This window comes from Dysosmobacter sp. Sow4_B12, from assembly GCF_052116665.1.
In the GTDB taxonomy this organism is placed as follows: Bacteria; Bacillota; Clostridia; order Oscillospirales; family Oscillospiraceae; genus Oscillibacter.
In genome coordinates this window covers 1-101,695 of sequence record NZ_JBQKKR010000005.1, presented here as the reverse complement: position 1 = coordinate 101,695, position 101,695 = coordinate 1, and the positions used below count along the sequence as shown (strand labels likewise).

At 58.2% G+C, this 101,695-nt stretch carries 87 protein-coding genes, 6 tRNA genes, 6 pseudogenes and 2 riboswitches; of the genes and pseudogenes, 57 read left to right on the top strand and 42 right to left on the bottom strand.

Going from position 1 to position 101,695, the window contains the following annotated elements; translation table 11 throughout:
• A pseudogene (locus ACTQ4R_RS07505) lies at positions 1–509 on the top strand (hypothetical protein); the annotation flags it as partial.
• A gap of 214 nt (positions 510–723) precedes the next feature.
• Positions 724–4,896, top strand: a pseudogene (locus ACTQ4R_RS07500) (SpaA isopeptide-forming pilin-related protein); the annotation flags it as partial.
• Between the two features lie 138 nt (positions 4,897–5,034).
• Here ACTQ4R_RS07500 and ACTQ4R_RS07495 read toward each other — a convergent pair.
• From ACTQ4R_RS07495 to ACTQ4R_RS07480, 4 genes and pseudogenes are all read right to left on the bottom strand, one after another.
• Positions 5,035–5,247 (bottom strand): annotated as a pseudogene (locus ACTQ4R_RS07495) (AAA domain-containing protein); the annotation flags it as partial.
• A gap of 533 nt (positions 5,248–5,780) precedes the next feature.
• Entirely contained in the window at positions 5,781–8,936 is a 3,156-nt protein-coding gene (locus ACTQ4R_RS07490) for a DUF3427 domain-containing protein (RefSeq protein WP_441627349.1), read from the bottom strand.
• Positions 8,937–9,016: 80 nt separating this feature from the next.
• Positions 9,017–10,597: a hypothetical protein gene (locus ACTQ4R_RS07485; RefSeq protein WP_441627347.1), complete on the bottom strand. Its 1,581-nt coding sequence runs from the start codon at positions 10,595–10,597 to the stop codon at positions 9,017–9,019.
• A gap of 78 nt (positions 10,598–10,675) precedes the next feature.
• Positions 10,676–10,903, bottom strand: a complete 228-nt coding sequence (locus tag ACTQ4R_RS07480; RefSeq protein WP_441627345.1) for a helix-turn-helix domain-containing protein — start codon at positions 10,901–10,903, stop codon at positions 10,676–10,678.
• Between the two features lie 473 nt (positions 10,904–11,376).
• On the opposite strand from ACTQ4R_RS07480, the gene ACTQ4R_RS07475 reads away from it, so the two are divergent.
• The 6 genes from ACTQ4R_RS07475 to ACTQ4R_RS07450 all read left to right on the top strand — a co-directional run bounded on the left by ACTQ4R_RS07475 (position 11,377) and on the right by ACTQ4R_RS07450 (position 14,374).
• On the top strand, positions 11,377–12,120 hold the full coding sequence (locus ACTQ4R_RS07475; RefSeq protein WP_441627343.1) for a hypothetical protein: 744 nt from the start codon (positions 11,377–11,379) through the stop codon (positions 12,118–12,120).
• 335 nt (positions 12,121–12,455) lie between these two features.
• Positions 12,456–12,716, top strand: coding sequence for a hypothetical protein (locus tag ACTQ4R_RS07470; RefSeq protein ID WP_441627341.1), 261 nt, complete (start codon positions 12,456–12,458; stop codon positions 12,714–12,716).
• Positions 12,717–12,721: 5 nt separating this feature from the next.
• Positions 12,722–13,051, top strand: coding sequence for a plasmid mobilization protein (locus ACTQ4R_RS07465; protein WP_441627339.1), 330 nt, complete (start codon positions 12,722–12,724; stop codon positions 13,049–13,051).
• Between the two features lie 229 nt (positions 13,052–13,280).
• Positions 13,281–13,667, top strand: a complete 387-nt coding sequence (locus tag ACTQ4R_RS07460; RefSeq protein WP_441627337.1) for a replication initiator protein A — start codon at positions 13,281–13,283, stop codon at positions 13,665–13,667.
• Positions 13,654–14,055 carry a cysteine-rich VLP protein gene (locus tag ACTQ4R_RS07455; protein WP_441627335.1) on the top strand — a complete coding sequence of 134 codons (402 nt, stop codon included), beginning with the start codon at positions 13,654–13,656 and terminating at the stop codon, positions 14,053–14,055. The genes ACTQ4R_RS07460 and ACTQ4R_RS07455 overlap by 14 nt, the downstream gene beginning before the upstream one ends.
• A 142-nt stretch (positions 14,056–14,197) precedes the next feature.
• Complete coding sequence (locus ACTQ4R_RS07450) at positions 14,198–14,374, top strand: hypothetical protein (RefSeq protein ID WP_302661721.1); 177 nt, start codon at positions 14,198–14,200, stop codon at positions 14,372–14,374.
• Between the two features lie 57 nt (positions 14,375–14,431).
• On the opposite strand, the gene ACTQ4R_RS07445 is transcribed toward ACTQ4R_RS07450, so the two are convergent.
• The 4 genes from ACTQ4R_RS07445 to ACTQ4R_RS07430 all read right to left on the bottom strand — a co-directional run bounded on the left by ACTQ4R_RS07445 (position 14,432) and on the right by ACTQ4R_RS07430 (position 17,176).
• Positions 14,432–15,055 (bottom strand): helix-turn-helix domain-containing protein, encoded by a 624-nt coding sequence (locus tag ACTQ4R_RS07445; RefSeq protein WP_441627334.1) that lies wholly within the window; start codon positions 15,053–15,055, stop codon positions 14,432–14,434.
• Positions 14,956–15,372, bottom strand: coding sequence for a sigma-70 family RNA polymerase sigma factor (locus tag ACTQ4R_RS07440; RefSeq protein WP_441627332.1), 417 nt, complete (start codon positions 15,370–15,372; stop codon positions 14,956–14,958). Before ACTQ4R_RS07440 ends, ACTQ4R_RS07445 begins: the two co-directional genes overlap by 100 nt.
• A 69-nt stretch (positions 15,373–15,441) precedes the next feature.
• Complete coding sequence (locus tag ACTQ4R_RS07435; protein ID WP_441627330.1) at positions 15,442–16,671, bottom strand: M20 metallopeptidase family protein; 1,230 nt, start codon at positions 16,669–16,671, stop codon at positions 15,442–15,444.
• Positions 16,672–17,085: 414 nt separating this feature from the next.
• Positions 17,086–17,176, bottom strand: a tRNA-Ser gene (locus ACTQ4R_RS07430).
• Between the two features lie 117 nt (positions 17,177–17,293).
• On the opposite strand from ACTQ4R_RS07430, the gene ACTQ4R_RS07425 reads away from it, so the two are divergent.
• The 6 genes from ACTQ4R_RS07425 (at position 17,294) to ACTQ4R_RS07400 (ending at position 18,542) form a co-directional block, all read left to right on the top strand.
• The gene (locus tag ACTQ4R_RS07425) at positions 17,294–17,947 is read left to right on the top strand and encodes a gamma-glutamyl-gamma-aminobutyrate hydrolase family protein (RefSeq protein WP_441627328.1); all 654 of its coding nucleotides are present in this window, start codon (positions 17,294–17,296) and stop codon (positions 17,945–17,947) included.
• Between the two features lie 72 nt (positions 17,948–18,019).
• A tRNA-Gly gene (locus tag ACTQ4R_RS07420) sits at positions 18,020–18,094 on the top strand.
• 8 nt (positions 18,095–18,102) lie between these two features.
• Positions 18,103–18,179: transfer RNA gene (locus ACTQ4R_RS07415), tRNA-Arg, on the top strand.
• A gap of 46 nt (positions 18,180–18,225) precedes the next feature.
• A tRNA-His gene (locus ACTQ4R_RS07410) sits at positions 18,226–18,302 on the top strand.
• A gap of 49 nt (positions 18,303–18,351) precedes the next feature.
• A tRNA-Gln gene (locus ACTQ4R_RS07405) sits at positions 18,352–18,426 on the top strand.
• Positions 18,427–18,466: 40 nt separating this feature from the next.
• A tRNA-Lys gene (locus ACTQ4R_RS07400) sits at positions 18,467–18,542 on the top strand.
• Between the two features lie 393 nt (positions 18,543–18,935).
• Here ACTQ4R_RS07400 and dapD read toward each other — a convergent pair.
• From dapD to dapA, 3 genes are read right to left on the bottom strand one after another with little or no spacing between them, the layout of a single operon-like run.
• Entirely contained in the window at positions 18,936–19,646 is a 711-nt protein-coding gene (gene dapD, locus ACTQ4R_RS07395; RefSeq protein WP_441627326.1) for a 2,3,4,5-tetrahydropyridine-2,6-dicarboxylate N-acetyltransferase, read from the bottom strand.
• Entirely contained in the window at positions 19,636–20,355 is a 720-nt protein-coding gene (dapB, locus tag ACTQ4R_RS07390; protein WP_441627324.1) for a 4-hydroxy-tetrahydrodipicolinate reductase, read from the bottom strand. Before dapB ends, dapD begins: the two co-directional genes overlap by 11 nt.
• Positions 20,352–21,239: a 4-hydroxy-tetrahydrodipicolinate synthase gene (gene dapA / locus ACTQ4R_RS07385; RefSeq protein WP_441627322.1), complete on the bottom strand. Its 888-nt coding sequence runs from the start codon at positions 21,237–21,239 to the stop codon at positions 20,352–20,354. The genes dapB and dapA overlap by 4 nt, the downstream gene beginning before the upstream one ends.
• A 91-nt stretch (positions 21,240–21,330) precedes the next feature.
• Positions 21,331–21,498: riboswitch (Lysine riboswitch) on the bottom strand.
• 116 nt (positions 21,499–21,614) lie between these two features.
• Between dapA and ACTQ4R_RS07380 the strand changes: the two genes are divergently transcribed.
• Together ACTQ4R_RS07380 and ACTQ4R_RS07375 are read left to right on the top strand one after the other, a co-directional pair.
• On the top strand, positions 21,615–22,715 hold the full coding sequence (locus ACTQ4R_RS07380) for a M20 metallopeptidase family protein (RefSeq protein ID WP_441627320.1): 1,101 nt from the start codon (positions 21,615–21,617) through the stop codon (positions 22,713–22,715).
• Positions 22,716–22,822: 107 nt separating this feature from the next.
• The gene (locus ACTQ4R_RS07375; RefSeq protein WP_441627318.1) at positions 22,823–23,269 is read left to right on the top strand and encodes a GNAT family N-acetyltransferase; all 447 of its coding nucleotides are present in this window, start codon (positions 22,823–22,825) and stop codon (positions 23,267–23,269) included.
• Positions 23,270–23,341: 72 nt separating this feature from the next.
• Here the strand turns inward: ACTQ4R_RS07375 and ACTQ4R_RS07370 are convergent, their stop codons facing one another.
• On the bottom strand, positions 23,342–24,478 hold the full coding sequence (locus ACTQ4R_RS07370; RefSeq protein WP_441627316.1) for a pyridoxal phosphate-dependent aminotransferase: 1,137 nt from the start codon (positions 24,476–24,478) through the stop codon (positions 23,342–23,344).
• 132 nt (positions 24,479–24,610) lie between these two features.
• Positions 24,611–26,374: a CvpA family protein gene (locus ACTQ4R_RS07365; protein WP_441627314.1), complete on the bottom strand. Its 1,764-nt coding sequence runs from the start codon at positions 26,372–26,374 to the stop codon at positions 24,611–24,613.
• Positions 26,375–26,605: 231 nt separating this feature from the next.
• Between ACTQ4R_RS07365 and ACTQ4R_RS07360 the strand changes: the two genes are divergently transcribed.
• On the top strand, positions 26,606–27,556 hold the full coding sequence (locus ACTQ4R_RS07360; RefSeq protein ID WP_441627312.1) for a ComEC/Rec2 family competence protein: 951 nt from the start codon (positions 26,606–26,608) through the stop codon (positions 27,554–27,556).
• Positions 27,557–27,611: 55 nt separating this feature from the next.
• Here ACTQ4R_RS07360 and iolG read toward each other — a convergent pair whose 3' ends face one another.
• The 4 genes from iolG to ACTQ4R_RS07340 form a co-directional block, all read right to left on the bottom strand.
• On the bottom strand, positions 27,612–28,628 hold the full coding sequence (iolG, locus tag ACTQ4R_RS07355; RefSeq protein WP_441627310.1) for an inositol 2-dehydrogenase: 1,017 nt from the start codon (positions 28,626–28,628) through the stop codon (positions 27,612–27,614).
• 105 nt (positions 28,629–28,733) lie between these two features.
• Entirely contained in the window at positions 28,734–29,711 is a 978-nt protein-coding gene (locus tag ACTQ4R_RS07350) for an ABC transporter permease (RefSeq protein ID WP_441627308.1), read from the bottom strand.
• The gene (locus tag ACTQ4R_RS07345; protein WP_441627306.1) at positions 29,704–31,137 is read right to left on the bottom strand and encodes a sugar ABC transporter ATP-binding protein; all 1,434 of its coding nucleotides are present in this window, start codon (positions 31,135–31,137) and stop codon (positions 29,704–29,706) included. The genes ACTQ4R_RS07350 and ACTQ4R_RS07345 overlap by 8 nt, the downstream gene beginning before the upstream one ends.
• Positions 31,138–31,409: 272 nt before the next feature.
• Positions 31,410–32,423, bottom strand: coding sequence for a sugar ABC transporter substrate-binding protein (locus tag ACTQ4R_RS07340; protein ID WP_441627304.1), 1,014 nt, complete (start codon positions 32,421–32,423; stop codon positions 31,410–31,412).
• A 570-nt stretch (positions 32,424–32,993) separates the two neighbouring features.
• Here ACTQ4R_RS07340 and iolE point away from each other — a divergent pair.
• The 7 genes from iolE (at position 32,994) to nifU (ending at position 40,626) form a co-directional block, all read left to right on the top strand.
• Positions 32,994–33,896, top strand: a complete 903-nt coding sequence (gene iolE, locus ACTQ4R_RS07335; RefSeq protein WP_441627302.1) for a myo-inosose-2 dehydratase — start codon at positions 32,994–32,996, stop codon at positions 33,894–33,896.
• A gap of 67 nt (positions 33,897–33,963) precedes the next feature.
• Positions 33,964–34,767, top strand: coding sequence for a 5-deoxy-glucuronate isomerase (locus tag ACTQ4R_RS07330; RefSeq protein WP_441627301.1), 804 nt, complete (start codon positions 33,964–33,966; stop codon positions 34,765–34,767).
• A 17-nt stretch (positions 34,768–34,784) separates the two neighbouring features.
• Entirely contained in the window at positions 34,785–36,713 is a 1,929-nt protein-coding gene (gene iolD / locus ACTQ4R_RS07325; RefSeq protein WP_441627299.1) for a 3D-(3,5/4)-trihydroxycyclohexane-1,2-dione acylhydrolase (decyclizing), read from the top strand.
• 237 nt (positions 36,714–36,950) lie between these two features.
• Positions 36,951–37,988 carry a Gfo/Idh/MocA family protein gene (locus tag ACTQ4R_RS07320; RefSeq protein ID WP_441627297.1) on the top strand — a complete coding sequence of 346 codons (1,038 nt, stop codon included), beginning with the start codon at positions 36,951–36,953 and terminating at the stop codon, positions 37,986–37,988.
• 148 nt (positions 37,989–38,136) lie between these two features.
• Positions 38,137–38,949 carry a M15 family metallopeptidase gene (locus ACTQ4R_RS07315; RefSeq protein WP_441627295.1) on the top strand — a complete coding sequence of 271 codons (813 nt, stop codon included), beginning with the start codon at positions 38,137–38,139 and terminating at the stop codon, positions 38,947–38,949.
• 27 nt (positions 38,950–38,976) lie between these two features.
• Positions 38,977–40,164: a cysteine desulfurase NifS gene (gene nifS, locus ACTQ4R_RS07310; RefSeq protein WP_441627293.1), complete on the top strand. Its 1,188-nt coding sequence runs from the start codon at positions 38,977–38,979 to the stop codon at positions 40,162–40,164.
• 15 nt (positions 40,165–40,179) lie between these two features.
• Positions 40,180–40,626: a Fe-S cluster assembly scaffold protein NifU gene (nifU, locus tag ACTQ4R_RS07305; RefSeq protein ID WP_441627291.1), complete on the top strand. Its 447-nt coding sequence runs from the start codon at positions 40,180–40,182 to the stop codon at positions 40,624–40,626.
• Between the two features lie 46 nt (positions 40,627–40,672).
• Here nifU and ACTQ4R_RS07300 read toward each other — a convergent pair whose 3' ends face one another.
• Positions 40,673–41,149, bottom strand: a complete 477-nt coding sequence (locus tag ACTQ4R_RS07300; protein ID WP_441627289.1) for a YfcE family phosphodiesterase — start codon at positions 41,147–41,149, stop codon at positions 40,673–40,675.
• Positions 41,150–41,250: 101 nt separating this feature from the next.
• On the opposite strand from ACTQ4R_RS07300, the gene ACTQ4R_RS07295 reads away from it, so the two are divergent.
• Together ACTQ4R_RS07295 and ACTQ4R_RS07290 are read left to right on the top strand one after the other, a co-directional pair.
• Complete coding sequence (locus tag ACTQ4R_RS07295) at positions 41,251–41,625, top strand: TetR family transcriptional regulator (RefSeq protein WP_441627288.1); 375 nt, start codon at positions 41,251–41,253, stop codon at positions 41,623–41,625.
• Complete coding sequence (locus ACTQ4R_RS07290) at positions 41,555–43,393, top strand: hypothetical protein (protein WP_441627286.1); 1,839 nt, start codon at positions 41,555–41,557, stop codon at positions 43,391–43,393. Before ACTQ4R_RS07295 ends, ACTQ4R_RS07290 begins: the two co-directional genes overlap by 71 nt.
• Positions 43,394–43,470: 77 nt before the next feature.
• Here the strand turns inward: ACTQ4R_RS07290 and ACTQ4R_RS07285 are convergent, their stop codons facing one another.
• Positions 43,471–44,340 carry a DMT family transporter gene (locus ACTQ4R_RS07285; RefSeq protein WP_441627284.1) on the bottom strand — a complete coding sequence of 290 codons (870 nt, stop codon included), beginning with the start codon at positions 44,338–44,340 and terminating at the stop codon, positions 43,471–43,473.
• A 158-nt stretch (positions 44,341–44,498) separates the two neighbouring features.
• Here ACTQ4R_RS07285 and ACTQ4R_RS07280 point away from each other — a divergent pair, with 158 nt between their 5' ends.
• Both ACTQ4R_RS07280 and ACTQ4R_RS07275 read left to right on the top strand, forming a co-directional pair.
• Entirely contained in the window at positions 44,499–45,140 is a 642-nt protein-coding gene (locus tag ACTQ4R_RS07280) for a cyclase family protein (RefSeq protein ID WP_441627283.1), read from the top strand.
• Between the two features lie 13 nt (positions 45,141–45,153).
• A complete protein-coding gene (locus ACTQ4R_RS07275) occupies positions 45,154–45,882 on the top strand; it encodes a pyridoxamine 5'-phosphate oxidase family protein (RefSeq protein ID WP_441627281.1) in 729 nt (242 codons plus the stop codon).
• Positions 45,883–45,915: 33 nt separating this feature from the next.
• Here the strand turns inward: ACTQ4R_RS07275 and ACTQ4R_RS07270 are convergent, their stop codons facing one another.
• From ACTQ4R_RS07270 to secA, 4 genes are all read right to left on the bottom strand, one after another.
• Positions 45,916–47,454, bottom strand: a complete 1,539-nt coding sequence (locus ACTQ4R_RS07270) for an ABC transporter substrate-binding protein (protein WP_441627279.1) — start codon at positions 47,452–47,454, stop codon at positions 45,916–45,918.
• Between the two features lie 11 nt (positions 47,455–47,465).
• Entirely contained in the window at positions 47,466–48,278 is an 813-nt protein-coding gene (pgeF, locus tag ACTQ4R_RS07265; RefSeq protein WP_441627277.1) for a peptidoglycan editing factor PgeF, read from the bottom strand.
• Positions 48,279–48,291: 13 nt separating this feature from the next.
• Positions 48,292–48,516: a hypothetical protein gene (locus ACTQ4R_RS07260; protein WP_441627275.1), complete on the bottom strand. Its 225-nt coding sequence runs from the start codon at positions 48,514–48,516 to the stop codon at positions 48,292–48,294.
• A 248-nt stretch (positions 48,517–48,764) separates the two neighbouring features.
• The gene (gene secA, locus ACTQ4R_RS07255; RefSeq protein WP_441627273.1) at positions 48,765–51,515 is read right to left on the bottom strand and encodes a preprotein translocase subunit SecA; all 2,751 of its coding nucleotides are present in this window, start codon (positions 51,513–51,515) and stop codon (positions 48,765–48,767) included.
• A gap of 331 nt (positions 51,516–51,846) precedes the next feature.
• Here secA and ACTQ4R_RS07250 point away from each other — a divergent pair, with 331 nt between their 5' ends.
• A complete protein-coding gene (locus ACTQ4R_RS07250; RefSeq protein WP_441627271.1) occupies positions 51,847–53,448 on the top strand; it encodes an MBL fold metallo-hydrolase RNA specificity domain-containing protein in 1,602 nt (533 codons plus the stop codon).
• A gap of 2 nt (positions 53,449–53,450) precedes the next feature.
• Here the strand turns inward: ACTQ4R_RS07250 and ACTQ4R_RS07245 are convergent, their stop codons facing one another.
• A complete protein-coding gene (locus ACTQ4R_RS07245) occupies positions 53,451–53,699 on the bottom strand; it encodes a DUF6809 family protein (protein WP_441627269.1) in 249 nt (82 codons plus the stop codon).
• A gap of 72 nt (positions 53,700–53,771) precedes the next feature.
• Between ACTQ4R_RS07245 and ACTQ4R_RS07240 the strand changes: the two genes are divergently transcribed.
• The 7 genes and pseudogenes from ACTQ4R_RS07240 to ACTQ4R_RS07210 form a co-directional block, all read left to right on the top strand.
• Positions 53,772–53,984: a helix-turn-helix domain-containing protein gene (locus ACTQ4R_RS07240; protein WP_441627267.1), complete on the top strand. Its 213-nt coding sequence runs from the start codon at positions 53,772–53,774 to the stop codon at positions 53,982–53,984.
• A 627-nt stretch (positions 53,985–54,611) separates the two neighbouring features.
• On the top strand, positions 54,612–55,964 hold the full coding sequence (gene rlmD, locus ACTQ4R_RS07235; protein WP_441627265.1) for a 23S rRNA (uracil(1939)-C(5))-methyltransferase RlmD: 1,353 nt from the start codon (positions 54,612–54,614) through the stop codon (positions 55,962–55,964).
• Positions 55,965–56,221: 257 nt separating this feature from the next.
• Positions 56,222–56,908: pseudogene (locus ACTQ4R_RS07230) on the top strand (DUF6017 domain-containing protein); the annotation flags it as partial.
• 70 nt (positions 56,909–56,978) lie between these two features.
• Positions 56,979–57,524 (top strand): MT-A70 family methyltransferase, encoded by a 546-nt coding sequence (locus ACTQ4R_RS07225; RefSeq protein WP_441627357.1) that lies wholly within the window; start codon positions 56,979–56,981, stop codon positions 57,522–57,524.
• A 5-nt stretch (positions 57,525–57,529) separates the two neighbouring features.
• Positions 57,530–57,967 (top strand): PrgI family protein, encoded by a 438-nt coding sequence (locus tag ACTQ4R_RS07220; protein ID WP_076939157.1) that lies wholly within the window; start codon positions 57,530–57,532, stop codon positions 57,965–57,967.
• Complete coding sequence (locus ACTQ4R_RS07215; protein WP_441627359.1) at positions 57,882–58,211, top strand: hypothetical protein; 330 nt, start codon at positions 57,882–57,884, stop codon at positions 58,209–58,211. Before ACTQ4R_RS07220 ends, ACTQ4R_RS07215 begins: the two co-directional genes overlap by 86 nt.
• A pseudogene (locus tag ACTQ4R_RS07210) lies at positions 58,174–58,575 on the top strand (DUF4316 domain-containing protein); the annotation flags it as partial. The gene ACTQ4R_RS07215 and the pseudogene ACTQ4R_RS07210, both read left to right, overlap by 38 nt.
• A 295-nt stretch (positions 58,576–58,870) precedes the next feature.
• Here the strand turns inward: ACTQ4R_RS07210 and serC are convergent.
• Complete coding sequence (gene serC, locus ACTQ4R_RS07205; protein ID WP_441627263.1) at positions 58,871–59,962, bottom strand: 3-phosphoserine/phosphohydroxythreonine transaminase; 1,092 nt, start codon at positions 59,960–59,962, stop codon at positions 58,871–58,873.
• Positions 59,963–60,206: 244 nt separating this feature from the next.
• Here serC and ACTQ4R_RS07200 point away from each other — a divergent pair, with 244 nt between their 5' ends.
• The 4 genes from ACTQ4R_RS07200 to ACTQ4R_RS07185 are packed head-to-tail and all read left to right on the top strand — an operon-like array spanning position 60,207 to position 63,379.
• Positions 60,207–61,061 (top strand): hypothetical protein, encoded by an 855-nt coding sequence (locus tag ACTQ4R_RS07200; RefSeq protein WP_441627261.1) that lies wholly within the window; start codon positions 60,207–60,209, stop codon positions 61,059–61,061.
• A gap of 6 nt (positions 61,062–61,067) precedes the next feature.
• The gene (locus tag ACTQ4R_RS07195) at positions 61,068–62,393 is read left to right on the top strand and encodes a chloride channel protein (RefSeq protein ID WP_441627259.1); all 1,326 of its coding nucleotides are present in this window, start codon (positions 61,068–61,070) and stop codon (positions 62,391–62,393) included.
• 58 nt (positions 62,394–62,451) lie between these two features.
• Positions 62,452–63,162, top strand: coding sequence for a DUF421 domain-containing protein (locus ACTQ4R_RS07190; RefSeq protein ID WP_441627257.1), 711 nt, complete (start codon positions 62,452–62,454; stop codon positions 63,160–63,162).
• Between the two features lie 37 nt (positions 63,163–63,199).
• Entirely contained in the window at positions 63,200–63,379 is a 180-nt protein-coding gene (locus tag ACTQ4R_RS07185; protein ID WP_441627255.1) for a DUF6774 domain-containing protein, read from the top strand.
• A gap of 125 nt (positions 63,380–63,504) precedes the next feature.
• Here the strand turns inward: ACTQ4R_RS07185 and ACTQ4R_RS07180 are convergent, their stop codons facing one another.
• The 5 genes and pseudogenes from ACTQ4R_RS07180 to ACTQ4R_RS07160 all read right to left on the bottom strand — a co-directional run bounded on the left by ACTQ4R_RS07180 (position 63,505) and on the right by ACTQ4R_RS07160 (position 67,630).
• Entirely contained in the window at positions 63,505–63,945 is a 441-nt protein-coding gene (locus ACTQ4R_RS07180; protein WP_441627355.1) for a molybdenum cofactor biosynthesis protein MoaE, read from the bottom strand.
• 30 nt (positions 63,946–63,975) lie between these two features.
• A pseudogene (locus ACTQ4R_RS07175) lies at positions 63,976–64,401 on the bottom strand (MogA/MoaB family molybdenum cofactor biosynthesis protein); the annotation flags it as partial.
• The gene (gene moaC / locus ACTQ4R_RS07170; RefSeq protein ID WP_441627253.1) at positions 64,398–65,363 is read right to left on the bottom strand and encodes a cyclic pyranopterin monophosphate synthase MoaC; all 966 of its coding nucleotides are present in this window, start codon (positions 65,361–65,363) and stop codon (positions 64,398–64,400) included. The pseudogene ACTQ4R_RS07175 and the gene moaC, both read right to left, overlap by 4 nt.
• Before the next feature lie 2 nt (positions 65,364–65,365).
• Positions 65,366–66,319, bottom strand: a complete 954-nt coding sequence (moaA, locus tag ACTQ4R_RS07165) for a GTP 3',8-cyclase MoaA (RefSeq protein WP_441627251.1) — start codon at positions 66,317–66,319, stop codon at positions 65,366–65,368.
• Between the two features lie 96 nt (positions 66,320–66,415).
• On the bottom strand, positions 66,416–67,630 hold the full coding sequence (locus tag ACTQ4R_RS07160) for a molybdopterin molybdotransferase MoeA (protein WP_441627249.1): 1,215 nt from the start codon (positions 67,628–67,630) through the stop codon (positions 66,416–66,418).
• 108 nt (positions 67,631–67,738) lie between these two features.
• Positions 67,739–67,878, bottom strand: a riboswitch (molybdenum cofactor riboswitch).
• Positions 67,879–68,185: 307 nt separating this feature from the next.
• Between ACTQ4R_RS07160 and ACTQ4R_RS07155 the strand changes: the two genes are divergently transcribed.
• The 4 genes from ACTQ4R_RS07155 to ACTQ4R_RS07140 all read left to right on the top strand — a co-directional run bounded on the left by ACTQ4R_RS07155 (position 68,186) and on the right by ACTQ4R_RS07140 (position 71,444).
• Complete coding sequence (locus ACTQ4R_RS07155; RefSeq protein ID WP_441627247.1) at positions 68,186–68,872, top strand: DUF554 domain-containing protein; 687 nt, start codon at positions 68,186–68,188, stop codon at positions 68,870–68,872.
• Between the two features lie 190 nt (positions 68,873–69,062).
• Positions 69,063–69,803, top strand: a complete 741-nt coding sequence (locus ACTQ4R_RS07150) for an FAD-dependent oxidoreductase (RefSeq protein WP_441627245.1) — start codon at positions 69,063–69,065, stop codon at positions 69,801–69,803.
• Entirely contained in the window at positions 69,803–70,960 is a 1,158-nt protein-coding gene (locus ACTQ4R_RS07145) for a molybdopterin dinucleotide binding domain-containing protein (protein WP_441627353.1), read from the top strand. The genes ACTQ4R_RS07150 and ACTQ4R_RS07145 overlap by 1 nt, the downstream gene beginning before the upstream one ends.
• A 4-nt stretch (positions 70,961–70,964) precedes the next feature.
• Positions 70,965–71,444: a 4Fe-4S dicluster domain-containing protein gene (locus tag ACTQ4R_RS07140; RefSeq protein ID WP_441627243.1), complete on the top strand. Its 480-nt coding sequence runs from the start codon at positions 70,965–70,967 to the stop codon at positions 71,442–71,444.
• Between the two features lie 214 nt (positions 71,445–71,658).
• Here ACTQ4R_RS07140 and ACTQ4R_RS07135 read toward each other — a convergent pair whose 3' ends face one another.
• The 5 genes from ACTQ4R_RS07135 to ACTQ4R_RS07115 form a co-directional block, all read right to left on the bottom strand.
• Positions 71,659–72,339: a FadR/GntR family transcriptional regulator gene (locus tag ACTQ4R_RS07135; RefSeq protein ID WP_441627241.1), complete on the bottom strand. Its 681-nt coding sequence runs from the start codon at positions 72,337–72,339 to the stop codon at positions 71,659–71,661.
• A gap of 257 nt (positions 72,340–72,596) precedes the next feature.
• Positions 72,597–73,280, bottom strand: a complete 684-nt coding sequence (locus tag ACTQ4R_RS07130) for a hypothetical protein (RefSeq protein ID WP_441627239.1) — start codon at positions 73,278–73,280, stop codon at positions 72,597–72,599.
• Positions 73,277–76,063 carry a DNA methyltransferase gene (locus tag ACTQ4R_RS07125; protein ID WP_441627237.1) on the bottom strand — a complete coding sequence of 929 codons (2,787 nt, stop codon included), beginning with the start codon at positions 76,061–76,063 and terminating at the stop codon, positions 73,277–73,279. Before ACTQ4R_RS07125 ends, ACTQ4R_RS07130 begins: the two co-directional genes overlap by 4 nt.
• Positions 76,064–76,629: 566 nt before the next feature.
• Complete coding sequence (locus ACTQ4R_RS07120; RefSeq protein WP_441627235.1) at positions 76,630–77,946, bottom strand: IS4 family transposase; 1,317 nt, start codon at positions 77,944–77,946, stop codon at positions 76,630–76,632.
• 367 nt (positions 77,947–78,313) lie between these two features.
• Positions 78,314–78,709, bottom strand: a complete 396-nt coding sequence (locus ACTQ4R_RS07115; protein ID WP_441627351.1) for an EamA family transporter — start codon at positions 78,707–78,709, stop codon at positions 78,314–78,316.
• Positions 78,710–78,725: 16 nt separating this feature from the next.
• Between ACTQ4R_RS07115 and ACTQ4R_RS07110 the strand changes: the two genes are divergently transcribed.
• Entirely contained in the window at positions 78,726–79,100 is a 375-nt protein-coding gene (locus ACTQ4R_RS07110; protein ID WP_441627233.1) for a hypothetical protein, read from the top strand.
• Here ACTQ4R_RS07110 and ACTQ4R_RS07105 read toward each other — a convergent pair.
• Entirely contained in the window at positions 79,088–79,993 is a 906-nt protein-coding gene (locus ACTQ4R_RS07105) for a MalY/PatB family protein (protein ID WP_441627231.1), read from the bottom strand. The genes ACTQ4R_RS07110 and ACTQ4R_RS07105 overlap by 13 nt on opposite strands.
• Positions 79,994–80,038: 45 nt before the next feature.
• On the bottom strand, positions 80,039–80,257 hold the full coding sequence (locus ACTQ4R_RS07100; RefSeq protein ID WP_441627229.1) for a hypothetical protein: 219 nt from the start codon (positions 80,255–80,257) through the stop codon (positions 80,039–80,041).
• A 438-nt stretch (positions 80,258–80,695) separates the two neighbouring features.
• On the opposite strand from ACTQ4R_RS07100, the gene ACTQ4R_RS07095 reads away from it, so the two are divergent.
• The 7 genes from ACTQ4R_RS07095 (at position 80,696) to ACTQ4R_RS07065 (ending at position 91,479) form a co-directional block, all read left to right on the top strand.
• Complete coding sequence (locus tag ACTQ4R_RS07095) at positions 80,696–83,671, top strand: diguanylate cyclase domain-containing protein (protein ID WP_441627227.1); 2,976 nt, start codon at positions 80,696–80,698, stop codon at positions 83,669–83,671.
• A 373-nt stretch (positions 83,672–84,044) separates the two neighbouring features.
• The gene (locus ACTQ4R_RS07090; protein ID WP_441627225.1) at positions 84,045–85,520 is read left to right on the top strand and encodes a sugar ABC transporter ATP-binding protein; all 1,476 of its coding nucleotides are present in this window, start codon (positions 84,045–84,047) and stop codon (positions 85,518–85,520) included.
• Between the two features lie 14 nt (positions 85,521–85,534).
• A complete protein-coding gene (locus ACTQ4R_RS07085) occupies positions 85,535–86,482 on the top strand; it encodes an ABC transporter permease (protein WP_441627223.1) in 948 nt (315 codons plus the stop codon).
• Between the two features lie 69 nt (positions 86,483–86,551).
• Positions 86,552–87,523 (top strand): sugar ABC transporter substrate-binding protein, encoded by a 972-nt coding sequence (locus tag ACTQ4R_RS07080; protein ID WP_441627221.1) that lies wholly within the window; start codon positions 86,552–86,554, stop codon positions 87,521–87,523.
• Between the two features lie 112 nt (positions 87,524–87,635).
• Complete coding sequence (locus ACTQ4R_RS07075) at positions 87,636–89,219, top strand: response regulator transcription factor (protein WP_441627219.1); 1,584 nt, start codon at positions 87,636–87,638, stop codon at positions 89,217–89,219.
• A gap of 8 nt (positions 89,220–89,227) precedes the next feature.
• Entirely contained in the window at positions 89,228–90,046 is an 819-nt protein-coding gene (locus ACTQ4R_RS07070) for a sensor histidine kinase (RefSeq protein WP_441627217.1), read from the top strand.
• 5 nt (positions 90,047–90,051) lie between these two features.
• Positions 90,052–91,479 carry a hypothetical protein gene (locus ACTQ4R_RS07065; protein ID WP_441627215.1) on the top strand — a complete coding sequence of 476 codons (1,428 nt, stop codon included), beginning with the start codon at positions 90,052–90,054 and terminating at the stop codon, positions 91,477–91,479.
• A 77-nt stretch (positions 91,480–91,556) separates the two neighbouring features.
• Here ACTQ4R_RS07065 and ACTQ4R_RS07060 read toward each other — a convergent pair whose 3' ends face one another.
• The 3 genes from ACTQ4R_RS07060 to ACTQ4R_RS07050 all read right to left on the bottom strand — a co-directional run bounded on the left by ACTQ4R_RS07060 (position 91,557) and on the right by ACTQ4R_RS07050 (position 96,011).
• A complete protein-coding gene (locus ACTQ4R_RS07060; protein ID WP_441627213.1) occupies positions 91,557–92,930 on the bottom strand; it encodes an MATE family efflux transporter in 1,374 nt (457 codons plus the stop codon).
• A gap of 81 nt (positions 92,931–93,011) precedes the next feature.
• Entirely contained in the window at positions 93,012–93,578 is a 567-nt protein-coding gene (mobA, locus tag ACTQ4R_RS07055) for a molybdenum cofactor guanylyltransferase (RefSeq protein ID WP_441627211.1), read from the bottom strand.
• Between the two features lie 189 nt (positions 93,579–93,767).
• Positions 93,768–96,011 (bottom strand): DMSO/selenate family reductase complex A subunit, encoded by a 2,244-nt coding sequence (locus tag ACTQ4R_RS07050; RefSeq protein WP_441627209.1) that lies wholly within the window; start codon positions 96,009–96,011, stop codon positions 93,768–93,770.
• 263 nt (positions 96,012–96,274) lie between these two features.
• On the opposite strand from ACTQ4R_RS07050, the gene ACTQ4R_RS07045 reads away from it, so the two are divergent.
• The 5 genes from ACTQ4R_RS07045 (at position 96,275) to ACTQ4R_RS07025 (ending at position 99,715) form a co-directional block, all read left to right on the top strand.
• On the top strand, positions 96,275–96,778 hold the full coding sequence (locus ACTQ4R_RS07045) for a GreA/GreB family elongation factor (protein WP_441627207.1): 504 nt from the start codon (positions 96,275–96,277) through the stop codon (positions 96,776–96,778).
• A 201-nt stretch (positions 96,779–96,979) separates the two neighbouring features.
• Positions 96,980–97,399, top strand: a complete 420-nt coding sequence (locus tag ACTQ4R_RS07040) for a YjdF family protein (protein WP_441627205.1) — start codon at positions 96,980–96,982, stop codon at positions 97,397–97,399.
• A gap of 113 nt (positions 97,400–97,512) precedes the next feature.
• Positions 97,513–98,385: an SPL family radical SAM protein gene (locus ACTQ4R_RS07035; RefSeq protein ID WP_441627203.1), complete on the top strand. Its 873-nt coding sequence runs from the start codon at positions 97,513–97,515 to the stop codon at positions 98,383–98,385.
• A gap of 17 nt (positions 98,386–98,402) precedes the next feature.
• Positions 98,403–98,753, top strand: coding sequence for an arsenate reductase family protein (locus ACTQ4R_RS07030; RefSeq protein ID WP_441627201.1), 351 nt, complete (start codon positions 98,403–98,405; stop codon positions 98,751–98,753).
• The gene (locus tag ACTQ4R_RS07025; protein WP_441627199.1) at positions 98,750–99,715 is read left to right on the top strand and encodes a tRNA dihydrouridine synthase; all 966 of its coding nucleotides are present in this window, start codon (positions 98,750–98,752) and stop codon (positions 99,713–99,715) included. Before ACTQ4R_RS07030 ends, ACTQ4R_RS07025 begins: the two co-directional genes overlap by 4 nt.
• 54 nt (positions 99,716–99,769) lie before the next feature.
• Here the strand turns inward: ACTQ4R_RS07025 and ACTQ4R_RS07020 are convergent, their stop codons facing one another.
• Both ACTQ4R_RS07020 and ACTQ4R_RS07015 read right to left on the bottom strand, forming a co-directional pair.
• On the bottom strand, positions 99,770–100,843 hold the full coding sequence (locus ACTQ4R_RS07020) for a PTS transporter subunit IIC (RefSeq protein ID WP_441627197.1): 1,074 nt from the start codon (positions 100,841–100,843) through the stop codon (positions 99,770–99,772).
• Between the two features lie 127 nt (positions 100,844–100,970).
• A complete protein-coding gene (locus tag ACTQ4R_RS07015; RefSeq protein ID WP_441627195.1) occupies positions 100,971–101,483 on the bottom strand; it encodes a transcription repressor NadR in 513 nt (170 codons plus the stop codon).
• Between the last annotated feature and the right edge of the window lie 212 nt (positions 101,484–101,695).

The window sequence follows — 101,695 nt, the reverse complement described above, 5'->3', positions numbered from 1 at the left end:
ACATTGGCGAACAGGTCGGTTTCAATGTTTATTGGGACAGCGTTAACGGCTGTGTGCAGGTGGAAAGCGGAAAGCCCTACACCGGAACCGCACCCCAGCAGACTGCCGCAGTACCCACAGACGGTTCCCGGTATGTTCCCAAGGTGGGTGATGTGATCCGCTGCGACGATGGCACGGACTACACTATTAAAGATGTGTCCCGCTGGAACAACAACGCCTTTTCCAGCGCACCGCTGGGAGAACTGCCTGCCGCCACCTGTGACTGGAGCAAGCTGCCCCAACCGGAAATGCCGAGAGCGGAGGCGCGTCACTTCACCAGCGGCGGGCAGGACTACCTATTCCAGCGCAATCTCTACGAAACACGCCGGATGCTCTATACCTTGTATAATGCCATCGGGGGCAACCCGGAAACATGGCAGAACGGCCAGCCGGTGAAATTCCCCAGCGGGAATGACAAGGTGAAGATCAACCTGACCATTCCCGCAGATGTCACGCCGCAGAGCTTTTGACCGTGGCGCTCGGAGCAGATCACAGGGCTATTCAATTCCTGCCCGCCGGGGACTTACTCTATGGAGGCATGGAATGTCTACAAAAACGGCGTGTTTCAATACACTGAGTACAGCATCTATGTGAGCTGACAACTTCATATCTCAACGCGCGGGCGGTATGCAAAAGCATACCGCCTTTTCTGTTTCCCAAAATCAATAAAAGGAGAAAATGCACATGAAAAAACGATTGGTTTCCATGCTCCTTGCACTGGTAATGGTGCTGGGGATGCTCCCGGCCACGGCCCTTGCCGCCAGCAGTGAGGAGGAAGCCCTGGGCGAAGTCAATATCTACAACGGAGAACAGAAGCTCTCCTATCTCTCCATCAATGGCCGCATCCGTGAGCTGATCTATACCTATTTTAATTATGTGGACAGCAACGGCAGGACAAAGGAGATCCCCGCGTACTGCGTCAACCCCAACACCAAGGGCGTCCCGCAGACTGTTGGCCCCGGCGAGAGTATCAAATACATCGCCAAGGAAAAGGGCAGCGATCCAAAGGTCATGGGTATCATCGCCAACGGCTATCCTACCCGCGGCTTATCGGAACTGAAGCTGGAGAACAAGTACCACGCCTACTATGCGACCAAGATGGCGCTGTGGTGCTACCTGCTCCCCAACTGGAACATCAACAACCTGAAGGTCAATCCCAATCTCACAGGAAAAGAGCTTCAGCGGGCACAGGCCATCCTTGCCGCAGCCAAGGACATCTATGTGCGCGGCACGGCATGGAACAAGGTCTACTCGCCCCGCGTTACCGCTACCCCTGACCGGGACACCGCCTATGCCGTCACGGTGGACGGACAGCAGTACAAGCAACAGGTGTTTACAATTCACTCCGACACATGGGTGTGCAATTACGCCATCCGCGTAGCCTTCTCCGATCCTGCCTCCGTCCCCGCAGGAGCGCGCATTGTGGATATGGACAACAAGGATATTACCACCATCACCACCTCCGGCACCGGGGATGGCTACGGCGGTAAATTCAAGGTGCTGTACCCTGCCGCTGCGGTGGCGGGCAAGACCGGCAGCGTCCAGCTTTCTTTTACCACTGATGTTTATAAGTATGCTGTGTTTTATGCTGTGTGCGCGGAGCAGAACAAATACGGCCAGCTCCAGAACTATATGTGCGATACCGATCCTACCGTCACCATGCGCCTGTCCGCGTACAGCAATTTCAGCGATGGGGAAAAGCCCGAAACGCCTGACACCGGCCTGAAGCTCATCAAGCTGGAAAAGGGTACGGATACCCCTCTCAGCGGCGCTATTTTTGAGGTGGTCGATCCCGACGGAGCCACCGTCGGCACCTTCGCCACCGGCTCGGACGGCACCGTGACCATCCCCCTGACGCTGGCGGGCAACTACACCGTGTATGAACGTGTAGCGCCTTTGGATCACCTACTCAGTGATACGCCCGCACAGAATATCAAGGTGGAATACGGGAAAGTCGCAGAAATCACCTTCTGGAATGAGCCATACGGAACCCTCCGTATTGAAAAGCTGTCCAACACCGGCGCACACCTGCCCGGAGCGATGGTGCAGATCAAGCACATTGAGAGCGGCGTGACCTACACCGCTGAAACCAATTTTGCGGGCTATGCCATTTTCGATGAGATCAAGCCCGGTGCGTATGAAATCCGCGAAATCACCGCGCCCTCCGGCTGGCTGAAGGACGATGCCACCTATACGGCTTCCGTGGCCACCGGCGAAACCACCACTTTTTCGCTGGTAAACAAGGAACTGCCCGGTCTGCGGATCATCAAATATGACCGCAAGAACATGGTTGCCATGCCCAATGTCACCTTTGAAATTTTCCGAGACAGCGTTTCTCTCGGTAAATTCCGCACGGACGAGTTTGGTGAAATCCTTTTGACCGATGCTGCTCCCGGCACCTACCGCACCGTGGAAGTGGATACCGGCAGCGACGGTCACATCCTCGACACCACGCCGCAGGAGGTGGAGCTGTCTGCCGGCGACGGCATCAAGGAGCTGCTGTTCTTCAACGATGTGAAGCCGGGGATGAGATTGGTGAAGGTGGACAGCACCGACCCCAGCCGTGTCATTCCCAATGCTGTGTTTGAGATCAAATCCGTAGCTGGTGACTACGGCCCCAAGGAATTTACCACCGATCAGAACGGCGAGATCGACCTCTCCAAGCTCCCCACCGGCGCGTATGTGGTGACGGAAAAAGCCTGTGAGGGCTATATCATCGACCAGGCCCAGCGCATCATCCAGCTTGACCCCAACGAGGACGCACAGTTCGTATTCACCAATACCATCAAGCCATCGTTGCAGATCATTAAGACCAGCGCAGACGGTAGCCGCCTGAAAAATGTACATTTCCGTATCGCCAAGATCGAGGACGGAACGCATTATCTTGACCGCACCACCAATGAACAGGGAGAGATTCTGATTGCCGATTTGGAGCCCGGCGTGTACTCCGTGCGGGAAACCGCCACGGATTCCTCTCACATTCTCGACCTGCGAGAGTATCACATGGAGCTGTTCGCAGGCCGAACCAGCACCCTGACCATTGAAAACCAGAAGCGTCCCAACCTGACTGTCTACAAGCACGACGCCGACACCGGCGAGCCCATCGCAGATACCGTGTTTGAAGTCCGCGCCGCAGACGGTCACAGCGTCGATCAGATCAAGACAGACAGCGAGGGCAAGGCGGAGCTGAAAAATTTACTCCCCGGCGTGTACGAAATCTCGGAAAAGTCCGTGCCGTCCCCGTATCTGCTGGACGCGCCCTCTCAGCTTGCGACGCTTTATCCCAACCGCGACCACACCGTTTATTTTGAAAACCATCAGAAGCCCGCGCTGACCGTCAAAAAGGTGGACAGCGTGACGGGAGACCCCTTGCAGGGCGCGAAATTCCATGTTACCTACGCCAGCAACAATACCGGCAGCGGCGAAATCAATGACCTCGGCACCTACTACACCGGTGAGAACGGTCAGTTTCAGTTGACCGGCCTGCGTGATGGCTGGTACAAAATCTCGGAATTGGAGCCGCCCACGGGCTACTCCATCAAGGAGGCCACGCAGGAGGTCTACATCAAGTCCGGCACTTCCAAGACGCTAACCTTTGAAAATATTCCCCTCTCCGCATTGGTGGTGTGGAAGTACGACAGCGTCACCGGCGAAGCAGTTAGCAACGCCGTATTCCAAGTGAAGTATCTGACCGGCACCTCCGGCACAGGCGGTACGGTTATCGGCACCTACAAGACCTCGGCCAACGGCAGCTTTACCGTGACGGGGCTGAAAGAAGGCACTTATATCGTCGAAGAACTCTCCAGCGACAGCGGCCATGTGATCGACTCCGCACCGCAGACGGCCTATATCAGCGGCAAGCAACAGGATGTGGTGCAGCTCTATTTTGGAAATTCTCCCAAGGGCAGCCTGCTGGTGAAGAAGATCGACAGCGCGACCCATAAGCCCCTTTCCAATGTGGAATTTATGGTGACCACCGCAGACGGAACGGTGGTGGGCGATGCCAACGGCAAATATGTGACGGACAGCGCAGGTACTTTCACGATTACGGACATCACTCCCGGCACGACGCTGGTAGTAAAGGAAACCCGCGCAAGGGACGGCTATCTGCTGGACGACGCCCCGCAGACCGCAACCATCAAGGCAGGCCAGACCGTGACGCTGGAGTTCCGCAATCAGCCGCAGGGCTCCCTTATTATCAATAAGCTGTCCAGCGCGGATAAGAAAACGCCGCTGGAGGGTGTGCTGTTCCAAATCACCTATTCCGATGGTAGCTTCGTGGATAACGGCGCACTTTCCAGCAAGGGCTTGTACCGAACGGACAAAAACGGCCAGATCATTCTCAGCGGCATCACCGGAACGGTGGTTGTGACCGAGGTGGAAACCATCAAGGGGTATCGCATTGACGATGCCTCCCGCAGTCAGACCATCGAGGTCCGCGCCAACGATACGCAGCAGCTTTGGTTCTATAACGCCCCTACCTCCCGAATCCTGCTCCACAAGGTGGACAAGGCCACCGGCAAGGGGATTTACGGCGCAGTGTTCCTGCTTTACGACAGCAATCACAATCCCATCGGGGAGTATGTGACCGATCAGGACGGCTACATCTACGCCGACGAGGGACTGGCCGATGGCCGCTATTATCTGCGTGAGATCAAAGCGGCCACCGGATATGTGCTGGACCCGGAACTGAAAACCATCTATGTCCGCTACGGCTCCACCACAGAAATCGAGTGGAGCAATACCGCGGAGTGCGGCCAAATCCAGATCATCAAGAAATCCGCAGACGATAACGCCACCAATGGCCTGCCTGCCGGGACGCTGCTGGAGGGTGCGGTATTTGAAATCTATGACAAATTGCTGTCGTTCCTCCGGCGACATTTCCCAAGCGCTCATATTCGGATAGGTGCCTGTCTGTGCATCCAGAAACTTCTCTTTGTTGGCAAGGCTGCCGAGAAACGCAGTCAGAAAAGCGGCATTTTTCTTCTCCAACTTTTCCACAACATTATGCGTTGCGGAATTGTTGTTGGAGACAACCGCCACGGTTTTTCCGCTGCGAACAACATTGGCGATGATATTCAGGATCGTTTGTGTCTTCCCAGTACCCGGTGGCCCCTGAATGATACTGATTTTGGAGGAAAGCGCCCGTTCTACCGCCAGCTTTTGACTCTGGTTCAGGCCAAACGGATAGATCACTGCCTCCGGCATCTGGGGCATTTTGACGTCTTTCTGCGGTGCAAGATAGCTTGCCAACACGGTATCCTCGCTGACCTGCTGGATCTTGTCATACTGCATACTTAGAATGTTGATACCGTTTTCCGCCACCAGACTGATTGCAGCGGCAGTCTCCTTGAAATATTGGAATGCTTCTTGATTTTTACCGTCTGCCAGGCAATTCTGCTGGAACTGCACTTCGCTCCTGTGGAACGATAAATCTCTCTTTCCGTTGCGGACAATACGATAATACCCGCTGAAATCGAGAATCTCATCAATTCCGCTGATGGCTTGCCCATTTGCGATGACAATCACCTGCGCAGGGTCAATTTTCTTTTTCAGAGGCAGGATCTCCACATTGCTACTCTGAAAGCTGTATGTCTTATTGGGCGCACTGGTATAGACGACCTCGCACTTCCCGTCATGGAACTGAAAGCTCGCGACCGAGTCCGTCTGGTCTTTTCCTTTTATGATGATTAAGTGCTTTCGTGCGTCCATAGGTGTCTCCTTAAATCATGCCAAGTATGTCAGCCTACTACCAACTTATTTGTCTTCTTCAAGAACTTCGCCGGGATCGGGCGGTCCAGCTGCCAGGTGATATTCATCGGCCTGCTGCCCGTATGCTTCACGTAGTTCGCCGTGCCCAGATAGGTGTACGCTTCCGCACCGCCGGTCATACGGTCCGACTTAAACTCACGGACAAACAGCAGCACCCTGCTGCCGCGTTCCTTGTGGTGGATATAGCGCTGACCGGTGGACGAATTCTCCGCCGTGGTGCTCTGGCTTTGCCAATGGAACAAGCTCTCATTGATGGAATAATCGTTGTACATGGTGGTTGGCGAGTAGTCCTTGTCCGCCTTGTTCAGCGTCACAAAGAACACATCGATGTTTTTCTCCGGCAACCACTTCACGCCCTCACGAACGGTGGACGGCTTCATAAAGTCCAGTGCCACCAAGAGCTGGTCGCGGGTATAGGTGCAGTGCAGATCCAACGGGCAGTCGAAGCCCAGCTCCACCGGCTCGTCGATAAAGTCGATCTGCTCGAAGCGATAGCGCAGCAGCTCCAAGAGCTCACCGAGCAGAACCGTGCTGTCAGACAGGGCATAGAGGTTACTAAGCACCTCTTCGTCGTCCCAGTCCTCCACAGCCTTGCCCCAGACGGTGACATAGAACATCTGCATCATCCGCTTTTCCGCATCCGGAAGCGCTGCAAAATCAAGGTTATCCAAACGCGGAAGAACATCCAACAGGAAAGAAATCCAGCGGCGAGAATCAACCACGGCGATCTTTGCAAACGCTTTGGTCAGAATATCCTCCAGTGGCTCCGAAAAGTCTTCCATGACATCCGCCCTGGCGCAAATGCGGGAGAAGGAGGAAAACTTGTAGATCGCCCGTGGGTCAAGATGGTAGTAATCCAAGAAGTTTTTGAGCGTCAGCTCCAGCCCGCTGTCCTCCGCAAAGGAGGCTGCGCGAGCCACCAACCCAGCCGTATTGCCATAGGACGCGCGGATATTCTCCAAAATATATTTGGCTGCCTTCTTCTCCAGCTGGATATAGCAGCCCTTGGGGACGGACACAAAACCATCCTTGATCTCCCGGCTCACGCTGCGGGTGGTATTCGACAGCAGCGCCGCAAACTTATCTTCAAAATTGTATTTTCGATTTGCCTGACCGATGAAGTCCAGCACGGTCAGGCATTCTTTGTCCTCAGATAGACGCAGACCACGTCCCAGCTGCTGCAAGAAGATTGTCAGGGATTCGGTGGGGCGCAGGAACAGAACAGTATTAACTTCCGGAATATCCACGCCCTCGTTGTAGATGTCCACGACGAAGATGAACCGCACCTCGCCGGACACCAAGCGCCGCTTGGCCGCCGCTCTTTCCTCGTCCGAAGACTGCCCGGTGAGGCACATGGACGGAATGTTGTGGTCGTTAAAATAGCGGCACATAAATTCCGCGTGATCTACCGTCACACAGAAGCCGAGGCCCTTCACCTCGTCAATGTCCGTCACATATTTCAGCAGTGCCGTCACCACATGGTCGGCGCGGCGGTCGGCAACCGCCCCGCTGAACGTGTAGATGTGCTCCAGCTCGCTCTTTTGGTAGCCACCGGCAGACCATTTGAGTTCATCCAGATCCACGGTATCGGTAACGCCAAAATACTGAAACGGGCAGAGCAGCTTTCGGTCAATGGCTTCCGGCAGACGAATTTCCGCCGCAATACGATTGTTGAAGTATGGCAGAATGCTCTTGCCGTCCATACGTTCAGGCGTAGCCGTCAAGCCCAGCAAAATACGAGGCTGGTAGTAGGCCAGGAGCTTCTGGTAGGTTGGAGCTGCCGCGTGGTGGAACTCGTCTACGATGATGTAATCGTAAAACCCAGGGGACGTCTTTTCCGTAAAGTTCTGTGAATTGAACGTCTGAATGGAAATAAACAGATTGTCGATGCTTTCCGGCCTATAGCTGCCCACAAACATCTCCCCGAAGTTGGCGTCCTTGAGCACGGCTCGGAAGGTATACAGACTCTGTTTGAGAATTTCTTCCCGGTGCGCTACGAAGAGCAGTCGGCAAGGCTTGTCCGGATTCTGCTTGCGGAAGCGCTTGTAGTCTAAAGCAGAGATGACCGTCTTGCCGGTACCGGTGGCGGCTACCACCAGATTACGAGTATAACCGCGGACAGTGCGCTCCGCCTCCAGCTTGTCCAGAATCTCCTGCTGATAGGAATAGGGGTTGATATCCATGGTGTAGACTTCGGCATTGTTGGTGTCGAAGTATTTTTCTGCTTTCAGGGCACGGGCAAGGCGTTCTTTCTGGCCTTCATCATAATACTCAAATTCCCGGTCATTCCAGTAATACTCAAAGGTCGCGGCGATTTTATCAATGGTTTCAGGCAGGTCGCGCTTCGTCACCTTGGTGTTCCATTCAAGCCCGCTGGTCAGCGCGGCATTGGACAGGTTGGACGAACCCACATAAGCCGTTGTGAAGCCGGTTTCGCGGTAGAAGATGTACGCTTTGGCATGGAGGCGAGTTGTCTTGGTGTTGTAACTAACCTTGATCTGTGTGTTTGGGAGCTGTCGGAGTTCCTCAATGGCTTTTATATCCGTTGCGCCCATGTAGGAAGTGGTGATAATACGGAGCTCACCGCCATTCTGCGTAAACTCTCGCAGCTCGTCCATAATGAGCCGCAGACCGCTCCATTTGATGAAGGACACCAGCATGTCAATTCTGTCAGCAGAGACAATCTCTTTTTTGAGCTCCGTAAACATCTGCGGCTCATGCACAGCCCCGGTGAAAAGTGAGCTTTGTGCAATAGAGGTCTCTGGGCGCTCTATGTCCGCCGCTGTTTTCCCCACCGCCAGCCGCGGGTCGGTCTCCCGCAAAAGCGCAAGAAGCTGCTCTGCCCGCCGGTCAACGCCCAGCGCGGCAAAGTCAGCTTCTTGCGTCGTATTTTGAATGAGCTCAACGATCTGGTTGGTCAGCCCGATCTGGGCAGAAATATCCCCGCCGTTGTCCAGCACGTTATCCAAGCCCTTTTGAACCACATCCGCCAGATACTGCGCCAGAACCTTGGACGCCTCGGCCTTGTCAATGGGTGCAACCGCCTTGCGGGCTTCCGGAATCTCCGCAAGCTCGCTAGTCAAGGCGTTATTGATAACTTGTTCATATAGGCCGTGGTGTAACATAGTTTCGCTCCTTACAATTTCAGAAAAATTTTACAATATCTCTTCTCCATTTATTTCTCACTACTCAGGCATAATCTCCATCAAATGTTATCTAGAATCTTTTGGACGGCATATGGCTTGGCATACTTGATATAAGCATCGCTCACGAAAATGGTGTTTGTAGCATGTGGTTCAACCCACATTGCCGGGTAGATAACAATCTTCTTTTTGATTCTTCGTCCAGTTGCGGTAATTTCACTATCAGCAGTGATTTCGCAGCCTGATTGCTTAAGGATATTAGTAATTCGCTTCAGCATTTCAATTTCGTCATTTACAACGATGGGCTGTTGCTTCTTGAAATCGATTTGCCAGATGACATCAAGGCCAATGACAACTTGAACGCCTAAACCGTAGGATAGTCCGTTCAACTCTATATATTTGTCAGCGGATAATTTCCGCTTATCTACAACACGGTTATTGTTGAAGATAATTAGCTCTCCATCAAATGTTGATTTGAAGCGCAATGTTTTGTCGTGCGGTAGAGTATCGGTCTCGCCAGGATCAACCTCAGCACCTGCAATATCGGTTACTGAAACTTCTGGATGCAAGCCCACCTGGTCAAGAGGCTCTTTCCAAAGGTATGTGTATTGTAAGGCTTGAGTGCGGCCAGCAGATATTAACTGCTGTCTGCCGGAACAAAACACCTCATATAGTTTTGACTGAGATGAATTGTAATCTAGCTGACGAACTGTCACAGAAGGAAATGTTTTAACTGCGGCTACATTACCTTCGATAAGCATATACATACTGTTTTGATTGTGCTTAACGATATAATTTCCTTCGACAAATAACGGCCATACCGGTTGCAATGAAACAGGGTGATCTGTCAGCCGACAATGGAAGTCGAGATAGAATCGGGCTGCATCTTCATTAAATGCAGATGCAGAAACCACATAGAGACTCCAAGTTTCCCACCCGATTCGTTTTTGCATGATTTCTTGAATTCGCACGCTGCTGAATGACTTCCTATAGATGTAGCCACGTTTTAGCAGGTAGTATTCTTTACCAATCTCAACATCGGCATCATATGAGAGTTTTTTGCCGGAAACTTTTTCAAACAATGTGCCTTCCGGATCAATGCCTTTAATCTCTGCCGGCCAGAATTCACGTAATTTATCGTTTCCATTTTGGAAACTGAGAGTGTATTTTTCAAACGGCCTTTCACCGATAGGAAGATATGTAATACTGTCGTAGTTCAGTCGTTCTTTGGTATACACATAGGGTATATCAAATGCTCCCTTTGGTTTGATTTCTATACAAAAGTCCTTGCCGAGAGAACTTATTGGAGCACGAATCAAGCCGACTTCAAAGCTGAAAGAAGATGAGGATACGTTTGTAATACGGATTGGTAAATCGTGTTCCTGAGAACCGTAAGAGATTGAATAGCCAGCTCCGAATGTGCGCTCAGGACAATCTTTGCTTTTTTCATAGGCACTGTGTTTGAAGTAGCGTATCCTAATATCACCGTCGGTAAGAATAACATACTGGCCACAGAGTTCACACATAAACAGACCACTATGAGCAGATACAGTTCCACCCGGATGCAATCTGGCGGCTTGTTCTGCTGTAATTCGCTTCCAGCCATTATCCGACCACATACAGACATGTGTTAGTGAAGCCATATGCATTCCTCCTTATGTTGTTTTCTGGATTCCTCAAATTGTTTCATTCTGGCCTTACAATTTGAGAAGGATTTCACATTATCTTTTCTCTATTTTTTCACTTTCGTCAAGCACAATCTCCATAATATCATCCACTCCGCAATCCATCGCTGCACATATCTTAGCAAGCACCTCTGTAGTGACATGGCCGCCTTTGCCCATCTTGGTGACGGAGGCCGTACTGATACCGGCTTTCGCGCAGAGATCTTTTTTCTTCATATCTTTGTCGATCAGCATTTTCCAGAGCTTTTTATAACTGACTGCCATAAGGAATCTCCTCCTGATAAACAAAATGTGCCCTGCCGTTTGGCAGAGCACTGATTCATCATGCTTGCAGCCAAGCGCAACAGCGCTTAGCAGCGTTGTAAATAATTATGACACAAGTTTCGACAAATTACAATACGAAATGATTTATCCGCATGATTTTTCAAAAATATTTTGGAAATAATCGCGTCCGTTGCCATTTCGGTAGCCCAGCTGTCTGTGCTGCTCTTGGTATCATCTCATTTCTCTGATTACAACCGAGGTTTATCAAAAATACAGGGTTTGGGAGCATCCCAAATGATAAAATGCACGCTTGGACGGAGGGGGCAGCGCATGCATTTTTCCGGTGTGTACGGACACCGGATGTGCTTGCTATTCTTCAACACTCTCTGATCCGTGTTATTCAAATTGTCCTGTTTATCGGCCGCATTCTATGATATACTGATAGCAAATCACCCGGAGGGAGGAGCCTATGCATGGCAGTCAAACGCGTTTTTGCCGGTTACTATAAACGATACGACGGCAAGCGGATCTACGTTGTCCGCGTGGTAAAAGATATCGATACCGGCGAAGCTGTTGTGATCTGCAAGGATGCCAGTTTCATCCGGGAAGGCAATGAGGAATACTACACCATTCGCCTGGAGTCCTTCTGTGAGCAGGTGAATGTGGATGGTATTCTTAGAGATAAATACATCCGTCAGACCCGACGTGAGGTCGAACCGGAAATGATCGGAGAAGTAACAGAGGACGGCTTTCCGGAACCCAAGCGCAAGCCCTTTGTGTATATCCCTTGCGAACAGGACGAACGCCATATCCGGCGCAGTAAAACGTACTATGAATACGCCAAGGACATCTGTGAAAACTACCGGATGGATCTGCGGCGGTACAAGCTGATCCGGGAGCGCAAGCAGTACATCGGTGTATCAGGCCGTGAAGCTTATCAAGCCATGTGCGAGGACCTTGCCTTTGCTCAGCAATCCCTCAAAACCGTGCTCAATGATTACGCCGATCTGTTTCGGAAACGCTTTTCCGAGGGACTGTCCATCCGCAAAACGGCTGAGGTCATGCACATGAATCGCGGCGCAATCGAGCGTCGGCAGATTGCACTCTATCGGGCGTTTGCTCAGCTTTTGCAGCAGCGGGACGAGGCAGACGGCGTCTGCCGGTTGATGCAGAAAACTGAATACGATCAAAGGGACATAGAGGATTTGCTCGAATAATTGATGCAAAAAAGAAGCGTTTGTCGTAGTGGCAAGCGCTTCTTTTTTGTCCTTGTTATGACAGAACCGTGACGCGCCGCATCATTTTGTCCGTTGAATAGTGAGAGGACCTTTTGGAGCGAGAGTGCAGGAGGAGGCCTCCATCCTCAAAACTTTTTTCGGACAAAACCGGAAAATGTGTCCGTTGGTTATATAGAGGACCTTCTGTACGTCCGGAATTTTTTCAAGCCACCTGACAAACGGTCAAAAATTGTCCGTGGGATGGTGAAAGGGAAACCAATCCATCCAAACCCGCCCTTCAAACAGAGATTTTCAAAATCGAAAGGAGAACCACTATGATCACTTACTACAACCACACCCACATGACCGCTGTACCCACCCGCCTCCTGCTGGATACGAATCTCTCCGCAGAAGCCAAGCTCACTGGCGCGCTCTTGTATACCTTCGAGGACGGCGGTCTGAGTGCTCAGGAACTTGCAAATGCTCTGACCCTTCCGCCCGAAAAAGTTGCTCCGGTTTTTGCTGAACTCACCGGCAACGGCTATCTGGAAATTCTGGAAGAAAACAGTGCCTTCGGGCTGCACCTGAAGGGGTGATTCTCATGCCGGATCGCACGCGACCCATCCGCAAGGAAATCTGCCTGAATGAACAGGAGCTGAGCCTGATCCAGCACAAAATGCGCCAGCTGGGAACCCACAACTTCGGCGCATACGCCCGCAAGATGCTGATCGATGGCTACATCATCAAGGTGGACTACACCGAGCAAAAGAAGCTGGCTGCTGCCGTCAGCAGAGTCGCCTCGAACATCAACCACGTCTGCCGCCGCATCAACAGCACCGGGCGCTGCTATGAAGACGACGTTGCCGAGCTGAAAGCACGGCAAGCCGAGATCTGGGAACTGCTGAAAGTGCGGCAGAGGGATGAGCTTTGACCACAACGGGATTTTCCATGTGTGGCTTTTCCGGCACCGGTTTTCCAGGCAGTGGACAAGTTGACGCTCCGGAGGGTTCCGAAAACGGATTTCAGGACGACGGTTTTCGTGCCCTCCATCGGGGCTGAAATTCATCCTCTAACTAATTAAGAAATAAATCAAGATACAAGAGAATCAATCTATCAATCCAATCAATACACCTGATGGGATGGATGGGATAGGAGGTCAGATGAAAACTTTTTGCAAGCTCACGACGCAGAGTCCGGCGGCGTCCTATGTACCGCTGCCGAGGTTTCTTCTCCAAGACGAAGCCCTGCGGGGCATCAGCAACGATGCCAAGGTGCTCTACGCGTTGCTGCTGGACAGAGCCTGCATTTCCCGGCAGAACGGCTACGTCGAGCCGGACGGCACAATTCGGCTGTACTTCACCTTGGAACAGGCGCAAACCAAACTCCACCGCAGCCGTCAGAGCGCCACGCGGATCTTCCGGGAGCTGGAGTATAGCGGTCTGATTGTTCGGCGCAAGCAGGGCTTGGGCAAGCCCGCCCTCATCACGCTGAACTACCCAGCGGACGCAAAGCTCATCACAAAGGAGGGCGAAGATGCACAAGCTTGACCCCATCGAGCGGCTGCCAGACGGCTCGCTCTTCCGCCTGACGCCGGGACAAGTTCGCAGCGTGCGCGGTCTTACAAAGCGCTGCTGCAACTTCTTGGATGGCGACTGCCTGCTGCTGGACGGTGTCTGCCCGCAGTACATCTCCCGAAGTCTGCTTTGCCGGTGGTTTCGCCGCGCCGTGCTGCCCCAGCAGCCCAAGCTGGAACAGGCCATTCTCAGCCCGAAAAAACTCCGCCGCTGCGAAGTCTGCGGCACGGGCATCCTCGCCCGCTCCGGCAGGGCAAAATACTGCCCCGCCTGTGCCAAGGAGGTTCATCGCCAGCAGAAGGCGAAATCCGCCCGCAAACGGCGGTCCGGTGTAGACAATTCAGGGTCGAAAAGCCCTTGAATTGCAAGCCTCCCCGCACCGCCAAAGCCGCGCGGCAATACGATTTCCCTTGCACCACCGAAATTGAATTCTATTTGTCTACATAGCCGCCGGAACACACGCATAGATTGAAGCAGAAAATGCTCTGGAAAGGAGGGCAGCCATGGAAGTATTTCTGATCTTCCCGAAATCAAAGCAGGCGCAGCAGGAGCTTGGGCAGGAGCTGGCGAAGTTCCAGTCCGAGCAGGCGCTGAAAAATGTCCAGAAGCTGCCCTGTTCCACGGAGCAGAAGCTGGAACTGGTAGATGCAGCGGTAAAGCATCTGAAAGCGCAGCAATAATACATAGCAAACGAGCAGACCGGCATTCAACGCCGGTCTGCTCGTTTACTGCTATGGTTATGTCTGTTTGAAATACTTCTCCCATGTGGATTTGAAAATCTGCACGCTTCCCTGTTCCCATCGCTTGAACTTTTGCAGCGGGACACCAAGCTGCGTGGCATATGCCTTCTGCGTCAAGCCGAGCCGCTGGCGTATGGCTTTGATTTGTGCTCCCTGACCCCGCAGCAGGAACAGGTTATAGTCATCCAGCAAATCCTCCAGCGGCACTTCAAACAGCTCCGCCAGCTTCTCCATATGCTCCTTCGGATAAAAGTCCCGCCCTGCCTCTTCGTAATGGATATAGGTACTGCGGTCGATGCCCGCATAGTCCGCCGCGTCACGCTGACGAAGTCCTTTTTGATAGCGATACCACCGCAGCTTGTCCGCAATTTCCGTGATCTCGGATGCGTCCGAAAACCGCAGATTGAACTTCTCGGCATCCAAAAACTTATGTGGAAGGACGACCGGGAACTTGAGAATTTGAAGCGGCGCAACTTTTAACGTACCTGCAACATTCGCAGCCAATACATAGCTGCGGACTTTCAAGCGGCAGAACATAGACCATTTTGCCCCAAAAGGTTCATGGTTTTCCACCTCAACCGCCGTTTGTTCCGCTGCGATAGTATAGAATTTTCGATGCATCTGGCGGCGTAGGTGGCCAGCCGGGCGCCTTTTTCCGGGTTGAAGCTGGAGATGCCCTTAATGAGCCCGATGGTGCCGATGGAGATCAAGTCCTCCTGGTCGCCGTTCTGGGTGTAATACTTCTTGATGATATGGGCTACCAGGCGGAGATTTCGTTGGATGAGTATGTCCCGGGCCTCCTGGTCGCCCTGGGCATAGCGCTGAAGGTACTCCCGCTCCTCGGCGGCGGACAGGGGCTTGGGAAAGGAACCGCCTCCCGAGAGGCGCAGGGATAACAGCAGAGTGTTGGCAAACAGCAGCAGCGCGGCAGACAGCATGAACATCCCTCCGCCAAATTCTATGCGGCAGGAGGCAGTCCAAATGCGGGGCCGGACAGAGGCAAGCGATTATCCCTTGTGCTCCTCCAGCCAGCGCAGGGCCGTGTAGGCGTAGACAGCGCTGCCCACGGGCAGGACGCTTTCGTCGAACTTGACCATGGGGTGGTGCTGGGGATATTGGTAGCCCTTTTCCGGCTGTCCGCTGGCAAGGGCCAGCATGATGGAGGGCACCTCCTGGCTGACGTAGGCAAAGTCCTCGGAGCCGGCGGATTTGGAGGATTGGCCGCCGCCTCCCATGGCGTTCAGCTCCGCCACGGAAAAGGCCTTGCCGGGCGCCAACAGCTCTTTTACATACGTTTCGCAGCAGGCGGACAGGTCCTTGTCGTTGACCAGCGTGGGGCAGCCGCTGCCGAAGGTGACCTCCGCCTCCGCCCGGAAGGCGCCGGCGACGCCTTTGGCGATGTCCGTCATCCGCTGCTTGATGAAAGCCCGGGTCTCCTCGTCAAAGGTACGGATGCTGCCGCCCATGGTGACGGTGTCCGGGATGACGTTGGCGGCGGTTCCGGCGTTCATGGTGCCGATGGTCAGCACCGCCCGGTCGTCCATGGCCAGCTCTCTGGCGTGGAGCTCCTGGAGGGCGATGAGAATGTGGGCGGCAGTCGTAAGGGGGTCCACGCCGGTGTTGGGCATGGAGCCGTGGCAGCCCTTGCCCTGGACCTTGATCTCAAAATAGTCCGCGGCCGGCGCGCTGACGCCGGGAGCGGAGACGATGACCGTCCCAGCGGGGAAGGGCATCCCGGCCATCACGTGGATCATGAGAGCAGCGTCTACCTTGGGATTTTCCAAGAGACCCGCCTGGATCATGTCGTGGGAGCCTTCAAAAATTTCCTCCGCCGGCTGGAACATCAGCTTCACGGTGCCCTCGATCTCGTCCTCGTGGGCTTTCAGCAGGCGGGCCGCCCCCAGCAGCATGGCGGTGTGCAGGTCGTGGCCGCAGGCGTGCATGCGGCCATTCTGAGCGGCAAATTCCACATCGGCCTCCTCATGGATGGGAAGGCCGTCCATATCCGCCCGCAGCAAAAATACATTTCCCGGTTTTTTGCCGCCGGCCAGAGCGACGATACCGGCTCTTCCGCAGTCCGCCGGCTGGTAGCCCATGTCTGCTAGCTCCTGCTTGACGAATGTGTGGGTATCGGTCAGGTCAAAGCCGGTCTCCGGGTGCCGGTGCAGCCAGCGCCGCTCCTCCAGCACGCAGTCACGGAGCGCCTCCGCTTCTTGAAGCAGTTTTTCAGTTGTCATCTGCAAAACCTCCCAACAAAATATTAGATGGCTTGCCTGGGCAAAAGAGCAGGCAAATCAAGAAAATTATTCCCCCATAGTATAGCATGAAAACGGCAAGATTACCATGCTTTGCCTAAGAAAACGGCAGATAAAGCGTATTCAGTGCGCTTGTTTTCCGCCTGGGGCGGCAAAAGCGGATGAATGAGGAAATTGGGCGAAGTAAAAAAGCCGCTGCAAGCGATATGACGCTTGCGGCGACATGCTGGGCGGCTTCAATTTGGATATTTCCGTTTCGCCTTCGGTCCAAAACCGATCGCGAATCCCGCGGAGCGAATCGCGGTCGGAAAGGAGGAGCAAGGGAGCGGGCGGATGACGTTCTTTTGTTCCGTAGGAATAAAAGAACGTGGTCGCAAAGCAAACTTTGCGACCACGTGGCGGAGATGGAGGGATTTGAACCCCCGCGCCGCTTTCACGGCCTACCGCATTTCGAGTGCGGACCCTTCAGCCACTTGGGTACATCTCCAGCTGTATTGCGATTTGTATTATGCCATATTTTTCGCGGCCTTGCAAGTCCCGGTTGCCATTTTGCCGCAAACGGCATACAATATCCACAGTGCAGACGGCGTGGAGGAGGAACGGCATGAAAACGGTCATTCTTATTCCGGGACAGAGGACGTCCTTTGACAATTACCGCCTTGCGGTGGAGGCCGCGGGGGGCCGGGCTGTGTTCACGGAGACGGCGGAGCGGCTGCCGGCATTTGCGGGACTGCTGCTGCCCGGCGGAGGCGACGTGGAGCCCTGGCGCTACGGCAGGGAGAATACCGCTTCCTATGGGATGGACCCCCGGCGGGACGAGTTGGAATTTGCCCTTTTGGAGCGGGCGCTGGCTGCCGGCGTGCCGGTGCTGGGCATTTGCCGGGGCATGCAGGTTTTGAACGTCGCCCTGGGCGGAACCCTGCGGCAGGACCTGCCGGGCCACAGCCGGTATGAGGGGCTGGACCGGCTGCACCGGGTCCGGGGGGCTGATTCACTGTTGGCGGCATTGTACGGCACGCATGTGGTGGTGAACAGCTCGCACCACCAGGCGGTAGAGCGCCCCGGCGCGCGGCTCCGTCCGGTGCAGTGGGCGCCGGACGGCACCATTGAGGCCTTGGAGCATGAGACGCTGCCGGTGTGGGGGGTACAGTGGCACCCGGAGCGGCTGCGGGGCGGCTTTGCAAAACAGGGAGCTGCGAACGGTGATCTGCTGTTTCGCGCCTTTTTGGACAGCTGCGGGAATGCGGCAAAAAAATGAGGGAAAATGGGTTGACATTCCCCAATATATATGGTAATATATCCAAGCTGACGATTTCCACGGAGGGCATACGCAGGTGTAGCACAATGGTCAGGGCACCAGCCTTCCAAGCTGGGGATGCGAGTTCGATTCTCGTCACCTGCTCCAACATATTCGCGCCAGTAGCTCAGCTGGATAGAGCAACTGCCTTCTAAGCAGTGGGCCAGGGGTTCGAGTCCCTTCTGGCGTACCAGCTCTTCTTTGGAGCGATAGTCAGCAGCTTCCCATGTTTATATGTGGTGGGTGTAGCTCAGTTGGTTAGAGCACCGGATTGTGGTTCCGGGTGTCGTGGGTTCGAGTCCCATCTCCCACCCCAGACAAAGTAGGGGATCGGGGTCACCCCGGTCCCCTATTTCCTTCCACATTGGGGCGTCGCCAAGTGGTAAGGCAAGGGACTTTGACTCCCTCATCCGCTGGTTCGAGTCCAGCCGTCCCAGCCAGATAATCCGCGCCGGACAGCGGCGCTTCATAAAAGACCATGACCCGGTAGCTCAGTCGGCAGAGCAACTGCCTTTTAAGCAGTGGGTCCGGGGTTCGAATCCCCGCCGGGTCACCACGTCGTCGCGGACTTCGTATCGTTCGCGACGACTTTTTATATAAAAAAGTCATCGCTCATTCACTCCGTCGCTCCTCCTTTCCAAATCGCAACCGCTGCGCTGGGTTGCGATTTGGTTTTGGAAGCGGAACTGAAAGCCTGCACCTCGAAAGTGTTCACGCTTTCCACGTCGGAGCAAGCTGCATATCGCTTGCTCCGACTTTTTTCAAAAGTCAGAGCGCACTCATTCCGCTGCTCCTCCTCTCCACCCGCGAACCGCAGCGCAGCCGTTGGCGGCTTTGCCGCCTTACGGATACGGCGTGCCCCTTGCGGGTGGTTTGGATGCGGAACTTCATACAATAACCGCCTGTTCCTGCTTCATTTGAGAAACAGGAACAGGCGGTTTGGTTTCTTTTACAGCTTTCGAAGAGCATTCACCAGAGCCGTTTTGCTCTCGGTCTGCTCGTCCTTCATCTTGACGATGCGGGCGGGGCTGCCGGCCACCACGGCGTTTTCCGGCACGTCCTCAATGACCACCGCTCCAGCGGCCACCACGGCTCCCCGGCCGATGTGAATACCCTCAATGACCACCGCGTTGGCACCGATGAGCACGTTGTCCTCCACTACCACGGGGGTGGCGGAGGCGGGCTCCACCACGCCGGCCAGCACGGTGCCGGCGCCGATGTGGCAGTGGTCGCCCACGGTGGCCCGGCCGCCCAGGATGGTGCCCATGTCGATCATGGTGCCCTTGCCGATGGAGGCGCCGATGTTGATAACGGCGCCCATCATAATGACGGCACCCTCGCCGATGGTGACTTTTTCCCGAATGATGGCGCCGGGCTCAATGCGGGCAGGGATGCCCTTCAAGTCCAGCAGGGGCACGCCGGAGTTCCGGCGGTCGTTTTCCACCACGCAGTCGGTGATGCGGTCGGCGTTCGTTTCCAGAATGGGGCCCAGCTCCGCCCAATCGCCGAACACCACGTGGCTGTGTCCCTCGCCAAAGACCTGGGCGGAGCCGAAGTCCACGGGGGCGGTGGTGTTCACGTACACCTTCACGGGGGTCTTTTTTTCAGAATTTGCGATATAGTCGATGATCTCCTGTGCGTTCATATGGTCATTCTCCAAACAAGATTTTTTGCAGGTCATAAAGGCCGCTGGGCTTTCCCGGCAGCAGCCGGGCCATGTGCAGGGCGCCGTTGACAAAGATCTGGCGGCTGGCGGCCCGGTGGGTGATCTCAAACTCCTCGTCCGGGCCGAAGAAGTGGACGGTATGGGTGCCGGCCACGGTGCCGCCCCGGAGAGAGTGGATGCCGACTTCATTCGGGGCCCGCTTGCCGCAATTGCCCTCCCGGCCGTACACCGGCGTCAGCTGGTGTTGGGGGTCGATGGCATCCAGCAGGAGCTTGGCGGTGCCGCTGGGGGCGTCTGCCTTCTGGTTGTGGTGGGTCTCGGTGATCTCAATGTCGAAGTCCGGCTTCAGCACGCCGCTGACGGCCTGCAGGGCCCGGACGAATACCGCCACGCCCAGGGAGAAGTTGGCGCTCCAGAGGACGGGAGCAACGGTTCCCAGCGCCTCCAGGCGGCCCTTTTCCGCGGGGGAATAGCCGGTGGTGCCGGAGAGGAGGGGGATGCCGGTGCGGCGGATATAGGCCTCCACGGCGCCCAAAGCCTCGGGCCGGGAGAAGTCGATGACCACGTCGGCGGTGAGGGCGGGGTCCTCCAAGCGGGAGAGGTCCTCCCGGCCCAGGGCCTCCACGACCTCGTCGCCGCCTGCCAGGGCGGTCTCTTGGATGAGGCGGCCCATCTTACCCCGGCCGATCAGCAAAAACCTCACAGCAGACCAGCCTCCTCCAAAGAGGCCCGGAGGACGGCGCTGTGCTCCTCGCTCATCTCGCAAAGGGGCAGCCGCATGGGACCGACGTTCAGACCCATCATGTTCATGGCGGCCTTCACCGGGATGGGGTTCACTTCGATGAACAGGTCGTTCATCACCCGCAGATAGCGCAGGTGGTTGGCCACGGCCTGGGCCTGGTTGCCGGACAGGTAATCCGCCACGATCTGGTGGCACATGGCGGGCATGACGTTGGCGTACACGGAGATGACGCCGCTGCCGCCGATGCTCATGAGGGGCACGGTGATGTCATCATTGCCGGAATACAGGGCAAAGTCGGGGCCCACGCAGTGGGCGATCTTCATGGCGTAGGACATATCGCCGCTGGCCTCCTTGATACCCACGATGTTGGGGTGCTTGCTGAGACGCTCCACCACGGAAACGGGGATGGAGCAGCCGGTACGGCCGGGGACGTTGTACAGAAGGCAGGGGATGTGGACGGCGTCCGCCGTCTGGGCAAAATGGCGGTACATGCCCTCAGGGTTTGCCTTGTTGTAATAAGGGGCGATGAGCAGCAGGGCGTCGGCGCCCATGTCCTGGTACTGGATGCTCTTTTCGATCTGGGTGGCGGTGCAGTTGGAGCCGCTGCCTACGATGACGGGCACCCGGCCGTTCACCACCCGGATGGTGTGCTCTACCACGGAGGCGTCCTCCTCATGGCTCATGGTGGAGTATTCGCCGGTGGTGCCCAAGGTCAAAATGGCGTCGGTGCCGGCGGCGATCTGCCGCTCCAGCAGCTGCGTCAATACCTCAAAATTCACGCTTCCATCCTCACGGAAGGGGGTGATCATAGCGACGATGGAACCCTGCAGATGTTCGAACTTCATTGTTGTGTCCTCCATACTTTCAAAAATAAAAAGTCGGTAGAGACACGCCCCTACCGACAGCCTTTCATGCTTTGAAACATGGAGTGTTCTGTAAGCGGATAGCGCCCCCGCGGCATCCGCCGCGGACAGTCCCGTGGGTATTTCCCACGGACCCACCGCCCGCCTGTACCCAAGCGGACAGTTCGGCGGAATTGCCTCCTCCATGTTCCCAGCCCGACGGCTCCCATGGACTCATCGCATCCGCGCCTCTATCTCATTTTTGGCTATCATACCATCGTACTTTGACAAATGCAAGAGAAAAATGAAAAAATTCTTCCCGCGGGAAACAAGTGTGTTATAATGGCGGAAACTGACGACCCAAAGGAGGCGTGTTTCATGACTGTGGTGGACCATCGCCGTACGCTGCACACCATTCCGGAGGTGGGTGACTGCCTGCCGGAGACTGTTCAATATGTCCGCTCTGTGCTGGAGGGACTGGGAGGTGCGCTGTCCGCGCCCATTCCCGGCAGTGTCTGCGCGTTTTTTGACGCCGGACGGCCGGAGACCGTGGCGTTTCGGGCGGATATGGACGCCCTGCCGGTGACGGAGGCCACCGGCGCGCCCTATGCCTCCACCCACAGCGGCGTCATGCACGCCTGCGGTCACGACGGGCACACCGCCATGGCTTTGGCGCTGGCGGAGCACGTGGCCGCCCACCGCTCGGAGTTGCCCCGGAACGTGCTGCTGCTGTTCCAGCCGGCGGAGGAGACCTCCGGCGGCGCCCGGCGCCTTTGCGAAAGCGGCATTTTGGGAAAACATGCCGTCACCCGGGTCTTTGGCCTGCACCTATGGCCGGGCCTCCCGGCGGGGAGGGTCTATACCCGTCCCGGCCCCCTCATGGCACGGGCCAACGAGGTGACGGTCACCGTCACCGGAAAAAGCGTCCACCTCTCCCGGGCCAGCCAGGGCCGGGACGCCCTGGCGGCGGGGGCGGAGTACCTCCGCAGGGCCTACGGCATGGTGGACGCCCTGCCGCCGGAGGAGCCGAGAGCGTTTTTGTTCGGCAAGATGACCTCCGGCACCGTTCGCAACGCCGTCAGCGGAAGGACCGTGCTGGAGGGGAGCCTGCGCACCTACCGGGAGGAGACGTACCGTTTCTGCAGGGAGCAGCTGGAGACCATCGGACACGGCTTGAGCGAGGAGACCGGCTGCGGTGTGGAGGTGTACCTCAACGAGGGCTATCCGGCGGTGTGGAACCACGAGGGGCTGTACAAGACAGTCTGTGACGCTCTGGGCGATGCCGCCCCGACTCTTTTGGATGTGCCAGCCCTGGCGGCGGAGGACTTCTCCTTTTACCAGCGGGCGGTGCCGGGCGTGTTTTTCTTCCTGGGCGTGGGGAAGACGCCGGAGCTACATGCCCCGGACTTTGACTTTGACGATATGACTGTGCTGCCCAAAGGCGTGGAGTTTTTGAAAAAGCTTTTGATGCTGGAGTGAGGAGAGAAGACCCTGCGGAGAGTGGGCGCTGCCATGGCCTTTTCCCGCGCGTGGTATGACCCGACCGAATAAAGAGTGCTGTACATGGAAATTTGGAGGTGGATAGCGTGAAGATCGAGCTTGGCAGAGCGGGCGACATCGATGATTGGATGCGTCTTGTGGATCAAGTAAAAGAAAGCTTTCCCGGACTTGAGACCAAAGCGGCGCTGGAAGAACACAGGAACACGGTGTTGGAGTTTATGCGTGAGGGGTCTGCAATCTGCGCGAAAAGTGAAGATATGATCGTCGGCACACTTCTGTTTTCCCCCGAAAGGAATATGCTCTGCTTTTTGGCTGTGGATGCCACATATCGCAGACAGCATGTCGCGGAAAGGATGGTGTCCTATATGCTAACGTTCATGGACCCCCAAAAAGACGTTGTGGTTACGACGTACCGGGAGGGAGTGCCGGAGGGGATCGCAGCCAGAGCGTTTTACAAGCGTCTGGGGTTTGCCGAGGGGCAGCTGTGCGAGGAGTTTGGAAGCCCGGTCCAACAATTTGTATTGAAGCGATAAGCGCCAACTTTTCAAACAGAAAAAGAGCAGCTCCTCCCCATGACGGCGATCATGCGGAGGAGCTTTTTTCGGTTACAGGCTTTTGATAAACCGCTCCACCCGGTCCAGGCCCTCTTTCAAGTCCCCGTCGGAATAGCAGTAGGAAAGGCGCATGAAGCCCTCGGTTCCGAAATAGATGCCGGGGATGAGGCCCACCAGGTTCTCCTTCAGCATCCGGGTGCAGAAGGTGACAGAGTCCATGCCGAAGGCCCGGATGTCGATGAACATGTAGAAAGCCCCCTGGGGCTCTTCCACGGTCAATCCCATACCCCGCAGCCGCCGGTACACGTAGTCCCGCCGTTTGCGGAAAATCTCCGCCACGCCGTCGGTGGGCAGGCCCAGGGCGGTGACGCAGGCGCGCTGCACAAAGGAGGGAATGGAGGTGACGCCGTACTGGTGGAGCACCTGGATGCGGCTCATGACAGGGGCGTCCGCCATGCAGTAGCCCAGCCGCCAGCCGGTCATGGCGTAGGGTTTGGAAAAGCTCTGGACCACGATGCTCCGGTCCCGCATGTCCGCATACTCGGCGAAGCTGTGGTAATCGTCCGTATAGCAAAGAGCCCGGTACACGTCGTCGCAGATCACAAAGATGGGCTTGTCCCGCAGCACATGGTGGATGCCCTCCAGCGTCTCATGGGTATAGACGCAGCCGGTGGGATTGTTGGGGGAGGTGAGGACGATGGCCTTGGTCCTGGGGGTAATGGCCGCCGCCAGCTCCTCCGGGACGATCTGGAAGCGGCTGTGCTCCGTGGGCAGGAATACCGGCACAGCGCCGCGAAGCCGCACCAGCGCCTCGTACAGGCCGAAGGCGGGGGTGGGGATGATGACCTCATCCCCTGGGTTCAAAATGGCGGAGAAGGCCGCGGACAGGGCCTCCGTGGCGCCCACGGTGGTGACGATCTCGCCGGGGGCGTAGGAAAGACCGTGGGCCTGCGCCTCAAAGCGGGAGATGGCCTCCAGCAGATAGGGATAGCCGTTGCCGGGAGGGTAGTGGGTGTCGTTGTCATCCAGGGCGGCTTTGGCGGCCTCCTTCACGGCGCCCGGGGTGTTCAGATCCGGTTCGCCGATGGTCAGGCCGCAGGCACCGGGGGTATCCCGCACCAGATAGGTGAATTGGCGGATGCCGGAGATCTCCACTTGGGTCACGGCTTTGTTTAATGTCAGTTCCATGGGGCACGCTCCTTGCCGTCTTGAGATTTGGCAATAGTATAGGCGGATAAAAAACGGTTGTCAATGCATGGATATACAGAAAAAAATCGGCCTTTCCGAAGAAAGGCCGATTTCACTTTGCCGGGGAACCGTTTAGGCGGCGGGCTCTTCACCCTCGAACCGGAAGCCGCTGGCGGCCACAAGGCCGTTTTCCGGGAACTCGGCGCCGTCCAGAGAGTAGTCATACCAAATGTGGTCGCCCACGTCCAGCAGCACCGCCCGGGGCGTCTGGGCGGCGTTGAAGTCCAGGAAGCCGATGCCGTTTTCCAGCCGCACGTAGAAGTGGGTGTTGCCGTCGATAACGGCGGTGCGGATCTCGGCGATGATGCCGTCCTGGGTGCGGACAGAGCCGCCGGAGACACCGGCCTGCCCGGCGCCGATGAGTCCGGCGTGGGCCAGGGCCTGGCGGTAGTTGCTCTCGCAGGCGGCCACCGTCTGGCCGGTCTCCACGATCTGGTACTGCTCCACATTCACCATGGCGTACATCTTCACCAGGCCGTCATCGCCCTTCAGAGCCATGAAGTAGGTGGGCTGGTCGGCGATGTTCAGCAGCAGGGGGAAGGTGGCGGAATAGCGCATCTGCTGCACCTGGCTCTGGGCGGATTCCATGGCGGAGGTCTCCGTGGCGCCGGCGATGGAGTAGAAGTGAGTCTCCTTCGTCCGCTGGTTGGAGAGGATGAAGCCGATGTTGGACTGGTCGGAGGTGACGGAGGTGACGCCGGTGTACATATACACGTCGTCGTTGATGGCGATATAGTTCCAGCCGTCGGTGGTCAGCGTCACATCCCGCTGGCCGAACATGGAGTTGAGGAAGCCGTTGTGGTACATGCCGTAGTAGTCATACTGCTCCATGATGATGTCGGAGGAGTACACCCGGTCCACCCAGCCGGGGACCTCCTCGTAGTAGGTGCTCTCGCCGGTGATGGCGTTCACCAGGACGGCGCCCTGGATGTCCGTGCCGCCGAAGAGGCCGATGGTCTTGACGATGCGGGAGCAGACCCAGTAGGGCGTGCCCTCCTCGTCGATCTCAAACACCGGCTCGTCGAACATCATGGTGGGGTAGTGGAACCGCAGGTGGCGGTAGAGGTTCCGGCCGAAGTGCTCGGCGGTGGTGTATTTCATACCCTCCTCCAGACGGACCACATTGGCCTCCTGGGTCACCATGTCGATGATGATATAGGCCGGCAGTCCCTGGGAGCGGTTGGTGAACCACTTGATGAGGTCGCCGTAGGCCAGGGAGGTGACACGGACGGGCCGGCCCTGGTAGTTGATCTGGTTGTAGGTGGGCAGGATCTCAAACTGGGACACCATGTCGCTGAGCTCGCCCAGCTTCCGGCTGCCCAGCCGGGAGGCGGAGCTGGCGTCCAGCATGGGGATCTGGTCATAGGAGATCTCTTCGATCTCCGTGGTGAAGTCGCCGCTCTCAATAGGCAGCAGCTTGCTGTAAGCGTCCGCCCGCAGCACCACCCAGGAGGCGATGGAGCCCACGGCGATAACGGCGATCAGCGCGATGAATGCCAGGAACGGCACCGTGCACTGTTTTTTCAAAAAGCCCACGTAGCCCTTGATGCCCTCTCCCTGGAAGCCGGAGGTGATCACGGCGCACACGCAGTACACGGCGCACAGCAGGAATACAAAGACGTAAAATTCCTCGGCGTGGAGGTTGATGGCCGGCAGCTCCGCGTAAAAGTACACCAGGCCGAACACCAACGTCACCGCCAGGTTGATGAGGGTGCGGGTGAAGGCGTTGCCGATGGGCTTGCGGGGCTTGCGGGGCCGCTTGGGCGGCGTCTCACCGTTGCTGCCGAATTGAAACCCTTGAAAATCGCCGGGGTTAAACTGAAAAGAAAACGGCATGAAAAAGCTCCTTTCCGTGATGACGTAATCAAATTATCACCTATGATACAGGAAAAGTATGAACAAATCAAGTTTGCCCGAAAAAAGGCGGGAATTTCCTGGGAATGGCATTGGGCAGGGTGCCAAAAATTTGACCTAAATTTTGTAGGCCGGCAGGCGCATTTTTAGTTGCCGGGGGCAACGAAGTTGTGGTATGGTAATACCACAAAAAGATAGAAGAGGGGCCTGTGTATGCTGGTATTGGATTTCATCAACGTGGGCAACGGTGATTCCGCGCTGATCCGGGAAATGGAGGGAGAGCGGCAGGTTTTTGCCATGCTGGTGGACTGTGGCCATGACTGCCTGGTGCGGGACGACCACCCGCCGCTGGAGAACCACCGTTCCTGCCGGATCTATGCCGGTGATTTTCTGAAAAAGCAGGGTGTGACCCACTTGGATGTGCTGCTGCTGACTCACTTTCACCGGGACCACATCGGCGGGCTGGGCCGGGTGCTGGAGGCGGTGACGGTGGATGAGCTCATTGCCAGCTACATTCCGCCCCAGAACAGCTGTGACCTGGACCCGGACGGAGACAACGGTCTGCCCAAGGCCGCCCGGAACCTGCTGCGGTGCGTGGACATGTATGCCAGAGCCCTGCGGGAGCATCCGGGCCGCATCCGCACCATGACGCAGATCCCCGGCGACCACATGGAGGTCCGGCAGCTGACGCCGTCCTTAAAAATGCACATCCTCTGCGGAGAGCCGGCCCTGTATCCCCGGCAGAAGGCGGTGTACGACGCGGCCTTTGCCGGCCGGCGGGACCATTATGACCTGGTCCACTGGGGCAAGTCCATGAACGTGTCCAGCCTGCGCCAGCGGCTTTTCTACCACGGCAAGGAGATCATGCTGGGCGGCGACGCCTACGCCCACATGTGGGAGACGGAGAGCGCCACCCCCTGCGATATTTTGAAGGTCCCCCACCACGCATCCCTTTCCTCCACTACCCGAAAGCTCCTTTCCATGCTCCAGCCCAAGACCGCGGTGGTCAGCGTTGCCGCCGGCCGGCCGGATGAGCGGCCCCACCCCTACATCGTCTCCCTCATTCGGGAGTATACCCAGGACCTGCACTTCACCGACGCCGTGAATATCCCCGGCCTGGTGGAGCCGGAATACCACGAATCCGTCCACCTGGAAGTGGAATGAACATACAAAAAGAACAGCCGCCCATGGGGCGGCTGTTCTTTTTGTGTGCAGGTTATTACTTGATTTCCACGATCTTGCCGGTTTTCCAGGCCTCGGTGGTGGCATAGCCGATGACGGTGGACTTGGTGCCGTCATACACGTTGGTGCCGGGCTGCTTGCCCTCCAGCGTGCAGTTGACGAACTCCTCCATCTCAATGAGGTACGCCTCGGCGAAGCGCTCGGGGAAGGAGCCCACGCACTCGGTGCAGGCGCCGTTGACGTTGTAGACCATGGCCTGGTTCTTCTCGGGCACGGCGGAAATGCGGATGGTGCCCTCGGTGCCAACGATCTCCGTTTCCACATGGTAGCCGTAAGGAGCGGTGCGGCCCACATGGACCATGCCCATGGCGCCGTTTTCAAACTTGTACACGGCCACGCCGGTCTCGTCGTCGCCGGCCTCCTTGAACTCGGGATGCTTGAAGGTTGCGCCCATGGCGTAGACCTCGGTGGCCTCGCAGCCCAGGAACCAGCGCATCAAGTCAATGTCGTGGATGGCCATGTCCAGGAAGATACCGCCGGAGGTCTTGGCAAAGCGGATGGCGCCGTCCACAAAGGCCTCGGGGTCGATGCCAGTGGCCTTCACCAGATAGGGCGTGCCGATGGCGCCTTCCTCGATCTTCTTCTTGGCATAGGCGTAGGACTTGTCATACCGGCGCATGAAGCCCAGCATGAAGGTCAAGTCGGGATGGCGCTCCACAGCGGCCTCCGCCTGCTTGCACTGGGCCACATCCACGCCCAGGGGCTTCTCGGAGAACACGTGCTTGCCGGCGTCCAGAGCGGCCTCGATCTGCCAGCAGTGCTCGGAGGAGGTGGTGACGATGACCACGGCGTCAATGTCGGCATTGGCCAGCATTTCCCGGTAATCGCTATAAACGTCAGTGACGCCCAGCTCCTGCTTGGCATATTCCAGCTCGGCGGGCACGATGGAGCAGGCGGCGGTCAGTTCGGCGTTGGGGATCTTATAGGCGATATTCTGGGCATGGACTTTTCCCAGGCGGCCCAGGCCAACAACGCCGATGCGAAGCTTTTTCATAATTGTTCCTCCATGTTCACGGCGCGGCGTTCCGCGCAAATTCGAAATCATAATGCCATAAGAGTGCCCGGCCTGTCAACAGGCCGGGCACGGGAAAAAGGCCAATTACTTCGCGGCGGCCAGACGGCGGCGCTTGGCCTCCATCTGGGCACGGATCACGTCCATCAGAACGGCCAGGATGATGACCAGGCCCAGAACGATGTTCTGGACAGCGGAGTCGATGGACAGCAGGGTGAAGCCGTTGCGCAGGACGGAGATGATGAGGCAGCCCAGCATGGTGCCGAACATGGTGCCCTTGCCGCCGGTGAAAGAGGCACCGCCGATGATGCAGGCGGCGATGGCGTCGGTATCATAGGGCTGGGTGGCGTTGGCGCCATTGCAGATGCCGCTGCGGCCCACGGACACGATACCGGCCAGGGCGGCCATGATACCGGACATGGTGTAGCAGAAGGTCAGCACGTTGGCGGTGTTGATACCGGACAGGCGGGTGGCCTCCATGTTGCCGCCGGCGCAGTAGATGGAGCGGCCCAGAGCGGTCTTGCTCAAGAAGATGTGCATGACCACATACAGCACGATGACCACGATGAAGCTGACGGGGAAGCCGCCGATGGTGGTCCGGCCCAGCCACTGGACGGAATCGGGGAAGATGTTGATCATCTGGCTGCCGGTGACCAGCAGTGCCAGGCCCCACAGCACGTTCTTCATGCCCAGGGTGGACACGAAGGGATGAGGCAGGTGCAGGCGGGTCAGCAGGGTGCCGTTGATGAAGCCCACCAGGCCGCCGGCCAGGATGCCGATGACCATCAGCACGATGCCGCTGGACATGCCGGCCTTGGACAGGGCGCCCATCAAGCAAGCGCAGAACACAGCGTTGGCGCCCACGGACAGGTCGATACCGGCGGTGATGAGGCACAGAAGCATACCAACGGCCAGGAAGGCGTTAAAGGCGGTCTGCTTGAGAATACTCATCAAGTTGGAATAGCTGTAAAAGTTCTTGTTGGCAACTGCCAGGAACAGGCACATGATCACCAGTGCCAGGATCGTGCCCAGCTGGAAGCCGGAGCCGCTTTTTTTCTTAGTCATCTAAAGTTCCTCCCCATGCCGCTTTCATGATGTCTTCCTGGTTGAAATGCTTGCTGTCCCGGTCCACGGTGGCCATGACCCGGCCGCCGCGCATGACGACCACCCGGTCGCTCATGCCCAGGACCTCCGGCATTTCAGAGGAGATCATGATGACGCATTTTCCAGCCTTGACCAGGCTGTTCATAACATTGTAGACCTCGACCTTGGCGCCCACGTCGATGCCGCGGGTGGGTTCGTCAAAGATGTAAATATCGGCGTCGGAGTTGATCCACTTGCCGATGACGACCTTCTGCTGGTTGCCGCCGGACAGCTGCCCGACGATTTCGTCGATAGAGGGCGTCTTGATCCGCAGAGACTGGATATGGCCCTGGCCGGTCTCCTCAATGCGCTTTTCATTGAGGAAGGGGCCGTCGCTGTGCTTTTTGAAGCTGGACATGATGAGGTTGGTGCGGATGCTCTCGCCCAGCACCAGGCCGGAGCCCTTGCGGTCCTCCGTCAGCAGGGCGATGCCTGCCGCGATGGCCTGCTTGGGACTCTTGATCTTGACCTCCTTACCCTTGACGAAGATCTTGCCGCCGTCAATGGGGTCGGCGCCGAAAATAGCGCGGACGGTCTCGGTCCGGCCGGCGCCCACCAGGCCGCTCATGCCCAGGATCTGGCCGCCGTAGGCCTCAAAGCTGACGCCGTTGAGGACGCCGCCGATGCTCAGGTCCTCCACCTTCAGCATGCACTCGCCCTTAACGCCGTACTCCTTGGGGAACTGGTTTTCCAGCGTGCGACCCACCATGGAGGCAATGAGGGAATCATTAGTCCAGTCCTTGATGTCACGGGTCTCGATGTACTCGCCGTCGCGAATGACCGTCACCCGGTCACACAGCTCAAACAGCTCCTCCAGCTTGTGGGAGACAAACAGGATGCCGATGCCCCGGGCCTTCAGCTCCCGGCAGGTCTTCATCAGCTGCTCGACCTCTTTTTCACCCAGAGAGGAGGTGGGCTCGTCCATGATGATCATCTTGGCGTCGATGAGGACGGCCTTGGCGATCTCGATCATCTGCTGGACGCCCATGCCCAGGGTGCCCGCCGGCTTGCGGGGATCTACATCCTGGCCCAGGGACTTCATGACCTCCTCGGCCTTCTTGTGCATGGTGTCATAGTCCAGCAGCATGCCCTTTTTCAGCCACTTGTTGATAAAAATGTTATCCGTCACGCTCAGAAGCTTTTCGATGTTCAGCTCCTGGTACACGCAAGCAATGCCGGCCGCGGCGGACTCATTGGGGTTTTTGAAAACCTTCTTTTCGCCGTTGACGTAGATCTCGCCCTCGTCGGCCATATGAACGCCGGTCAAGACCTTGATCAGTGTGGACTTGCCTGCGCCGTTCTCACCGATCAGGCCATGGATCTCTCCCGGCTTAACGGCAAGCTGCATATTGTGCAATGCAACTACGCCCGGAAATCGCTTCGTTATATTTTTCAGCTCAACTATGTATTCGCTCACCTGAATATCACCTCAATTTCTCCCGGATTAGGGGACAGTGAAACAAAAATGCACCTCTCAGCGGGGAAATGCAGAAAAAACGGGCAGGCGCCCGCGTGCCGGCCGGCGGCCGGGGGAAACCGGAACGGGGTCCCGTCCCACTTTTGCCGGGACGGGACCCATTCCTCATGTTATATGCGGTTTGTTATGTACTGGAGAGCGGATCAAGCCAGATAGCCCTGCAGCTCTTCCAGACGGGCCTGGGCGGTGTCGGGATCGACGATGGAAGCACCGGCGTCGATGAAGGAATCCAGGGTCTCGCCCTGCAGGGCGCAGACCACGGCGTCAACGGACTCATAGCCCATGGTGAAGCCCTGCTGGCAGACAGACATGGTCTCTTCGCCGGCCAGGATGGACTTGCAGGCGGACTGGATGCCGTCGAAGCCCAGGAACACGGTGTTGGCATAAGCCTCATTGCCGGCAGCGGCACGAGCAGCGGCCATGGCCATATCGTCGTTGTTGGCGCAGATGACAGCGATGCCCTCGGGATGGTTCTGCATGATAGCCTCCATGCAGGTAACAGCCTGGTCGGCCACGGCGTTGGCGTACTGGACCTCGTCATACAGGAAGGTGCCGCCAGCAGCCTCGATACCAGCAGCGTAGCCCTTCATACGGGCCTCGTTGGTGGAGTCACCCTGAACGCCGGCGATCTCGATGCACTTGATCTCTTCCCAGCCGCGCTCCTTGGCCAGCTTGGCAGCAGCCTCGCCGCCCAGCTTGCCGGCGGCCTCGTTGCCGGTACCGACGAAGGACAGGACCTCGGGAGCCTCAATGTTGGTGTCAACGGCGACGATGGGCTTGGTCTGGCCCTTGATCATGTTGGCCACCATGTCGGCCTGCAGGGGAGCGATGACATAACCATCGATGTCGGCGTTGTTCATGTCGGTCTCGATCATGTTCTGCTGCTCATCATAAGCGGTCTCGGAGGTAGCGCCCTTCACCTCAACGTGAACATTGGGATGATCCTTCTCATAGGCCTCGGCGCCGGCCACGACGTAGCCCCAGTACTCGGAGGAGGTGGTCTTCAGAATAACGGAGATGTTGTACTCCTGCTCACCGCTCTGCTCGGTGGCGGCGGGAGTCTCGGCGGGGGCGGGAGCCTCTTCCTTCTTGCTGCCGCAAGCCATCAGAGACAGGGCCATGACAAGAGCCATGGACAGTGCAAAAAACTTTTTCATGGTGCTTCTTTTCTCCTTCTTTGATTAAATTCCGTAAATCAAACCTAAAAAACACAGGCATGATCTCCGGTAAATCTGAAAGAATTCTACCACTAAAATAAAAATCAAGTCAATAGTCTGCACAATTTATGTGTACTATTGCAGAAAAAACTTGTATGTTTTTGTGGAGGCAAACAAAAATCATCTGCGAAATTTAAAATATAAGTAAAAAGAAGGTAAAATGTTTGTGTGAAAAAATTTCCAGGCCCGCACAGGGGAACACTTGTCCGCAGTGGACGGAGAGATTATAAAAACATAACCATCATATTACCAGAAAAATGGACTGTCATATCTGCAAAAAATTCGGGAGAACCTTTGGCTAAATTGGAAAAAATCATGGAGGCTCGGGAAAAAGCATTGCATTTTCCGGGCAACAATGATACTTTCTTAAATAGCGAAAACGCTTACGTCTCTTGTTTTGCAAGGACTTCTGTGAACGAACACAGAAAAACGTGGGCGCCGCGCTCCCGGCTGCCGGCTGCGGCCGGGCGAATCCTGTCATTATATTTTTATATGAGGAGGACGTTTCCCATGTTCGATCAGAATCACGTATTCCTTGGTATCGCACCCATTGGCTGGTGCAACGACGATATGCCCGAGCTGGGCGCTGAGAATACCTTCCAGCAGATCGTCAGCGAGATGGCCCTGGCCGGCTTCACCGGCTGCGAGATCGGCAACAAGTATCCCACCGACCCCGCCGAGCTGAAGAAGGCTCTGGACCTGCGGGGCATGCGTATTGCCAGCCGCTGGTATTCTTCCTTCATTCTGACCCGTCCCATGGAGGAGGAGATCGCCGATTTCACCGCCAACCTGGACTTCCTGGCTGCCGTGGGCGCCAACCACATCAACGTCAGCGAGCAGAGCTACTCCATCCAGGGCCAGATGGACACCCCCATTCTCACCGGCGGCCACAAGCACGTCATGAACGATGAGGAGTGGGACCGTTTCTGCGCCGGTTTGAACACCCTGGGCAAGATCGCCGCTGACCGCGGCTTCAAGCTGTGCTTCCACCATCACATGGGCACCGTGGTCCAGACCTCCGAGGAGACGGACCGCATGATGGCCAACACCGATCCCCGCTATGTCTTCCTGTGCTATGATACCGGCCACTTCACCTTCGCCGGCGAGGACCCCCTGGCCATGCTGAAGAAGTATGTGGACCGGGTGGGCCACGTCCATCTGAAGGACATGCGTCTGCCCGTGGTCGAAGAGGCCCGCAAGAACAACTGGAGCTTCCTGCAGTCCGTCCGCAACGGCGCGTTTACCGTGCCCGGCGACGGCGATGTGGACTTTGACCCCGTGTTCAAGGTGCTGGCGGACGCCGGCTACCAGGGCTGGCTGCTGGTGGAGGCCGAGCAGGACCCCGCCAAGGCCAATCCTCTGGAGTATGCCATGAAGGGCCGCAAGTACATCGCGGAGCACACCGGCCTGTAAGATGCCTGGAGGGAGCGGGCCTCCCTCTTTGCATATGCTTACATTATTAGTTTGGAGATGATATCCGATGACTTATTTTAACAAGAACGCCCAGCTGAAAAACGGATATAACGCCTATATCGACACCGCCGTGGACGACATGGGCACCCAGATGGACGTTGGACTCCTGCTGATGGAAGACGGCGATACCTTCGTCTTTGACGAGGCGGAAAAGGAGGTTGCCGTCCTGCTGTTCTCCGGCAAGGTCACCTATGAGTGGTCCGGCAAGAAGGTGGAAGCCGACCGTCCCGACTGCTTCCACCATGAGGCCTACTGCCTGCTGGCCGGCAAGGGCACGAAGATCACGCTGACTGCCCACGGCCACAGCGAGCTGTACATCCAAAAGACGCTGAACGACAAGCCCTATGAGGCTGTTATGTACACGCCCGAGACCGTGCAGACCGAGTACAAGGGCTCCAATGGTGAGCTGATGGGCTGCATGGAACGGGAGATCAAGACCTTCTTCGACCTGGACAACGCGCCGTTTTCCAACATGGTCCTGGGCGAGGTCTTGAACCATCCCGGCAAGTGGTCCTCCTATCCCCCCCACCATCATCCCCAGCCCGAGGTCTATTTCTACCGCTTTGACTATCCCGCCGGCTTCGGCGCGGGCTTTGCCAACGGTGAGATCTTCCAGACCGGCCACAATGGCCTGGCTGTCATCAACCACGGTTTCCACTCCCAGACCGCCGCGCCCGGCTACGCCATGTGCTATGCCTGGGGCATCCGCCATCTGGACGGCGACCCCTGGGACAAGACCCGGATCGACGACGAGGAGCATGAATGGCTGTGGAAGGCTGATGCCAACGACCACATCTATCCCAATCATTGACAGGAGGTAAGATTCCCATGAAAACCGTTCGTTTGACCATGGCCCAGGCCCTGGTCCGGTTCTTGGAGAACCAGTATATCGAGGTGGACGGCGTTCAGAACCGCTTTGTCCGCGGTGTGTTCATCATTCCCGGCCACGGCAACGTGGTGGGCTTCGGCCAGGCGCTGACCCAGGAGGCCAAGCACCTGGAGGTCTGGCACGGCCAGAACGAACAGGGTATGGCCCAGGCCGCCGTGGCCTTCGCCAAGCAGATGAAGCGCAAGCAGATCTGCGTGGCCACCTCTTCCGTGGGCCCCGGCGCCGCCAACATGGTCACCGCCTGCGGCACCGCCACCGCCAACAACATCCCCCTGCTGGTGCTGCCCGGCGACGTGTACGCCTGCCGCCAGCCTGACCCCGTCCTGCAGCAGGTGGAGCAGACCCACAACCTCTCCATCTCCACCAACGACGCCTTCAAGGCCGTCTGCCGCTACTGGGACCGCGTCGTCCGCCCCGAGCAGCTGATGAGCGCCATGCTGTCCGCTTTCCGGGTGCTGACCGACCCCGCCAACACCGGCGCCGTCTGCATCGCCATGCCCCAGGATGTGGAGGGCGAGGCCTATGATTATCCCGAGAGCTTCTTCAAAAAGCGCGTGTGGCGCCTGGAGCGCCGCCCCGCCACCGAGGCCGCTCTGAACGATGCCGCCGAGGCCATCAAGAAGGCCAAGCGTCCCATGCTGATCTGCGGCGGCGGCGTCCGCTACTCTGAGGCTCACGAGGAGTTCCGTGCCTTTGCCGAGGCCACCGGCATTCCCTTTGCCGAGACCCAGGCCGGCAAGAGCGCCATCGAGTGGACCCATCCTCTGAACCTGGGCGGTGTCGGCGTCACCGGCTGCTCCGCCGCCAACGACATCGCTAAGAAGGCGGACCTGGTCATCGGTGTCGGCACCCGCTATACCGACTTCACCACCGCCTCCAAGTGGCTGTTCAAGGATACCTGCAAGTTCGTCAACATCAACGTCTCCGAGTTCCAGGCCTTGAAGATGGAGGCCATCCCCGTGGTGGCCGACGCCAAGGACACCCTGCCCCGCCTGCTTGCCAAGCTGGACGGCTACAAGGCCCCCTACACCACGGAGGTCACCGCTGCCCGCGAGAAGTGGCAGAAGGAGCTGGACCGCCTGGACAGCATCGTCTTTGAGGACAAGAAGTCCTGGAAGCCCATCATCAACGACGCCAACGCCGACTCCGCCAAGCGTTTTGCCAAGGACCTGGACGCCGCCCTGTGCCAGACCACCGTTCTGGGCGCCATCAACCATATGATGAGTGAGGGCGACGTGGCCATCGGCGCCGCCGGCTCTCTGCCCGGTGATATGCAGCGCATGTGGCGCCCCACCGGCATCGACTGCTATAACATGGAGTACGGCTATTCCACCATGGGCTATGAGATCGCGGGCGCCCTGGGCGTGAAGCTGGCCATCGGCGACAAGCGCGAGGTCTACGCCATGTGCGGCGACGGCAGCTTCAACATGCTCCACGGTGAGCTGGTGACCGCTGTCATGGAGCGCAAGAAGATCAACATCTGCCTGTTTGATAACGCCTCCTTCGGCTGCATCAACAACCTGCAGGTGGGCCACGGCAACAAGACCCTGTGCACCGAGCTGCGCTACCGCAACAAGGACGGTCTCTTCGGCGACTTCTTGAACATCAACTACGCCAAGGTGGCGGAAGGCTACGGCTGCAAGGCCTATTCCATCCGCACCATGGAGGAGCTGGTGGCCGCCTTTGAGGACGCCAAGAAGGTCAAGAACCAGCCCGTCCTGTTTGACATCAAGGTCCTGCCCAAGACCATGACCGACGGCTATGGCTCCTGGTGGCGCGTGGGTGACACCGAGGTGTCCGAGCGCCAGGAGAACCTGGACGCCTATGCGTCCCATCTGGAGCATGTGAAGGACGCACGGAAGTATTGATCCTCGAGGGGGAGCAGCCCCCCTCCCTCGACCTTTCCCTCACCAGTGACGTCGGTCACTGGTGAACACCGCCCAAGGCGGCTGGGTCAAGGTATTTTCGCCACGTACACGCCGCGGCGAAAATGATTGAACATTCTTGATTTGCCACTGGCAAATCAACTGGGGAAACCTGTGGTTTCCCCTAGCCCCTTTCTCAAAAATCCTACCACTTTATAAAAGAAAAGGAAGGTAATCAACATGGATAAGGTTCTGAAAATCGGTATCATCGGCTGCGGCGCTATCGGCCGCGATCATTGCCGCCGCATCATCGAGACCGTCCCCGGCGCCACCGTCGTGGCCGTGTCCGACTATGTGGCCGCTGCCGCTGACGATACCGCCGCCAAGTATGGCATCCGCTCCTTCGGCAATGACTGCGACGGCATGATCAAGGACCCCGAGGTGGAAGCCGTTGTCATCACCTCCATCGACCCCACCCATCATGACTATGTCATGAAGACCCTGGCCGAGGAGAAGTGGTGCTTCTGCGAGAAGCCCCTGAGCCAGAACGCCAAGGACTGCGAGGAGATCATCAACCGCGAGCTGGAGATCGGCAAGCGCCTGGTGCAGGTGGGCTTCATGCGCCACTATGACCGCGGCTACGCCGAGATGAAGCGCATCATCGACTCCGGCGAGCTGGGCGCTCCCCTGCTGATCAAGGCCTGCCACCGCAACGTCTCCCAGGGCCCGGGCTTCAAGACCGAGAACGGCGTCACCAACGTGGCCATCCACGAGCTGGACATCTGCCGCTGGCTGCTGGACGACGAGTATGAGGACGTGCAGTGTGTGAAGGTCCGCCAGTCCGCCAACTCCAACAAGGGCTATGACAACCCCCAGGTCATGCTGATGCGCACCAAGAAGGGCTGCTTCATCGACGTGGAGGTCCAGGTGGCCGATGGCTACGGCTATGACATCCAGTGCGAGGTCGTCTGCGAGAACGGCACCGTGAAGCTGCCCGATCCCTATGCTGTGGTCCGCCGCTCCCGTCCCCAGGGCTGGGACAGCTTGAATCCCGCCGAGTCCATGCCCATCATGACCGACTGGAAGGAGCGCTTCATCGAGGCCTACGACATCGAGTTCTGCAAGTGGGTGGAGTCCGTCCACGCCGGCAAGCTGACCGGCCCCTCTGCTTGGGACGGCTATGTTGCCTGCGTCGCCGGCGATGCGCTGAATGCCTCCCGCGGCACCTCTACCTTCTTGAAGGTGGAGACCATGGAGAAGCCCGAGCTGTACAAGTAATCGACCTGCTTCCCAAAAGGGACCGGCTTTCGGCCGGTCCCTTTTTCACTTCCTCTCCAATTTATCCTTGTTTTTGCAAAAATTGGGCGGTATGATAAATGCACAGTCACATGAAAACGCGGGCCGCTTCGGCGGCAGGAGAGGACCGATGAACGCATTGAACAAACGATATCTGCAGCGGTGCCTGGTGCTGGCTGCGGCCATGCTGGCCTTGAGCGGGCCTGTCCGGGCGGTGGAGCCGGCGGAGTCGCTGGAGCTTGCGGTGGAGGCGGCCACTATGCCATCTGAAGTTGAGGACTGGCAGCGGCTGCTGGTCAACGGCAGCAACCCGCTGCCCGAGGATTTTGCCGTGGAGCTTGCCACGCTGGAAAACGGCATGAAGGCGGACAAGCGCATCTGTGCCGACCTTTCAGCCATGCTGCGGGATTGCCGGGCGGTGGGGCTGAAGCCAAAAATCTGCTCCGCCTACCGGGACGCGGCCACGCAGACCCGCCTACATAAAAACAAGATCGCCCGCCTTCACGCCGCCGGCCTTGGCCGGGAAGAGGCGGAGCGGGAAGCCGCCCGCTGGGTGGCAGTGCCAGGCACCAGCGAGCACCAAACAGGCCTGGCGCTGGACCTGGTGTCCGCAAACTACCAGTATCTGAACGAAAAGCAGGCGGAAACGCCGGAGCAGCAGTGGCTCATGGCCCACAGCTGGGAATACGGCTTCATCCTGCGCTACCCAACGGACAAAAGCGAGATCACCGGCATTGGCTACGAGCCGTGGCACTACCGCTACGTGGGCCGCCCCCTGGCGGAGGCCCTCCATGAGAGCGGATTGTGCCTGGAGGAATACCTGGCCATGCCTGCCGCCGTCACCGCCCGTGTAAAAGAGAAGCCGGAGATCCCGGCTTCTCCTTTTATTCCACTCAATTCCTACTTGACAACTGTGAAATCCTGTGTTATGACTATATCATAGTAAATAACTAGGAATAGGAGGACCACTATGAACGTCTACGCAGATAACGCGGCCACCACCGCGGTCAGCGATGCAGCACTGGCAGCCATGCTGCCCTGCTTTCAAGAATTTTACGGAAACCCCTCCAGCCTGTATACCACCGGCCAGCTGGCGGCGGAGAAGCTGGCGGCGGCCCGGGAGACCTTTGCCCGTTGCCTGAATGCCCAGCCCCGGGAGATCACCTTTACCTCCGGCGGCAGCGAGGCGGACAACCAAGCCCTGCGTTCCGCGGCGGCCTTGGGTGCCCGAAAGGGGAAAAAGCACATCATCTCCACAAAGTTTGAGCACCATGCCATTCTCCACACCCTCCAGGCCCTGGAGAAGGAGGGCTATGAGGTGACGCTGCTGGACATCCCGCCGGACGGCGTGGTGACGGCCCGGCAGGTGAAGGAGGCCATCCGGCCGGACACCTGCCTGGTGAGCGTCATGTTCGCCAACAACGAGATCGGCACCATCCAGCCCATCGGCGAGATCGGCGCCGTGTGCAAGGAAGCCGGCGTCCTGTTCCACACGGACGCGGTCCAGGCGGCGGGCCACCTGCCCATCGACGTAGAGGCTCTGCACATCGACATGCTGTCCCTGTCCGCCCACAAGTTCCACGGCCCCAAGGGCGTGGGCGTCCTGTTTGCCCGCCGGGGCATCGCCCTGGAGAATGTCATTTACGGCGGCGGCCAGGAGCGGGGCAAGCGGGCCGGCACGGAAAACGTCCCCGGCATCTGCGGCGCCGCGGCGGCTTTTGAGGAGGCCTGTACCAATCTGGAGAAAAACGCCGCCTATGTAACGCCCATGCGGGACAAGCTCATTGCGGGCCTTTCCGCCATTCCTCATTCTGTTCTCAACGGCGACAGCGTCCGCCGCCTGCCTGGAAACGTCAACTTCTGCTTCGAGGGTATCGAGGGCGAATCCCTGCTTCTGCTGCTGGACGCCAAGGGCATCGCCGCCTCTTCCGGCAGCGCCTGCACCTCCGGCTCCCTGGACCCCAGCCACGTGCTGCTGGCCCTGGGACGGCCCCACGAGGTGGCTCACGGCTCCCTGCGGCTGAGCCTCAGTGAGTACAACAAGCCCGAGGAAGTGGATTATATTTTGGAGGTCCTGCCGGGCATCATCGAGTACCTACGGGACATGTCCCCCGTGTGGGACGAACTGGAGAAGGGCCAGCGGCCCCATCTCATCTGAAAGGAGCATTGTAAAATGGCTTTATACAGCGATAAGGTAATGGACCACTTCCAGCATCCCCGGAACGTGGGCAAGATGGAGGACGCCGACGGCATTGGCGAGGTGGGCAACGCCAAGTGCGGCGATATCATGCGGATGTATATCAAGGTAGACCCTGCGACACAGGTCATCACCGACGTGAAGTTCAACACCTTCGGCTGCGGCAGCGCCATCGCCACCAGCTCCATGGCCACGGAGCTCATCAAAGGCAAGCCGGTCTCCGAGGCGCTGCAGCTTTCCAACAAGGCGGTGGTGGAGGCGCTGGACGGCCTGCCTGCCCACAAGATCCACTGCTCCGTGCTGGCGGAGGAGGCTGTCCGGGCGGCGGTAAAGGACTACTACGACAAAAATGGCATCCCCTACGGCGATGAGCTGAACGCCTGTGACGGCCACTGTGAGACCTGTGGCCATGAGCATGAATAAGAAGAAAAAAACACCTCCCGGTGATGCCGGGAGGTGTTTTTTGCCTTTACCAGGACCGCTCCAAAGGCACAGCGCGGCCATCCAGCTTACCATTGACAATGGTAACAACGGCGTAAAAGGGACGGCGGTAGTCTCCGATGCTGCCGGGATTCACAAACAGCGTCTTTCCCCGCCGGTCAACCAAAGGACGGTGGGTGTGGCCGAAGAGGAACAGGTCCAGGTTCTGCTCCTCCGCCGCGTAGCCGGCAGTCAGCAGAGACTGCTTGACGCCGTAGGTGTGGCCGTGGCACAAAAGGATGCGCTTGTCCTCCACGAAAAGCAGCTTTTCCGCCGGCTCCGAGGGGCGGTAGTCGCAGTTGCCGGGCACCTGCTCCAGCGGAATGTCCGGGAACAGGTCGTGGAGCTTTTCCGCGTCCCGCCAGCAGTCTCCCAGGTGAAAGATCATCCGGGGGGCAGTCTGCTCCACAGCGGCGGCCATATTGGAAACATTCCCGTGGGAATCGGAAAGGACCAGGATCTTCATAGCGGCACTCCTCCATTGCATGTGAAATCAGTATACCTTAATTTTTTCTTGGATGCAATTGGCGAAATTTCAAGGTAGGTTCAATTTTTCGTATTATAATTTTGAATATTAAATTGACGCTTGCTGGGCAAACGGCGGGGGAGCGCCTTTTGCCTGTTTCAAAGAGCTGTGTCCGCCTCGTGTTGAGGGAGAAATATGCTATACTGGGACGTAATGATGAAAAATACGGATCAATCTTAGGAGCGGATGCTATGCAAACTGAGTTACAGGAGACACGTACCAAGATAGCGCTGGAAGCTGCAATGCAGGAGCTGCTGCGGGAAAAGCCGCTGGAGCAGATCCGCGTGCGGGAGCTGGCGGACCGGTGTGGTATCCGGCGGCAGTCCTTTTATTACCACTTTAACGATGAAGAAGCCCTTCCTGCAGTTCGCCGAGAAGTACTTCGAGGACCTGAAAGTCACCAGAACCACCGATGACTTCGGCCGTCCCGCTGACAAGTGGAAGATCAAGAACAAGGAAGTCGGCACCTACGCTGACAAGGCTGACGCCTCCTACACCGCCAAGGTCAAGGGCAAGACCATCAAGGCCGACACAGACATCGACCCCAAGGACTACACCTGGAGCGCTTATCGCGACGGCGAGCCCGTCACTCTGAAGGACCTGAACAAGAAGCTGGGCGAGGGTCAGAACGCCTACTATGAGTTCGTCAAGCGCACCGGCGATCCCGCTGATGAGAAGATCGGCGGCAACGGCACTCTGACCGAGGTCTTTTATGACGAGGACGAGGAAGAGGCCACCATCACCCTGGTCCGCACCTTCCTGATGCAGGTGGACGGCGACTATGATGAGGACGACGAAGAGCTGACCCTCACCGAGGTCGACGCCAACGACGCCGGCTATGCTCCCGACGCTCCCGAGCTGGAGGACGGCGAGGAGGTTCTGTCCGCTGACGATTTCGACAACCTGGATACCTTCGAGGACGAGGACTATGTCCTGGTCACCGTGGCCAACGGCGAGATCAAGTCCATTGCCAAGGCTGAGAAGGTCACCGGCACTGTTACCGAGTATGTCAAGGACGACACCGTGACCCTGGGCGGCACCGAGTATGAGTACTCCGCCACCTTCTCCGATTCCGAGAAGATGACCTACTCCATCGATGATGACTATGAGGCTTATCTGGACGCCTATGGCTACATCATCTATGTGGACGGCGATGACGGCAACGACGATTATGTCTACATCGCTGAGTTCGATACCAGCAGCAACCTGAGCGTCAACTCCAAGATCGTTGCCTACGCCTACTTCCTGGACGGCACCGAGGACGAGATCACCATCGATGAGATCGACGGTGAGGACGTCAAGGGCAAGGACTTCAAGGATGAGAAGGTCAACGGCCACGCTGCCGGCCAGTGGTTCAAGTTCACCGAGAAGAACGGCAAGTATGATCTGGACATCGAGAAGGATCAGAAGGGCGCTGACTTTAACAAGGACGAGGAGACCACGGTGGTTGACGGCGACAACACCGTCATGATCGCTGGCGTTGAGCTGCGCGGCACCAAGGACACCGTGTTCGTGGTGGTCGACGACGATGACGACGTCAAGGTCTACACCGGCATCAAGAACGCTCCCGAGCTGACCGCTAAGGGCGATGACGCCAAGGTCCAGGCCATCTATGACGGCAAGTACGCTGAGTACGTGTTCATCGCCCTGGGCGACGAAGGCACCTCCAAGGGCGGCTCCAACAGCTCCGACATCATCTTCGTCATGGAGCTGGACAAGGAAGGCACGGATTCCGGCGATAACAAGTACTATCGCTACAAGGCCATCCTGAACGGCGAGGAGACCAAGGTCAAGTTCGAGCTGACTGGCAAGTTCGCTCCCGCGAAGACCGAGCAGATCCTGTTCACCGACGTTGAGTATGATTCCGAGACCGGCTTCGTCACCGCGGCTGAGGCCGTCACCGATCCCATCGGCAGCGATGATTACGACAGCGTCCTGGGCATCAAGAATGCCAGCGTTTCCCAGAAGGCCGGCGTTGTGACGGTTGACGACGGTAAGGATACCTACAAGTATTACCTGGCCGACGACTACACCATCTTCGTCATCGAGGATGGGGACGACGTCTCCACTGTCACCGCCAAGAAGCTGGCCAGCGACTATGAGAAGGGCGGCTTGAATGCCGACATCTATGGCGTTCTGAACAGCGACGACGAGTACACCGCGCTGTACATTTCCGTGAAGTGATTCTGCCGGGTTTCTGACCGGATCACCCCATGTTGAACAAAATGTCCCCGCACCGAAAGGTGCGGGGACATTTTGGTTTACTTCCGGTTCAGCACCGCCACGGCGGCAAAGATCAGCAAAATACCGGCGCCCTTGGCCCCCAGCAAAGACTCGCCGTACAGGGCGAAGCTCACCAGCGCCGCCACGGCGGGCTCCACCGTGGCCATAATGGCGGCCTGTCCCGTCTCCACTCCGGCAAGGCCCCGGGTGTAGAGCAGGTAGGGGAACACGCAGCACAAAACGCCGATGCCCAGGGCGCCTGCCGCCGCCTCCGGCCGGACCAGCAGCGCGCCTGCCTCCCACAGGCGGGACAGGGGCAGGGCTGCCGCGCCGGCAAACAAAAAGGTGTACAGGGAGATGGTAGCGGAGGAGTAGCCCTTTTCCAGGGCAAAGCGGCTGAAAATACTGTACAGGGCGTAGCCCACACCGGCGCCCAGTCCGGTGAGAAAACCCTTGGGAGATACGCTGCCGCCGCCCGGCATGCCCGCCACCAGCAGGCAGCCGGCAAAGGTCATCACCAGAGCCAGTACCTTCCGCCGGCCGATAGGCTCCCGGAACAGCACGGCGGAAAACAGCATCACGAAAACCGGGGCGGTGTACAGCAGCACCGCCGCCACCGCCAGAGAGGTGGTCTCCATGGCAGTGAAGTAGCACCAGTTGAAAAACACCAGGCTGATGATCCCCGTACCCACAAAGCACCAGCAGTCCCGCAGCCGCACCCGCAGCAGCGCCGGGTCCCGCACCAGAATGTACACGCCCAGCACCAGGGCCGCGGTCACCGCCCGGATGGCCACCACCTGCATCTGGGTGAAGCCCAGGCCGCTGAGGAGATTGAAAAATATGCCGATCACGCCCCATAGTGTTCCCGCCAGGAGAATGCACAGGCAGGCTTTGGTTTTTGCGTTCAAAAAAAGGCCCTCCTTGCCATATGAAATGAATGGTCACAATCCATCAAAGCGCATTTTTCCCCGCTCGTCAAGGAAAAGTTTTCCGCCGGGGGAAAAAAGCCGTTGACGGCGGAGCGGAAACAGCGTTTAAATAAGAGGGAGAGAAGGGATGTGGACCCATGCGGGTGGTGGATTTTACCCATGTGATCCGGCGGGAGATGCCCGTCTATCCCGGTACGCCCCAGCCGCGGCTGGAGCCGGCCGGTACGTATGCCCGGGACGGCTTCCGGGCGACGCAGCTGACCATCGATTCCCACACCGGCACCCATATGGACGCGCCGGCCCACCTGTTCCCGGCGGGGGCAACGCTGGACGCCCTGCCGCCGGAGTGCTTCCTGGGGATGGCGCTGGTGGTTTCCTGCGCCGGCGCCGGAGAGGGAAGCGTGCTGCACATGGACTGGCTGGTGCCTGTCCGGGACGCGGCGGACAAAGCGGAATTTTTGCTGTTTTCCACCGGCTGGGACCGTTTTTGGGGCCGAGAGGCCTATTTTGGGGACTATCCGGTGCTGGGAGAGGACGTGGTGGACTACCTCATTGCCTCCGGCAAACGGGGCGTGGGGGTGGACACTCTGGGCGTGGACCCCATCCGGGACGAGGCACTGCCCATTCACCGGCGGCTGCTGGACAGCGGAATGGTCATCATCGAAAATCTCACCAACCTTGCCGCCGCCGGCACAGAGACCTTCACCTTCTGCGCCCTGCCTTTGCACTATGAAAACGCAGACGGTGCTCCGGTGCGGGCCGTGGGCCTGTGGCTGTGACGGAGGCGGAGGGATGGCGTATTACGTGTACATGCTCCGCTGCGGTGACGGGTCGTTGTATACCGGGAGCACGGACGACGTGGCCCGCCGGCTGAAGGTCCACCAAAGCGGGAAAGGCGCCAAGTATACCCGCAGCCGCCTGCCGGTGGCGCTGGTGTACCGGGAGGAGCTGCCGGACCGTTCCGCCGCACTGCGGCGGGAGGCGGCTATCAAAAAACTGACCAGGGGGCAGAAGCTGGCCCTGCTGGCGGAAAAGGAGAGAAACCAGATGGAGATGCGAAGAAAGGACCGGCAGATGCCGGAGGAATTTGCCTGGGAAGTGGTGGACCGCTGCGAATACGCCGTGGTGGCTATGACAGCGGAGAACGGAGAACCCTACTGCCTGCCGGTGAATGTGGTCCGGGAGGGAAAAAATATCTACTTCCACAGCGCCATGGCGGGCCGGAAAGCGGAGAGCCTGCGGCTGCACCCCCGGGTGTGCCTTACCTGCGTGGGGGAAAACCAGGTACTGCCGGAGAGGTACACCACACTGTACGCCTCCGCCGTGGCCTTCGGCACCGCCCGGGAGCTGACGGATGACGGGGAGAAGCGGGAGGCCCTGCGGCTGCTGTGTCAGCGGTACGCCCCGGACCACATGGACCTCTTTGACGGCGCCATGGCCACCAGCTTAAGCCGCACGGCTGTCTGGTGCATCGCCGTGGAGGAGATCACGGGCAAGAGCAACCGGAACAACCACCGCTGAATAAAAAAGAAGGACGCTCAGCGTCCTTCTTTTTTATTCCTCCCGCAGGTGAACGGTACAGGAGGTGAAGTCGTAAAAGGGATTTGTCATGGTGGGATTCAGTCCCTCCACCACGTCTGTCTGCACCAGCACGGAGGTGGACTTGAAGCACACCGGCAGAATGGGCGATTGCTGGCGCAGGTGGGCGCACAGGGCCTTCAGAGCGGCAGAGCGATCCGAGGCGCCGGCGTAGGCCGCCAGCAGGTGGTCCGTCTGGGCGTTGGACCAGCCGCCGTAGTTCAGCGTGCCGCCGGTAGCGAGCAGGGGCGTCAAATCCCAGTCGGCGGTGAGCTTCACCTCGGCGTAGTACAGGTCAAAGGACCCGGCGGCCAGGGCCGCGGAGTACTCCTCCCAGGGCAGGGCCTGGACCTCCACCTTTAGGTCGAAGGCGGACAGGGCCTGGGCGATCTGCTCCGCGGCGGAAACCTTGAAGCTGTTTTCGCTGTTCACCAGCAGCGTGGCGGTGCGGGTGCTGCCGGAGGCAAAGCCGGCCTCGGCCATGGCACCGGCGAAAGCGTCGTAGGAGTAAGTCTCCTCCAGCTCCGACGGATACAGGGGGGAGACAGGGGAAACGGGGAACTGGGCGGCGGCACCGTGGCCGGACAGGTAGGCGCCCACCACGGCGGTGCGGTTGATGCCGAGGCTCAGGGCGGACCGCAGGGCCCCGCTGTTAAAGGGGGCCTTTTGGGTGTTGATGCCCACGTACTGCAAAATGGTGGTGTCTGCGTCTTGGAAGCTGATGCTGCCGGTGACGCTGATGGGGACGGTGCCTGTCAAGTCGGCGGTGATGAGCTGGATGTCATGGGAGGTAAACTGATAGAGCATGGTGTCCCGGTCCCCGGCGGCGGAGAGGCAGATGGTCTCCAGGGGCTGGCTGCTGGACTGCCACCAACTGCGGTTGGCGGTAAGGTGGGGGGAGCCCTCGCCGGAATAGGCGTACGGTCCGGTGCCGGTGGGGAAGGGCTCGGATTCCGTGCCGGCTTTGACGATGGGGATATCCAGAAGGGCGGCAAAGCCGGTGTTGGGCCCGGTGAGAACAACGGTGACCGTGCCGTCGCCGGCGGTGATGGAGGCTACGTTTTTCAGCCTGGTGCCGTACCGAACAGAGGACATGGCCCGCCGCAGGGTCTGGACCACGTCGCCCGCCGTTAGGGGAGAACCGTCGGTAAAGGTGACGCCGGACCGGAGGGAGAATACGTACGTGTACGTTTCGGGGGCATAGGTGTAGCCGGAGCAGAGGAGAGGCTGGGGCTCCAGCTGTGTGTCCAGCTGGAACAGTCCCTCGTACAGCAGGGCGCCCACCACCTGCTGCATGCCGTCGGCACAGGTGACAGGGTCCAGGGACTGGCCGGAGAGGTAGGGCAGGGTGAAGGCGGCGGGGAGAATGACCTCCTCCTGCACGGGCTCCGCCATCTCCTGGGAGATGAGCAGCTGGCCGCTGTCCGGCTCCTCCGTGTCCTCGTGCCAACAGCCGGTCAGAAAGGCGGGCACCAGGCACAGGGCGCATATGGCTTTCAAAAAACGGTGCTTCATGGGGATACCTCTCAATGGGAGCATTCGGTGAGGGAGAGCATGGCGCACTGGACGCCCCGGGCCTCTCCCATCTTCCGGTGGGACCAGAACAGGTCCGGACGGCAGGCGGTGCAAAGACCGCACATGTCGATGTGTTTCGCAGGCACTCCGGCCCGCAGCAGCCACTGGCGGTTGAGCCCCGCCAGGTCCACGTGCCATTTGGCGCCCCGCCGCTCCAGATACGGCGCGGCATCGCCGCCCAAAGCAGCGGTCATGGCGGCGGGAACGTCGCCGTCCGTTTCAAAGCAGCACCGGCCGATGCAGGGACCCACGGCGGCCCGCAGGTCTGCGGGGCGGGAGCCGTAGGCCCGCTCCAGCTCCCGGACGGTTTTTTCCACAATGCCGCCGGCACAGCCCCGCCAGCCGGCGTGGATGGCGCCGATGGCCGGATGGACCGGGTCGTAGAGCAGAATGATGCCGCAGTCGGCGGAAAAAACCGCCAGGGGCAGGTCCTTTTCATCGGTGATGAGGGCGTCGGCGGTATAATCCCGCTCCGACCACAACCCCTTGCCGGCGTCAGCGGCCGTGCAGCGGCGGACGGTGGTCTCATGGACCTGCTTTGCCAGGACCACCCGTCCCACATCCGCGCCGATGGCGCCGCAGAAGCGGCGGAAATTTTCCCGCAGGTTTTCCGGGCTGTCGCCGCAGCCGGTCCGCAGGTTCAACGAGTCAAACGGCGCCGGGCTGACGCCGCCGCCGCGGGTGGAAAACCCGTGACGGACACCTGATAGCTGTGGGGAAGTCAGCCAGGTAAGGCTGTTTTCCCGATGCGTAACAAAAGACATAAAGACCTCCAACTCAGTCGCGCTTTTCCACGACCTCATGCTGGGTGTAGCCGTGGTGGACATAGCCCAGACCGGCCACGACCACAACGAGGCCGACAATGGACAGCAGGACGCCCACACCGCCGTTTACCGCGGCGCCGATCAAACAAAGGGCGATGCCGGACATCAGCAGGGCGATTCCAAACAGCATTTCCTTGATGTCCTGTAAAAGCGCCAGGATACCATCGTCACCTTTCATAAGATGCTCCTTTCAAATCGGAAAACGTCCCCTGCCCTCCGGCAGTTGGAGAACAGGAGACGTGATTTCACAAGGGGCCGGGGAATTTCCCCTGCTTCTTTTGCCGAAGGCAAAAGAAAGAATTCAAATATTTTCGGCAGGACATGTGCCTGCCGAAAATACGTTGACCAAGCCGCCTTGGGCGGCGTTCACCAGTGACCGACGTCACTGGTGAGGGGGAATCTAAAGGGGGGGATGAAATCTCCTCTTTAGTTATCGTGATACTCTTTACAGGTGCACTTTTTCCATTTCAAGCCGCTGCCGCAGGGGCAAGGGTCGTTGCGGCCGATCTTTACGGACTTTTTGGGCTGCTTCTTGGGAGCGGTGCCGTCGCCGCCCACGTTTTCCACCATGCCCTTGGCCACCCGCTCCCGCTTGACCTCCTCGTCCTTCTTCAGACGGACGGAGTACAGCCGGCGGACGGTCTCGCTCTGAATGGCGGAGACCATCTCCTCAAACATGGACAGGGATTCCTGCTTGTAGGCAATGACGGGGTCGGTGTTGGCGTAGGCCCGCAGGCGGATGCCCTGCTTCAAGTCGTCCATGGCGTCGATGTGGTCCATCCAGTACTCATCCACCACACGCAGCATGATGACCCGCTCCAGCTCCCGCATGATGGGCGGCGTGATCTCGGCCTCCTTGGCCGCGTAAGTGTCCTCGGCGGCCTGGATGAAGGCCTCGGTAAAGTCCTCCTGGGTCTTGGAGGGGATGTCAGCTTCGGGAATCCGTACGGCGCCGGGCAGGAAGTAGGTGCCCTCCAGGCCCCGCAGCATCTCCCGGTAGCCGGCGGCGTCCAGGGCGGTCTGCTCGCCGAAGGCCAGAGCCACATGGTCGGCGATGGAGGTGTGCATCATGTTCAGCACGGTCTCCTTGAGGTCCTTGCCGTCCAGCACCTGGCGGCGCTGGGCATAGATGATCTCACGCTGCTTGTTCATGACGTCGTCGTATTCCAGCACGGACTTGCGGGACTGGAAGTTCCGGGACTCCACGGTGGTCTGGGCGTTTTCAATGGCCTTGGTGAGCATCTTGTTCTCGATGGGGGTGTCCTCGTCCAGGTCGAACTTCTCCATCATGTTGGTGATGCGCTCACCGCCGAACAGGCGCATGAGGTCGTCTTCCAGGGAGATGTAGAACCGGGTCTCGCCGGGGTCGCCCTGACGGCCGGCACGGCCGCGGAGCTGATTGTCGATGCGGCGGGACTCGTGGCGCTCGGTGCCGATGATGAACAGGCCGCCGGCGGCGCGGACCTTTTCGGCCTCATCGGCGATCTCCGCCTTGTGCTGGGCCAGCTTCTGGGCGAACAGGGCGCGGGCGGCCAGAATGTCGGCGTTGTCGGTGTCGGCGTAGCCGGTGGCGTCCACGATGACCTCCTCGGAGTAGCCAGCCTTCACCAGGTCGGCCCGGGCCAGATACTCGGCGTTGCCGCCCAGCATGATGTCGGTGCCGCGGCCGGCCATGTTGGTGGCCACGGTGACGGCGCCCAGCTTGCCGGCCTGGGCCACGATCTCGGCTTCCTTTTCGTGGTTCTTGGCGTTGAGGAGGTTGTGGGCAATGCCCTCCCGGGCCAGCAGATGGCTCAAAAGCTCGTTCTTCTCAATGGACACGGTGCCCACCAGCACGGGCTGGCCCTTGGCATGGCACTCCTTGATCTGGGCGATGACGGCCCGAAACTTGCCCGCCTCGGTCTTGTAGACCACGTCGTGGTGGTCGTTGCGCTGGTTGGGACGGTTGGTGGGGATCTCCACGATGTCCAGGTTGTAGATGGTGCCGAACTCCTCCTGCTCCGTCATGGCGGTGCCGGTCATACCGGAGAGCTTGTCGTACAGGCGGAAGTAGTTCTGGAAGGTGATGGTGGCCAGGGTCTTGTTCTCGCTGTTGACGTTGACATGCTCCTTGGCCTCAATGGCCTGGTGCAGGCCGTTGGAGTACCGGCGGCCGAACATGAGACGGCCGGTGAACTCGTCCACGATGATGACCTCACCGTCCTTGACCACATAGTCCACGTCCCGCTTCATGGTGCCGTGGGCCTTCAGAGCCTGGTTGATGTGGTGGCTGAGAGTGGAGTTGGAGGGGTCGGACAGGTTCTCCACATGGAAGAACTCCTCCGCCTTGGCGATGCCCCGGGCGGTGAGGGTGGCCGTCTTGGCCTTTTCGTCCACCACGTAATCGGCGTCGATGTCGGCGTCCTCTTCCTCCTTGTTGTCCACCTGGACCACCACCTGCTTTTTCAGGCGGGAGACCAGCATCTCCGCCATATCATACAGCTGGGTGGATTTGTCGCCCTGACCGGAGATGATAAGGGGGGTGCGGGCCTCGTCGATGAGGATGGAGTCCACCTCGTCCACGATGGCGAAGGCGTGGCCCCGCTGCACCAGCTCGGAGGAGTAGATGCACATGTTGTCCCGCAGGTAGTCGAAGCCCATCTCGTTGTTGGTGCCGTAGGTGATGTCGGCGGCGTAGGCATCCTGGCGCTCCTTACTGGTGAGGCCGTGGACGATGAGGCCCACCTTCAGCCCCAGGAAGCGGTGGACCTTGCCCATCCACTCACTGTCGCGCTTTGCCAGGTAGTCGTTGACGGTGACGATGTGGACGCCCCGGCCCGTCAAGGCGTTGAGGTAGGCGGGGAGGGTGGCCACCAGGGTCTTGCCCTCGCCGGTCTTCATCTCGGCGATGCGGCCCTGGTGCAGCACGATGCCGCCCACCAGCTGCACCCGGTAGGGGCGCATGCCCAGCACACGGTCAGCGGCCTCCCGCACGGTGGCGAAGGCCTCCGGCAGGATGTCGTCCAGCGTCTCGCCGTTTTGGAGACGCTCCTTGAACTCGGCGGTTTTTGCCTGCAGCTGGGCGTCGGTCATGGCCTTGTACTCGTCGGCCATGGCCTCGATCTTGTCCACGATGGGATAGATGCTCTTCAGCTCCCGGGAGCTGTAATCGCCAAACAGTTTTTTCATCAGACCCATAATGTATGAAACGTCCTTTCCGTTTTCAGCTCTTTCCTGAGAAAGGGAAGAATTTACGCTGCTCATAAAAAAGCAAGAGTAGCATACCACAAAAAGCCGCGGATTGCAAAGAAAAACGGGAATTTCTCAAAAAATTCACAAATGAAAAACGATTTCCCGCCTGTCTTCGTCCAAAACGAAGGACCCTGGGCGGCGGATGCCTTTCCGCCTGCCGGCGGGGCGGCAAAACCGGACATTTTCCCGAAAACGTCGATTGTGCTTTTCACTGGGGCATGGTACAATAAAATCAATAAAAAGCCCCGGCGAATGAAATCAACAAGGAGGTCTCCCTATGAAGCTCAGCTTTTTCGGCGCCGATCAGTGCGTGACCGGCAGCTGTCACTGCCTGGAAGTGAATGGAAAGCGCATCCTGGTGGACTGCGGCCTGCAGCAGGGACGGGACGAGGTGTCCAACGCAGAGTTCCCCTTCGCGGCCAACGCCATCGACTGTGTGCTGGTGACCCATGCCCACATCGACCACTCCGGCCGCATCCCCATGCTCATCAAGCAGGGCTTCCGGGGCCGCATCCTCACCACTCGTCTGACAGCGGACCTGCTGGACATCATGCTGCTGGACTCCGCCCACATCCAGGAGCAGGACGCCGAGTGGAAAAACCGCAAGGCGGAGCGCTCCGGCGCCCCCCGGGTGGAGCCCCTGTACACCATTGAGGACGCCTCCCGCGTCCGGGAATTTTTGACCACCTGCGAATACGGGGAAAAGGTGGAGCTGTGCCAGGGGGTAACGGTGGAGTTCGTGGACGCCGGCCACCTGCTGGGCTCCGCCAGCATCATCGTGGACGCGGAGGAGGACGGCGTTTCAAAGCGGCTGGTGTTCTCCGGTGACCTGGGCAACATCAACCAGCCCATCATCCGGGACCCGGTCCACATCCATGGGGCGGATTACGTGGTCATGGAGTCCACCTACGGCGACCGCAACCACACGGAGGTGTGGAGCTACACCGACGACCTGGCCGCCATCATCGACAAGACCATCGCCCGGGGCGGCAACGTGGTCATCCCCTCTTTTGCCGTGGGCCGCACCCAGGAGCTGCTGTATTTCATCCGGGAGATCAAGGACGCGGGACTGGTGAAGTCCAACCCGGACTTCCCGGTGTATATCGACTCACCTCTGGCGAAAAAGGCCACCACCATCTTCACCGGCAACCTCCACGGCTACCTGGACGAGGACGCCCTGGAGCTGGTGCAGGACGGCACCCACATGTTCAATTTCACCAACCTGCGGATGACGGAGACCAGCGAGGAGTCCAAGGCGCTGAACATGGACCCGACGCCCAAGGTCATCATCTCCGCCTCCGGCATGTGCGACGCCGGCCGCATCCGCCACCACCTGAAGCACAACCTCTGGCGGAAGGAGTGCACCGTGGCGTTCGTTGGCTACCAGGGGGAGGGCACCTTGGGCCGCACACTGCTGGAGGGGGCCAAGAGCGTGAAGATGTTCGGCGAGGAGATCGCCGTCAACGCCGAGATCGTCAACTTCCAGGGCCTTTCCTCCCACGCCGACCGGGACCATCTCATCAGCTGGATCGCGGACTTCAAGGAGCCGAAGCCCCAGCACGTATTCGTGGTCCACGGCGACCGGGAGGTGGCGCCCTTCTTCGCCCAGACCGTCGCCGGCATGGGCTTCACGGCCCACGCTCCCCAGTACACGGAGGTCTATGACCTTATCGCCGATACCGTGGTGCAGAAGGGCTACCTGCCGGAGCGGAAGGTGAAGAGCGCCGGCGGCGTCAAGTCCAGCGCGGCCTACGAGCGGCTGGTGGCCGTGGGCGAGATGCTCATGGCATCCATCAAGCGCAGCAAGGGGCGGGACAACAAGTCCCTGGCCCGGTTTGCCGACCAGCTGCGCCAGCTGCTGGAGAAGTGGGAGGCGTGAGCTTATCCCAGCTCCCGGCGGAGGGTGAAGGCCGCGAGGAACATGGCCTCCAGCTCCATCTGCCGCTGCTCCTGGAGGGCGTCGTAGTATTTTTCGAAGGTGTCCCGGGCATCCCGGGAGAGGGCTTCGCGGAGGTCGCCTGACAGGCGGTCCAGGAGGTTGTTGACGCTGCGGTATTGCGGCGTGGTCAGCTGGGCGGTGAAGCCGGTGTCCATGGCGTGGTCGTAGAGGAGATTCATCAATGGGGTCATGAGAGACACCTCCAAAAGGAACTTTATGTTCTTATTATAAAGGAACACAAAGTTCCTGTCAAGGAGAAAAGAATGGAAATTTTTGCGGTTCGCTTGAAAGAATTACGAACAGAATATAAGATTTCACAGAAAGACTTAGCGGAAAAGTTGGGAATTTCTGACCGGGCTTATCGGTATTATGAAGAAGGAAAGCGGTATCCAGACTTTCAAGGATTACTGATGCTGGCAGATTGCTTTCAGGTGTCATTGGATTATCTCGTTGGCCGCAGCGATGTGCGGAAGTGACACCTCGATGGAGATGGGCAATGCACCCCCCATTTTCTCCCCGTGGAGAAAACCCTCCAGAGGGCCTTCTCGCCGCTGCGCGGCTCACCTTGGCGGGCCGTGCACGGTCCAAAAGACACGCCAGGAGGGGGATTTCGGTCTTGGCCCACCGTTGCGGCGATACGATTCCCGGCCCCTATTGGGGCCGCCAATCGTGCCGCTGCCTCGAAAATCAGCTCGCTTCATCCGCCGCAGGCGGCGCTTCGCTGATTTTCCCCCTCCAAACCACCCCTTCAAACGACACAAAGAGGGGGCTGCGGCCCCCTCTTTGGAAACTCCCCCCACGGAGCAGCAGCGGGGCCAGAGGTAAGTCGCTTCAATAAGCACCCTGGAATGAGATGTTACGTCACAACTTGCGGCATAAGCGTAATTTGATAGGAGCGTTTCAGCGCACTCGGATGAGGCCTGGCGGGTTTTATCCGGTCGTGGCTGACAGCCGCCGCATCCCCCAAAATGCTGTCCAGCATTTTGGGACCAAGGCGTTTTTCTTTTGGACCGTGCACGGCCCGTTTTCTTTTTCAAGAAAAAGAAAATGGGGGGTGCGATCCCCCAGCCATGCTGATGGCTGCGTGAAAACCGAGGAACCATATGGAACAGTTAAAGGAAAACAACGTATACACCGGCACCGTGGAGGGCTACTCCAGCGAGGGCCTTGGCATCGTGCGCCTGGACGGCGCCGTGGTGTTCGTCCCCGGGACGGTGCGGGGCGAGGAGATCGACCTGCGAATCACAAAGGTGATGAAGACCTGCGCCGCCGGCGAGATGGTGAAGCTCCGCAAGCCTTCCCCGGAGCGGGCCAAGCCCGAGTGCCCCCATTTCGGCCTGTGCGGCGGCTGCGACTTCCAGCACATGAGCTACACCGAGGAGCTGCGGGCCAAGCGCCAGCGGGTCCAGGACGCCTTGACCCGCCTGGGGGGCACAGACCTCCAGGTGGAGGAGATCCTGGGCGCCAAGGACCCCACCCACTACCGCAACAAGAGCCAGTACCCCGTGGGCCCCGGCGGCACCATCGGCTTTTACAAGGCCCGCACCCACCAGGTGGTGGGCGTGGACCGCTGCCTCATCCAGTCGGAGGTCTCCGACAAAACGGCCAAGGCCGTGGGGGACTGGATGCGGCGGTATAAAATTTCCGCCTACGACGAGCGCACCGGCAAGGGCCTGGTGCGGCATATCTACGTCCGGGTGAACCAGAAGGGCGAGAGCCTTTGCTGTGTGGTGGTCAACGGTAAGCAGCTGCCCCGGGAGCCGGAGTTGGCGGCCTTCGTCCGGGCGGCGGCGCCCAAAACCGTGGGCGTGGTGCTCAACAGCAATACCCGCCGGGGCAATGTCATTCTGGGGGATAAGTACCGGACCCTCTGGGGGCAGGATTTTTTGATGGACACCCTCTGCGGCCTGCGGTTCAAGCTGTCCGTTCCCTCCTTCTACCAGGTGAACCGGGACCAGGCGGAGGTACTGTACGGCAAGGCCCTGGAGTTTGCCGGATTGACAGGGGAGGAAACGGTGCTGGACCTGTACTGCGGCACCGGCACCATCACCCTCTGCATGGCGGCGAAGGCGAAAAAGGTCATCGGCGCGGAGATCGTGGCCCCCGCCATCGCGGACGCCAGGGAGAACGCGGAGCGCAACGGCATCGAAAACGCGGAATTTTTCTGCGGCGACGCGGCGGACATCGCGGTGAAGCTGGAGCGGGAGGGCCTGCGGCCGGACGTCATCACCGTGGACCCGCCCCGGAAGGGCCTGGCGCCGGAGGTCATCGCCTCCGTAGCGGGCATGGGGCCGAAGCGGGTGGTGTACGTCTCCTGCGACCCCGCCACCCTGGGCCGAGACGTGAAGCTCTTCGTGGAACTGGGCTACAAGGCCGTCCGTGCCTGCGCCGTGGACATGTTCCCCGGCACTCGCCATGTGGAGACAATAGTGTTGCTACAAAGAGAAACCTTGTAGAAATCCTTAGATTTAGGCACTTTTCCCGCCATGTGGTGTTTGACGCCGAGGGTGATAAATTCCGTAATAAGCGTATTGAGGACTATATCACGGTTTCGGTAGTTATTGATATGGAGTGTGGGAACACAAAAAACTAAATAATTGACTGAAAGGGACATCGTGCAAACGGTGTCCCTTTCTCATGGGCGGAAGCCGCAGATTTTGAAAAAGTCTGCGGCTTTTCTTTTTGCCCAAACGCAGAAAGGAGGCGACGGCCTATGTACTTCACTTCCGGCAGCGACCGGGCCTTTGAACAGCTCATGCAGGGCAAGCCCGGTTTCGACCACTACGACAGCGGCGAGGCGGTCACGCCGGAGGACTGCGGCACCTGCCGCTTTTATCGCCCGCACTGGAAATATCAATTCTGCGTCTATGCGGAATGTCCCTACCAGCCGGGCAAGCTGACCGCCTACGACGCGGTGACATTTCGAGTGAAAGGAGTTGTTGAGAATATGGCAGTATTTCGTGTAGAGCGTAACAAGGGCTACACGGTGATGTCCAATCACCATCTGCGGAACAAGGACTTATCCCTGAAAGCCAAGGGCCTGTTATCGCAAATGCTCTCCCTGCCGGAAGATTGGGACTATACGCTCAAAGGCTTATCCCTTATCAACCGGGAGCAGATCGACGCGATCCGGGCCGCGATCCGGGAGTTGGAACAGGCCGGGTACATCGTCCGATCTCGTGAGCGCGACAGCCAAGGGCGCTTGCGCGGCGCGGACTATGTGATCTATGAACAGCCCCAGCCTGTGCCGGATTCACCTACGTTGGAAAATCCAATGTTGGATAATCCAACGCAGGAAAAGCCTACGTTGGGAAAACCAACGCAATTAAATAAAGATATATCAAGTAAAGAAAAATCAATTACTGATGTATCAATTACCGATCCTATTCCTATCGAAAGCCGTCTTTACTGCACATTAACAGACAGGAGGACTACCAACCATCGAGGAAGTACAAAAGAAACGATACCACATCATTTACGCCGATCCGCCGTGGCGGTATGAGTGCAAGAAAACAGGTGCGGCGGAACATCACTATCCCACCATGAGCATTGACGAGCTGTGCGCCCTGCCGGTGGAAACGCTGGCGGAAAAGGACTGTCTGCTGTTCTTGTGGGCCACATTCCCGCAGCTCCCGGAAGCCCTGCGCCTGATCCGGGCATGGGGCTTTACGTTCAAGACGGTGGCCTTTGTCTGGTTGAAGCTCAACAAGAAAAGCCCCACATGGTTTTATGGGCTGGGGTACTGGACGAGAGGCAATGCGGAAATCTGCCTGCTTGCCAAACGAGGCAAACCCAAGCGCCACAGCGCCGGTGTCCATCAGTTTATTATTTCCCCTGTGGAGGAACACAGCAAAAAGCCGGACGTAACCCGCGACAAAATCATTGAGCTGGCGGGCGATCTGCCCCGCGTGGAGCTGTTTGCCAGACAGAAAGCGCCCGGCTGGGACGTTTGGGGAAACGAGGTGGACAGTGATCTTTCCCTGACCCCGCAAGATAATGTATCAGAAACGAGGTGATTTGAATGGCTTATGTGACCGTCCCAAAGGACTTAACCCGCGTAAAATCCAAGATTGTGTTTGGCCTTACCAAACGACAACTGATCTGCTTCGGCGGTGCGCTTCTCGTAGGCGTCCCGCTTTATTTTTTGCTCCGGGGCCGGGTGACTGGCAGCGCGGCGGCCCTGATTATGGTGTTCGCCATGCTGCCGGGCTTCCTGCTGGCCCTGTACGAGCGCCACGGCCAGCCCCTTGAAGTGGTGGTATGGCAGATCGTCCAGTGCTGCTTTATCCAGCCCAAGGAAAGGCCCTACCAAACCGATAACGCCTATACTGCCCTCATGCGGCAGCATCAAATGGAAAAGGAGGTAAATGCGATTGTCCGAAAAGCAAAGAAACGAGCCGCCTGTAAAGCTCACCCGCGCCGAAAAGCGGGAAATACAGGCCATCATCCGCAAGTATAAGGGCGACGGAAAAGCCCATTCCGCACAGGCCAGCATCCCGTATCAGGCCATGTACCCGGACGGGATTTGCAAGGTGACGGCCAACACGTTCAGCAAGTGTATCGAGTTTGCCGACATCAGCTATCAGCTTGCACAGGCCGACACCAAGACGGCCATTTTTGAAAACCTGTGCGATCTCTACAACTATCTGGACGCCTCGATCCACGTCCAGCTTTGGCTTCCACCACCAATCCGAGGACGGTAAGTATCTTATCATGGGCAACGGAACGGACGCCTTTGCCATCCCCGCCCAGCAGGAAAGCCCCATCAAGACCGCTGAAATGACGACCGAGCAGAACTACAACATGATTGACGGCGTTCTGAATAACACCCCGACCATGAGTGAGCTGGAAGCCAAGGCCAATGTGGAGGAAGATCCGGTCTGCGGCCGGGGCCACTGCCATGTGACGCCTTACTGGACAAAGCGCCTGGGCAAGGACCGTATCGTGGCCTATCAAGCGTCCCGGCGGGGCGGCACATTATATTGTGCCATCGCCGGAGACCGCGTCAGAATCGGCGGAAAGGTGACGATGTTCTCCATCGATGAGATTTTGGCGGTCCCAACGTAAGCTCCGGTTCTATTCTCCGACTGTTCCGGCAGCAGAGAGGTGATGTGTGAGGGCTCCGCTTCGGGCACAGCAGAAAAGCCCCTTTTTCCTTGATAGACCGCAAAAATCAGAGCAAACTCACAAACTGACAACAGGGGAGCCAGAAGGAACGGACTGAGAGGCGGATGTTTTCCGTGACCCATTACACCCGATCTGGATCATGCCAGCGTAGGGAGCATACCGAATGCGTTGCAAAATGTTTAAAATGCCTTCGCCGGAATGAGCGGCGAAGGCATTTTTTCGCGTGATCTGAAATTTACAGGTGCTCCGCCTCGTAGGCCTTCAAAAACTCCACCAGGGCCTCCACACCCTCCTTGGGCATGGCGTTGTAGATGGAGGCCCGGAGGCCGCCCACAGACTTGTGACCCTTCAAGTTGTCGAAGCCGGCGGCCTTGCTGGCGGCCACCACGTCGGCGTCCTGCTCCTTGGAGGGGGAGACGAAGGGCACGTTCATGAGGGAGCGGTCCTCCTTCCGGACGGCGCCGGTGAAGAAGCGGCTCTGGTCCAGGAAGTCATACAGCACGGCGGCCTTTTCCTCGTTCCGGGCGGCCATGGCCGCGAGTCCGCCGTTTTTCAGCAGGTACTTGAACACCTTGCCGCAGCAGTAGATGGCCCAGCAGTTGGGGGTGTTGTACAGGGAGTCGGCGTCGGCGTGGGTCTTGTAGCGCAGGTAGGTGGGCACGAAATCGGGCAGGTCCTCCCGCAGCAGGTCCTCCCGGATGATGGCGATGGACATGCCGGCGGGCCCCACATTTTTCTGCACGCCGGCCCAGATGAGGCCGTAGCGGCTGACGTCGCAGGGGCGGGAGAGGAACATGGAGGATTGGTCCGCCACCAGCACGTGGCCCTTGGTGTCCGGCAGAGTGTGGTAGGTGGTGCCGTTGATGGTCTCGTTTTCGCAGATGTAGACGTAGTCGGCGTTTTCGGGAATGTCCAGGTCCGAGCAGTCGGGGATGTAGGAGAAGTTCTTGTCGGCGGAGGAGGCGACGATCTTCACCTCGCCGTATTTCTTCGCCTCGGCAATGGCCTTTTTGGACCAGGCGCCGGTCTCCACATAGCAGGCCACGCCGTTTTTCATCAAGTTCATAGGCACCATGGCGAACTCCAGCGTGCCGCCGCCCTGGAGGAAGAGGACCCTGTAATTGTCCGGGATGCCCATGAGAGTCCGGAGATCGGCCTCCGCCTCGTCCCGGATCTGCTGGAACACCTTGGAGCGGTGGCTCATCTCCATGACACACATGCCGCTGCCGTGGTAATTGAGCATTTCGGCGGCGATCTCCTCCAGCACCTCCTCCGGCATCATGGCGGGGCCGGCGGAGAAATTATAGGTGCGTCCGTATTTCATCATCAGACATCTCCTTTTCAGTTGTATCACTTTCCGTCCAGTATACGACAGTGAATCGGAAGAATCAACCGAAAATTCAGACTATTGGCGGGAGAAGATACAGAGAATGCTTATACAAATTGACCGCTTGTGAAAAAAGACACAGGAAAATATTGAAATTTTAACGAAATTTTTATATACTTATTGTGTATGCAAGCCTGGCGGAGGGAAACTGCCCTCCAGCTTTGGAGAGAGTGAGGAGAGAGCCATGAGAGCGGACGGAACACGTGTCAAGGGGCTGAGCCCCATCGTGCAGGCGCTTCCCTATATCATGCCCCACCGATATGACGCCCAGAACTGGGCCAATGATTATGTGGATGAAGACATCATGCGCAACTATATCCGGCGGAAGCGGCGGGAGGGTCTCAGCGTTACCCATATGAGCGTCCTGGTGGCGGCCTATTATAAGGCGGCGCTGGAAAATCCGAAGGTGAACAACTTCATCATGAACCGGAAGGTGTACCAGCGCAACCACTTCTGCTTCAGCTTTGTTATTTTGAAGACCCGGGCCGACGGTACACCGGATGAGACGACCCTGAAGATCTTCCTGGACCCGGCGGACACGGTGTTTTCCATCAGCGAGAAGATCAAGGAGCACATTGACCGGAACCTGGTGGCGGTCCACAACAACAATACGGATAAATTCGCGAACCTGGCCTTTTCCATCCCCGGCTTTGCCCGCATCGTGTTCTGGCTTGCCTACCATCTGGACCAGCACAACCTGCTGCCCGGGAAGATCATCGAGCTGAGCCCCTTCCACACCAGCCTGTTCATTACGAACCTGGCTTCCATCAACACCAATTACATTTTCCACCACTGCTATGAATTCGGCACCACCAGCGTGTTCGTGTGCATGGGCAAGCCCGTGCCGGACCCCATGGCGCCGGAGGGCAGCCGCAAAAAGCTGATGCCCCTGGGCGTGGTGATGGATGAGCGGATCGCCACGGGCATCGAGTACTCCCGGTTCTTCGCGGCCTTCAGCCGGTATCTGAAAACGCCGGAGGTGCTGGAGACCCGCCTGGACGGCAGGGCGGTCCCCGTTCCCGCGGCAGCGGAGGCGTAACTTATCATGGAACAACCCATCGCAGAGAGAATGACGGCCTTTTTGGGCCGTGTGGCACTTTATATCAAGGCCCTGGCCAAATGGCTGGCGGTGGCGGTGGTCATCGGTGTGGTCTGCGGCGTGATCGGCTCCGCGTTCCACATCGGCATCCACGAGGCCACAACCCTGCGGGGAGCGCATCCCTGGCTTTTATGGTGCCTGCCGCTGGCGGGCCTGGTGATCGTGGCCTTTTACAAGCTGACAAAAACCGAGGGACAGGGCACCAACGACATCATTGACGCCGTGCACCTGGGCAAGGGCCTGTCCATCTTTTTGCTGCCCGCCATCTTCCTGGGCACGGTGTTGACTCACCTGTGCGGCGGCTCCGCCGGACGGGAGGGCGCCGCGCTGCAGATGGGCGGTACCATCGGCCACCAGGCGGGACGGCTGTTCCATCTGGATGACCGGGACCTGCGCACCGCCACCATGGCGGGCATGGCGGCCTTTTTCGCCGCCCTGTTCGGTACGCCCTTGACGGCCACGGTATTCGCCATGGTGGTCATCAGCATCGGCGTCATGTACCACGCCGCTTTCATCCCCTGCTTGACGGCCTCCCTCACGGCCTACGGCGTGTCCCTGGTCATGGGCGTGGAGCCAACCCACTTCACGGTGGCCATGCCGGAGCTGGGGGTGGTGATGCTTTTGAAGGTGGCGGTGCTGGCGGCCCTGTGCGCCCTGGTGTCCATTCTGTTCTGCAACACCATCCATTTCGCCGAGCACCAGATGGCAAAGCGCATCCCCAACCCCTGGGTGCGGGTGGTCGTGGGCGGCTTCGCCGTCATCGCCCTGACGTACCTCTGCGGCACCACGGATTATAACGGCGCCGGCATGGACGTGGTCACCCGGGCCGTGGAGGAGGGAACGGCCCATCCGGCGGCCTTTTTGCTGAAGCTGCTGTTCACCGCCGTTACGCTGAGCGCCGGCTTCAAGGGCGGCGAGGTGGTGCCCTCCTTCTTCGTGGGAGCCACCTTCGGCTGTGTGGTGGGCCCCCTGCTGGGCATTCCCGCCGGCTTCGCGGCGGCGCTGGGGCTGGTGGCCGTGTTCTGCGGCGCCGTCAACTGCCCGGTGGCCTCCATCTTTTTGTCGGTGGAGTTGTTCGGCGACGGCGGCCTTTTGTACTTCGCTCTGGCCTGCGGCATCAGCTACATGCTCTCCGGCTACAATGGCCTTTATTCCAGCCAGACCATCCTGTATTCCAAGCTGAAGGCCCAGTACATCAATGTGCACACCAACGCCCACCACGCCGGCGCTCCCCACGCGGAGCCTCCCGTTCACGGCAGCTTGAAAGAGTGAATGAAAAGCGCCTCCCGGGGCATACTGTCGGAAACGACATTGCCCGGGAGGCGTTTTTGTGCAGTATGCTGCCCAGGCCGCACTGGCGGCCCTTTCCTCGCTGCTGTCCATCGCGGTGCTGTTTTTGCTGGCGAAGCTCATGGGGACGAAGCAGGTGTCCCAGATGACCATGTTCGACTATGTGGTGGGCATTACCATCGGCTCCATCGCGGCGGAGCTGGCCACGGAGCTGGAAGAGCCTCTGCGGCCGCTGACGGCGCTGGTCATCTACGGTGTGACGGCCTTCGTCATTTCCGTTCTCACCAACAAATTCTTGAAGGTCCGCGCCCTGGTGACGGGCAAACCCTTGGTGCTGCTGGAAAACGGCGTCATCTACCGGGAAAATCTGAAAAAGGCCCGGCTGGACCTGAGCGAGTTTCTCACCTACTGCCGCATCGGAGGCTGGTTCGACCTAAACCAGCTCCAGTCGGCGGTGCTGGAGCACAACGGTGTGGTGAGCTTCCTGCCCAAGGAGGCGGACCGCCCCGCCACTCCCGCGGACCTGGATTTGAATCCCAAGCAGTCCCAGGTCCAGACGCCCTTCGTCATGGACGGGCGGCTTCTGGAGGAGAATATCCGCCAAGCGGGGAAGGAGGACGCCTGGGTCCGGCGGGCGCTGCTGCGGCAGGGCTACCAGGACGAGACAGCGGTGCTGTTGGCGGTGTGGGGCGGCGGCGAGAAGCTGACGGTGTTCCCTATGGACCCGGCGGACGCCCCGAAGGGGAACTGACAGGCGGCGGAGCACATAAGCTGGTCATGGTGATGCTATGGGAGGCTGTGACTGTGATCCTCTGGCGCTGACCACGGCTGTGGGGGCGCTGGCGGTGTCCATCGCGGGACGGCTGAGCGATGAGGACCTGGAGCTGGCCGCGGCCATTTTGACCCAACTGGGGGACTCTCTGGCCACCATTGCCGTCCAGCGGAGCCGCTGTACAGGGGAAAAGTAAACGGACGGGCCGAAGGGCCCGCCCGTTTTGCGTTGTGCTTGATGCCGTGATGGTCTGGCTGCGGCGCCTGTCAAACGGCCGCTTGGCGGTCCGTGCGGGGCTCCCGGGCGGGCGTTTGGCAGGGCTCAATGCAGTTCGGTCTCAGTGACGCACTCCTCCTTGAGCCGGCCCACCAAATACTGAAGGGCGTCCACCACATGGGGGCGGATGTCGCCGCCGATGAGGACGCGCATGATATCGTCCCCCACTTGGAGCGTTCCCGCATTGAGCCAAGCCTTGACGTAGTAAATGCCATCTAATCGGTAGGTGTCCTTGACCGCCGCGGAGACCTTTGCCGCGTCGTAGGAGAATTGCATCCCCTTGACGGGGACGGCGGCCTCATCGCCGTTTCGCACGGCTGCCTTGGCCGTTTCCCGGACGGTGCCGCTGTGGGTGAGGTACATGCCGATCTTGGAGGCGTTGGGGGAGGCCTTTGCCTCATTCAGCCACGCGTCCATGGACGGAGCCGGCTTTCCGAGGGGCCGCGCCTCCTGAGCGCAGTCAGCCGAGCCGGCGGACAGCAGCATGTCGATCCCGTGCCGGATGGGGCCGATCACGGCCAGCAAATTTTCCCTGGCCGCCTTTTCGCTGCCGGGAAGATTGACCATCAGGGTCTTTCCACGGATGCCCGCGGCGGCACGGGAGAGGCAGCCGCGGGGCGTGATCTTCATGCTTTCCGCCCGCATGAGCTCCGGGATCCCCCGGGTCTCCCGCTCTATGACCGCAAGGGTGGCCTCCGGGGTCACGTCCCGGGGAGAAAAGCCGGTGCCGCCTGTGGTCAGCACGAGGTTGACGTGCTTTTCATCTGCGCACCAAAGCAGCTCACGCTGAATCTGCTCCTGTTCGTCGGGCACCATGGCTGTGTACACCACATCCCAGCCGGCCTCCCGCAGGATTGCGCACACCGCTGGGCCGCTGGTATCCACACGGGCGCCCCGGGCCCCTTTGTCGCTGACAGTAATGACCGCCGCTGTGCAGCTCATAGCAGATCCTCCCCTCTGCGGAAGTCCCCGTGGACACCGCCGGTTTTTTCCAGCAGGCGGATATCGGAGATCACAATGTCCTTTTGGACAGCCTTGCACATGTCATAGACGGTCAGCGCCGCGGTGGAGGCCGCTGTCAGCGCCTCCATCTCCACGCCGGTCCGCCCGTCGCAGGATACAGCCGCCCGGATATCCACGCAGCAGCGCGCCTCGTCGAGAGAAAGGGTCAGATCGATCCCGTTGACCTGCACCGGATGGCACATGGGGATCAGCTCCGGTGTGCGTTTGGCGCCCATCACGCCGGCGATCTGCGCCACTGTCAGAACATCACCCTTCTTCATCCCGCCGCTGCGGATCAGTGCAAAGGTTTCCCGGCTGACAAAGACGCGGGCGCCTGCCACCGCCGTGCGGTGGGTGGGTCCCTTTTCGCCCACATCCACCATCTTCGCCCGTCCCTGCTCGTTGAAGTGGGTAAAATCATCCATGTGGTTCATGATAAATTCCGTCAACTCCTCTATATCCTCAAATCCAAACCGGGGGATGTTCACGTCCCCCATGTCCGCATCCGTCACCACCGCCGCGTAGCGGCTGATATCCGCGGTAAACCCCTTTCCGGATGCCTTCCGGAAAATGCCAATCTGGGTGAGGGGCTCCTGCTTATAGCCCTCCACCAGGATCAAGTCCACATCATGCACCATGGCGGCGGCCTGCGCGAAAGAGAGCGGCCGCTGTTCGACCAGCGCGGTTTTGGCGGCGGAGCTGATGATGGAGATATCCGCGCCCGCCTGCGTAAAGCGCCAGGAGTCCTTCCCCTCCCGGTCGATCGTAAAGTCATGGCCGTCGTGTTTGATCACGGCGACCCGCATGCCCCGGCGCTTCAGAGTCCGAATGACTTTTTCCAGCAGCGTTGTTTTTCCCGTGCCGGAATACGCGGCAAACGCAAGAACAGGAATCCCTTCCATACTCAGCCTCCGATGCGGTTCATCATGCGCCCCGCGCCGCTGCGCTTTACCGCGGAAAGCTCACCGTGGCACATGGGTTTTCCCAGAACGGCTTTTTGAAACTGCTCCACCATCCCGTCAAAATCCAGTCCCTTGATGCTGTACTCCGCTGAAGAGTGAAGGCAGGGGCGCAGCTTTCCGTCCGCTGTCAGGCGGATGCGGTTGCACGCCGCGCAAAAGTGTCGGCTCACCGGGCTGATCAGACCGATATTTCCCCGGGCGCCAGGCAGACGGTAGAGCCTTGCCACGCCGTCGCCAGCTTCTATTGGTTTTAATTCCGGCAGGCGGTCCAGAACGGTCTCGCAGGGGAGCATGGCCGCCTGGTCAAAGCCGCGGCTGCCGTCCATGGGCATCAGCTCAATAAAGCGCACATCGACAGGATAGTTGACAGTGAGCGCTGCCAGGTCACAGATCTCATTGTCGTTGAAGCCGCCGATCAATACCGTGTTGATCTTGATGCGCGTGAAGCCGGCGTCAATGGCGCTCTCAATACCCGCGAGGGCGGAGGACAGGGCGCCCCGCCTGGTCATATAGGCGTATTTCTCTCTGTCCAGTGTATCGAGACTGATGTTCACACGGCTGACACCTGCTTCCCGCAGCGGCTTTGCAAGATGCGGCAGCAGAGTGCCGTTTGTTGTCAGACAGATCTCTTCGATCCCATCCACTGCCGCGGCGCGGGAGCAGATGGAGAGAAGATTTTTTTTGACCAGCGGCTCTCCGCCGGTTATGCGCAGCTTTTTAAATCCCAGCGCGGCGGCGGCCTCCACCGCCAGGATCATCTCGTCCTCCGTGAGCATGTCCTCATGGCTTTTTTTGCAGATACCGTCTGCGGGCATGCAGTACCGGCAGCGAAGATTGCACCGCTCCGTCACTGATAATCGCAGATAATAGATTTCTCTTCCGAATGCGTCGGTCATTTTCAGTACCTTCCGAATGTGTGATTTGTGTCATGGCCGGGGGCTTTCCCGGTTCAGCCGGCCTCCGGCGAAGAGCGGACGGGAATGGGAGGATGTTCACAGAAAAAATCCGCGCAGCACCGTACCGGCGCTGATCGGCCCGCTTCCCGCGGGGATGAGCGCCATCATATCGCAGCCAATCATACTGCTGAGCACCACATTCCCTTGATTTTTTGAAAGGGCCATCCAGGCCATGCCGTCTTTCAGCTCCAGCCTTCCCCGCAGGAACCGGGTGCTATGGCTTTCCTTATCAAAGTCCTGGGAGAGCTTTACTTGAATTTCCCGGGGCAGCGGGGAACGGTATCCCATCATCTTTTTGAGGGCGGGAACGGCGACCACATAGAAGCTGGTCATGGAGGAGGCGGGATTGCCGGACAGGCCGCAGACGATTTTTCCGTTTCGGACACCGCAGGCGCAGGCCATACCGGGCTTCATGTCAACGCCCCGGAACAGCAGCTCCACACCGGCTTTTTCCATAGCGTCCGGCGTCAGGTCATAATCCCCCGCGGATACGCCGCCGGTGGATATGACGGCGTCACATTCCGAAAGTCCCCGCTGAATGAGGGCGCATATTTTTTCCGCGGAATCCTCCGCTGTGCCCAGCCAGACCGGCTCGCAGCCCATACTCGTCAGAGCGGCTTCCAGCATATGCCGGTTGGAGTTGCGTATTTTTCCCGGCCTGGGCACTTCGCCGGCATCGACCAGCTCACTGCCGGTGGACAGGATGCCGACTTTTGGCACACGGTAGACCAGCGGCGCTGTGACGCCCTGCGCGGCCAGCGCCCCCGCGGTCCCCGGATCGATCACATTGCCGCTGTGTGCCAGCACATCGCCGCGGCGCACATCCTCACCGGCCCGGACGATGTTTTCGCCCTGCGCCAGCGGGCAAAACACCGTGACCGTCTCATCCGTGAATACCGTGCGCTCATATTTGATGACGGCGTCCGCACCCTCGGGGATCGGCGCACCGGTCAGGACCTTCGCCGCCGTCCCTTCCTTGACAGCGGCGGCGGGGACCCTGCCGGCGGGGATCTCTTCCAAAACCCGCAGGGTCACAGGCGTTTTTTTCGATGCGTGGACGGTGTCGGAGGCACGGAGCGCATAGCCGTCGTAAGGGGAGCGGTCAAAGGGGGGCACAGGCTCTGCCGCGGTCAGGTCCCGCGCCAGAACTCTCCCGCCGCTTTTGCTGAGCGGGGTTTGCTCTGCTCCAACGGCGGCTGCGGCGTCCAGCAGAATCCCGCGTGCCGTTACATAATCGGGGTTGTTCAGCATGTTATCCATCCTCCAACAGCGGTCTTGTCATGGGACAAAAAACAGACGGTCTCCATGGGGAGACAGTCTGCGCTTCGTCAAAATGCGGCCATACCAAGGCGGAACATGCCTGCATGTTGACTGTCTCCTTCTCAAACACGGAAAGCTGTGCCGTTTCCAGCGCAACTCAGAGGCTTCCCCAAAGGAGGAGCCTGGCCGTGGACCATGGCAGAGGCGTTAGGTCCCGCGGCTTGGAAACCTATTTTATTTTATATTGTGATTTCGATCTTGTAAACAGCGTTTTCTCAGTATACAGCCGGGGCGGACGCCGGTCCGCTTCGAAAGCGGAAGGGAAGGGGGAAAGCGTGTATAACAAGCTGGGCCTTCCAATATAAGAAGCAGCAAGGAATACTTGATTTTCACTCAAACATGTTATAATACATGATAAGTTAAGTTAAGCAAAAAAGCAAGATGCCGAAGGGAAAAATTTTGGGAGAGATCAAGCGGCACAGCGGTTTGCGCAGCTGGATGCCGGAGACGAATCCGGCAAAAGAGAGGAAGGAAAGGAGTGCTGTTATGATAGGAACGATTGCCAACGCCGGTACGATCTTGCTTGGCAGCGTCGTTGGCAGTGCGCTGAAGAAAGGGATCGGAGAAAAGTACCAGTCCATCATGATGGATTCCATGGGCCTTGCGGCAACAGCCCTGGGCATCAACTCCATCGTGGGCGCAATGCCCCAGAGCATGTATCATGTGCTGTTTATCGTCAGCCTGGCCCTGGGCGGCCTGATCGGCACCCGGCTGAGCCTGGACACGGCGTTTGACCGGCTGGTCTCCCGCTTTTCCAAGGGTTCGAATCTGGCCAAGGGACTTTCCACCGCTATTTTGCTGTACTGTGCAGGGACCTTGTCCATCCTGGGTCCCATTGAAAGCGCGCTGAACGGAAACCACACCTATCTATTTACCAATGCCATTCTGGACGGCATTACCTCCGTTGTCCTTTCCTCCACCTTTGGGCTGGGGATCGCCATCGCGGCCGGCGTACTGTTTTGCTGGCAGGGCTCCATCTACCTGCTGGCCAACCTTATCGCACCCCATCTGACTCCGGACCTGCTGACAGAGATCTCTCTGGTGGGCGGAGTTCTCATTCTCAGCTCGGGACTGAGCATTTTGAACATCAAGCAGTTCAAAACGCTGAACCTGCTGCCGGCCCTTCTGGTGCCGCCTGCGGCGGTGGGGCTGCTGTCCCTGTTGGGCGTTTGACCCCTGTGATGCTGCCGGTGCGGAAACCGGACAAATAGAGACGCGGAAAGAGAGGATTTATTGGACATGTATGACTTCGATCAAAGCATAGACCGGAGGGGAAATGCCGGTATTAGATGCACGCGGAACACCTTCAAGCAGAGGCCGGAGGCTTCCGGACACTCCTGCTGCGGCCATGTGGGTTGATACAATGGAAAAAATTGCTGTGATTGGATTTGGCTGCGCCGGCTTCCGCGCCGTTCAGGCGATCCGCAAGGCCGGCTGCGACGCTGTGATAGATGTTTACAGCGATACGGATATCCCCCCTTATAACCCCATGCTGACCACCTATTATGTCAAGGGCGCGATCCCCTATGAGGCGCTGTTTCCCTTTGGCTCCCTGGAGAAGATCATCCGGGAGATGGACATCCATTTCCACGCGGAAAAGCCCGTGACCGACCTGGACCCCGCCGGGAAGATTCTGAGGTTTGCCGACGGCAGCCAGGAGCGGTATGACAAGATTCTGACCAGCACCGGCGCCTCCGCCGTCATGCCTCCGCTGCCGGGTATTGACCTGCCCGGCGTGTTCAAAATGCGCACGGCGCAGGATGCCGTACAGCTGAAAGGGATGCTGGAAAAGGGCGAGATCAAAAGCGCCCTGGTCATCGGCGCGTCCTGGGTGGGCATCAAGGTCGTGGAGGACATGGTCGCCTACGGCGTGCCCTGTACGCTGGTGGACGGCGCCAAGTGGATGTTCTATGTAGCCGCCTTTGAGGAGACTGCCAAGCGCGCCCAGGCGGACCTGGAGGCCAAGGGCGTCCAGGTGGCCTGCGAGCAGATGCTCTCCCACATCGAGCGGGAGGAGAACGGCCAGCTGACCGCCGTGATGCAGAACGGACGCCGCTTTACCGCCGCCACCATCGCAACGGACTGCAGAACTACCGGGCCGTGATGGCGCTGCTGGCCATCACCGGCAACTTTGACCGCAAGGGCGGCCAGCTGCTGGAGCCCCATACCTTTATGCACGTATCCTGCGGCTTTACCACCCGGGAGCACGATTACTTGTGGGAGAATTACCCCAAAAACGCAAAGGAGCCCGTAGGCGCGCCCCGCTTCCCCCTGTGGAATTACCTGGAGCGGGAGATGCAGGCGATGGATATGCCCCGCCAGATCCTGGAGGGCACACCTTACCCGATTCGCGCCGTGTTCGCCCTGGGTATGAACGCCCGCATGTTCCCGGATTCCGCCCGGATGTTCCGTGCCCTGGAGTCCCTGGACTTCTTCGTGGACACGGACCTCTTTATGACCGACACGGCAAAGTACGCGGACATTGTCCTGCCCGCCTGCTCCAGCTTTGAGCGGGGCGAGTTCAAGCCCTACAACGGCGGCCTGGCCTGGTACACCAGCCCGGCCATTGCGCCTCTGGGCCAGTCCAAGAGCGATGTGCGGATCATTACAGAGCTGGCCAACTATATGGACCTGCCGGACGAGCAGCTCAAGGAGGGCTACGAATCCTTTATCCAGAAGTATGTCCTGGATGAGTACGGTGCCACCACGGAAGAGCTGAAAAAAGTGGACCTGCCGGTCAAGATCGCCCCCATCGCGGAGCACGAGGACCTCATGGAGCTGAAGCGGGGCCTGGCCACGCCCACCGGAAAGTTTGAGCTGAAAAGCGCGATCATCGAGCAGCATCCCGAGTGGGGGCTGGACGCGCTGCCTACCTATAAGGACCCCCTGGACGATGCCGATCCGGAGGCGTATCCCTTCGTCTTTACATCCGGAAGCCGCATCCCCAACGCTATCCACTCCCGCCTGCGCAACGTCCCCAACAACCGGAGCCTGCGCCCGAAGCCTACCGCGGATATGAACGAGGCGGATTGCCGGCGGCTGGGCGTGAAGGAGGGCGACCGGATCGTCATCTCCACCGCCCGGGGCAGCATCACCGTATGCGTACATCCGACGCTCAGCGTACCGGAGGGGCTTGTGAACCTGTTCCACGGCTATTCCGAAGCGGACGCCAATCTCTTGACGGACAGCGACCATCTGGACCCCTATTCCGGATTCCCCGCGTATCGTTCCATCCGCTGCGCGGTGCGAAAGGAGGGCTGAAGCTATGAAATACCATTTGTATTTTGATACGGCCAAATGCTCGGCCTGCGGAGCCTGCGCCTTGGCCTGCATGGATCAAAACGATATCGACGCCTCCTGCGGCCACCAGCCCTTCCGTCACACCTATACCCAGGAGGGAGTCCACGGCGACCTCCACTTTTTCTCCACCGCCTGTATGCATTGCGAAGACGCGCCCTGCGTCATGGGCCGCCCTGTCGGCTGTCTGTACAAGGATGAGGAGACCGGCTTTACGCTGTACGACAACACCAACTGCATCGGCTGCCACAGCTGCGCCATGGCCTGCCCCTACGGTGTGCCCACCTTCGGTGACGACGGCAAGATGCGAAAGTGCGACGCGTGCATCGAACGGCAGAAGGCCGGACTGCTCCCCGCCTGCGTGAAGGTGTGCCCCACCGGCGCGCTGACGCTGCTGACAGAGGAGGAATATCTGGAACGGCAGGCGGCGGAGCAGGCGAAGAAGTAACGATACGCGAGACCCGGCTTGATTCCGGGAATGTTTTCAACTGCCAATATTCTCTCTTTCCTTTGAGGCCGGAGCCTGCCGCGGCAGGCTCCGCCTCAGAATATTTCCGGGGAAAGCGGAGCAGCTTGGAAAAGGCGGAGCCTCCAACGGAGGCTCCGCCTTTGAATACAGATCGGGTGTCTTGGGGAATGGAACGGGAACCGCTTGGGACCGCTCATTGATAGAACATGTCAAAGAATTCCTGATAAATAGCCTTGACAAAATTCAGATGCTCCAGCATGTAGAAATAGGCAAACTCGCCGTCGCCATCCCGGATGGCCTCGTAAATCTTCTCGTGCTGGTGCTGGAGCTTGGAGGCCACGCTTTTTTGACGAAACGGAGGCACCAGGCTGATGACAGGAGGAACCTCCTCCATGTTCAGCAGAAACTGAAAAAAGCGAATCAAAACTTGATTGCCGGTGGCCCGGATAATGGCCTCATGAAAGGACTGAAGATCATCTCCCGCCGGGTTGAGATACTCTCCGATGGCCTTCCGCGTTTCCTCTTTGCCGTGGATGGCCACATAGCGGGCGGCGGCAGGCTCCAGCAGGAGGCGGGCCTCAGTGGACTCCAGGAAATTCTTGGGGTAGGTTTTCTTTTCGTCGGGGTGGTCCAGCAGCTCCTTCGGGTCCATCAGCACAAAGCTGCCCTTGCCCTTGATGGTGTGGATCACACCGGCCTCACTGAGAAGGCGCATGGCCTCCCGCACCGTGATGCGGCTGACACCCATCATCTCCATGAGCTCTTTTTCACTGGGCAGCAGATCGCCCTTTTTGTAAATACCCTGCTCGATCATGCCGCGGACCCGTTCCACGACCTGCTCGTAAAGCCGCTTTCCGGCTGAAATCTTCTCCATACGCACTCCTTCTTTCGTGTCCGGCCTGCCCGGGAAACAGGGCGCGGACCCCTTCCGCCCGGTATCTGTACCGTCCTATTTTTTCCATTATTTTTCCATTATAATATCAAGCTTTCAAAAAAGCAAACAGCCGGTGAAAATTTCACGGGACGTCAGCAGAGAAAGAGGTGAGGCGGCGGCAATGCTGTTCGGTTAGGTATTAACCGAACAAAAACGCCCCTGCTGATTTTGAATTTCAGAATCAGCAGGGGTTCTTTTTAATACCTTTTTTGAAACATTTCTTCTTTTGTTGGCGCACTAAATCTAAGTGGCAAAAAGTCATCAAAGAACGACAGGGATTTTGATTGATAAGTTTCTTTAATTTTGTCGCTCAACTTGTCAATAGCATTTTCAGTCCACGACATTGCAACCGTTACTAAACGATAAAAGGACTGTAATCCCTGAAGCTCGCTCTCTGTGGTGAACATCTCTGTGACAGCTACTGTGTTTACTGTATCGACAAATGGGGGTGTTTTTGCTGTTTCAAGAATTATACCTGTGATAACCTGTGCATGACGACTTTCGTCATGCACAATGAATTTATCACGAATATTTTTGTAGTAGTCAAAAACATCCTTTGCACTAGACGGTAGTCCAGCTAGTATTTTATCTCTTTTGAGTGAATTATCTCGGAATTCGCTATTCCCAAAACATTTGTAGAACAATACAATCGCATTTTGGGCTAATGCTCTATTGACTAGAGCGGCATTTGTACCGTTGACAGCTTCAAGACATGACTTTGCTTCCATTAAGTCATACCAATGCAAGCACATATCTTTAAGTCGCTTCACAATGCGGTCATTGGGGAGCTCCAATACTTTATCTGCCGTTGGATAGTCAAGTATGTGTATTGTATTATTAATAACCTCAAATCTATAGGATTTCATCTCAGAAAACTTCAAACCTCCGTCAGCTTTTGGTACATCTTCATCAACTCAGCAACGCAGGCGGTTTCGGTGTTGAGCTTTCCCCAGAAGCCATACGCCTGCATGACAGCTTTATCGTTGGCTTGGTGCGCTTTGCGCAGTTCCGGCGGCATGGTCACTTCATCGTAGAGGTCAGCAAGGCTGCAATCGGGGTACAGGGCACGGGCGTCCAGAATTGCCTGTGCCGTCTGCTCAATTTTTGCCCGCTGTTCATCGGTCGGCATCGGCCACGGGAAGTTGTTGTAGACAGTCGCACCGGAATACTGATAGCGCATTTCCAATCGCCCAGCGACTGCTCGTACCCACCCCATATGGACATTGGAGGTAAGTATTCCAAAATGGTAGAGTGTTGCGTCTGGAACAATCAGAAGCTTGTTGCTGGCAATCACGCTTTTGTCCATAAATCCAATCGGAATATAACGCCGCCGTTCTGAAGAAACCTCGGGGATGCACAGGTAATTGCTGTCCGTCTGTGGAGTAGAGAAGAACAGATACGGCTTTTCAGCAAGTGCGCGAGTTGGAGCTGCCGAACTTGCCAGGCGCATCTCACGAACAGCTTCCAAACGGCGCATAACCTCAGCGTTTTTCCGGTACAAAGCAGGCGAAACGCCTTTCAACCAGAGGCAATAGCGCACTTCATCGTTATTGATAAAATCTTTTGAGCCAACATAGCGGCGGACGCAAGCAGCGATACTTCCATCCTTTGCAATCAGCGCGTCCAGCTCCTCCTGCGAAAGAATCAGGTTGCCGCCATCTGAAGGCTGGTTTCCCTTTGTCATGCGGGGGACATCGCAAAGTGTGGTTCCCCTGCTGGTCACAACAACATTGGGGGCATCCACGAGGTAGGGATTGATATTCTGTGCAATTTGCGGTACCGAACCACCTGTAAAAATCAGTTTGGGCCGCATTGTCGGTGCGGTACTAAATCCGATAATCACACAGTGAACAGCGGCTTTTTCCTTTGCCTCACTGTCCCATTTGAAAGTGCGATAGGCAAAGTCAATATGCACATTATACTCACTCAAAAGCTTTTCCCAAAGCGGCGCCACCTGCTCACCCTGTGTAATGCTGTTTGTCGAAACGAATGCCGCACGGACGGCTGTTCCATGCATCAAGGCGGCTGCTTTATGATACCACGCGCCTACATAGTCGATACTGTTTACACGCTTTCCCTTTCCGAAAACAGCTACCGCTTCGTCCTTCTGCGTTTTAGTCATTCTGGAAGCACCCACAAACGGCGGGTTGCCCATGATGTAATTCAGCTCTGCCTTCGGCACAACGCTTTCCCAATCCATCCGCAGGGCGTTGCCCTCGACAATACAAGCATTTGTTTTTAACGGCAGAAAGTCAAGAGACATATGGACAACATCTTCCGTCTCTTTCATCATCTGACTTTCTGCAATCCAGAGGGCAGTTTTGGCGACGGTGACAGCAAAATCATTGATTTCGATGCCATAAAACTGGCTAATAGATACCTGAATGGGATTTCCAAGGTCAAACACAATTTGCCCTTGATGCAGTTCGGAAATCACCTTGTTTTCCAAGCGGCGCAAAGACAAATAGGTTTCCGTCAGAAAGTTTCCGGAGCCGCAGGCCGGATCAAGAAATTTCAGACTGGCCAATTTGTTCTGGAAAGCGCGCAGCTTTGCTTCACGGGTCTTGGTAACAGTAACGGACTTGATTTCCTCAAACTCTGCTTTCAGGTCATCCAGAAACAGCGGATCAATGACCTTATGGATGTTCTCAATGCTGGTATAATGCATACCTCCGGAACGACGGGTTTCGGGGTTTAGAGTGCTTTCAAAGACAGCACCGAAGATTGTTGGACTAATGGCAGACCAATCGAAATCCTCACTTGCTTTGGTCAGCAGCAAGTCAATAATTTCATCGCCCAGACGGGGAATTTCAATATTTTCGTCAGCAAACAGGCCGCCGTTGACATAGGGGAACGCCGCCAAATCTTCATCCAGATAGCGGTCACGTTTTTCCGGTTTTTGGTCAAGCACGCGGAACAAGTTGATGAGCGCACGGCGGTCTTCGGCACGGTGTGCTCGGAGATAGTCGTGGAACATTCCGCGCTTGCCGAAAATGCCCGCATCCTCGGCATACAGGCAAAACACCAGACGGACGCACAAGGCATTGAGGCTTTTCAGCGTTTCTTCTGATTCCGGCTCGGCATACTGTTTCAACAGCGCATCATACAGCACGCCCACAAGCTCGCCAGCTTGCAGGGAGATTTCCATTTCTTTGCGGATGTTTTCGTCGCCGGTATCGACAAGGAAGTTCAATCGGCTGTATTCTTTCTCCAAATCTGCCAGCAGCAAAACTCCCGGCGTATCGTTTGGGCGATTCATATCATGGATGCGAAATTCTTTAAAGTTGCAGACTACAATCCAGCGGGGCTGCTGATTGGCAGGCAGATAGCCGCCGTAACGCCGCGCCTGCTGATAGGGCGACAGAATAGAGCCGTCGGACTGCGTTTCTCCCTTGTTCAAGTCGATTTTCGCGCCTTTCTGCTCGACTAAAACGCGGGTTGCACCGATATAGCCGTCAATGAATTTCGTCGTGCTTTTGCCCGTTTTAGTATCATCTACGGTGACTGTCTTTTCAAAGCTGATGAACTTATCCGGTTCTGCGACACCATAGACTTTTTGCAGCAACGACAGCCAAAAGGTCTGTGTCTCCTGCTTTTCATCGCCGCGGTCTTTCCAGTCGGCGGCAAACTGTTTTGCGGCGGCTCTGCGCTCTGCGTCTGTCATGGTATGGCCCTCCGTTTGTTTTTCTTGTTTTTTTACATTTTAGCACAGGATTCTTGTTTTTTCCAGAGCGTATCGTGAGCACGAGTAATAACCAACTTGGACAGGAATGTTTTTCAATTTTTTTGTTTGGTTAGTAGAAAATTTTTTCCGCAGATTGTTGCCCTGTTTCTGTTACTCCACTTTTTCTTCGTTCAATGCAAAATACTTTTTAGAAGTCCTGCAAAAACGGCCTAAAATAAGGAAAAACAGTCAGTCTCAGCTTTTCAATGCTCAATGAGATAAATTTTACCCGAGCAAATCTTTTCCATAGAGAAAATTTGTCTCATCATCCATCACCTCAAATGAGAACTATTTCCGAGTCCATGTTTTGCGCCTAATTTCCAAGGCGTCAGTATGACTTGTTGACACAGCAAAGATATTACACAGCCGAGTGGTACTATTGCCACTCTGCTGTATTTTGGCTCCATTTTTACATCTGTTCTATCACTTGTTGAGATTTTGGCACTATTGACTTTAGCTGTAAAAACCAGTCTCTTTTTGGTGCAGTACAAGAACAAGTTAAAATTTCAAGCGACACGGTAGTTGAACGGGACAAACGAAGTTGGGTGTAAATTTCGCACATTGGCTCTATCAGGCTTTACCTGTACCAAATACTGTGACATATCCGCTATGAGTTGTTCCCCACTTGCGCCGGGGGTTGCCAAAAACCGCTTCACCAGATAAGTCGCCATCTTGGTGTTGATTTTGTACTCATAAGCGTTATCCGGCTTCTGTTCAAGGACAATGCCGTTGATGATTTTCCAGACAGCGGCGGAAGTGATGAAGTGCCCGTAAATCTCCTGTCGGGAATAGTCCTCTTTCTTGCACTTCATCCGGCTGGCTCCGCAATCGTACTTGATATGGCGGAAGAAGATTTCCTCCCGCCAACGGAGCCTGTAAAGTTCCATGATTTCTGCGGCGCTGAACTCGTCGCGTGAAAGCGAGGTCAAGAGGGTTTCCAGATCTCCGTTAGGCAGTCTGCCGCGCACCACTCTCAGCCGCATGATATAGGGTAGTGGGTGAGCAAAGCGGGAGACATAGGTGCGTGGGCTGTTGACTTTGCCCCGCTTGCTGCCCGTATTCACATAAATGTGTCCCTTTTCCTTGCTCGCTTGCGACTGGCTGTCCGTCAGAACAAACTCAATATCGACATCCAGTTCTTCCATTGGCAAAGCTTGTATGGGCTTTAACGCGCCATTATTCTGCTTTGTGCGAATAACGAAGTCCAGCCTCTTTTGCTGAAAATCTGCAATTAAGGGATAGGAAGAGTAAAGTCTGTCGCATACGAAAATGCAAGGCGGAAAATCGTTCCACGCCACCATAAAGGCCGCATCTGCGTGTTCGTTCTGCTTGCTGATAGGGTGCAGTACCATGTCCACCGTCTGATTAGAAAGCAAGTCTACCATGACCGTGGCTTTATACTGGTTATACCCGCCCTTGGCTGTGTTTGACGCAGGCATGAAAGACGGCGTGTCCTTGTTGAGTGCTGTGTTGAAATTTACGCCGTCTATGCCAATCAGCTTGCGGCCCTTGTAAAGAAAGGCATCATTCCCGTTGTCTGTGTCAGAGAAGCGGCGCAGAACATAGTATAACAGTTCGGAAGGAATGGCGGCGCGGCGCTCAGAGAAGCTGGACGCAGACACTTTTAGGCTGGGGTAATCGTACAGTTCCTTGCGTAAACTGTTTCCGCCCATGAGGCAGAGCAACTTTATCATGGTCACTTGGTCGAGTTTGCGATTTCGGGAAAACAGATTGGCAGGCTCGTCAGCATCACGCTGCCAGTCTTTGATTGCGGAACGGATAGCATCTTCAAATTCCATCTTAACTTTATCAGCGATATTCATAATCTTTTGCTCCTGTCATGTATTTGCCGGGATTGGACGCAAAAGAAGCGCATGACAACAGCTCCCACCGGCAGGGAAGCCATTGTCATGCGCTCCTAAGACACTCATCCATATGTCAGGACAGCAGCATGAATTGTAAAATGGGTCGGCAATAAGCCAAAATCGTAAAATCTCGTAAAACTCTCAAACTGGGCTACTAAGGCCAAATACAGGTTAGCATAAGCAAATAGTGCTGTCAAAGGAAAGAACAGAATGTTCACTAAAAGTTCACTAACCGAACACCCCGTGAGGGTAAAAATAGCGACAAGAGCGCAAACCGAACAGTTTGCGCTCTTGTCCGAACAGCATTGGAGGCGGCGGGGCACGCTTAGGCGATACGCGCCTTTTCCTTGCGGGCGCCGTCCAGTGTGATGAAGCATACGCTGGTCAAAACCAGCAGGCTGCCGACAACGATACCCTCCGTGATCTGGTCAGAGAACCAGAGGGTTCCGAACACCACACTGACCACCGACTCCAGCATGGAGAGGAAGGATGCGGTGGAGGCGCCCAGGCGCTGGATACCGAACATCATCAAGAAATAGCCGGTCACCGTGGCAAGACCGGAGAAAAAGATGAGCTGGAGCCAGCTGGCCAGGCTGCTGGGTGTCGCCAGATTGCCGGTGGCGGGAGCCAGCACGGCGAAAAGCAGCGTGCCGGGCAGAGAAACATAGAACAGCTTGACCTCCAGGGCCATCTGGTTGGCAGGGCCTTTTTCGTTGGCAATGAGATAGCTGCCGTAGGTGAAGGCAGAGGTAACAGCCGGCAGGATGCCCTTGGCGGGCAGGGCGCCGTTCTTGCCGGTGAGGATAGGTATAGCCGGCGCCGGAGGCGGGGATGGTGGATGTCAGAATGATGAAGGGGATGCAGGTGGCGATAGCCAGCAGGGCGCCCATGATGAAGGCGTAAGGGGTGCCGTGGCCGGTGAGGCCGATGACGATACCGGTCAGAACCATGATGCCGGAGCCGATGATCTGACCCACGGCCATGCCCATACAGTCGCTGAAATTCAGCTTCTTATGGCCGTTGGCTGGTTGATTACTCATTTTGTTTCCTCCCTTTGTTTTTCGGTTTCCCTCTATTCAAAAAAGCCCTGTTTCAGAGCTTATTTGACGTAGTCGCGGTAAAAGCGCTCCAGACCCTCCGGGCCCTGCTGCAGTACAGAGCGGGTGCAGCCGATGTTCAGCCGCATGAAGCCGTCGGCCTGCTTGCCGTAGTGGCTGCCGTCACCCAGAGCAAGGCCGTACTCCTTGGCCAGAATGGAGGTGATCTCGCCGCTGGGCTTGCCCGCGCAGGTCATGTCCAGCCACATGAGGAACGTGCCCTCGTGACGGGTGACATGGACCTTGGGCATCTTCTCGGCAACGAAGGCGTTGACCAGCTCCACATTGCCCCGGAGGTACTCGCACACAGCGTCCATCCACTCGTCGCCGTGATTGTAGCCGGCCTCCATGGCGGTAAAGGCAAAGTCGGTGGGACCGAACATCCAGCGGCTGTCAAATTCATAGCGGACCTTGTCGCGGACCTCCTGGTTGGGGATCATGATGCAGGCGGACACCAGGCCGGCCAGGTTGAAGGTCTTGCTGATGGCGGTGTAGATCACCAGCCGGTCGGGGATCTGCTCAAACTTGCCCATGGGCGTGTACTTCCGGGTCAAGCCGTAGTCGGCGTGGACCTCGTCGCACAGGAGCCAGACCTTGTACTGGGCGCACAGGTCGGCCACCCGGGAGAGCTCCTCCTCCGTCCACACACGGCCCACCGGGTTGTGGGGGTTGCAGAAGATAACGGCCTGCACGCCGTTTTTCAGCTCATCCTCAAAACGGGCCCAGTCGATGGTGTAGTAGTCGTCCTCATGATGCAGGGGGCAATCCACCAAGGTGTGCCCGCTGTTCTGGACGGCGGCGAAAAACGGATCGTACACGGGGGTGAAGGTCAAGACCTTGCCGCCCTTTTCCACCAGAGCTTCCAGGGCGAAATAGATGCCGGTCACCACGCCGCAGGTCATGAACATCCAATCGGTATCGGGCTTCCAGCCGTGGCGGCGCTCCCACCAGCCCTAAATGGCTTGGAAGGTGGAGGGAAGGGGGTCGGCATAGCCGAACACAGGGTGCTCGCAGCGCTTTTTCAGCGCGTCCACCACGGCGGGCGCCGTGGGAAAGTCCGTGTCGGCGATCCAGAAAGGCAGAAGGCCGTCCTGCTGACCGAAGCTGTTCTGGAAGTTCCGCTTGATGCTGGTGGTCCCTCTGCGGTCTACGAACTGGTCAAAATCGTACATTTGAACAGATCCTTTCTTTATTTACCGGGCGGTTAGGCTGTCTTATCAATACCGTCCTGTCTTAACATGTATTACAATAGAACCGATATAAGCGTACAAGAGGTATTTTACAAAATGTGCACATTTTTACTGTTTACACAAAAAATAAGGAAAAAATTATATAATACTGATAAATAAAAGAGAAGAGTTGTATATCTAAGGGCCCCGACATATTATACTTAAATATAAGATTGCAGGGGGAAAGCACCCTCATCCGCGGACTTTGCGGTCTCCCGCTTGAAAAGAAAAGGGAACGCGGCGGCTGCCGTGCCCGGTTAAATGCCCGCAGAGTATTGATGTTTATATAAAAATAGTGTATAAATGTAACTAAAAGATGCATTTGTAACAGAAGAATATTACCCTGGAAAGGGCGGGATGTTCGACATGCATACGTGGTTTTTGAATTGCTATATAGAAATTTCCATTCTGATCGCGCTGGCTGACGGGATCTTGGCTATCAAATCCATTCTAAAAAACAAGACCACGGGGAGATATCTGAGCTTTGCCTGCGCGGGCGCGGCTGTGGTGGACATCAGTTACTTGATCAGCATCCTCAACAACGACTATCGGTGCGTCTCCGTCATGTCCAGCATCTATTTTGTCAATATTGACATCATGCTGGTCTGCCTTCTCATTTTTACCGTTTATTTTACAAAGGGGAAGTTTACAAAAACCGGGAAAACCGCAATCGGCTTCAGTATCCTCTACACGGCTTTTGAGGCAGTGGTTTTCGCCATAAATCCCTTTTACGAGATCGCCATCCACTATGTCCGCAGAGACACCTACATTGCCCAGTACAGCTACCAAATGAAACCGCTGTACTGGATGCACCTTATTTTTACATATACCCTGGTAGCGGTGATTCTGATTCTCTTGATCCGGAAGCAGCGCAGGATTCCCCGGGAATATCGGTCTCAGTATCGATATGTGATCCTCGGGATCGTGACGATCGTTGCGGTGAACGCGGTGTTTCTCTACTGGCCCGGTGTGAACATCTATAATCTTCTGGACTATTCCATCTGCGGATACAGCCTCACGGCCTTCCTGCTGTATTGGAGCTGCTTTGAATATTCGACCCACGGCATGCTGAACTGTCTGAAAACCAGCATTTTTGAAAATATCGGCCAGGGGATCGTCCTGTTTGACTACCATGACCACTTGATTCTCCACAATAAACGGGCGGACGACCTTCTGGGCGGCATCCAGACGGAAAAATGTGCGGAATTGGGAGATTTTCTGAATTGCTACCATCTCTCTTTGAATTCTGAAACGGAGAATGACAGCTTTTCCTTGCAGTGCTATATCAAAAAAGGCGAGGAGATCCGCCCGCTGAGGTGCGATATCCGCAGTTTGAAAAACGAAAAGGAGCAGCGGCTCGGGCAGCTGTTCGTGTTTTCGGACGCGGCGCTGGAGACTGACCTTCTGACAGGCTTTCAAAATCTGGAGAGCTTCCGGATGCTTGCAAAGGATCAGCAAAATACGTTTCCCGCCCCCACGGCGGTGGCGATCTGTGACATCAACAGCCTGTCGGTCATCAACAGCACCATGGGAAACCATGTGGGAGACCAGAAGATCAAGCTGCTGGCGGATACCATGCGGCAGTGTTTTCCCAAGCACACCTACTATGTGCGGGGCGTGGAAGCGCACTTGATCGCCCTGTGCAGCCACAGCAGCGAAGCCGAGATGCAGGCGTGCCTGGAGCAGGTGAAAGAAAATTTCCCCGGTAAGATACAGTATGCCGTCAGTATTTTCACGAAAGAATCCTCGGATATCACGCAGGCCATATACGCGGCGTCACAGGCGATGCGCGCGAAGAAGCTGCTGGATCGGGAATCCATCCACTCCGAGATGCTGACGTCCTTGATCCGGGCCCTGCAGGAGTGCGACAGCGACACGGAGCACCATGTGCGCCGCACGCAGTTGATGGGAGAAAAGCTCGGAAAGCGGATCGAACTGACGGACATCCAGCAGAGCAACCTGTCACTGCTCTGCCTTCTGCATGATATCGGCAAGATCGGAATTCCGCTGGAGATCCTGAATAAGCCCGGGAGGCTTTCGGAGGAAGAGTGGAAGATCCTGCGTTCCCACACGAAAAAGGGCTATGAGATCGCCAGCAGCAATACGGAGCTGAAGGGGATCGCGGAGGATATTCTGCACCATCATGAGCGGTGGGACGGCAAGGGGTATCCGGATGGCTTGAGCGGGGAGAGCATTCCGCTTTTGTCCCGCGTGATCGCTGTGGTGGATGCGTATGACGCCATGATCAACAACCGCTCTTACAGGCAATCCATGTCTGTTCCCAAGGCCATGGAAGAGCTGAAGCGGTGCGCGGGCAGCCAGTTCGACCCGTATATCGTATCGGAATTTCTCAGAAGTCTGAAGGAAGGCTCTCTGGAGGAGAAGGAGGAGCAGGGAAAGGCCGAGGCGAACGGAGACAATCTCGAGAAACAGGCGGACAGCCTTGACAGCGAGACTGCGGAAAAAAGGCATACGGTCCACCAAGTTCCATACAGCCGGTATTTGCTGGATGACTCCATGTATATCGTGTCTGTGGATGAAAATTTTGAGAAGATGACGGGATACACGGCGGAAGATATCCGGCAGCGGCCCATGCTCCAGGCGGATCTGATCCCGGAGGAGGACCGCATGGAGTACCTCTGTCAGACCAACGCCCGCCTTGCAAAAAATCCGCTGGTTTTCCAAGAGCATAAGATCCGGAGAAAAGACGGCTCTGATATTTATGTATTTTGCTGCGGCAGGATCTACTATGATTCCGTTGTGCGTGCTGAGCGCTCAGAGATCATCATCGCGGATATCACCAACACCTATTCCATGAAGATGCTGACAGACGCGGAGCAGAACAAGGCACAGATCCAGCTGCGGTATTGGGAGCGCACATACCGCAGGGATTCTCTGACAGGACTTTTGAATCATGCCGCGTTCCGCAGCGATGTGGAATTGAAGATTCTGGAAGGAAACTCCAAGGTCATGATGCTGATGATCGATGTGGACCGGTTCAAGGAGTACAATGACACTTTCGGCCATCATAACGGCGACAAGTTTTTGATCTTAGCCGCGCAGACACTGATGACGTCTTTGAGAAAAGAGGACCGTGCCTGCCGCATGGGCGGCGACGAGTTCGCGGCAGCGCTCTTTTTTGACAAGGATACCCCGGACGCACAGATGCAGGAACGCGCACAGCAGATTTTTGACAAGGTCAATATCACGCTGAAAACCGTGGAAGGCGGCGCGGGGATCTCCATGGGCATGGTCATCACAGAGTCGGAAATGACATTCAACCAGCTGTACGAGGCGGCGGATAAAGCACTCTATCAAGCGAAAGACCATGGCCGCGGAAGACTGGCTGCCTTTTAGGACGGAAAGCCCGCCGTCCTCCAAGAAGGCCGTCCGCCTCAAGTCTGAACTGGGGTGGGCGGAGGGAACGCCGGGCCGCGGCACGGAAAAAGCAGACTGCCAAATACGAAAGGCCCTGAAGCCAAAGCGGCTTTAGGGTCTTTCGTGTTTATCTGCCGGCTTGCCGTGAGAACGGAGCAACATTCTGCGGAGCGCGCCAACGACCCTCCGGCTGGCAGGGGCCATTTCCTGCCGAGAAAAGGCCCGAACGGCAAAAATCCAAAAATTATCCCCCGTCATGTGAAAAACGAATGTTTCGGAATGGAATCGAATTCGGTAAAATGTAATAAAATTATTGTGTGAGGGGGGAGATTGTGTGGAATATGTGCTGGAAATGAAAGATATCAGCAAAACGTTTCCGGGCGTCGTCGCACTCGACCACGTGCAGCTGCAGGTAAGACCGGGAGAGGTCCATGCGTTGATGGGAGAAAATGGCGCCGGAAAATCCACCCTAATGAAGATCCTTATGGGTATTTATACAAAAGATCCCGGCGGGGAGATCCTCTTTGACGGAAAGCCCTATCATGCCTCCAATCCCAAAGAGGCCATGGATATGGGCGTCGCCATGATCCACCAGGAATTGAACCCGATCCTGGACATGGCCGTGTATGAGAACATTTTTGTGGGGCGGGAGCTGCGCAAAAACGGCCTGGTGGACAAGAAGGCGGAGATCGAGGAGGCGCAGAAGCTGATCGAGGAGTGCGGCCTGCACGTGTCGCCCAAGGAGACGCTGCGAAATCTCACGGTGGCCCAGTGCCAGCTCATCGAGATCATCAAGGCCATTTCCGTCAATGCGAAGGTCATCATCATGGACGAGCCCACCGCCGCCATTACCGAGCGGGAAGTGGAGCTGCTGTTTGAGCATATCCGCAGGCTCACCAAGAAGGGCGTTGCCATCATTTACATTTCCCACCGCATGGCGGAGATCTTTTCCATCTGCGACCGGGTCAGTGTCTACCGTGACGGACAGTACATCGGCACGGACGACACGGCGAATCTCACGGAATCCCAGCTGATCAAGATGATGGTGGGCCGGGAGATCACGGATGTGTATCCGAAGCTGGAAGCGGACATCGGCGAAGTCATCTTCGAGGCGAAAAACATCGTCCGCACGGACAAGAAGGTGAAAGGCGTCAGCCTGTCTGTCCGCAAGGGCGAGATTCTGGGCATCGGCGGTCTGGTAGGCGCCGGCCGCAGCGAGCTGGTGGAGGGTATTTTCGGAATGCACCCCCTCTCCAGCGGCGAGATCTATGTGAAGGGCAAAAAGGTGAAGGTGTCCTCGCCGCAGGATATTATCAAGGAAGGCGTGGCCCTCATTACTGAGGACCGGAAGGTCACGGGTCTGAACTTGAGCGGAACGGTCAACGACAATATCGCCATGGTAGCCATCAAAAAGCTGCTGAGCAACGGCCTGTACAACAAAAACAAGGCATATAAGGCGTCCCAGGAGTACATCGAAAAGCTGAATATCAAAACTCCTTCCGTCAACCAGATCGTCGGCAACCTGTCCGGCGGCAACCAGCAGAAGATCGTCATTGCCAAGTGGCTGCTGAACGAGCCGGACATCATCATTCTGGATGAGCCCACGCGAGGGATCGATGTGGGTGCCAAGCGGGACATTTACCTGCTGCTGGGAAAATTGGTGCAGCAGGGCAAGGCGATCATCATGATCTCGTCGGAGATCCCGGAGCTCATGGGAATTTGCGACCGGATCGCTGTTATGTGCGAGGGTAATTATTCCGGTGAGGTCCGGCGCGAAGAATTCTCCCAGGAGCGCATCATGACATTGGCCTCCGCCATCACGGTATAAAGGAAGGGGAAAGCATGAAAGAGAAGAAACGTATCAATACACTCATCAGCGAGTATTTCATTTTCGTGATCTTTATCGCGCTGGTGATCGTTTTGACCTGTCTGAAGCCCAGCTTCATCACGCCCGGCAACCTGGTCAACATCCTCAAGCAGGCCTCCATCAACGGCATTCTGGCGTTCGGCATGATGTTCGTCATCGTTGCCGGCGGATTTGATATGTCCGTTGGCTCCACCGTGGCGTTTACCGGCATCCTGGCCGCCATGCTGGGCCAGGGAAACTATCCGCTGATCGTGCCTCTGATCGTCGCCATGCTGGCCGGCCTGGCTGTGGGTGTGGTGAACGGTGTCGGCGTTGCCGTGGGCAATCTGCCCCCCTTCATCATGACGCTTGGCACCATGACCGCCGTTCGCGGCCTGGCGCTGCTGATCTCCAACGGAAAGCCGGTCATCGGCATCAGCGCGGCATACAAGGCTGTCGCCGCTTCCACGTTCTGCGGCATCCCGATGCTGGCTGTGTTCCTGGCTGTCATTATTGCCATCTGCTCGTTTGTCCTGTCAAAGACCGTCTACGGCCGCCGGGTCTATGCCTGCGGCGGCAACCTGCTGGCGGCCCGGGTGTCCGGCATCAACACCACGAGGATCCGCATCTCCACTTTCGCCATCGCCGGTCTGCTGGCTGGCCTGTGCGGATTTTTGATGACATCCCGCGTGACCATCGGCCAGCCCACCGCGGCTGAGAGCTATGAGATGGATGCCATCACCGCCTGCGTGGTGGGCGGCGTGTCCATGTCCGGCGGCGTGGGCAAGCCCTGGGGTGTCGTGGTGGGCTGCCTGCTCATCACGGTCATTGCCAACGGACTGGACATTATGGGCGTGTCCTCCCACTGGCAGAAAATTGTCAAGGGCGTTATCATCGTCCTGGCGGTGCTGATCGACATTAAGGGAAAGAGCAAGAAAAACTGAAGGTGTCAAGAGATGGATGCCGCGCCGCGGCTCCGCTCTTACATAAAATATATTTTTGGAGGATAGATCATGAACAAGAAAAAGTTTCTGGCAATGCTCCTGACCGCCGCTATGGCACTGGCTGTTCTGGCAGGCTGCGGCAGCAAGGAGACCACCGCTCCCGCCGCTCCCGCTGAGAGCGGCGCATCCGAAGCCGCTGCTTACAAGATCGCTCTGATCCAGCAGCATCAGACCAACGCTTTCCAGATCGCCGTCACCGAGGCCGCCGAGGCCAAGGCCGCGGAGCTGGGCGTTGAGCTGACCATCCTGAGCGCTGACCAGGACGCCGCCACCCAGATCACCCAGATCGAGCAGTGCGTGTCCGAGGGCTTTGACGCCATCCTGTTTGAGCCCGTGGACCCCGATGGCCTGCGTGACGCCGCCAAGGCCGCGTCGGATGCGGGCGTGGTTGTCATCAACATCGTCTCTTCCTGCACGGACTGGGAGGACGCCGGTATCTCCGCTGTTTCCTGCGGCAACAATGTCAAGGCCGGCGAGAACGAGATGCAGCATGTTGCCGACCTGCTGGGCGGCAAGGGCAATGTCGCCATCCTGACCGGTCCCGCTGCCTCCTCTGACGCGCTGGACCGTCTGGAAGGCTATGAGAACATCCTGGCCAACTATCCCGACATGGTCCAGGTGGTCGCTCCTGCCGACTGCCAGTGGGATACCGCCAAGGCCCAGGCCACCGTGGAGAGCTGGCTGTCCGCGTATGATCTGGACGCTATCGTCTGCGAGAACGACGGCATGGCCGTCGGCGCCGGCAATGCCGCCGGTGCCAACAGCGGCATCGTCATCACCGGCCTGGACGGCACGCCCGACGGCTACGAGGCCATTAAGGACGGCCGCATGGCCGGCACTGTGGCCCAGGACGGCGGCGCTATGGCTGCCAACGGCCTGGAGGCCGCGGTCACCCTGCTGGACGGCGGCTCTCTGGAGAGCAACGTCCTCATCACCGACAGCGTCTGGATCGACGCTTCCAACGTTGCCGATTACGAGTAATCCATTCGCGCGAAATATCTCTTGGCAAACTCGGGCCAAAGGATTATAATGAAAAGAAAGGGAAAACGGCTTCGTTTTCCCTTTCTTTGTACAAAAACCGGAGGAATGGGCCATGCTGAAGGTTGTTCTGGCGGATGATGAAAATAAGATCCTGCTGCTGCTGCAAAAGCTGATCGACTGGAAAGGTCTGGGCTATGAGATCGTCGGCACGGCCAATGACGGCCTGCGGGCGCTGGAGCTGGTGCGGGAAAAGCGCCCCCACCTGTTGATCACGGATGTCCGGATGCCGGGATGCAGCGGGATCGAGCTGATCCAGCGGGCCAAGGACTTGCAGCCGGATCTGCATTTTATCATCATCAGCGGCTACCGGAAATTTGAATATGCGCAGAACGCTTTGAAATACGGCGTGGAGGATTACCTGCTCAAGCCTCTCAAGCAGGAGGAGCTCACCGGTATTTTGCTGCGGCTGAGCGACAAGCTGGGAAAAGAGGCCGCACTGGAGTTCCAGCTGAAAAAAAGCGGCGAGCGGCAGCAGGAACTGCTGGTGGATGCGCTGTGGAGCGCCGCGGAGCGGCAGCAGCCTTTCCTGGACGCGCTCCAGGCGTACGGGGGCTATGGCTTCCAGTTTACAGAGGGGGTCTGCTTTGCCGCGTTGGTGAAAGTGGATGTCGCCAAAGCCGCCCAATATCAGGACAGCTATCAGATGATGATGCGCCATGCGCTGGAGATCGTCCGGCGGGAGGTCCGGACGCTGACGGATGCCTATGCCGTTGCCGCACGGAAAGAGGGCATCGCGGTGCTTCTGAACATGCAGGAGTATCAGACGGTGGAGGTGAAGCAGTGCTTCACAAAGATCCGCAAGGAGATCGAGCAGCAGCGGGACCTGTTTTGGTATATCCGCTGTACCATCTGCCTGGGCAGCCGGCAATCCAGCCTTGAGGGTGCCAGCACTTCCATGCGGGAGGCGCTCTGGTGTTGCCGTGACCGGCTGTGCAGGGTGCAATCCTGGCGGGACGCGGAGACGGAGCAGGTGGCCTTTGACCGGCAGTACTGCATGGAGACAGCCCAGAAAAAGCGGTTCCAGGTGGCGGCGGAGTGTCTGGAAGAGGCACGTTTTGAGCAGGAATTGGATGAGTGCTTCCAAACGGTCCTCTCCCTGCCGGATCTGAACGGCCAGATGATCGAGGATTGGTTTGACCAGGTGTTGGAGGCCTGCCTGTACGGCATGCAGCAAAGCGGTCAGGTGGAGGACCGGTTCGCGGAGAACATGGAGGAGAAGTTCTGGCTCTGCGCAGACGCCCAGAGCGTGCTTCAATTGCTGCGCCAGGACATCAGCCGGGAGCTGCGGCGTCTGGGGGATGAACAGTCCCTGCGGGAGACGCGTCCCATTACCGAGGCCAAGCACTACATCCAGCAGCACTACCGGGAGTCTCTGCGGCTGGAGGATGTCAGCAGCGCCGTGGGCTTCAACGCCACGTATTTTTCCACCCTGTTCAAAAAAGAGACCGGGCAGAACTTCATGGATTATCTGACGGAGCTGCGGATCAACAAATCCAAGGAGCTGCTGTGCGGCGATGCGCTGCCGATCCAGGATGTGGCCGAGATGGTGGGCTACCGGGACCTGAAATACTTCTCCAGGCTTTTTAAAAAGACCACCGGCGTCAGCCCGTCGGACTATAAGAAACTATACAAGTAGGTGATACTATGTGGCTGCGGACCGGATGGAAGCTGCACAAGGCGCTCCGGCGTTATCAAAATGACCGGGACCTGGATGCGTTTTTGCGGACGGACTGGGGAAAAGACCCGCTGCTGGACCTCTTTTTCGCCGACATGGAAGAGCGCCTGCATGGCGAGGAGATCACCAAGCTGCGGCAGAAGCAGGCGGAGTATCTGGCACTGCAAAACCAGATCAATCCCCATTTTCTCTATAACGCGCTGGAGGCCATCCGGACCGACGCGCTTTTGGCGGACTGCGAAGATATTGCGGAGACCACGGAGGCGCTGGCCACGTTTTTCCGCTATACCATCTCCAATGTGAAGGAATATGTGACGTTTTCGGATGAATTGGATAACACGGAAAACTATTTTACCATCCAGCGGTGCCGCTTTGGTGACAAGATCTCGATGGAATTGGAGCTGGAGAATGAAAAGCTGCTGGAAGCGCGGATGCCGAAGCTGATCTTGCAGCCTCTGGTGGAAAACGCGGTCTCTCACGGCCTGGAGGGAAAGCTGGGGCCCGGAACGGTCCGCATCGTGGTGGAAAACAGCGACCAGACCTTGTTCCTGCGGGTCCGGGATGACGGCATCGGTATGCCGGATGAACGGGTGGAGCAGCTGAACAGGCAATTCGCGGAGGGCACCGAGGCGGTGGTCGGCCAGCAAAAGGGCGGCATCGCCCTGCGCAACGTCAACAGCCGCATCCGGCTGATGTTCGGGGAGGATTACGGCCTTCATATCTTCAGCGCGGCAGGCATCGGAACGGAGTGCTGCGTGACGCTGCCGCTGTTGCTGCAAGAGGAGTAACCGCCATGAAAGAGGAACTGATCCGGGTTGAGAACGGCTGCTTTCAGCGGGAGGATTGCGAATATCACTTTGAGCTCTCCATTTCCCGGGGAGAGTGTATTGGCATCTACGTGGACGACCATCTCACCTCCGGCACCGCCTATCTGGACATCTTCAAAGGCGGCTCCCGCATGAAAAGCGGCAAGGCCTTTTCCTGCGGCCACCGGGTGGGCGGACAGGCGCTGGAGCGCTGGATCCTGCAAAACAGCATGATCGTGGACAAGTATCGGTTTGCGTCCAGGGAATTGACGGTGTGGGATTTTATCGTGGCGCTGGTGAAGCCTGTGAACCGGGGGCAGCGGAAAGCGGTTGAGCGGCGGTTAAACAGTCCGGAGGCCGCGGCGGCGCTGGAGCAGATGGAGCTGCGCATTCCCGTGGACTTGAGCCTGGCGGAAGTCTCTTTGCTGGATTATTACCGGCTGTGCGTATTCCGCGCGTGGCTCTGGAACAGTGAGCTGCTGGTCCTGGACCGGCTTACCGAGGTTTTGCGCCAGAGAGATCTGGAAAAGCTGATGCAGAGCGTCCAGCCGCTGCTGGAACGCGGGACAGCGGTCATTCTGTTTGATTTGGATGAGGCGTTTATGTACCGCTGCTCTGACCGGATCGACGTTATCAAAAACCGAAAGACCTGTTACCGGCTCTATCCGGAAGAATACGGTGAGAGGCTATACGAGATCCTTGGCTGGAAATGCCGCGGCGGCGGGGTCGAGCAGGCCGGACAGTACAGCGGGAGCAGGGTCGTCCTGCAGGTATCCGACTTGGCGTTTCCCGGGATGGCGCCGCTGCATTTTCAAATCTGCGGCGGAGAGATCGCCTTCCTGCGGGATGAGAATTACAGTACAGCGGTACGGCTGCGGAACTGTTTCCTGGGCGGAGAGCGCTGGCTGGGAGGGACGTTCCGCTTGAACGGGACCGCGTATACCCACGGGGAACTGACCAAATTGATCGGCACGGAGATCGGCATCCAGATCGAACGACCGGACCGTCCCAACGGCGTTCTGTTTGACAATTTGACCGCCTTGGACAATCTGAGCGCCTGCCTGCTTCCCAAGGCGGGCAAGTGGATCGACACCAGGCGCATCACAGCGAATATTCTGGACGAGGCGTCCCGGTGGTTTGACAGGGAGACGCTGCAAAAGCCCCTTTGGACGTGGCCGCTGCCCCAGCGGCTGCGCTTTTCCTATTACAAGTGGTATCTTCTGAATCCGAAGCTGCTGATCTGCTTTTTTCCGTTTGCCGGCCAGGAGACAGCGCATCACGAAATGATCATTGATATGCTGGTGACCTGCGCCGCGCGGGGAATGGCCGTGTGGGTGATTTCCTCCGGCATTGATGCCATTTGTGAAAAGACGGAGAACCGGGAATTTCTCAGACGCCTGCGCTATCTCAACTGACCGGGGCAAAAACACCGCCGAAGCCTGCTTTCAGACTTCGGCGGTGTTTCTTTGCCTATATGGAGCTTGCGCGGCATTTACGGCTTGGCACATTCGCTGCCGCCGCGGGTGACGACCCGCACCCATTTCCAGCTGTGGAGCCGGATGGCCACGGGGATGATCTTATAGAGTTGGTCCCACTTTAGGAGGAAAAATACCGCCGCCGGCGTCAGATTCCAGCGGAAGGCCGCCAGGGCGGACAGGGGGACGATGATGAGCCACATGCTGATGAGGTTCATTTTGGCGCTGAAGGCGGTGTCACCGCCGCCCCGGATGATGCCGTTGTCGCAGGCTACTTGATAGGAGGTCCCCACAGTCGTGAGGGCGATCACGGCCATAAACTGCATGGAAAGGAGATAGGCGCGCTCTGTCAGCGAGCCGCCGAACACCGTTAGGATCGGCGTCCGCAGCAGGAAGATGGCAAGGCCTGTCAAAATGCCGATGCCGGCGAACAGCACCTCCAGCGTATGTACCAGCTTTTTCAGTTCTGACTGCTTCCCGGCGCCAATGGTCTTGCCCACCACAATGCCGGCCGCCGACGAGGCACCGTATGCAACCACGGAGAGCACTTGATAAGCCTGCACGGCGATGGCGTTTGCCGCTGTTACATCGCCGCCCAGGTGTCCGAGAATACCCGTCTGTACCATTTGCGCCGCGCCCCACTGGGCCTGGTTGAGCAGGACGGGAAGTGAGACCTGCATATAGTCCCGGATATAACTGGTGTCGATGAAAACCAGCTTTTTCAGTGTGAGGCACAGTTGCTTTTCACGGAACTTCAAATAGTAGATGACGATCAGCAGCTCCATGATGCGGGAGACCAGCGTGGCGATGGCCGCGCCGCGGACGCCCAGCTGGGGAAAGCCGCAATTGCCGTAAATCAGCAGGTAGTTCAGAGAAATGTTGATGCACAGCGTGGAAAAGGAAATGATATATCCCAGCTTGACGATCCCCACGGACCGCAGGGACGCCACCAAAATGCGGGTCACCGTAAAAATGATGTAAGAGAAGCTGATGATCTGGAAATAGCGGACACCCTCCGCAATGACCAGGGGCTCATTGGACAAAAGGCCCAGCAGCTGCCGCGGCGCCAGCCGCACGATGCAAAACATCAAAACGGCCATTCCGCCGCCGAAGCGCAGCGCGGAGCCGATGATATGGGGAATGGGCTCCAGCTTGTTTTTTCCCCAGTATTGAGCGCCCAGTACCACGGCGCCCTCACCGGCGCCCTCCACCAGCATCTGCAGCATGAATTGCACCTGGTTGCACAGGCTGACGCCGCTCATGGCGTCCTGGCTGTACCGCCCGAGCATCACGGTGTCCATCATGTTGACGCTGTATGTCAGCAAATTTTGCAGTGCCAGCGACAGCGCCAATATCGAAAATGTCCTGTAAAACTCCTTTTCCCGTATCATGGAAGGTATCGCTCCTTGTGTTATCGCGTACTCGCGGCTCCTCCGGCGTTTCCGGCTGGAGAGGGCGGATATCCCCTGCCTCTATTTGGAAGCCTGCAGCCGCAGCAGGTCCTCCGGCGTGTTGAGGTTGTAAAGCACCCGGTCCGGTATCTCACCGGACAGGCTGGCCCACCGCAAATGGGGCAGCAGGTCCAGGACCCGCCGCTGTCCCTGCTCCAGCTGGCGCCGGATGGCTGCCAGGGCACGGCGGTGGTAGACGCCGCACAGGGGGTGGAGCCGTCCTGTGCTGTCTGCCAGCACCAGGGCATCCAGCTCCGGGGAGAACCGCTCCGCCAGCAGTCGGGGCAGCTCCGCCGTCAGGTTGGGCAGGTCGCAGGGGAAGCACACCAACGCATCCGTATCCGTGGCGGAAAGGGCCGCCTCGATCCCCGCCAAAGGCCCGGCGTCTGGATAGCGGTCGGCTGCAAGGAGCACCGGCAAGCCCTCCGCCAGCCCCGGGTCGTTGGCGGAGAGCCACAGCTCTGGAAAATCCGCCAGCTGCCGGACGGTGCGGGCTAGCAGCGTTTCACCGCCGATGACCAGCTTCACCTTGCACTGGCCCATCCGGCGGGAGTGTCCTCCCGCCAAGATCACAGCACCAAATGTCACAGGTATCCTCCTCCCGCCAGAAATGTGACGCAAACTTCCTCACCTTCCCGGATACAGTTGGCACCGGAGGGGTGGGAGATGAAACCCCGCACTTGCTGTTTCCCCAGGCCTGTATCCGCCTGCCGGATGACGCAGTCCGCTCCGGCGTCCGCCAGGCGGCGGATACGTATACATCCGGTGCCTGCCGTTTCATACCGCCGCCACCTCCACCAGATTCGTGTGCTGGCCGTTGCCCCGGGCATAGGGCGTGGGCCGCAGGGAGGTCAGCACATTGATACAGCCGCCCCGGTCCGTGCCGTCCGGGTCCGGGTCGTACCAGGCCCCCTGGGACAGGGCCACAACGCCGGTCATGACCCGGTCCGTCAGCTTCACGGGAACCCGCATCCGGCCCCGGTCATTCCAGACCAGCACCTCCTGCCCGTCCGCAAGGTTCCGCTTGGCGGCGTCCTCCGGATGCATCCACAGGCACTGGGGGTCCAGCTTGTGCATCCCCAGGTTGTTGTCGTGGATGCTATGGCAGCGGCGCTTCGTGTGCCAGCCGATGAGCTGGAGGGGGTACTTTTCCGCCAAGGGGTCGTTGGGGCCCTCCGGCGGGTCCACATACCGGGGGATGGCAGGCATAAAGTCCCGGAACGTAGTCCGGTAGATTTTTTCCGAGAAGATCTCCACCTTGCCGCTAGGGGTGGGGAAGGGATACTTCTCCGGGTCTTGGCGCTGCTTTTGGAAGGCGATGACGCCCGGGTTATTCTGGTAGCGGTAAACGCCGGATTCTTTGAAAGCGGCGTACTCCGGCAGCTCCGGTTCCTTCCTGCGCAGGTCGTTGTAGCAGTACTCCAGCCACTGGCCCAGGGTGCGCCCCTGGGTGAACTGGGGGCCGAGGCCGATCTTCTCCGCCACCTCGCTGAGCCAGTCGTACTCAAAGCGGCTCTCGTACAGCGGCTGGATGACCTGGTTGGTAAAGCCCAAAAAGTCGCCGTACTGCCAGGGCATGACGATGTTCTCCCCCTCAAGGAAGGAGATCCCCGGCAGCAGGATGTCGGCAAATTTGGCGCTGGCGGTCATGAAGAGGTCGCTGCACAGAATGAATTCACACTTGGAGGTGTCCGATAAAATCTCCTTGGTGCGGTTGATGTCGCCGTGCTGGTTGATGAGGCAGTTGCCCGCCAGGTTCACGATCATTTTAATGTCGCTTTGCAGATGTTCTCCCCCGGTGACGCCGTCCAAAGCGGTCATCTCATGGCCCCGGAGGACAGCCTCCGTCCACAGGTAGGTGGGGATGGCCATGCCGTAGGGGTTGGGGAGCTTGGGCAGTCCCGGATAGGGATGCCGGGTGCACAGACCGTTGCCGCAGGCCCAGCCGCCGCTGACGCCCACATTGCCCGTCATGCAGGCCAGCAGGATGCCGCCCCGGGCGCTCTGCTCGCCGTAGGCGTGGCGCTGGGCGCCGAAGCCCTGGATGAGAGCCGCCGGCTTGGCGGTGGCGTAGCGGACGGCCAGGGAGCGGATGACATCCGGGCTGACGCCGGTGATGGGCGCGGCCCACTCCGGCGTCTTGGGCACGCCGTCGGTTTCGCCGGTGAGGTAGGAGAGATAGCACTCCGACGGGTCCACGCCCGCCGGCATATGGGCCTTGTCGAAGCCCACGCAGCAGCGGTCCAGGAAGTCCTGGTCCTGGAGGTCCCGCTCCACGATCACATAGGCCATGGCGTCCATCAGCGCCGCGTCTGTGGCCGGCTTCAGCGGGACCCACTCCGCCCCCAGGGCCAAGGCCGTGTCGTTCCGGCGGGGGTCCACCACGATGATGGGGATGCCCTTGTCCCTGGCCTTGCGGAGGTAGTACATGGTCTCGCAGTCGAATTTCGTCTCCACGGGGTTGTGGCCCCAGAGGATGATGAGGTTGCTGTTGAGCCAGTCCGCCAGGTCGTTGCCGGTCTCAGCAGTGCCGTACATGAGGTTGGTGGACTGGGTGATGCAGGCGGTGGAATAGCTGTTGTAATAGTCCAGATACCCGCCGCCCAGCTTCAAAAGCCGCTTGGCGAGGGTGCTGCCGCTGATCATGGCGCTGATGCCGGTGGCATAGTTAACGTAGCGGGAGCCGACGCCGTAGGTATCCCGGATGCGGACCCACTCCCGGGCGATGATGTCCGTGGCCTCCTCCCAGCTGATGCGCTGGAACTTCCCCTCGCCCCGCCGGCCTACCCGCTTCATGGGATACCGGAGCCGGTCCTCGCCCAGAAAGGTCTTGTGATAATTCATGCCGCGGACGCAGGCGGTCAGAGGCACGCAGTTCCCCGCCGCTTCCTGGGAATCTGTTGTGAGCTTTTCAATTTTCCCATCCCGCACGTGGGCGTGGATGATGCACCGCCCGCCGCAGTTGTTCCGGCCCATGGTGTGGATCACCCGGCAGCCGTTTGCTTCTTCCATATGCGTCACCGCCTTGTCTGCTTTGTTTGTATCATAGTGTAGCAGGTGTTTTTTCGTTCAGCAAGCACTTTCGAAGAGAATGGCCGGGTGCCGGTGTTTTTTCAACACCTGGCGTCCGTGTGAGAGGACTGCACTTGACAAGTCTTGCCGGAGCAAGCTATGATACAACCGTGCTGACAAACCGGAACCGTAAGAGATGTTCCTATATGCTCCGGAATATTATTTATGTAATTTTCTGCGTTTGCTCTGGATACGGACAGGAGGATGGGTATATGTATGATGAGCTGACAGAGGTGGATATTAAAAAAATGCAGGAGGAGATCGACCACCGGGTGCGGGTGCTGCGTCCCCAGCTGATCGAGGAGGTCCAGACGGCCAGGGCCTTCGGCGACCTCAGTGAGAACTACGAATACAAGTGCGCCAAGCAGGCCAAAAACCGCAACGAGAGCCGCATCCGCTATCTGGAGCGGATGATCCGCACCGCCAAGGTCATTCAGGTGAAGCCGAAAGAGGATGCCGTGAGCCTGTTTGACAAGGTCACCATTTACAACGAGATGGTGAAAAAGGAAATGGACATCCGCATCGTCACCACCCTCCGGCAGGACGCGCTGAAGGGCCTCATCAGCAAGGAGTCCCCGGTGGGGAAGGCCTTGATGGGCCACAAGGTGGGCGACCGGGTCCAGGTGGAGGTGAATCCCACTCTAAAGTATTTCGTGGAGATCCGGGCCATCGAAAAAGGCGAGGACGACGAGAGCCTGGACATCAGCATGTATTGAAAAGCGCCCCGGACCGGCTTCGGTCCGGGGCGTTTCGCGGCACTGGGGCCGCTTGACGGCGGCACTGGGACCGGGTATCATGAAAGGGCGGAGATAAAAACACGGCCCGGTTGGTAGTCCGGGCGTCCCCAATAGGGGATCAGTAACCTGCCTCCTTGGTTGTCCGTTCTCCGAACAGCTGTTTTTAAGGAGGAACTGCACATGGAACACGGATACGCAGAGCTGACCGTCTGGTTCGAGGACCCCTTTTGGGTAGGCCTTTACGAGCGGCGAAGCGGCGGGACCTATGAGGTCTGCCGGATCGTCTTTGGCGCCGAGCCCCGGGATTACGAGATCTACGCCTACCTGCTGGAGAACTGGCGGCGGCTGCGGTTCAGCCCATCCATGGAAGAGAAGGGGCCTGCGGAGCGGCGGATCAATCCCAAGCGGATGCGGCGGCAGATCGAACGGTCGCTGCAAAGAACGGGGACCGGCACGAAAGCCCAGCAGGCGCTGAGGCTTCAGCAGGAGCAGGGTAAGGCGGCCCGTGTCCGCCGCTCCCGGGAGGAACGGGAGGCGGAAGCGGAACGGCAATTTGCCCTCCGCCGGGAAAAGCGGCGGGAAAAACACAAGGGCCATTGAGGCCGGCGCCCCGGAACACGCGTGTTCCGGGGCGTTTTCTGCTTTGTTTGGGGGTTTTCACCGGCGGGGAATCCTGCTATACTGGTCCTATCTGATGAGGGGAGGCGGCAGCGGTGCATGAGGTACAAGCGAAAAGCATCCTCTCCGCCCGCAACGGCATCAACGTGTACCGGGGCTGCACCCACGGGTGCATCTACTGCGATTCCCGCAGTACCTGCTACCAGATGGACCACGCCTTTGAGGACGTGGCGGTGAAGGTCAACGCGGCGGAGCTGCTGGAGGATGCCCTGCGGCGGAAGCGGCATCCCTGTATGGTAGGCACCGGCTCCATGTGTGACCCCTATCTGCCCCTGGAGGCGGAGACCCGGCTGACCAGGCGGTGCCTGGAGGCCATTTACCGGCAGGGCTGCGGCGTGTCGGTGCTGACCAAGTCCGACCTCATCCTGCGGGACCTGGAGCTGCTCAAGGCCATCAACGGCCAGGCCAGGACGGTGGTGTGCACCACGCTGACCACCCTTGACGAGGACCTGTGCCGGGTTTTGGAGCCCAACGTCTGCACCACCCGGCGGCGGTTCGAGATGCTGCGGACCATGCGTGAAAGCGGTATCCACACCGGCGTGTGGCTTTGTCCCATCCTGCCCTTTATCAATGACACGGAGGAAAACCTCCGGGGGCTGCTGGGCTACTGCTTTGACGCGGGGGTGGAGGTCATCGTGAACTTCGGTATGGGCGTCACCCTGCGGGACGGGGACCGGCAGTATTTTTACCGGCAGCTGGACCGGCACTTTCCCGGCATGCGGGAGCGGTATATCCGCACGTTTGGGGACGCCTACCAGTGTCCAAGCCCCCGGGAAAAGAAGCTCGCCGCCATTTTGCGGGAGGAGTGCGGCAAACGGGGCGTCATCTGCCAGCCGGAGGCGGCCATGGCGTACCTTGCCGCTTTTGAAACGCCCCAGGAGGCGTGCCAGATGAGTCTGTTCACATAACGGAAGGAGAAAATGATATGCTGTTTTTATGTTATCCCAAGTGCACCACCTGCCAGAAGGCAAAGGCCTGGCTGGACAGCCAGGGCGTTTCCTATACCCTGCGGGACATCAAGCTGGACAACCCCACCGCCGAGGAGCTTCGCCAGTGGTGGACGGCCAGCGGATTGCCCTTGAAGAAGTTTTTCAACACCAGCGGACTGCAGTACAAGGCTCTGGGTCTGAAGGACAAGCTGCCCGCCATGAGCGAGGAGGAGCAGCTGTCCCTCCTGGCCACCGACGGCATGCTGGTGAAGCGGCCCATTCTGGTGGGGGATGGCTTCGTGCTGACGGGCTTCCGCCAGGCGGAGTGGGAAGAGAAGCTGAAATGATCCGCCGCATGGATTTCGCCCCCCTGGACGGTATTACCCGGGCGGTGTACCGCAGGGTGTGGCACAAGTATTTCGGCGGTGTGGACCGCTACTTTATCCCCTTTTTCTCCCCCACGGACCAGCACATCCTGACAGACCGGGACCGCCGTGAGGTGGGACCGGAGAACAACGCGGGCCTCCCCGCCGTGCCCCAGGTGATGACCTGCCGGGCGGCGGATTTCCTGTGGGCGGCGGAGCTGGCGGCGGATATGGGCTATACCGAGGTGAATTTGAACCTGGGGTGCCCCTCCGGCACCGTCACCGCCAAGGGCAAGGGCTCCGGCTTTCTGGCAAAGCCGGCGGAGCTGGACCGCTTTTTTGACCAGGTGTTCTCCAAGGTGAAGCTGCCGGTGTCCGTCAAGACCCGGCTGGGTATCTCCGACCCGGCGGAATTTGAGGCGCTGATGGATATTTATGACCGCTATCCCATTGCCTGCCTCACCATCCATCCCCGGGTGCAGAAGGAGAAATACCGGGGACAGGTGCACCTGGAGGAATTTGCCCGGGCGCTGGAGCGGAGCCGGAATCCCGTGTGCTACAACGGCGATTTGCGGACCGTGGAGGAGGTGCGGACCCTGGAGGCCCGGTTTCCGGCGGTGGAGGCGGTCATGATCGGACGTGGGGCCGTGGCGGACCCGGCGCTGCCCCGGAAGCTGCGGGGCGGAAGCGCCGCCACGAAGGAGGAGCTGCAGGCCTTCATGCAGGAGCTGTACCGGGAATACCAGGCCTTTTACGGACAGGTGGGCACCGCCGCCCAGCGGATGCGGGAGGTCTGGTTCTACCTCATCCACCTGTTTGAGGACGCGGACCGTTTGAATAAAAAAATGCGGCGGTTCAAAAATCCCGGAGAGTATGAGGCGGCCGAGGCGGCCATCTTCCGGGAGCTTACCTTGCGGGACCACAGCGAGGGAGACTTGGTATAAAAGAAAAACAGCCGCGCCCATGCAGGGCGCGGCCATTTGTTTGTTTGTGAAGGCTCACTCCAGGGTCAAGTCGCCGTCCTTCACCCAGCCCAGCTTCCGGCACACCTGGTTGATGGCGGGGGCCAGGATGGCGGGGAGGACGAAGCAGATGAGCACCAAGCCCAGCCAGTCGAAGCCGGTGGGGGTGATGGCGGCGGCACCCTTGGCGATGGCCTCCTCACTGGGGGCCAGCCAGCCGGTCCACACGCCGATCTGGCCGCACAGGCCGCAAGTGCCCATGCCGGAGTTGATGGGGGCGCCGTTCATCTCCAGCTTGAAAACACAGGTGGCAATGGGGCCGGTAATGGCGGAGACCAGAGTAGGGGCGATCCAGATGCGGGGGTTTCGCACGATGTTGGGCATCTGCAGCATGGAGGTGCCCAGGCCCTGGCTCACCAGACCGCCCCAGCGGTTTTCCTTGAAGCTCATGACGGCGAAGCCCACCATCTGGGCGCAGCAGCCCGCCACGGCGGCGCCGCCGGCAAGACCCGTCAGCCCCAGCACGGAGCAGATGGCGGCGGAGGAGATGGGCAGAGTCAAAGCCACACCCACCAGCACGCTGACGGCAATGCCCATCCAGAAGGGCTGGAGCTTGGTGGCGTTGTCGATGATGATGCCAAAGGCGCTGGCGGCGGAGCCGATGGGCGGCGCGATGAGCTTTGCCAGGGCCACGCCCACCACGATGGTGACGGCGGGGGTCACCAGGATGTCCACCTTTGTCTCCTTGCTGACAGCTTTGCCGCACTCGGCGGCGATGATGGCGATGATAAGCACCGCCAAGGGCCCGCCGGCGCCGCCCTCGGCGTTGGCGGCCCAGCCCACGGCGGCCAGGGAGAACAGCACCATGGGGTCCGCCTTTAAAGCGTAGCCGATGGCCACGGCCATGGCGGGACCGGAGACGCTCATGGCGTAGGCGCCGATGTCCGTGAGGTATTGGACACCCAGCTGGAGCCCCAGGGTCTTGATGATGGTGCCGATGAGCAGAGAGCAGAACAGGCCCTGGGCCATGGCGCCCAGAGCGTCGATGCCGTACCGCTTGGCGGAAATCACAATGTTTTTGCGCCGGAGAAAAGCTTTTACATGTTCCATAGGAAGCACCTGTTTCTTCTGTAATACAAAATGGTAGACAGGTGTCTTGACACCTGTCTACCAAAATATACACGTAAAAACCGGTCTTGTCAACGTCTTTTTCAAAAGAACTTTAGCGGGAATGGGCTCAGCCCTCCAGGAGGACGGACATCTCCCGCAGAGCGGACAGGACCCGCTGGAATGCCGCCTCATCGGGGCAGGAGAGGGTATGGAGGTGGATGCCGCCGGTCAAGTCTGAGAGGGGGCGGGCGTCAGAGCGGGCGCACCGGGCCATGAACTGCCCCACGTCGTACCGGCTGGACAGCTGCAGCGGGCCGGTCAACTGGCCGTAGATGGGGTGGTCCACAATGACATCCACAACCGTGCAGCCCTGGTCCACGATGGCGTTCAGCTCCGCCTCCATGCCGGCGGAATCGTGCTGACAGGCCACCTGGCGCGTGAGACCGCCGGTTTCCCGCAGGACCACATACCCCCGGGGCGTGGCGGAAATGCTGGCGCCTGCCGCCCGCAGCAGGGCCACGTCGCCCACCACCACCTGGCGGCTGACGGAAAACTGCCGGGCCAGCGCAGTGGCGCTGACAGGGTGACCGGCATGGTTTAAGGTGTCCAAAATGGCTTGACGGCGTTCCTCGGCGCGCATGGCGGATGCCTCCTTCGCGGATGTCTTGACAGCAGTATACCACACTGGAAGAAAAATGCAAAGTAAAAAGGAGAGCGCAGCGCGCTCTCCTTTTTGTGATATTTCGCCGCCAGGCGGAAACGGAACGAAACGGACTTTGCTCCTAGCCCCCGGGAATCGCGCCAAAACCCAGCGGAGCGGATTTGGCGCGAAGAAGGAGGAGCAAGGAAGTG

Coding starts and splice junctions, on each gene's coding strand:
- ACTQ4R_RS07465 (WP_441627339.1), top strand. CDS start 12,722: ATGCCGGATCGCACGCGACCCATCCGCAAGGAAATCTGCCTGAATGAA.
- ACTQ4R_RS07475 (WP_441627343.1), top strand. CDS start 11,377: ATGGCAGTCAAACGCGTTTTTGCCGGTTACTATAAACGATACGACGGC.
- ACTQ4R_RS07250 (WP_441627271.1), top strand. CDS start 51,847: ATGAAGCTCAGCTTTTTCGGCGCCGATCAGTGCGTGACCGGCAGCTGT.
- secA (WP_441627273.1), bottom strand. CDS start 51,515: ATGGGTCTGATGAAAAAACTGTTTGGCGATTACAGCTCCCGGGAGCTG.
- ACTQ4R_RS07260 (WP_441627275.1), bottom strand. CDS start 48,516: ATGAAAGGTGACGATGGTATCCTGGCGCTTTTACAGGACATCAAGGAA.
- iolD (WP_441627299.1), top strand. CDS start 34,785: ATGAAAACCGTTCGTTTGACCATGGCCCAGGCCCTGGTCCGGTTCTTG.
- ACTQ4R_RS07350 (WP_441627308.1), bottom strand. CDS start 29,711: ATGACTAAGAAAAAAAGCGGCTCCGGCTTCCAGCTGGGCACGATCCTG.
- ACTQ4R_RS07365 (WP_441627314.1), bottom strand. CDS start 26,374: ATGCCGTTTTCTTTTCAGTTTAACCCCGGCGATTTTCAAGGGTTTCAA.
- ACTQ4R_RS07195 (WP_441627259.1), top strand. CDS start 61,068: ATGGAACAACCCATCGCAGAGAGAATGACGGCCTTTTTGGGCCGTGTG.
- pgeF (WP_441627277.1), bottom strand. CDS start 48,278: ATGTCTTTTGTTACGCATCGGGAAAACAGCCTTACCTGGCTGACTTCC.
- ACTQ4R_RS07120 (WP_441627235.1), bottom strand. CDS start 77,946: ATGAATATCGCTGATAAAGTTAAGATGGAATTTGAAGATGCTATCCGT.
- dapA (WP_441627322.1), bottom strand. CDS start 21,239: ATGAAGTTCGAACATCTGCAGGGTTCCATCGTCGCTATGATCACCCCC.
- ACTQ4R_RS07485 (WP_441627347.1), bottom strand. CDS start 10,597: ATGGCTTCACTAACACATGTCTGTATGTGGTCGGATAATGGCTGGAAG.
- ACTQ4R_RS07125 (WP_441627237.1), bottom strand. CDS start 76,063: ATGACAGACGCAGAGCGCAGAGCCGCCGCAAAACAGTTTGCCGCCGAC.
- ACTQ4R_RS07155 (WP_441627247.1), top strand. CDS start 68,186: ATGATAGGAACGATTGCCAACGCCGGTACGATCTTGCTTGGCAGCGTC.
- ACTQ4R_RS07440 (WP_441627332.1), bottom strand. CDS start 15,372: ATGCTGTCTGCCGCGCTGCTGCTGTTTGCCAACACTCTGCTGTTATCC.
- ACTQ4R_RS07040 (WP_441627205.1), top strand. CDS start 96,980: ATGGAACACGGATACGCAGAGCTGACCGTCTGGTTCGAGGACCCCTTT.
- moaC (WP_441627253.1), bottom strand. CDS start 65,363: ATGGAAGGGATTCCTGTTCTTGCGTTTGCCGCGTATTCCGGCACGGGA.
- ACTQ4R_RS07015 (WP_441627195.1), bottom strand. CDS start 101,483: ATGCGCGCCGAGGAACGCCGTCAAGCCATTTTGGACACCTTAAACCAT.
- ACTQ4R_RS07360 (WP_441627312.1), top strand. CDS start 26,606: ATGCTGGTATTGGATTTCATCAACGTGGGCAACGGTGATTCCGCGCTG.
- ACTQ4R_RS07135 (WP_441627241.1), bottom strand. CDS start 72,339: ATGGAGAAGATTTCAGCCGGAAAGCGGCTTTACGAGCAGGTCGTGGAA.
- ACTQ4R_RS07370 (WP_441627316.1), bottom strand. CDS start 24,478: ATGGAACTGACATTAAACAAAGCCGTGACCCAAGTGGAGATCTCCGGC.
- ACTQ4R_RS07330 (WP_441627301.1), top strand. CDS start 33,964: ATGACTTATTTTAACAAGAACGCCCAGCTGAAAAACGGATATAACGCC.
- ACTQ4R_RS07045 (WP_441627207.1), top strand. CDS start 96,275: ATGTATGATGAGCTGACAGAGGTGGATATTAAAAAAATGCAGGAGGAG.
- ACTQ4R_RS07300 (WP_441627289.1), bottom strand. CDS start 41,149: ATGAAGATCCTGGTCCTTTCCGATTCCCACGGGAATGTTTCCAATATG.
- ACTQ4R_RS07490 (WP_441627349.1), bottom strand. CDS start 8,936: ATGTTACACCACGGCCTATATGAACAAGTTATCAATAACGCCTTGACT.
- ACTQ4R_RS07070 (WP_441627217.1), top strand. CDS start 89,228: ATGTGGCTGCGGACCGGATGGAAGCTGCACAAGGCGCTCCGGCGTTAT.
- ACTQ4R_RS07065 (WP_441627215.1), top strand. CDS start 90,052: ATGAAAGAGGAACTGATCCGGGTTGAGAACGGCTGCTTTCAGCGGGAG.
- ACTQ4R_RS07185 (WP_441627255.1), top strand. CDS start 63,200: ATGGGAGGCTGTGACTGTGATCCTCTGGCGCTGACCACGGCTGTGGGG.
- moaA (WP_441627251.1), bottom strand. CDS start 66,319: ATGACCGACGCATTCGGAAGAGAAATCTATTATCTGCGATTATCAGTG.
- ACTQ4R_RS07380 (WP_441627320.1), top strand. CDS start 21,615: ATGACTGTGGTGGACCATCGCCGTACGCTGCACACCATTCCGGAGGTG.
- ACTQ4R_RS07275 (WP_441627281.1), top strand. CDS start 45,154: ATGGCGTATTACGTGTACATGCTCCGCTGCGGTGACGGGTCGTTGTAT.
- ACTQ4R_RS07245 (WP_441627269.1), bottom strand. CDS start 53,699: ATGACCCCATTGATGAATCTCCTCTACGACCACGCCATGGACACCGGC.
- ACTQ4R_RS07270 (WP_441627279.1), bottom strand. CDS start 47,454: ATGAAGCACCGTTTTTTGAAAGCCATATGCGCCCTGTGCCTGGTGCCC.
- ACTQ4R_RS07200 (WP_441627261.1), top strand. CDS start 60,207: ATGAGAGCGGACGGAACACGTGTCAAGGGGCTGAGCCCCATCGTGCAG.
- iolG (WP_441627310.1), bottom strand. CDS start 28,628: ATGAAAAAGCTTCGCATCGGCGTTGTTGGCCTGGGCCGCCTGGGAAAA.
- ACTQ4R_RS07480 (WP_441627345.1), bottom strand. CDS start 10,903: ATGGCAGTCAGTTATAAAAAGCTCTGGAAAATGCTGATCGACAAAGAT.
- ACTQ4R_RS07345 (WP_441627306.1), bottom strand. CDS start 31,137: ATGCAGCTTGCCGTTAAGCCGGGAGAGATCCATGGCCTGATCGGTGAG.
- serC (WP_441627263.1), bottom strand. CDS start 59,962: ATGATGAAATACGGACGCACCTATAATTTCTCCGCCGGCCCCGCCATG.
- ACTQ4R_RS07460 (WP_441627337.1), top strand. CDS start 13,281: ATGAAAACTTTTTGCAAGCTCACGACGCAGAGTCCGGCGGCGTCCTAT.
- nifU (WP_441627291.1), top strand. CDS start 40,180: ATGGCTTTATACAGCGATAAGGTAATGGACCACTTCCAGCATCCCCGG.
- nifS (WP_441627293.1), top strand. CDS start 38,977: ATGAACGTCTACGCAGATAACGCGGCCACCACCGCGGTCAGCGATGCA.
- ACTQ4R_RS07290 (WP_441627286.1), top strand. CDS start 41,555: ATGAAGAAGCCCTTCCTGCAGTTCGCCGAGAAGTACTTCGAGGACCTG.
- ACTQ4R_RS07280 (WP_441627283.1), top strand. CDS start 44,499: ATGCGGGTGGTGGATTTTACCCATGTGATCCGGCGGGAGATGCCCGTC.
- ACTQ4R_RS07085 (WP_441627223.1), top strand. CDS start 85,535: ATGAAAGAGAAGAAACGTATCAATACACTCATCAGCGAGTATTTCATT.
- ACTQ4R_RS07240 (WP_441627267.1), top strand. CDS start 53,772: ATGGAAATTTTTGCGGTTCGCTTGAAAGAATTACGAACAGAATATAAG.
- ACTQ4R_RS07455 (WP_441627335.1), top strand. CDS start 13,654: ATGCACAAGCTTGACCCCATCGAGCGGCTGCCAGACGGCTCGCTCTTC.
- ACTQ4R_RS07450 (WP_302661721.1), top strand. CDS start 14,198: ATGGAAGTATTTCTGATCTTCCCGAAATCAAAGCAGGCGCAGCAGGAG.
- ACTQ4R_RS07060 (WP_441627213.1), bottom strand. CDS start 92,930: ATGATACGGGAAAAGGAGTTTTACAGGACATTTTCGATATTGGCGCTG.
- iolE (WP_441627302.1), top strand. CDS start 32,994: ATGTTCGATCAGAATCACGTATTCCTTGGTATCGCACCCATTGGCTGG.
- ACTQ4R_RS07435 (WP_441627330.1), bottom strand. CDS start 16,671: ATGACAACTGAAAAACTGCTTCAAGAAGCGGAGGCGCTCCGTGACTGC.
- ACTQ4R_RS07145 (WP_441627353.1), top strand. CDS start 69,803: ATGGCGCTGCTGGCCATCACCGGCAACTTTGACCGCAAGGGCGGCCAG.
- ACTQ4R_RS07105 (WP_441627231.1), bottom strand. CDS start 79,993: ATGTTCATGACCTGCGGCGTGGTGACCGGCATCTATTTCGCCCTGGAA.
- ACTQ4R_RS07340 (WP_441627304.1), bottom strand. CDS start 32,423: ATGAAAAAGTTTTTTGCACTGTCCATGGCTCTTGTCATGGCCCTGTCT.
- ACTQ4R_RS07160 (WP_441627249.1), bottom strand. CDS start 67,630: ATGCTGAACAACCCCGATTATGTAACGGCACGCGGGATTCTGCTGGAC.
- rlmD (WP_441627265.1), top strand. CDS start 54,612: ATGGAACAGTTAAAGGAAAACAACGTATACACCGGCACCGTGGAGGGC.
- ACTQ4R_RS07425 (WP_441627328.1), top strand. CDS start 17,294: ATGAAAACGGTCATTCTTATTCCGGGACAGAGGACGTCCTTTGACAAT.
- ACTQ4R_RS07180 (WP_441627355.1), bottom strand. CDS start 63,945: ATGCTGCTGTCCGCCGGCTCGGCTGACTGCGCTCAGGAGGCGCGGCCC.
- ACTQ4R_RS07025 (WP_441627199.1), top strand. CDS start 98,750: ATGATCCGCCGCATGGATTTCGCCCCCCTGGACGGTATTACCCGGGCG.
- ACTQ4R_RS07150 (WP_441627245.1), top strand. CDS start 69,063: ATGGAAAAAATTGCTGTGATTGGATTTGGCTGCGCCGGCTTCCGCGCC.
- ACTQ4R_RS07020 (WP_441627197.1), bottom strand. CDS start 100,843: ATGGAACATGTAAAAGCTTTTCTCCGGCGCAAAAACATTGTGATTTCC.
- ACTQ4R_RS07470 (WP_441627341.1), top strand. CDS start 12,456: ATGATCACTTACTACAACCACACCCACATGACCGCTGTACCCACCCGC.
- ACTQ4R_RS07315 (WP_441627295.1), top strand. CDS start 38,137: ATGAACGCATTGAACAAACGATATCTGCAGCGGTGCCTGGTGCTGGCT.
- ACTQ4R_RS07220 (WP_076939157.1), top strand. CDS start 57,530: ATGGCTTATGTGACCGTCCCAAAGGACTTAACCCGCGTAAAATCCAAG.
- ACTQ4R_RS07075 (WP_441627219.1), top strand. CDS start 87,636: ATGCTGAAGGTTGTTCTGGCGGATGATGAAAATAAGATCCTGCTGCTG.
- ACTQ4R_RS07030 (WP_441627201.1), top strand. CDS start 98,403: ATGCTGTTTTTATGTTATCCCAAGTGCACCACCTGCCAGAAGGCAAAG.
- ACTQ4R_RS07090 (WP_441627225.1), top strand. CDS start 84,045: ATGAAAGATATCAGCAAAACGTTTCCGGGCGTCGTCGCACTCGACCAC.
- ACTQ4R_RS07140 (WP_441627243.1), top strand. CDS start 70,965: ATGAAATACCATTTGTATTTTGATACGGCCAAATGCTCGGCCTGCGGA.
- ACTQ4R_RS07080 (WP_441627221.1), top strand. CDS start 86,552: ATGAACAAGAAAAAGTTTCTGGCAATGCTCCTGACCGCCGCTATGGCA.
- ACTQ4R_RS07100 (WP_441627229.1), bottom strand. CDS start 80,257: ATGTACGATTTTGACCAGTTCGTAGACCGCAGAGGGACCACCAGCATC.
- ACTQ4R_RS07320 (WP_441627297.1), top strand. CDS start 36,951: ATGGATAAGGTTCTGAAAATCGGTATCATCGGCTGCGGCGCTATCGGC.
- ACTQ4R_RS07445 (WP_441627334.1), bottom strand. CDS start 15,055: ATGCATCGAAAATTCTATACTATCGCAGCGGAACAAACGGCGGTTGAG.